This window comes from Vibrio sp. 10N.286.49.B3 (assembly GCF_002873395.1).
Classification (GTDB): Bacteria; Pseudomonadota; Gammaproteobacteria; order Enterobacterales; family Vibrionaceae; genus Vibrio.
In genome coordinates, this window is the sequence record NZ_MCUV01000046.1 from 115,343 (window position 1) to 230,685 (window position 115,343).

General features: G+C 43.2%; 92 protein-coding genes, 1 tRNA gene and 3 pseudogenes (2 of these 96 running past the window's edge). 39 read left to right on the plus strand and 57 right to left on the minus strand.

Annotation, left to right across the window (positions count from 1 at the left end; translation table 11 throughout):
• Positions 1–33: the end of a BON domain-containing protein gene (locus tag BCU68_RS14815; RefSeq protein ID WP_102565516.1), read on the plus strand. Its footprint begins 720 nt before the window's first position; only the last 33 of its 753 coding nucleotides appear in the window; its start codon lies off the left edge, out of view; the stop codon is at positions 31–33.
• Between the two features lie 100 nt (positions 34–133).
• On the opposite strand, the gene sspB is transcribed toward BCU68_RS14815, so the two are convergent.
• The 8 genes from sspB to zapE form a co-directional block, all read right to left on the minus strand.
• On the minus strand, positions 134–610 hold the full coding sequence (sspB, locus tag BCU68_RS14820; protein ID WP_241901387.1) for a ClpXP protease specificity-enhancing factor: 477 nt from the start codon (positions 608–610) through the stop codon (positions 134–136).
• 25 nt (positions 611–635) lie between these two features.
• Positions 636–1,271: a stringent starvation protein SspA gene (gene sspA / locus BCU68_RS14825; protein ID WP_102565518.1), complete on the minus strand. Its 636-nt coding sequence runs from the start codon at positions 1,269–1,271 to the stop codon at positions 636–638.
• A gap of 96 nt (positions 1,272–1,367) precedes the next feature.
• Positions 1,368–2,105 carry a cytochrome c1 gene (locus BCU68_RS14830; protein ID WP_102565519.1) on the minus strand — a complete coding sequence of 246 codons (738 nt, stop codon included), beginning with the start codon at positions 2,103–2,105 and terminating at the stop codon, positions 1,368–1,370.
• The gene (locus tag BCU68_RS14835) at positions 2,102–3,367 is read right to left on the minus strand and encodes a cytochrome bc complex cytochrome b subunit (RefSeq protein ID WP_102565520.1); all 1,266 of its coding nucleotides are present in this window, start codon (positions 3,365–3,367) and stop codon (positions 2,102–2,104) included. The genes BCU68_RS14830 and BCU68_RS14835 overlap by 4 nt, the downstream gene beginning before the upstream one ends.
• Positions 3,367–3,960 (minus strand): ubiquinol-cytochrome c reductase iron-sulfur subunit, encoded by a 594-nt coding sequence (gene petA, locus BCU68_RS14840; RefSeq protein WP_102565521.1) that lies wholly within the window; start codon positions 3,958–3,960, stop codon positions 3,367–3,369. Before petA ends, BCU68_RS14835 begins: the two co-directional genes overlap by 1 nt.
• Positions 3,961–4,341: 381 nt before the next feature.
• The gene (gene rpsI / locus BCU68_RS14845) at positions 4,342–4,734 is read right to left on the minus strand and encodes a 30S ribosomal protein S9 (RefSeq protein ID WP_102565522.1); all 393 of its coding nucleotides are present in this window, start codon (positions 4,732–4,734) and stop codon (positions 4,342–4,344) included.
• A 15-nt stretch (positions 4,735–4,749) separates the two neighbouring features.
• Positions 4,750–5,178: a 50S ribosomal protein L13 gene (rplM, locus tag BCU68_RS14850; protein ID WP_102565523.1), complete on the minus strand. Its 429-nt coding sequence runs from the start codon at positions 5,176–5,178 to the stop codon at positions 4,750–4,752.
• A gap of 245 nt (positions 5,179–5,423) precedes the next feature.
• A complete protein-coding gene (gene zapE, locus BCU68_RS14855; RefSeq protein WP_102565524.1) occupies positions 5,424–6,527 on the minus strand; it encodes a cell division protein ZapE in 1,104 nt (367 codons plus the stop codon).
• Positions 6,528–6,697: 170 nt separating this feature from the next.
• On the opposite strand from zapE, the gene zapG reads away from it, so the two are divergent.
• The 3 genes from zapG to degS all read left to right on the plus strand — a co-directional run bounded on the left by zapG (position 6,698) and on the right by degS (position 9,829).
• A complete protein-coding gene (gene zapG / locus BCU68_RS14860) occupies positions 6,698–7,177 on the plus strand; it encodes a Z-ring associated protein ZapG (RefSeq protein WP_102565525.1) in 480 nt (159 codons plus the stop codon).
• 72 nt (positions 7,178–7,249) lie between these two features.
• Positions 7,250–8,617 (plus strand): Do family serine endopeptidase, encoded by a 1,368-nt coding sequence (locus tag BCU68_RS14865; RefSeq protein ID WP_102565649.1) that lies wholly within the window; start codon positions 7,250–7,252, stop codon positions 8,615–8,617.
• A 150-nt stretch (positions 8,618–8,767) separates the two neighbouring features.
• Positions 8,768–9,829 (plus strand): outer membrane-stress sensor serine endopeptidase DegS, encoded by a 1,062-nt coding sequence (gene degS / locus BCU68_RS14870; RefSeq protein WP_102565526.1) that lies wholly within the window; start codon positions 8,768–8,770, stop codon positions 9,827–9,829.
• Positions 9,830–9,976: 147 nt separating this feature from the next.
• Here degS and parC read toward each other — a convergent pair whose 3' ends face one another.
• The 6 genes from parC to nudF form a co-directional block, all read right to left on the minus strand.
• Positions 9,977–12,250, minus strand: a complete 2,274-nt coding sequence (gene parC, locus BCU68_RS14875) for a DNA topoisomerase IV subunit A (protein WP_102565527.1) — start codon at positions 12,248–12,250, stop codon at positions 9,977–9,979.
• Between the two features lie 2 nt (positions 12,251–12,252).
• The gene (gene parE / locus BCU68_RS14880; RefSeq protein WP_102565528.1) at positions 12,253–14,133 is read right to left on the minus strand and encodes a DNA topoisomerase IV subunit B; all 1,881 of its coding nucleotides are present in this window, start codon (positions 14,131–14,133) and stop codon (positions 12,253–12,255) included.
• A 296-nt stretch (positions 14,134–14,429) separates the two neighbouring features.
• The gene (gene yqiA, locus BCU68_RS14885) at positions 14,430–15,017 is read right to left on the minus strand and encodes an esterase YqiA (protein ID WP_102565529.1); all 588 of its coding nucleotides are present in this window, start codon (positions 15,015–15,017) and stop codon (positions 14,430–14,432) included.
• A gap of 18 nt (positions 15,018–15,035) precedes the next feature.
• On the minus strand, positions 15,036–15,860 hold the full coding sequence (gene cpdA, locus BCU68_RS14890) for a 3',5'-cyclic-AMP phosphodiesterase (protein WP_102565530.1): 825 nt from the start codon (positions 15,858–15,860) through the stop codon (positions 15,036–15,038).
• Positions 15,861–15,948: 88 nt separating this feature from the next.
• On the minus strand, positions 15,949–16,392 hold the full coding sequence (locus BCU68_RS14895) for a DUF1249 family protein (protein WP_102565531.1): 444 nt from the start codon (positions 16,390–16,392) through the stop codon (positions 15,949–15,951).
• Positions 16,392–17,033, minus strand: a complete 642-nt coding sequence (gene nudF, locus BCU68_RS14900) for an ADP-ribose diphosphatase (RefSeq protein WP_102565532.1) — start codon at positions 17,031–17,033, stop codon at positions 16,392–16,394. The genes BCU68_RS14895 and nudF overlap by 1 nt, the downstream gene beginning before the upstream one ends.
• 235 nt (positions 17,034–17,268) lie before the next feature.
• Here nudF and tolC point away from each other — a divergent pair, with 235 nt between their 5' ends.
• Complete coding sequence (gene tolC, locus BCU68_RS14905) at positions 17,269–18,576, plus strand: outer membrane channel protein TolC (protein ID WP_102565533.1); 1,308 nt, start codon at positions 17,269–17,271, stop codon at positions 18,574–18,576.
• Positions 18,577–18,850: 274 nt separating this feature from the next.
• Here tolC and hldE read toward each other — a convergent pair whose 3' ends face one another.
• From hldE to BCU68_RS14920, 3 genes are all read right to left on the minus strand, one after another.
• Positions 18,851–20,281: a bifunctional D-glycero-beta-D-manno-heptose-7-phosphate kinase/D-glycero-beta-D-manno-heptose 1-phosphate adenylyltransferase HldE gene (gene hldE, locus BCU68_RS14910; RefSeq protein WP_102565534.1), complete on the minus strand. Its 1,431-nt coding sequence runs from the start codon at positions 20,279–20,281 to the stop codon at positions 18,851–18,853.
• A 122-nt stretch (positions 20,282–20,403) separates the two neighbouring features.
• Positions 20,404–23,265, minus strand: a complete 2,862-nt coding sequence (glnE, locus tag BCU68_RS14915; RefSeq protein ID WP_102565535.1) for a bifunctional [glutamate--ammonia ligase]-adenylyl-L-tyrosine phosphorylase/[glutamate--ammonia-ligase] adenylyltransferase — start codon at positions 23,263–23,265, stop codon at positions 20,404–20,406.
• A gap of 117 nt (positions 23,266–23,382) precedes the next feature.
• Entirely contained in the window at positions 23,383–24,639 is a 1,257-nt protein-coding gene (locus BCU68_RS14920; protein ID WP_102565536.1) for a methyl-accepting chemotaxis protein, read from the minus strand.
• An 85-nt stretch (positions 24,640–24,724) separates the two neighbouring features.
• Between BCU68_RS14920 and BCU68_RS14925 the strand changes: the two genes are divergently transcribed.
• A complete protein-coding gene (locus BCU68_RS14925) occupies positions 24,725–25,537 on the plus strand; it encodes a potassium channel family protein (protein ID WP_102565537.1) in 813 nt (270 codons plus the stop codon).
• 103 nt (positions 25,538–25,640) lie between these two features.
• Here the strand turns inward: BCU68_RS14925 and BCU68_RS14930 are convergent, their stop codons facing one another.
• Positions 25,641–27,161: an inorganic triphosphatase gene (locus BCU68_RS14930; RefSeq protein WP_102565538.1), complete on the minus strand. Its 1,521-nt coding sequence runs from the start codon at positions 27,159–27,161 to the stop codon at positions 25,641–25,643.
• A gap of 218 nt (positions 27,162–27,379) precedes the next feature.
• On the opposite strand from BCU68_RS14930, the gene BCU68_RS14935 reads away from it, so the two are divergent.
• The 3 genes from BCU68_RS14935 to BCU68_RS14945 all read left to right on the plus strand — a co-directional run bounded on the left by BCU68_RS14935 (position 27,380) and on the right by BCU68_RS14945 (position 30,317).
• Positions 27,380–28,060, plus strand: a complete 681-nt coding sequence (locus tag BCU68_RS14935) for a TIGR00153 family protein (protein WP_102565539.1) — start codon at positions 27,380–27,382, stop codon at positions 28,058–28,060.
• A 131-nt stretch (positions 28,061–28,191) separates the two neighbouring features.
• Positions 28,192–29,454 carry an inorganic phosphate transporter gene (locus BCU68_RS14940; RefSeq protein ID WP_102565540.1) on the plus strand — a complete coding sequence of 421 codons (1,263 nt, stop codon included), beginning with the start codon at positions 28,192–28,194 and terminating at the stop codon, positions 29,452–29,454.
• A 239-nt stretch (positions 29,455–29,693) separates the two neighbouring features.
• Positions 29,694–30,317 carry a TIGR04211 family SH3 domain-containing protein gene (locus BCU68_RS14945; RefSeq protein ID WP_102565541.1) on the plus strand — a complete coding sequence of 208 codons (624 nt, stop codon included), beginning with the start codon at positions 29,694–29,696 and terminating at the stop codon, positions 30,315–30,317.
• 103 nt (positions 30,318–30,420) lie between these two features.
• On the opposite strand, the gene BCU68_RS17225 is transcribed toward BCU68_RS14945, so the two are convergent.
• Positions 30,421–30,918, minus strand: a complete 498-nt coding sequence (locus tag BCU68_RS17225) for a general secretion pathway protein GspB (RefSeq protein WP_347230769.1) — start codon at positions 30,916–30,918, stop codon at positions 30,421–30,423.
• Between the two features lie 114 nt (positions 30,919–31,032).
• Positions 31,033–32,772: pseudogene (locus BCU68_RS14950) on the minus strand (AAA family ATPase); the annotation flags it as partial.
• A 96-nt stretch (positions 32,773–32,868) separates the two neighbouring features.
• Here BCU68_RS14950 and BCU68_RS14955 point away from each other — a divergent pair.
• A pseudogene (locus BCU68_RS14955) lies at positions 32,869–34,107 on the plus strand (multifunctional CCA addition/repair protein); the annotation flags it as partial.
• Between the two features lie 265 nt (positions 34,108–34,372).
• On the opposite strand, the gene BCU68_RS14960 reads toward BCU68_RS14955, so the two are convergent.
• From BCU68_RS14960 to folB, 3 genes are read right to left on the minus strand one after another with little or no spacing between them, the layout of a single operon-like run.
• Positions 34,373–35,176 (minus strand): undecaprenyl-diphosphate phosphatase, encoded by an 804-nt coding sequence (locus tag BCU68_RS14960; protein ID WP_102565544.1) that lies wholly within the window; start codon positions 35,174–35,176, stop codon positions 34,373–34,375.
• A 15-nt stretch (positions 35,177–35,191) separates the two neighbouring features.
• Positions 35,192–35,677 carry a 2-amino-4-hydroxy-6-hydroxymethyldihydropteridine diphosphokinase gene (gene folK / locus BCU68_RS14965; RefSeq protein ID WP_102565545.1) on the minus strand — a complete coding sequence of 162 codons (486 nt, stop codon included), beginning with the start codon at positions 35,675–35,677 and terminating at the stop codon, positions 35,192–35,194.
• Positions 35,674–36,033, minus strand: coding sequence for a dihydroneopterin aldolase (gene folB / locus BCU68_RS14970; RefSeq protein ID WP_102565546.1), 360 nt, complete (start codon positions 36,031–36,033; stop codon positions 35,674–35,676). The genes folK and folB overlap by 4 nt, the downstream gene beginning before the upstream one ends.
• 123 nt (positions 36,034–36,156) lie before the next feature.
• Here folB and plsY point away from each other — a divergent pair, with 123 nt between their 5' ends.
• Positions 36,157–36,753, plus strand: a complete 597-nt coding sequence (plsY, locus tag BCU68_RS14975; protein WP_102565547.1) for a glycerol-3-phosphate 1-O-acyltransferase PlsY — start codon at positions 36,157–36,159, stop codon at positions 36,751–36,753.
• Between the two features lie 23 nt (positions 36,754–36,776).
• Here the strand turns inward: plsY and BCU68_RS14980 are convergent, their stop codons facing one another.
• Entirely contained in the window at positions 36,777–37,595 is an 819-nt protein-coding gene (locus BCU68_RS14980) for an alpha/beta hydrolase (RefSeq protein WP_102565650.1), read from the minus strand.
• A gap of 78 nt (positions 37,596–37,673) precedes the next feature.
• On the minus strand, positions 37,674–38,690 hold the full coding sequence (gene tsaD, locus BCU68_RS14985) for a tRNA (adenosine(37)-N6)-threonylcarbamoyltransferase complex transferase subunit TsaD (RefSeq protein ID WP_102565651.1): 1,017 nt from the start codon (positions 38,688–38,690) through the stop codon (positions 37,674–37,676).
• A 256-nt stretch (positions 38,691–38,946) separates the two neighbouring features.
• On the opposite strand from tsaD, the gene rpsU reads away from it, so the two are divergent.
• The 10 genes and pseudogenes from rpsU to BCU68_RS15035 all read left to right on the plus strand — a co-directional run.
• Positions 38,947–39,162 (plus strand): 30S ribosomal protein S21, encoded by a 216-nt coding sequence (gene rpsU / locus BCU68_RS14990; protein ID WP_001145625.1) that lies wholly within the window; start codon positions 38,947–38,949, stop codon positions 39,160–39,162.
• A 25-nt stretch (positions 39,163–39,187) separates the two neighbouring features.
• Positions 39,188–39,631 (plus strand): GatB/YqeY domain-containing protein, encoded by a 444-nt coding sequence (locus BCU68_RS14995; protein ID WP_102565548.1) that lies wholly within the window; start codon positions 39,188–39,190, stop codon positions 39,629–39,631.
• Positions 39,632–39,815: 184 nt separating this feature from the next.
• Positions 39,816–41,573 carry a DNA primase gene (gene dnaG / locus BCU68_RS15000; protein ID WP_102565549.1) on the plus strand — a complete coding sequence of 586 codons (1,758 nt, stop codon included), beginning with the start codon at positions 39,816–39,818 and terminating at the stop codon, positions 41,571–41,573.
• A gap of 98 nt (positions 41,574–41,671) precedes the next feature.
• A complete protein-coding gene (gene rpoD, locus BCU68_RS15005; RefSeq protein WP_102565550.1) occupies positions 41,672–43,516 on the plus strand; it encodes an RNA polymerase sigma factor RpoD in 1,845 nt (614 codons plus the stop codon).
• Between the two features lie 155 nt (positions 43,517–43,671).
• Positions 43,672–43,748: transfer RNA gene (locus BCU68_RS15010), tRNA-Ile, on the plus strand.
• A gap of 226 nt (positions 43,749–43,974) precedes the next feature.
• Entirely contained in the window at positions 43,975–44,436 is a 462-nt protein-coding gene (locus BCU68_RS15015) for a hypothetical protein (protein WP_102565551.1), read from the plus strand.
• Positions 44,437–44,792: 356 nt separating this feature from the next.
• Entirely contained in the window at positions 44,793–45,062 is a 270-nt protein-coding gene (locus BCU68_RS15020) for a PTS sugar transporter subunit IIB (protein ID WP_102565552.1), read from the plus strand.
• A gap of 11 nt (positions 45,063–45,073) precedes the next feature.
• Positions 45,074–46,330, plus strand: coding sequence for a PTS ascorbate transporter subunit IIC (locus BCU68_RS15025; protein WP_102565553.1), 1,257 nt, complete (start codon positions 45,074–45,076; stop codon positions 46,328–46,330).
• Positions 46,327–46,776, plus strand: a complete 450-nt coding sequence (locus BCU68_RS15030; RefSeq protein ID WP_198591749.1) for a PTS sugar transporter subunit IIA — start codon at positions 46,327–46,329, stop codon at positions 46,774–46,776. Before BCU68_RS15025 ends, BCU68_RS15030 begins: the two co-directional genes overlap by 4 nt.
• Before the next feature lie 146 nt (positions 46,777–46,922).
• Positions 46,923–48,755: pseudogene (locus BCU68_RS15035) on the plus strand (monovalent cation:proton antiporter-2 (CPA2) family protein); the annotation flags it as partial.
• A gap of 117 nt (positions 48,756–48,872) precedes the next feature.
• Here BCU68_RS15035 and BCU68_RS15040 read toward each other — a convergent pair.
• From BCU68_RS15040 to BCU68_RS15055, 4 genes are all read right to left on the minus strand, one after another.
• Positions 48,873–49,118, minus strand: coding sequence for a YdcH family protein (locus BCU68_RS15040; protein WP_102565556.1), 246 nt, complete (start codon positions 49,116–49,118; stop codon positions 48,873–48,875).
• A gap of 245 nt (positions 49,119–49,363) precedes the next feature.
• Positions 49,364–50,239 carry a radical SAM protein gene (locus BCU68_RS15045; RefSeq protein ID WP_102565557.1) on the minus strand — a complete coding sequence of 292 codons (876 nt, stop codon included), beginning with the start codon at positions 50,237–50,239 and terminating at the stop codon, positions 49,364–49,366.
• A 308-nt stretch (positions 50,240–50,547) separates the two neighbouring features.
• Entirely contained in the window at positions 50,548–52,380 is a 1,833-nt protein-coding gene (gene glmS / locus BCU68_RS15050) for a glutamine--fructose-6-phosphate transaminase (isomerizing) (protein ID WP_102565558.1), read from the minus strand.
• An 81-nt stretch (positions 52,381–52,461) separates the two neighbouring features.
• Positions 52,462–53,223 carry a DeoR family transcriptional regulator gene (locus BCU68_RS15055; RefSeq protein ID WP_102565559.1) on the minus strand — a complete coding sequence of 254 codons (762 nt, stop codon included), beginning with the start codon at positions 53,221–53,223 and terminating at the stop codon, positions 52,462–52,464.
• A 428-nt stretch (positions 53,224–53,651) separates the two neighbouring features.
• On the opposite strand from BCU68_RS15055, the gene pykF reads away from it, so the two are divergent.
• A complete protein-coding gene (gene pykF, locus BCU68_RS15060; RefSeq protein WP_102565560.1) occupies positions 53,652–55,064 on the plus strand; it encodes a pyruvate kinase PykF in 1,413 nt (470 codons plus the stop codon).
• A gap of 439 nt (positions 55,065–55,503) precedes the next feature.
• On the opposite strand, the gene ilvN is transcribed toward pykF, so the two are convergent.
• The 8 genes from ilvN to BCU68_RS15105 all read right to left on the minus strand — a co-directional run bounded on the left by ilvN (position 55,504) and on the right by BCU68_RS15105 (position 67,652).
• The gene (ilvN, locus tag BCU68_RS15070; protein ID WP_102565562.1) at positions 55,504–55,998 is read right to left on the minus strand and encodes an acetolactate synthase small subunit; all 495 of its coding nucleotides are present in this window, start codon (positions 55,996–55,998) and stop codon (positions 55,504–55,506) included.
• A gap of 1 nt (position 55,999) precedes the next feature.
• Complete coding sequence (locus BCU68_RS15075; RefSeq protein WP_102565563.1) at positions 56,000–57,721, minus strand: acetolactate synthase 3 large subunit; 1,722 nt, start codon at positions 57,719–57,721, stop codon at positions 56,000–56,002.
• A gap of 441 nt (positions 57,722–58,162) precedes the next feature.
• Positions 58,163–59,971, minus strand: a complete 1,809-nt coding sequence (locus BCU68_RS15080; RefSeq protein WP_102565564.1) for a long-chain fatty acid--CoA ligase — start codon at positions 59,969–59,971, stop codon at positions 58,163–58,165.
• A 203-nt stretch (positions 59,972–60,174) separates the two neighbouring features.
• Positions 60,175–61,134, minus strand: coding sequence for a transcriptional regulator LeuO (gene leuO, locus BCU68_RS15085; protein ID WP_102565565.1), 960 nt, complete (start codon positions 61,132–61,134; stop codon positions 60,175–60,177).
• A 346-nt stretch (positions 61,135–61,480) separates the two neighbouring features.
• Positions 61,481–62,527 carry an MJ1255/VC2487 family glycosyltransferase gene (locus tag BCU68_RS15090; RefSeq protein ID WP_102565566.1) on the minus strand — a complete coding sequence of 349 codons (1,047 nt, stop codon included), beginning with the start codon at positions 62,525–62,527 and terminating at the stop codon, positions 61,481–61,483.
• 16 nt (positions 62,528–62,543) lie between these two features.
• On the minus strand, positions 62,544–63,068 hold the full coding sequence (locus BCU68_RS15095) for a phosphatase PAP2 family protein (RefSeq protein WP_102565567.1): 525 nt from the start codon (positions 63,066–63,068) through the stop codon (positions 62,544–62,546).
• A 115-nt stretch (positions 63,069–63,183) separates the two neighbouring features.
• Positions 63,184–66,303, minus strand: a complete 3,120-nt coding sequence (locus tag BCU68_RS15100; protein ID WP_102565568.1) for an efflux RND transporter permease subunit — start codon at positions 66,301–66,303, stop codon at positions 63,184–63,186.
• Entirely contained in the window at positions 66,300–67,652 is a 1,353-nt protein-coding gene (locus tag BCU68_RS15105; RefSeq protein ID WP_102565569.1) for an HlyD family secretion protein, read from the minus strand. The genes BCU68_RS15100 and BCU68_RS15105 overlap by 4 nt, the downstream gene beginning before the upstream one ends.
• A 601-nt stretch (positions 67,653–68,253) precedes the next feature.
• Between BCU68_RS15105 and leuA the strand changes: the two genes are divergently transcribed.
• The 5 genes from leuA to BCU68_RS15130 all read left to right on the plus strand — a co-directional run bounded on the left by leuA (position 68,254) and on the right by BCU68_RS15130 (position 74,255).
• Positions 68,254–69,804 carry a 2-isopropylmalate synthase gene (leuA, locus tag BCU68_RS15110; protein WP_102565570.1) on the plus strand — a complete coding sequence of 517 codons (1,551 nt, stop codon included), beginning with the start codon at positions 68,254–68,256 and terminating at the stop codon, positions 69,802–69,804.
• Between the two features lie 73 nt (positions 69,805–69,877).
• Positions 69,878–70,969 carry a 3-isopropylmalate dehydrogenase gene (gene leuB / locus BCU68_RS15115; RefSeq protein ID WP_102565571.1) on the plus strand — a complete coding sequence of 364 codons (1,092 nt, stop codon included), beginning with the start codon at positions 69,878–69,880 and terminating at the stop codon, positions 70,967–70,969.
• Between the two features lie 116 nt (positions 70,970–71,085).
• Positions 71,086–72,495 (plus strand): 3-isopropylmalate dehydratase large subunit, encoded by a 1,410-nt coding sequence (gene leuC / locus BCU68_RS15120; RefSeq protein WP_102565572.1) that lies wholly within the window; start codon positions 71,086–71,088, stop codon positions 72,493–72,495.
• Positions 72,496–72,507: 12 nt separating this feature from the next.
• Positions 72,508–73,110: a 3-isopropylmalate dehydratase small subunit gene (gene leuD / locus BCU68_RS15125; RefSeq protein ID WP_102565573.1), complete on the plus strand. Its 603-nt coding sequence runs from the start codon at positions 72,508–72,510 to the stop codon at positions 73,108–73,110.
• 365 nt (positions 73,111–73,475) lie between these two features.
• A complete protein-coding gene (locus BCU68_RS15130; RefSeq protein ID WP_102565574.1) occupies positions 73,476–74,255 on the plus strand; it encodes a DUF547 domain-containing protein in 780 nt (259 codons plus the stop codon).
• A gap of 89 nt (positions 74,256–74,344) precedes the next feature.
• Here the strand turns inward: BCU68_RS15130 and djlA are convergent, their stop codons facing one another.
• Positions 74,345–75,178 carry a co-chaperone DjlA gene (gene djlA / locus BCU68_RS15135; RefSeq protein WP_102565575.1) on the minus strand — a complete coding sequence of 278 codons (834 nt, stop codon included), beginning with the start codon at positions 75,176–75,178 and terminating at the stop codon, positions 74,345–74,347.
• 162 nt (positions 75,179–75,340) lie between these two features.
• Between djlA and lptD the strand changes: the two genes are divergently transcribed.
• The 6 genes from lptD (at position 75,341) to apaH (ending at position 82,208) form a co-directional block, all read left to right on the plus strand.
• Positions 75,341–77,692: an LPS assembly protein LptD gene (gene lptD, locus BCU68_RS15140; protein WP_102565576.1), complete on the plus strand. Its 2,352-nt coding sequence runs from the start codon at positions 75,341–75,343 to the stop codon at positions 77,690–77,692.
• Between the two features lie 49 nt (positions 77,693–77,741).
• Complete coding sequence (gene surA / locus BCU68_RS15145; protein ID WP_102565577.1) at positions 77,742–79,034, plus strand: peptidylprolyl isomerase SurA; 1,293 nt, start codon at positions 77,742–77,744, stop codon at positions 79,032–79,034.
• Positions 79,024–80,040 carry a 4-hydroxythreonine-4-phosphate dehydrogenase PdxA gene (pdxA, locus tag BCU68_RS15150; RefSeq protein WP_102565578.1) on the plus strand — a complete coding sequence of 339 codons (1,017 nt, stop codon included), beginning with the start codon at positions 79,024–79,026 and terminating at the stop codon, positions 80,038–80,040. Before surA ends, pdxA begins: the two co-directional genes overlap by 11 nt.
• A complete protein-coding gene (gene rsmA, locus BCU68_RS15155; protein WP_102565579.1) occupies positions 80,037–80,846 on the plus strand; it encodes a 16S rRNA (adenine(1518)-N(6)/adenine(1519)-N(6))-dimethyltransferase RsmA in 810 nt (269 codons plus the stop codon). Before pdxA ends, rsmA begins: the two co-directional genes overlap by 4 nt.
• Positions 80,847–81,011: 165 nt before the next feature.
• Positions 81,012–81,392 (plus strand): Co2+/Mg2+ efflux protein ApaG, encoded by a 381-nt coding sequence (apaG, locus tag BCU68_RS15160; RefSeq protein WP_102565580.1) that lies wholly within the window; start codon positions 81,012–81,014, stop codon positions 81,390–81,392.
• Positions 81,393–81,401: 9 nt separating this feature from the next.
• A complete protein-coding gene (gene apaH / locus BCU68_RS15165) occupies positions 81,402–82,208 on the plus strand; it encodes a bis(5'-nucleosyl)-tetraphosphatase (symmetrical) ApaH (RefSeq protein WP_102565581.1) in 807 nt (268 codons plus the stop codon).
• 243 nt (positions 82,209–82,451) lie between these two features.
• Here the strand turns inward: apaH and folA are convergent, their stop codons facing one another.
• The 6 genes from folA to rplU all read right to left on the minus strand — a co-directional run bounded on the left by folA (position 82,452) and on the right by rplU (position 86,408).
• Positions 82,452–82,934 (minus strand): type 3 dihydrofolate reductase, encoded by a 483-nt coding sequence (gene folA / locus BCU68_RS15170; protein ID WP_198591750.1) that lies wholly within the window; start codon positions 82,932–82,934, stop codon positions 82,452–82,454.
• A gap of 40 nt (positions 82,935–82,974) precedes the next feature.
• Positions 82,975–83,445 carry a threonine/serine exporter family protein gene (locus tag BCU68_RS15175; RefSeq protein WP_198591751.1) on the minus strand — a complete coding sequence of 157 codons (471 nt, stop codon included), beginning with the start codon at positions 83,443–83,445 and terminating at the stop codon, positions 82,975–82,977.
• Entirely contained in the window at positions 83,445–84,212 is a 768-nt protein-coding gene (locus tag BCU68_RS15180; protein WP_102565583.1) for a threonine/serine exporter family protein, read from the minus strand. Before BCU68_RS15180 ends, BCU68_RS15175 begins: the two co-directional genes overlap by 1 nt.
• A 210-nt stretch (positions 84,213–84,422) precedes the next feature.
• Positions 84,423–85,598, minus strand: a complete 1,176-nt coding sequence (gene cgtA / locus BCU68_RS15185; protein WP_102565584.1) for an Obg family GTPase CgtA — start codon at positions 85,596–85,598, stop codon at positions 84,423–84,425.
• 221 nt (positions 85,599–85,819) lie between these two features.
• Positions 85,820–86,077 carry a 50S ribosomal protein L27 gene (gene rpmA, locus BCU68_RS15190; protein WP_032553028.1) on the minus strand — a complete coding sequence of 86 codons (258 nt, stop codon included), beginning with the start codon at positions 86,075–86,077 and terminating at the stop codon, positions 85,820–85,822.
• Positions 86,078–86,096: 19 nt separating this feature from the next.
• Positions 86,097–86,408: a 50S ribosomal protein L21 gene (rplU, locus tag BCU68_RS15195; protein WP_102565585.1), complete on the minus strand. Its 312-nt coding sequence runs from the start codon at positions 86,406–86,408 to the stop codon at positions 86,097–86,099.
• 271 nt (positions 86,409–86,679) lie between these two features.
• On the opposite strand from rplU, the gene ispB reads away from it, so the two are divergent.
• A complete protein-coding gene (gene ispB, locus BCU68_RS15200) occupies positions 86,680–87,651 on the plus strand; it encodes an octaprenyl diphosphate synthase (protein ID WP_102565586.1) in 972 nt (323 codons plus the stop codon).
• A gap of 158 nt (positions 87,652–87,809) precedes the next feature.
• Here the strand turns inward: ispB and mdh are convergent, their stop codons facing one another.
• A complete protein-coding gene (mdh, locus tag BCU68_RS15205) occupies positions 87,810–88,745 on the minus strand; it encodes a malate dehydrogenase (protein ID WP_102565587.1) in 936 nt (311 codons plus the stop codon).
• Between the two features lie 338 nt (positions 88,746–89,083).
• Here mdh and argR point away from each other — a divergent pair, with 338 nt between their 5' ends.
• The 4 genes from argR (at position 89,084) to BCU68_RS15225 (ending at position 94,090) form a co-directional block, all read left to right on the plus strand.
• Positions 89,084–89,554 (plus strand): transcriptional regulator ArgR, encoded by a 471-nt coding sequence (gene argR, locus BCU68_RS15210; RefSeq protein ID WP_102565588.1) that lies wholly within the window; start codon positions 89,084–89,086, stop codon positions 89,552–89,554.
• 329 nt (positions 89,555–89,883) lie between these two features.
• Complete coding sequence (locus BCU68_RS15215) at positions 89,884–90,852, plus strand: TAXI family TRAP transporter solute-binding subunit (protein ID WP_102565589.1); 969 nt, start codon at positions 89,884–89,886, stop codon at positions 90,850–90,852.
• Between the two features lie 134 nt (positions 90,853–90,986).
• Entirely contained in the window at positions 90,987–93,560 is a 2,574-nt protein-coding gene (locus tag BCU68_RS15220) for a TRAP transporter permease (protein ID WP_102565590.1), read from the plus strand.
• An 89-nt stretch (positions 93,561–93,649) separates the two neighbouring features.
• The gene (locus tag BCU68_RS15225; protein ID WP_102565591.1) at positions 93,650–94,090 is read left to right on the plus strand and encodes a universal stress protein; all 441 of its coding nucleotides are present in this window, start codon (positions 93,650–93,652) and stop codon (positions 94,088–94,090) included.
• Here BCU68_RS15225 and BCU68_RS15230 read toward each other — a convergent pair.
• The 12 genes from BCU68_RS15230 to BCU68_RS15285 all read right to left on the minus strand — a co-directional run bounded on the left by BCU68_RS15230 (position 94,071) and on the right by BCU68_RS15285 (position 114,486).
• Positions 94,071–95,030, minus strand: coding sequence for a D-2-hydroxyacid dehydrogenase (locus BCU68_RS15230; RefSeq protein ID WP_102565592.1), 960 nt, complete (start codon positions 95,028–95,030; stop codon positions 94,071–94,073). The genes BCU68_RS15225 and BCU68_RS15230 overlap by 20 nt on opposite strands.
• A 118-nt stretch (positions 95,031–95,148) precedes the next feature.
• Entirely contained in the window at positions 95,149–95,871 is a 723-nt protein-coding gene (locus BCU68_RS15235; protein WP_102565593.1) for an RluA family pseudouridine synthase, read from the minus strand.
• A 192-nt stretch (positions 95,872–96,063) separates the two neighbouring features.
• On the minus strand, positions 96,064–98,973 hold the full coding sequence (gene rapA / locus BCU68_RS15240; protein ID WP_102565594.1) for an RNA polymerase-associated protein RapA: 2,910 nt from the start codon (positions 98,971–98,973) through the stop codon (positions 96,064–96,066).
• A 389-nt stretch (positions 98,974–99,362) separates the two neighbouring features.
• A complete protein-coding gene (tldD, locus tag BCU68_RS15245; RefSeq protein WP_102565595.1) occupies positions 99,363–100,808 on the minus strand; it encodes a metalloprotease TldD in 1,446 nt (481 codons plus the stop codon).
• A gap of 64 nt (positions 100,809–100,872) precedes the next feature.
• The gene (locus BCU68_RS15250; RefSeq protein ID WP_102565596.1) at positions 100,873–101,742 is read right to left on the minus strand and encodes a carbon-nitrogen hydrolase family protein; all 870 of its coding nucleotides are present in this window, start codon (positions 101,740–101,742) and stop codon (positions 100,873–100,875) included.
• 51 nt (positions 101,743–101,793) lie between these two features.
• Positions 101,794–105,729 carry a YhdP family protein gene (locus BCU68_RS15255; RefSeq protein ID WP_102565597.1) on the minus strand — a complete coding sequence of 1,312 codons (3,936 nt, stop codon included), beginning with the start codon at positions 105,727–105,729 and terminating at the stop codon, positions 101,794–101,796.
• 10 nt (positions 105,730–105,739) lie between these two features.
• A complete protein-coding gene (gene rng, locus BCU68_RS15260; RefSeq protein ID WP_102565598.1) occupies positions 105,740–107,209 on the minus strand; it encodes a ribonuclease G in 1,470 nt (489 codons plus the stop codon).
• 22 nt (positions 107,210–107,231) lie between these two features.
• Positions 107,232–107,819 carry a Maf family protein gene (locus BCU68_RS15265; protein ID WP_102565599.1) on the minus strand — a complete coding sequence of 196 codons (588 nt, stop codon included), beginning with the start codon at positions 107,817–107,819 and terminating at the stop codon, positions 107,232–107,234.
• A 22-nt stretch (positions 107,820–107,841) separates the two neighbouring features.
• Positions 107,842–108,330: a rod shape-determining protein MreD gene (gene mreD / locus BCU68_RS15270; RefSeq protein WP_102565600.1), complete on the minus strand. Its 489-nt coding sequence runs from the start codon at positions 108,328–108,330 to the stop codon at positions 107,842–107,844.
• Positions 108,320–109,207, minus strand: a complete 888-nt coding sequence (mreC, locus tag BCU68_RS15275) for a rod shape-determining protein MreC (protein WP_102565601.1) — start codon at positions 109,205–109,207, stop codon at positions 108,320–108,322. The genes mreD and mreC overlap by 11 nt, the downstream gene beginning before the upstream one ends.
• 69 nt (positions 109,208–109,276) lie before the next feature.
• On the minus strand, positions 109,277–110,320 hold the full coding sequence (locus BCU68_RS15280) for a rod shape-determining protein (protein ID WP_102565602.1): 1,044 nt from the start codon (positions 110,318–110,320) through the stop codon (positions 109,277–109,279).
• A 149-nt stretch (positions 110,321–110,469) separates the two neighbouring features.
• Entirely contained in the window at positions 110,470–114,486 is a 4,017-nt protein-coding gene (locus tag BCU68_RS15285) for a DUF6701 domain-containing protein (RefSeq protein ID WP_102565603.1), read from the minus strand.
• A gap of 229 nt (positions 114,487–114,715) precedes the next feature.
• On the opposite strand from BCU68_RS15285, the gene BCU68_RS15290 reads away from it, so the two are divergent.
• A protein-coding gene (locus tag BCU68_RS15290; protein WP_102565604.1) for an alkaline phosphatase crosses the window boundary here: on the plus strand, positions 114,716–115,343 show its beginning. The gene runs 869 nt beyond the window's last position; the window shows 628 of its 1,497 coding nt (coding positions 1–628); the start codon lies at positions 114,716–114,718; its stop codon lies beyond the right edge, outside the window.

The following is a 115,343-nucleotide window of genomic DNA, read 5'->3' on the forward strand; positions in this document are numbered from 1 at the left end:
GTTGAGCAGTTTGTTGAAGTTGATATCGAGTAGTGTATAGCAAAGCCATCGTATTCAAGTTTACTTTTCAGTAAGCATAAAAAAAGCAACGTTAATAACGTTGCTTTTTATTTGTTTCTATAAGCGACTTGAACTACTTAATCACACGAAGTGTTGCTTTGCTCTTAGTGCGAGAAGTTGTCTCTGCATCCGATGCTGTATCAGCGGCATGAGCAACACTGAATGTCGGAGTTTTCTCTTCAATCGCTTCTTCTTCAACGCCTTCTTCTGGCATATCTAAATAAGCTTCTTCTGGATCAAACATCGTTCCTGCACCGTTTTCACGAGCATAAATAGCTTGAACCGCATAAAGAGGAACAATCACAGAGTGAGGGCGTCCACCGAATCGAGCATGGAACGTAATCGCTTCATTACCCAACTCTAACTGACCAACGGCACGAGCGGCAATATTAAGTACGATTTGACCGTCCTCAATAAACTCTTGCGGTACACGTACACCTGGTAGCATCGCGTCCACAACAATGTGCGGTGTCAGCTCATTATCACTCAACCACTCATAAAATGCGCGCAGCATATATGGACGACGTGGTGTCATTTTTTCTATTTCCATGGTTCTTATTCTTCTACTTCTAAAACTAGCGAGCTAAACGCATCTCACGTTCAGCTTCTGTTAGAGAAGCTAAGAAGGAGTCACGTTCAAATACGCGGCTCATGTAAACTTTAAGCTCTTTAGAACCAGGACCGATTAGCTCGATACCTAATTCAGGTAAACGCCAAAGTAGTGGTGCTAGGTAGCAGTCAACTAGGCTGAACTCTTCGCTCATGAAGTACGTGAACTCAGAGAAAAGTGGTGCAAGCACTAATAGATCATTACGTAATTGAATACGAGCTGCACCCGCCTCTTCAGCATTACCAGTGACAATTTTTTGAGCTAGCGAGTACCAGTTGCGCTCAACACGGTACATCATTAAGCGACTGTTACCACGAGCAACAGGGTATACCGGCATCAATGGTGGATGAGGGAAACGCTCATCTAAATATTCCATAATGATTTTTGAATCGTATAATGCAAGCTCACGATCAATCAGAGTCGGTACTGATTTGTAAGGGTTCAATTCAATTAGTTCTGATGGCAAGTTTGCCTCATCAACTAATTCAACCTCAACACTTACCCCTTTTTCGGCTAGAACAATACGAACCTGATGGCTATACATATCAGAAGCACTTGAAAATAGAGTCATCACAGAACGTTTATTAGCAGCTACAGCCATGGAGCCCTCCAGTACACTTAGGAATAAAATAATGGAGGCTTAGCCTCCATTACTTCTTAATAATAAATTAAAAATCAACACGGTATTATAGCATAATTAATGAACATCACGCCAATACTCTTTCTTGAGCAATACGACAATTATGGTAAAAATAACTAAGAACCCCATCACCCACCAACCTAAAGCATGACGCTCTAACTTAACCGGATCGCCGGAATATTCTAAGAAGTTCACTAAGTCTCGCACAGCATTATCATACTCACTTTGACTCAATTCACCGCTGCCATCGGTTGTAGTACCCGCTGCAACTTGCACCTCTTGCCCATCCACCATATGGCTTTCATATACCGCCGTTGGGATACCTTGTAACTCTTCAAGCACATGCGGCATACCCACATTAGGGAACACGGTATTATTGACCCCAAATGGACGTGAAGGATCAGCATAAAAAGCGCGTAGATAGGTGTAAAGCCAGTCGGTACCACGCACTCGAGCCACAAGCGTTAAATCCGGCGGTGGAGCACCAAACCATGCTGCTGCTTGCTTTTCTGGCATCGCATTAACCATCAAGTCACCAATCTTAGCTTGAGGATCAAAGACGAGATTCTCTTTCATCAAATCAACGGGAATGGCTAAGTCTGTCGCCACTCGCTCATAGCGTTGATACTGAGTTGAGTGACAAGCAAAACAGTAATTCATAAACAATTTAGCGCCATGCTGTAATGAGGCTTTATCGGTTAAATCATTATTTGCTTTATCTAAAGGAACACCCGCCCCTGCTGCCATGACAAGAGATGGCAGCATTGCAAATATCATTACAATCCACTTTTTCATTTAAATTTCACCCTCTCTGGTAATGGCTTTGTTGCTTCATTTTTACTGTAAAAGAATAATAAAACGAAGAACATAAAGTAACCCAAGCTAAATATTTGCGCTAACAATGTATAGGTTGGTGTTGCAGGTAGAGCGCCTAAGATACCCAGTGCTATAAAGCTTATCGTAAACTGAATAATATTGATTAAGTGCCATTTACTACGATAACGGAATGAGCGCACTTTACAGCGGTCGACCCATGGCAGTAGGAATAACACAACAATAGAAGCCCCCATCGCAGCAATACCCAGTAGCTTATCGGGAACAGCACGTAAGATGGCGTAAAATGGTGTGAAGTACCAAACAGGAGCGATATGCTCAGGCGTTTTTAGTGGGTTAGCGGCTTCAAAGTTTGGCGGCTCAAGGAAGTAGCCTCCCATCTCTGGATTAAAAAAGAGAACGTAACAAAAGAAGAATAAGAAGCCCGCAATACCAACCATATCTTTCACCGTCCCATAAGGATGGAAAGGAATACTATCAATAATGTCGTATTTCTTGGTGAAGTCTTTATGGAAAGTGAACTGCGTTTTGTAGTCCTCACCCATCGTTCCTTTTGGCAACTTAGTTTCGATACCATCAGGGTTATTTGAGCCCACTTCATGCAAGGCTAAAACATGCAATACAATCAGTAGCAATAAGACAATAGGTAAAGCAATAACATGCAGAGCAAAGAAACGGTTTAAGGTTGCACCAGAAATAATGTAATCACCCCGGATCCACAACGTTAAATCATCACCAATGACAGGAATAGCACCAAACAGAGAGATAATAACCTGTGCGCCCCAGTAAGACATTTGTCCCCAAGGTAGCAAATAGCCCATGAAAGCTTCAGCCATTAGTACCAAGAAGATTAACATCCCAAAAATCCACAATAACTCACGAGGCTTTTGGTATGAGCCGTAGATCAAGCCACGGAACATGTGTAAATAGATAACCACAAAGAATGCAGAAGCGCCCGTTGAGTGCATGTAACGCAGTAGCCAGCCATATTCGACATCACGCATTATGTACTCGACAGAAGCAAACGCACCCTCACCTGAAGGCACATAATTCATCGTCAACCACACACCAGTCAGCAACTGATTGACCAAAACGAGCATGGCTAAAGAGCCAAACAGATACCAAAAGTTAAATGTTTTTGGCATTGGGTATTCGGATAAATGCTTTTTATATGCATTCATTGCGGGCAGACGTTTCTCTACCCAATCCAGTAATCCTTGCATTATGCCTGTTCTCCTTCATCTACACCGATAAGAATCCGAGTGTCGCTCAGGTACATATGTTTCGGAACAACAAGATTTAACGGTGCTGGCACGCCTTGAAATACTCGCCCTGCCATATCAAATTTAGAGCCATGACATGGACAGAAGAAACCTGATTTAACGCCTTGTACTTGCTCGGCAAAAGAATCAGGTAAATAAGTCGGTGAGCAACCTAAATGAGTACAAAAGCCCACAGCAATAAAATACTCAGGCTTAATCGAACGATAAGGGTTTTGAGCGTAGGAAGGTTGCTGCTCTTCAGCTGAGCTCGGATCTCGTAGCTGAGCGGTTAGGCTATCTAATGTTTCAATCACAGATTCAGCGCGGCGGACAACCCATACCGGCTTACCTTGCCACTCAACTCGAACCATCTGACCCGCTTCTAGCTTAGCAACATCCACTTCAACCGGCGCACCAGCTGCTTTAGCTTTAGCACTCGGATTCCATGATTTAATAAAAGGCACGGCTACGGCTGCTGCCCCCAAACCACCAACAACCGCAGTTGTCGCAGTAAGGAAACGCCTACGTCCGTTATTTAAAGGCGCATTGCTCATCCACTCATTCTCCCTTGACTCTTATTGAGGGCAGGAAATCGCCTCTCAAGAGCGTGGCTAATCTATCGATTTCTAGTTAGAAATATCTTTGCTTCGTTATTAACAAGAAATGATAAGTAAAACCTTAGTTTTTAACAAGGTAAAGCTACTTTTTATTAACAATTACGCACAAATACTTAAACAGCATCACAAAAGGGACAAGACAACAACAAATTAGATTTAATAGGTAGGGTGTGAAATCTTAATGGTTCGCCATGTTAGATAAGCGATAAAGAGTGTTTTTTAGAAGGGTGGATAAACAAAAAGCCCGGCATAAGCCGAGCTTTTGATACACAATCCCAACAGTAAACTGTTGAAGTGTAATTTTCCGGTGAGGGAAAATTAACGCTTAGAGAATTGTGGTTTACGACGTGCTTTACGTAGACCAACTTTCTTACGTTCAACGCAACGAGCGTCACGCGTAACATAGCCAGCTGAACGTAGAACAGGGCGTAGTGATTCATCGTATTCCATAAGAGCACGAGTGATACCGTGGCGGATTGCGCCAGCTTGACCAGAAATACCACCACCTGAAACAGTGATGTAAAGGTCAAATTTCTCAGTCATTTCAACTAACTCAAGTGGTTGACGAACAACCATACGAGAAGTTTCACGACCGAAGTAAACATCAAGGCTACGCTTGTTGATTACGATATCACCGCTGCCTGGTTTGATAAAAACACGAGCTGCTGAGCTTTTGCGACGACCAGTGCCGTAGTATTGATTCTCTGCCATTGTCATAATCCCCGATTAGATGTCTAGTACGATTGGTTGTTGAGCAGCATGGTTGTGCTCAGCGCCAGCGTAAACTTTAAGCTTACGGTACATAGCACGGCCTAAAGGACCACGTGGTAACATACCTTTAACAGCTAGTTCAAGAACCATCTCTGGCTTACGATCAATTAACTTTTCAAAAGTCATTGATTTAAGACCACCTGGGAACTCAGAGTGACGGTAGTAGATCTTACCTTTAGCTTTGTTACCAGTTACAGTAACTTTCTCTGCATTGATAACGATGATGTGATCACCAGTATCTACGTGCGGAGTGTATTCAGCTTTATGTTTGCCACGAAGGCGAGTTGCAATTTCACTTGCTAGACGGCCAAGAGTTTTACCTTCAGCGTCTACTACATACCAGTCGCGTTTTACAGTTTCTGGTTTAGCAACGAAAGTTTTCATGCTAATAATTACCTATTAAAAAATTTACACTAAAGGAATAACGATATGTTATTCCCACTGTCTAAGAGTCCCAATCATCACCCCTTCGAGTGTTTGCAACTCTCGGCATAGCCATTTTTACAAACAACTAGATGCCTGCAGTAACGGTAGGTCGCAGGATTATAGAGAAGAGCGAAGAAAAAATCATCTCTTTTTGATCAAAATCGCTGTTTTTTTATTTATCATCACATTCAAATCAAAAATCACTACGCTAGATGCGCCTTAACTAAATATTCTCGGCTCTGCATTTCTATCAAACGCGACTGGCAGCGTTGGAATTCAAACGTTAACTGCCCTTCTAGATAAAGGCTTTCTATTGCCACCTGTGCTGAGATAATCAAGGTTACATTGCGCTCATAGAACTCATCGATCAAAGCGATAAATCGTCGCGCAGCATCTTCTATGCTTGCATCCATTTGTGGTACATCAGCAAGCAACACCGTGTGATAGAGGCGAGAAATTTCAATATAGTCATTTTGACTGCGCGCCGTTTGACAAAGCTGCGCAAAACTCACATGCAAAACCCCATCACTCGCCGCTTGTATTGGAATGACTCTTTGATTGATATCGATAGAGCATTGTGGGGTTTTATGCTCACTGACCAACTGCTGATAATATCGCTGCAAATTAATCGACGCTTGCTCATCTAAAGGGAAGTGATAAATCTCGGCTTGCTCTAAAGTGCGTAAGCGATAGTCAACACCGCTATCAACATTAAGCACTTTACAATGGCGTTCTATTAAAGCAATCGCAGGCAAGAAACGAGCGCGTTGTAATCCATTGCGATATAGGTCATGAGGTGGAATATTTGACGTTGCCACTAATACCACATCACGGGCAAATAGAGCTTGCAGTAAGGTCGCTAAAATCATCGCATCGGTAATATCTGAAACAAAAAACTCATCAAAACAAATAATATCGGCTTCTTGCTTAAACTTATCAGCCACCAACTCCAGTGGATCGCTCACATCAGATAGGAGCTTTAACTCTTGATGAACACGGTACATAAAACGATGAAAGTGAACGCGCATTTTTCGACGCCCAGGAAGAGCCTCAAAAAAGGTATCCATCAAATAGGTTTTGCCACGCCCTACCCCACCCCAAAAGTATAAACCTTGCGGTGGTGAGATCTTGATCTCTTTTTTACCTATCAATCGCTCAAGCCAAGAAAGCGATTCTGGCGTAGTTTGTGTGTACTCCTGCAATTGAAGGTAAAGTTCATCTAAGCACAGCACTGCACATTGTTGTGATTTATCTTCTTGAAAGCTAAGATCTTTAATATCCTTCCGATACCGTTCCATTGGTGTCATTAATCTTCCCACCTAATTACATTGTCAATGTTTATCATAAGCTAGGACCCACTCTACCAAGTTTTATCCTGCGTATTTTCCTTTATCAGTAAGAAAACTCATAGTACCATGGTATTGCTATATATGTGATTAAACAGTAACTAACATGTTAAAATAATTAAGGAGCTGTTATGCCTTGGGTATACGCTATTGTTGGCTTAGTAATTGGTGTGATCTCAGGAGTTATCCTTTGTCGATTCACAACACCTCAGTATAAAAATCAAAAAAACGTTCAAAAAGATCTAGAAACAGCAAAGTTTGCTCTAGAACAGCAGCGTCAGGAATTGTCTGACCACTTTGCACAGACAGCTGAAATGCTCGATACCTTAGGGAAAGATTACACTAAGCTCTATCAACACATGTCGACGACTGCGTCTGAATTACTGCCGAACTTACCAGAGCAGGACAATCCATTTATTAAAAAAGTGGCGCAACATAATGCTGATACCCCATCAGTAGATACCGATCTTAAAACCGACAACGGTAAAAACAAAGAAGCGAGCATCGACAATCCACCAAAGGATTACGTTAATGGTGCGACTGGCTTATTTACCGATAAAAAGCCTGAAATCATAAAAGAGCCAGAACTAGTGACAGCGAAAGCATCTTAAATAATTGCTTTATTGACTGAACTTTATAAAGGTTTTTGAGTCATAAACTTCAGACACATGGAGGAGTTTATGATGAAAAAACCTTTACTTACCTTATCTGTATTAGCACTTGCTTTAGGTTCAACCTTTTCCCCTTTACCGGCCAATGCGGCACTACCTTTAGCGATCAATGATCAACAATTACCTAGCCTAGCCCCTATGCTAGAACAAGTAACCCCTGCCGTTGTTAGTATTGCCGTTGAAGGTAAACAAGCACAGCAAATGCGACTTCCTAAACAGTTCGAGTTCTTCTTTGGTCCCAATACGCCTGGCAACTCTGGTCAAGAGCGACAGTTTCGCGGTTTAGGCTCTGGCGTCATCATCGATGCAAAGGAGGGCTACATCGTGACTAACTACCATGTGATTAACCGAGCTGACAAGATCCGAGTAAAACTTCATGATGGACGTGAGTACAAAGCGGAACTAATCGGTGGCGATGAAATGTCGGATATTGCCCTACTCAAACTGGAAAAAGCCCATAAATTAACCCAGATTAAACTCGCTAACTCAGATCAGTTGCGTGTCGGTGATTTTACAGTGGCAATCGGTAACCCATTTGGTTTAGGTCAGACTGTCACCTCCGGGATTGTATCGGCACTCGGTCGTAGCGGCTTAAACCAACGTAACTTTGAAAACTTCATTCAAACGGATGCGGCGATTAACAGTGGTAACTCGGGAGGCGCACTGGTCAACCTGCGTGGAGAGTTGATTGGGATTAACACCGCTATTTTAGGTCCTAATGGTGGTAATGTCGGTATTGGCTTTGCTATTCCGTCTAATATGATGAAAAACCTCACTGATCAAATTCTTGATTTTGGCGAAGTAAAACGTGGCATGCTCGGGGTTCAAGGTGGAGAGATCACCTCAGAACTTGCTGAAGCATTGGGCTATGAATCAAGTCGAGGCGCTTTTGTTAGCCAAGTACTTCCTGATAGCGCTGCTGATAAAGCGGGTATTGAGGCTGGTGATATCATCATATCAGCAAATAACAATGCCATTGATACCTTCAGTGAACTTCGCGCAAAAGTGGCAACGCTTGGCGCAGGGAAAACCATTAACCTAGGCCTTATTCGTGATGGTGAGACTCTCTCATTTGATGTCACCCTTGGCGAGATGGAAAGCAATACCACTCAAGCGGAGAAACTGCATGAAGGGCTATCAGGCGCGAAGCTAACCAATAGCACAGACAGCGATGATATTGAGGGAGTAAAGGTCTTAACGGTTGAAAAAGGATCGACCGCAGAAGCCTACCAAATGCAAGAAGGCGACATCATTATTGGTATCAACCGTAAACGAGTAAAAAACCTGGCTGAACTACGCCATGAATTGGAGTCGAAGCCCGATGTTTTAGCATTGAATATTCAAAGAGATAACCGAACTCTTTATTTAGTGATCCGTTAATTTTTCTTCATTTTTGGGTAGCGTATGACAAATTGAGTCTCTCAGTCATTCACTACCCTTTTCTTTGTTATAACCAAAGTGCTATGCTTCTTAATGTGCCTATTTTATGAGTCGTTATTCAGACGACCAACTGGTTTTGTTAAGGACATCATGCTCATTTTTCTATTACGCTCTATTGGCCTAGGTCTTGTGACAGCAATAGTATTATTACTTGCTGTGCCTTCTTTACGTACTAACCTGCCATTACCTACTCTGACGAAAGAAATCAACAATACTGATATCGCTTCTTTGCAGATTTCATTCAATAATGCTGTGCGCCAAGCTAGCCCTGCTGTCGTCAATATCTACAGCCGAAAGTATAAAGAGGATGATCGCAGTACACTATCAACGGAAGGGTTAGGCTCTGGCGTTATTGTTGACGAACGTGGCTATATCATTACTAACAATCATGTTATAGCTCAAGCTGATCAGGTTGTCGTTGCTCTGCAAGATGGTCGCATCGCCTCTGCTCAATTAGTCGGTCAAGATCGACAAACCGACATTGCCATTTTAAGGGTCGAAGGAGCTAACTTACCTGTTATACCGCAAAATCCGCAATACTCTGCAAAAGTCGGAGATGTAGTGCTTGCCATCGGTAACCCTTACAACCTCGGTCAAACCACCACATTTGGTATTATTTCTGCTACTGGGCGCTCCTCGATCAGCGCTAGTGGTCGCCAAGCCTTTATCCAAACCGATGCAGCAATCAACCAAGGCAACTCAGGCGGCGCACTGGTGAATTCTCAAGGCGAACTCGTTGGGATCAACACCGCCTCTTTCCAGCAAGCCACCGACTTAGAAACCTATGGTATTTCCTTTGCGATTCCTTATGGATTAGCGCATAAAATCATGAATAAAATCATTGCCGATGGTCGGGTTATTCGTGGCTATATTGGCATTGAGGGGCAAGATATCAATTCGGTTACCTCACGGCTGATTGGACAAGAGTATCTTAGCGGTATCGTTGTATTGAGCTTAGATCCAACCGGACCCGCAGCGCAGGCAGGCATTGAAATCCAAGACATTATCTTAAGCATTGGTGATGCAAAAGTCAGTGGCAAACAAGGCGTACTGGATTTAGTCGCCGACTTACGCCCAGGAACGCACACTGACATGACCATATTACGTAAAGGCGAAGAGGTCATACTCCCTATCACCATTGGTGAAGGATAAAAACGATTAATTCATCGATAAAAGCCCTGAGTAAATAGATAAAAAAATCCCAGCACTGAGCTGGGATTTTTTATGATAAGAGAACGATGTTATCTAGAACAAAGCGTCTAAACGATGGCTTTATATCTATTGATATTCAAAACCGCATTAACTCTCGCTGCTGTCACTACTGCCATCTTGACCTAAGTCGATACGGGTAACACGCTGTAGACCTCGAGGTAGCAATGCACCACGACGACCACGCTCACCACGGAAGTTATCAAGATCACTCGGTTTCAAGCCTAACTTACGCTTACCTGCATACAGAGTTAAAGAAGCGCCTTGAGGTAGAGACATCAGGTGAGAAACAAATTCTTCACGCTCTTTTGCCTTAGCCGCTGGAATGTTGATGATCTTGTTCCCTTTACCTTTGCTAAGCTGCGGTAAATCTTTAATAGGGAATAGCAACATGCGACCTTGGTTGGTAATCACTAGAATCTCATCGGATTCAATATCACCCACAGAGCTTGGCAGCATTACTTCTGCAGCTTGTGGTAAGTTCACCAAGGCTTTACCGCTCTTGTTCTTCGACAGTAAATCACTGCCTTTACACACAAAGCCATAACCCGCATCAGAACCGATCAACCACAGCTGATCATCTTCACCCATAATCACTTGGCGCATTGAACTACCCGCCGACATATTTAAACGCCCAGTAATTGGCTCACCTTGACTACGAGCAGAAGGCAATGAATGCGACTCTAATGAGTAACTGCGTCCATCACTTGCTAAGAACACAGCAGGTTGATTACTCTTACCTCGCGCTGAAGCAAGATATTGGTCACCTGACTTATAGTTTAGCGTTTCAGCATCAACCTCATGCCCCTTCGCATGACGAATCCAACCTTTCTCTGATAGAACAACCGTAATCGGCTCACTTGGGATCAGGTCACGCTCGGTTAGTGCTTTCGCTTCAGCACGCTCAACAATCGGTGAACGACGATCATCACCATACTTTTCAGCATCGGCTTGGATCTCTTTTTTCACTAAGGTATTAAGACGGCGATCTGAACCTAATAGCTTCTCTAATTTATCACGCTCTGCAGCTAACTCTTCTTGCTCGGCACGGATCTTAAACTCTTCTAACTTAGCTAAGTTACGCAGTTTAATATCTAAAATAGCATCGGCTTGAATCGCTGAAATGCCAAAGCGATCCATCAGAACCGGCTTAGGCTCATCTTCACTACGGATGATTTCAATCACTTCATCAATATTCAGATACGCGGCAAGCAAACCTTCTAAAATGTGCAGGCGAGCTAATACTTTGTCTAAACGATACTGTAGTCGACGACGTACCGTATCACGACGGAAGGCAATCCACTCATTTAGAATGGTCACTAACCCTTTTACTTGAGGTCGATTGTTCAAGCCAATCATATTCAAGTTAACACGGAAGCTCTTCTCTAAATCGGTCGAAGCAAATAAGTGATTCATTAATAGATCACAATCAATGCGGTTTGACTTAGGAACAATCAGAATTCGAGTTGGGTTTTCATGGTCTGACTCATCACGTAAATCATCAACCATAGGCAGTTTTTTGGCACGCATTTGAGCGGCGATCTGCTCAAGTAATTTCGCACCAGACACCTGATGAGGCAAAGAGGTAATAACAATGTCATTGCCTTCTTTATGCCAAACCGCGCGCATTTTAATGCTGCCACGACCAGTGCGGTAAACTTTCTCAATGTCTGTTTTTGACGAGATAATTTCCGCTTCGGTTGGATAATCGGGACCTTGTACAAAACCCATCACATCGCTAAGTTCTGCTTTCGGGTTTTCTAATAGATGTATTGTCGCTTGGGCAACTTCACGCACGTTATGTGGTGGAATATCCGTTGCCATACCGACAGCGATACCCGTAATACCATTAAGTAAGATATGCGGTAGACGCGCAGGCAACATCTGTGGCTCTTTCATTGTGCCATCAAAGTTTGGTTGCCATTCAACTGTGCCTTGACCTAATTCACCCAGTAATACCTCGGCAAATTTTGATAACTTAGCTTCGGTATAACGCATCGCAGCGAAGGATTTCGGATCATCTGGCGCACCCCAGTTACCTTGACCATCGACTAATGGGTAACGGTATGAGAAAGGCTGTGCCATTAATACCATCGCTTCATAACACGCAGAGTCGCCATGTGGGTGGTATTTACCGAGTACATCACCAACTGTACGTGCCGATTTTTTAAATTTCGATGATGCTGATAAGCCAAGCTCTGACATTGCATAAATAATACGTCGTTGAACCGGTTTTAAGCCGTCACCAATATAAGGCAGGGCACGATCCATAATTACGTACATAGAATAATTTAAATACGCATCTTCCGTAAAAGTGCGCATTGGCATTTGTTCAACGCCATCAAAAGACATTTCTGTAGACATCTCTATACCTCTGCCATATCGCCGTTATTTTGTAACCAAGCACGACGGTCATCGGCACGCTTTTTACCTAGGAGCATATCCATCATTTCATCAGTGGCTGCATCATCATCAATCGTCAATTGCACCAAGCGACGGGTATTTGGATCCATCGTTGTTTCACGCAATTGCAGTGGGTTCATCTCACCCAATCCTTTAAATCGCTGAACGTTGATCTTGGCTTTTTTCTTACTCAGACGCTCTAAAATGCCATCTTTTTCATCTTCATCCAGTGCATAAAACACCTCTTTGCCGCAGTCAATACGGAACAATGGAGGCATAGCAACATAGACGTGACCAGAACGGACTAACGCTTTAAAGTGACGAACAAACAGTGCACACAACAAGGTCGCAATGTGAAGACCATCCGAATCGGCATCGGCAAGAATGCAGACTTTACCGTAACGTAATGAGTCTAAATTATCGTTATCTGGGTCAATACCAAGTGCTACCGAAATATCATGTACTTCTTGAGAAGCCAGTACTTGATCGGCTGACACTTCCCAAGTATTAAGAATTTTACCACGCAGTGGCATCACCGCTTGGAATTCACGATCTCGTGCTTGTTTTGCAGAACCGCCTGCCGAGTCCCCTTCGACAAAGAAGATTTCGGTGCGGCTTAAGTCTTGCACTGAACAGTCGGTTAATTTACCTGGTAAAGCGGGACCTGAAGCGATCTTTTTACGCACAACTTTTTTGCTTGCACGCATACGACGGTGCGCATTAGCAATACAAGCTTCAGCGATTAACTCTGCCAGTTGTGGCTTCTCATTGAGCCATAAACTAAACGCATCTTTTACTACGCCTGAAACAAATGCGGCACATTGACGTGACGACAAACGCTCTTTAGTTTGACCAGCAAATTGTGGATCTTGCATTTTAACCGACAGAACATAAGAACAACGATCAAAGATATCTTCGCCGGTTAACTTAACGCCGCGTGGGAGCAAATTACGGAATTCACAGAACTCGCGCATGGCATCCAAAAGACCTTGGCGTAGCCCGTTTACATGAGTACCGCCTTGCGCTGTTGGGATAAGGTTAACGTAACTTTCAGTAATTAACTCGCCCCCTTCAGGCTGCCAAATTAATGCCCATGTTACGGCTTCAGTTTGTGCGCTGAATTCACCGGTAAAAGGGGTTTCTGGTAAAACAGGGTAGCCTTTTACGCCTTCAGCCAAGTAATCTTTTAGGCCATCTTCATAGAACCAACGGTGATCTTTGCCATTCACTTTATCGCTGAAAGTGATCTCTAGTCCAGGACATAATACTGCTTTGGCACGTAAGTTATTAACTAGACGAGTAACCGAGAAGTTACCAGAGTCAAAGTAGCTCGTATCTGGCCAGAAGTGAACACTGGTACCTTTATTGCGGCGACCACATGTACCGGTAACGGTTAACTCTTCAACTTTATTACCGTGCTCAAATGCCATTTCATACACTTGACCTTCACGGCGAACCGTTACTTCAACACGTTTAGATAAGGCGTTAACCACCGAAATACCAACCCCATGCAAACCGCCTGAGAATTGATAGTTTTTATTAGAAAATTTACCACCAGCGTGAAGTTTACAGAAGATAAGTTCAACACCTGAAATTTTTTCTTCTGGGTGGATATCGACAGGCATACCACGCCCGTCATCAATCACTTCTAAGGATTGATCTGCATGCAGGATGACTTGGACTTTTGATGCATGCCCGGCAAGCGCTTCATCGACACTGTTATCGATAACTTCTTGGCCTAAGTGGTTTGGACGTGCTGTGTCCGTATACATCCCAGGTCGACGGCGTACTGGCTCTAGGCCATTAAGAACCTCAATGGCTCCAGCATTATATTGTTCAGTCATAATACGGAATTTTACTCGAATAATTTGCGTTACTTGAAGGTGAGCGCATCACAACAAGGCACTTAGACACATAACGCACTTAGGCACATAACACCTAGCGTAATGATAAAAGATTGCGACCTAATTTGGCCCATCGTTCGTTGATATTCATGCCCACCTAAGTAGATGATGGAACATAGTCTGGGAATGAGCCCCTATCTGTCAAGAGGCATTACAAAGTCATAGACAAAATTATGACGATTACCGCAGAGGATAGCAATGATGTTGCTAACTCACCCTAGTTTGCTAAAGAAGCGTTACAATTTTAGGAAAGAAATAATATGTTCAGGGAAACGCTCAAAGCCAACAAAACTGTGATCGCCCTTTTCTTCTATTGTCTGTTTCGACTGCGCATACTTAGCTACTGCTTGGCGATAATCAAGCACCTCGTCACCCTCTTGTTGCATCAACCAAAAATCACCAGGCTGCGTTAAGGTCACGACATCTAAGGCTTGCAGCTCATCGATATGTTTATGTTCCAACTGGTAGCTTTGCTGGGTATAAGGATTGACTTGCTCACCTAAAAAGTCGACCAACAACTCATAGGGTTTAACGGCAGGGTTAATAAGTACCGCACGAAAGCCAAATTGGTGATTCAGCCAAGTGGACATATAACCACCTAGAGAACTCCCCACCAAGCCAATGGTGTAATCACCTTTATAACGTTCAACCGTTGCCAATAAAAATTGCGCAGCTTGCTCTGGAAAACAAGGGATCTGCGGGGCAAGCAGTAAAATATCAGGTCGATGTTGTTGGCAATAGGCTTTCATCACTTTCGCTTTATGCGACTGAGGAGAGCTATTAAATCCATGCAAATACAGTAATAACGAAGGCTTATTTGCCATGCTGATTATCTGCCATCATTAGTAGCCCTGTGCATTAAAATCAGGGATAAAGTGACCATCGGGAAGGCGTTTTACTTTCGTTATGATATCACCATTTGCAAGCAACTCAATTTCACGCCAACCTGGAGGTAAAGTATCGAGAGCAAAATCATCAGAATGCGCTTTAAATTGTACACACGTTGATGGCGTTGCGATGACTCTTACCCCATTATGTAAGCGATCCATATCTTGATGCACATGCCCACAAACCACCGATTGTACTTGGTCATATTGATCGACAATCTTCCAAAATTGGTCGGCATCTTTTAGCGTATGCTGATCAAGCCATGCACTGCCGACCAATAATGGATGGTGGTGCAATAAAATCAGCGTATAGCGTTGTGGGTTTTCTTCTAATAGCTGCTCTAACAAATCCAGTTGCTGGTCACTTAAACGACCATGCGGAACACCAACGACTTGTGAATCAAGCATGATTAATTGCCAATGGTCACCCAGTAGAGCGTGCTCAACACATTGAATTTGTGGAGACGGCAAAATACTGCTCATATTGGGTCTAAAGTCATGATTACCCGGAAGCCAGAAACAAGGCTTCTCTAACGGCATAATGCCTGCTTCAAACTTCTGATAAGACGCCTGGCTATGATCTTGCGAAATATCACCAGTAGCTAAAATGGCTTCAAAAGGAAAACCATCTTGCACTATCGCCTTAACCACAGCGCGAAAACTTTCCGCTGTTCTTACACTCAGCAAGCTGCCATCTTCGGGAGCAAACAGGTGCGTATCGGTAATTTGTAAAAGTTTAATGCTTTCATTATCAGCATCTAAACTGGATGATCGTTTCAAAATAGGTGCCTAACTACTCTCTTAATTGGTTTGCCTATAAACCGTCATGGTAAAATGATGTTGTGTCATTGAATACAAGATACACCAACTACATTGGAAGTGGGTTGCGACTGATCCCACTCCGTAAACAAAACGTTAGCCAATCACTCAGAAATAAATTCAATTGGTGTTTTTCATCTTTTTGCATCATTTTTTTATTGGGATAATCATATTTTGCCTGTACTCGCCCAATTTGGTCGAATGTACACACTTCTGCCACTCTAGCATCATGATATAACCTGACAGACATATGCGGTAATGGGAACACTGGCGTCTCATTACTTTGGCATATATCAATTAAAGTCGTGTATTTCGTTACTTCTGTCACAGTTAATTGATACACCATTTGCGCCGCCTGATAACAGCGGATGTCACCCACACTAGGCTCATTAGGCAATAAGGCGTTCAATTTAGCATAATTGGTTTCATACACACGCATTAAACCAGCAAGATCAACATGGTAAGGTTTCTTAGCCACAACACTTGCCCTCATTACTCACTCGTCACTTTCGACCACTGAGCGCGTAACTCAGTATGGTTTAACTCCAACCACTGCAGAGCAATAATGGAAGCGCCATTAGTAAACTTACCTTCTTTTACCCATTGGTAAGCGGTCGCACGGCTGATCACATGAACACGGATATCTTCGTCTTCGCAATCTAAACCATGAATTCCCCCGGCTGCCGATGCGTCAACTTCACCAACATAAACATCAAGCAACTCTGAACAGCCACCTGAAGAAGGATAAAACGAAGTCACTGCCACCAAAGAAGCCACTTCAAGTCCTGCTTCTTCTAACGATTCTCGGCGCACAACCTCTTCTGATTGTTCACCTGGTTCTATCATGCCTGCGACAATTTCAAGCTGCCAAGGTTCACTATGCTCTAAAGCACCGACTCGAATTTGTTCGATAATCACAACTTCGTCACGTATAGGATCATACGGTAACATTGCAGCAGCATGACCACGCTCAAACATTTCGCGTTCGATCACATTACTCCAACCACCTGCAAACAGTTTATGCCTAAAACGGTACTTCACCATTTTAAAAAAACCTTTGAATACGGTCTCTTTCTCAACAATGTCGACATCTTGAGAAGTGAAATTTGCTGCTTGGTGATCGGGTCCGTGCATGGGAACACCTTAAAAAGTAAAAGTCGTCCCTTAGTTTACTCATTGTCCCTAGTAACTTCCAAGCATATGACTCAACTTTTTATACAATAATTGTCACAATAGTTAAATTAAATTATCAAAATTAAATATGGTAGCGAGCACTAACGTAAAAAAATGCAAACTTTTGAGCAAATTAACACCAAGTTAAGTTAAACTGTAGTCAGGAAACTTAATTGATAATGGCAGGAATTAAAAAATGAAAAAGCTGCTTCCACTAATTATTAGTGCTGCACTGGGTAGCCTGAGTGTGTCGGCTTTTGCTGATACTTTAGCGGGTATTTACGATCAAGCAAAAGAAAATGATCCTCAACTTCTTCGCTCTGCTGCTCAAAGAGATGCTGCTTTTGAAGCGATCAACTCTAGTCGTAGTTCTCTATTACCACAAATAAACCTAACGGCTGGCTATAACCTCAACCGTAGTGATCTCGATTATCGTGACAGTAACAAGCTGACCGCTGGTGTTAATTTTTCTCAAGAGCTTTACAACCGCGCAAGCTGGATTACGCTAGAAACTTCTGAAAAAACAGCGCGTCAAGCTGACTCTCAATATGCAGCAGTTCAACAAGCATTAATTTTACGTGTATCACAAGCTTACTTTGAAGTGCTACGCGCTCAAGACAGTCTAGAATTTGTTCGTGCTGAAAAAGCGGCAGTTGGTCGTCAACTAGAGCAAACTAAGCAACGTTTTGAGGTTGGTCTATCAGCAATTACTGATGTACATGATGCACAAGCTGAATACGATGGCGTTTTGGCTGATGAAGTACTGGCTGAAAACGATCTCATTAACAACTATGAAGCCCTGCGTGAAATTACCGGTCAAGAGCACACTAACCTTAGCGTATTAGATACCGATCGTTTCTCTGCCACTAAAACTCAAGCTTCACCAAATGCTTTAGTTTCAGAGGCTGAACAAAAGAACTTAAGTCTACTGAGTGCTCGTATTGCACAAGATATTGCTAAAGATAATATTTCACTAGCAAAGTCTAACCGCCTACCACTGCTGAGCTTAGATGGTGGCTATAACTACGGTAATGAGGGTAACAGTAATTCCTCATCCGATGGGTCTAACAATGACTTAAATATTGGTGTGAACTTAAGTGTGCCTCTATATACCGGTGGTAACATTACTTCACTTACCCAACAAGCGGAATACAACTACGTTGCCTCAAGTGAAGATTTAGAAGCGACTTACCGCAGCGTAATTAAAGATGTTCGTGCCTTCAATAACAACATCAATGCTTCTATTGGTGCACTCCGTGCGTACGAGCAATCGGTGATTTCTGCTCAGTCGGCTCTAGAAGCAACGGAAGCGGGCTTCGATGTTGGTACACGTACGATTGTGGATGTTTTAGATTCGACTCGTCGTCTTTACGATGCGAACCGTAATCTATCAAACGCACGTTACGACTACATCTTAAGTGTTCTTCAATTGCGTCAAGCAACCGGAACACTAAGCGAGCAAGATATTATTGATGTTAATGCTGGCTTAAAAAACGCGAGCTAAACTAACTCATATTTAGCACACATAAAAAAAGCGAGACTATTGAGTAGTCTCGCTTTTTTATGTTCAATATTTATAGCTATAGTCACTTTCGAAATAACATCTATTGAGAAAAATAGTACCCACAACCTAATCATGCGATCAAAATGAATTCGACTCCACGAACCGCTCAAGACATCCCTGTTCGCTTAAAATAGGCATCCATGCCTATTAATGTTCGCTACATCGAACACATTTTATCTCGATCATGACTGGGGCAGTCTCATTTCAAAATCAATTAACCTCGACCACCTTGGATCGCCTTGATGATTTCTGTCGTTGAACAGCCATCTTCAAAGTTAAGTACTTTCACCGCGCCACCCGCTGCAATCACCTCTTCACCACCAGCAATTTCTTCTGGGCGGTAATCACCACCTTTCACTAGCAGTGATGGTAATACTTCACCAATCAAGCGTTGCGGCGTATCTTCACTAAATGGTACCACCCAATCAACCGCACCTAAGCCAGCTAAAACCGCCATACGACGATCGGTTGGGTTCACAGGACGACCAGGACCTTTTAGACGCTTCACAGAATCATCGGTATTCACCGCCACAATCAGGTAATCACCTAACTCTGCAGCATGGTTTAGATAAGAGACATGACCGGCATGTAAAATATCAAAACAACCATTAGTCATGACGACTTTCTTACCTTGTGCGCGCGCATTCTTAACGGCTTGGATTAAAGCGCTTTCACCAATCACACCAAAATCAGTATCACTACTACCGTGTACCGCTTCTGCCAGTTCAATCATAGATAACGTTGATGTCCCTAGCTTACCAACCACAACACCCGCGGCTGAATTCGCTAACGCACACGCTTCATCTAATGGCTTGCCCGCTGCAACCGAAGCAGCCAGCACTGAAATGACCGTATCACCAGCACCAGTCACATCAAACACTTCTTTCGCTTGAGTTGGCAAGTGGAAGGGCTCAACACCACGGCGCAATAAAGTCATGCCATGTTCACTGCGAGTTACCAGCAAAGCTTCAAAATCAAATTCTTCAATTAATGCTAAGCCTTTCTCGACTAAGTCCTCTTCTGACGTCACTTTACCGGCAACCAGTTCAAACTCGAGCATATTTGGCGTTAGTAGCGTCGCACCACGATAGCGCTCAAAATCTGCGCCTTTCGGGTCAATAAAAACAGGTACATTCGCTGCACGTGCTTTTTGAATAAAAGACTGCACATGCTCTAGTGCGCCTTTCGCATAATCCGATAAAATCACTGACTTCACGTTAGGGAGTGCTTTCTCCATACGTGATAACACCAATTCAGGGTCGGTATTCTCAAATTTATCTTCAAAATCCAAACGGATCATCTGTTGACCACGGCTCATGACACGTAGCTTAGTAATCGTTGGGTACTCTGAAAGTGCAACAAAATCACAGGTAACATTTAAAGATTGTAGAGTATCAGTGAGCACTTGAGCTGGCTCATCTTGTCCGGTCAAACCAACGATATGTGCATGACCACCTAGAGAGGCAATGTTCATCGCTACGTTAGCAGCACCGCCAGGACGCTCCTCATTACTTTCTACTTTTACCACTGGCACTGGCGCTTCTGGTGAAATGCGCCCTGTTGGACCGTACCAATAACGATCTAACATCACATCACCAATAATTAATACACCCGATTGACTGTAGTCAGGCAGAATAGGTTTCATGATAACTCTCCAATATTTTTTCTGCTCGAAGTCTAGCACAGCAAATAGTGAGGAAAAACTATCGATACCGCTTGTTAAACGTTTATTCAATAAACCTTGAGCGATATCGATATTATTCCTTTTTATTTACCCAGATCAGACTCAAGCCATTGCTGCCAAGCGTTAATAACCTGTTCACGTTCAGCGGCAAACTTATCTTCCACCACATCAGCATCTAGGTTTAATAAATTACGACGATGTACTTCATTACGCACCGTCGTATACGCCTGCGTTAATACCATCGCTTGCGTCTCATCCATAATGCCCTGTTTTAGCATCGATTCAAAAATGCGTACATTATCGCTCCAGCAGGTTAGCTTTGGCTTTTCATGGCTGTAGCGCAACACCAAATACTGAGCTAAAAACTCAACATCCGTGATCCCGCCAGGATCTTCTTTGAGCATAAAGCGCTGCGCCTTTTTACCCCCTAAGTGATCACGCATTTTACGGCGCATCTCCACCACTTCTTTTTTCAGCTTATCCTCTTCTCGCGGTAAGCTGAGTACTTGGTGGCGAGTCTTAGCAAAAGCCTCTTGCAGTGCGCTATCTCCATAAATCACACGTGCTCGAACTAACGCTTGATGTTCCCATGTCCAGGCATCGTTATGTTGATATTCATTAAACGCATCCGCCGGAGAAACCAATAGCCCCGACACGCCAGATGGACGCAAGCGCATATCGACTTCATATAAGATGCCTGACGGAGTACGAATAGAGAAAATATGAATAATGCGCTGAGCAAGACGAAGATAAAACTGGCGTCCGTCGATCTCTTTTTTACCATCGGTATACACATCAACCGGGCAATCATGCATGAATACCACATCTAAATCGGAATTGTAGCCAAGCTCCCAGCCGCCCACTTTTCCGTAACCAACAACCGCAAAGCCTTTACCTTCACGATCTTTTAGATGGGTCGGTTCACCATATTTTGCCGACACTTGCAGCCAAGCTTGATTAACGCCAGCTTCAACAATCGCTTCCGCTAAATAAGTTAAATGGTCGCTGACCTTCATCACTGGTAATACACCAGCAATATCTGCGGCGGCAATACGTAAAATGCAGATCTGCTTAAACTGACGCAAAGCCTCTAACTGCTGCTCCATATCATCTTCTGGGATACGAGCTAAGAAATCGCGTAATTCAGTTTTATACGCATCCAATGGGATCGGATTATAAAGCTGCGCAGGGTCGATAAGCTCATCAAGCAAAATAGGATAACGCCCTAACTGCTCTGAAATCATCGGGCTGGCAGTACATAACTTGACGACTTGCGTTAAGGCTGCCGGGTGCTCATCCAACAACTCTAAATAAGTAGTGCGAGTGACGATGCGCTTTAAGACATGCAGTACTCTTGATAAGCCAAACTGCGCTTCTTCATTAGCAAAAACCGCCTGAAACAACTTTGGCATCAGATGATTTAAAACTTCTCGCCCTCTTGGTCCTAAGGTTTTTTTCGCTAAGTCTTCCTGAAACTGAATCACTTGTTTGGCATGAGTAGCTGGATCGTTAATCGCAATATCATGTTCTAAGATGTGCTCAATTACTTCGGGCTTATGCGTCATATCCCAAAGTTCATGGAAGTGCTTAGCAACAGGGCTCGCCTCTTCTTCATCAGCACCGATTAACTGCTCAAATATCGCGTGTACCTTATTCATATTAAATGACACAGTATCAAGTAAATCTTGCCAATCCTCACAGCCCATCGCCGTCACTAAGGCAAGTTGCTCACTCTCTTTATCTGGCAAGGTTTGTGTCTGTTTATCCCCAATGGCTTGCAGTAGATTTTCCAAGCGACGTAGATAACGATAAGCCGTTCGTAAGTTATCCACCTCAGGAGTAGACAGCAATTGCATGTCATCAATCGCATCTAACGTTTCTAATAGCCCGCGCCCACGCAGACTTGGCTCTCGTCCACCACGAATAAGCTGAAAAACTTGAGCGATAAATTCAACTTCACGAATGCCACCAGCGCCTAACTTAATATTGTTACTCAAACCACGGCGACGCACTTCACTGGAGATCATCGATTTCATGCGGCGCAAAGATTGAATGGCACTGAAATCAATATAACGACGGAAAACAAAAGGACGCAGCATCTGGCGTAACTCTTGGTATTGAGGGTACATTTCTCGCCCCATCACCCGTGCTTTAACCATGGCGTAGCGTTCCCAATCTCGCCCTTGTTCTTGATAGTAATCTTCCATTGCCGCAAAACTCATGACCAATGGACCACTCTCGCCAAACGGACGTAAACGCATATCCACACGATAACAAAAGCCATCGAAGGTTGGCTGATCGAGCGCTTTGATAATACGTTGACCTAAGCGAGTGAAAAATTGTGCGTTCGCGATACTACGACGTGCGCCTTGCGTTTCACCGTTTTCAGGATAAGTAAAAATCAGGTCGATATCAGAGGAAAAGTTCAGCTCACCGCCCCCCAATTTCCCCATACCAATAATCAGCATAGGTTGCGCTTCACCGGCACTATTGCAAGGGACGCCCCACTCTTTGCTGCATAGATCGTACTGCCATTGATACGCTTCAAAGATCATCGCCTCTGCCAACATGGATAAATGCGCTAGGCTCTCGTCAAGTGACCAGTTATTTGTGAAGTCACGCCAAGCAATGTACACCATCTCACGGTTACGAAATTGACGTAGAACTCGATGACCACTTTGCTCGTCCTGACACTCACTAAGCAGCAGTGCTAAACGTTGACGGTAGCTTTCGCTGCGTTCTGAATGCTCTAACATCTCTGGTAACTGTAAACAAAGCGCTTTGTCTCGTTGCAGGGCTTCACAAATAAAAGGGCTTAAACCAAACACAAACTTTGCTTGCTCAATAAATTCAGAGGACCAATTCAGCACGCCATCAAAGTGAAGGGCTGTTAAGTTCTCCACTGCAGCATCAGATTGGGCGATAAGTTGATTAGGCAGTAACATGCATCTTCCTTGGCAATAGATAAAAGTTCGAGCTATAGATTAGCAAAGTTGTACGAAGAAAAAACGCCTACTATCAGCAATAGTAGGCGTTTATTAAATTTCTTTATTCAGAAAAGCTTAAACAACGAAAGCGCGGATCTCTTGATCAAGACCTTCTGCGTTAGTTTGCATGGTTTCAGAGGTTTCTAATAGCTCACTAACCACCACAACCGACGCTTCCACTAGCTCACGGACATTGGTCAGGTTTTGACTCATCTCTTCCGCTACGCTGCTTTGCTGCCCTGCCGCTGTGGCAATTTGAAAGTTCATATCATTGATGTGATTCACTTGCTCAACAATACCATTGAGCTCTACGCCAGCCTTGGTTACCAGTTCGACACCATCGGCGGCTTCAACCACACTTTTTTCCATCAAGTCCACGGCTGAGTTCGCACTGTTTTGCAGCTGACTGATCATGTCTTGAATTTCTACCGTTGCCTGTTGAGTGCGCTGAGCAAGATTACGAACCTCATCGGCAACCACAGCAAAACCACGCCCAGCTTCACCAGCACGAGCCGCTTCAATCGCCGCATTAAGGGCAAGTAAGTTGGTTTGCTCGGAAATACCTTGAATGGTTCCAACCACGCTACCAATCGATTCAACACGCTCTTCGACTTGATTGACCGCATTAGCTGAAGCTGCGATATCACCGGATAGCTCATTCATTTTGGCAATCGTACCTTCAACAAACTGCTGACCCGTTAACGCTTGAGTGGATGCTTGCGCAGTTAAGTCCGACGCACTACGAGCATGCTCTGAAACCGTTTGTACCGTTGAGCTCATTTCACTCATCGCTGTCGCAAGCTGATCAATTTCACTGAACTCTTCTTGAGTTGAGGCTTTGGCTTCTGACATGCTGATGGTCATGACTTCGGTTAACGCCAGAAGCTCTTCCGATGACTGACGCTGCTGAGTAATCACATCACTTAAATAGCTACGCGTGGTTTCAATTTCACGCGCCACATCGCCATACTCATCTTTACAATCCATAGCCACTGGCACAGACAGGTTTTTATCGGCTAGATGCTTAATGGAATCTCGAATGTATTCGGTTTGACGCAGCATGACTTTAGCCGCAACAAGCAGCACCACGACAAAAATGGCAACCATCATCGAAGTTTGTATCAATATTTGCTTTAGGTATGCTTGATAATGTTCTTCGGCAACCGCCGCATCTTGAGTTGCAACCAATAGCGCTTCGTAAAATGTACTGGCATCCCACAACTGCTTTGTTACCAGTAAAATCGTACTGAACACCATTAACATGACCATTTTAGGAATAAGACGTACGTCAGAAATTAACCTTTCCCATGGTTGAAATACCGGTTTAGCCATTGTCACAACTCCATTTTGTTTTATAGTAATACAACAGATTTCAATTGTGTTAACTCAAAAATCTCTTACTTATTTCGAGTCCCATATGAACCTACGTGATGATACCAAAGATGATACCAAACCAATGAGTTTGTTATCACTTATACTCTCTTTTCTTGCTCTATTTGTGATCTCAGGGCTATTGTTTTTTGATTTGCAGCCTGAAACACGTAATGTCTTGTTGGTTATCGATTTTATTATTTGCTGCATCTTCTTATTACAGCTAACCATCGATTTTTTCCGTGCTACAGATCGTAAAGCGTTTTTAGCTCGCCACTGGATAGACCTTATTGCCAGTCTGCCACTGGTGGAACCGCTGCGTTATGCACGCTTGTTTCAAATTTTACGTGTTATTCGCGTACTGCGTTCCAGTAGCTTGTTAATCAAACAATTACGTTATAACCGCCGTGAAACCACCGTTGCTTCAATCTTACTGTTATTGGTTTTTTTACTGACGATAGGATCAGCGATGATATTGCACGTTGAAGAGAGTAACCCTGAAGCCAATATACAAACGGGAATGGACGCACTTTGGTGGTCATTTGTCACTATCTCAACGGTGGGCTATGGTGATCACTACCCAGTGAGTACGCTTGGTAAATTAGTGGCTTCGGGGATCATCATCTGTGGCGTGGGGATGTTTGGTATGATTTCAGGTCTTATTACTTCGTTAATTACCGTGCCGCATAAGTCAACAGCAGAGATAGAGGTTGAGCATAATACTGATCTTCTTGAGCAGATATTAAGTCAGCAGCAAAGTATCATTGAACGTTTGGATCGTTTAGAGCAACCTCGCAATCAAACGGCAAGCATCACCAATGAACAGCCAGTAACGAAAGGCAACCCTGATAGCAATTAGTAACTTAGGGTTTTAGGGACTTAGGGTTTTAGGGACTTAGAGGCTTAAAAAAATAGAGAGCATCGGCTCTCTATTTTTATTCTATGATGCAAACTCAGCGCAACTACTCACCTTTCCAATAAGGATCGCAGTCAACACTGATTTGTCGCGTCTGTTCCATCGCATGTAAAATCGAGCTTTCTTGACGACTCAACCAACGCTCTAATTGCTCTTGGTCTTCACCGGAAAGCTTATCGACCAAAGGGGCTAACACGCGCAAGGTTAATAAATCATCAATACCTTGGATCAAATCCGCCCACGGCAAACGAAAAGTAATACGCTCACTTTCATCATATAAGCCAGCAAAGCCCACACCGGTGTACAGACTGCGCATTAAACGATACTGTTGATCAATATACTCTTGAGCGCTTAATAGCTTCTCGACGGGAAATGCATCGACCAGTTCTGTCCAGGTACGATCAAGTTGTATCACTGAAAAAGGCTTAATGTTCTGCGCCATACTTTCACGGGACTTGTCATCTAAAAATGGCTGCCAACCGCGAGTTAAGATCCAACGACTCAAATCCAACAATAATCCGGTATAACGCGCGGAGTTAAATAGACTTAGAATCGTATTACGCTCTGGTAAAGCGTGCTGCATCTGCTTTAGTTCTGCGACTAAAAACTTACGCGCATCAAGTTTACGTAGCACATGACCTTTATCTTCTAATAGATCAGCTAAGTTATCGTAGCGCTTTAACCATTCTATCTCTTGCTCAAGCCATTTCAGCTCTTGGCGTAAAATAGCACTGGCACGGCGTGGAACAATGCTGCCATAGATAGTCAGCGTTTGACGGATAAAGCTCAAAGCGTGGCTGATTTCATGCAACGCTTTAATTGAGTCTCGCTCAGTATAAATTTGCTCATGATAATGCCAATGCGCTAAAGCGTGCTCAAGCGACTGAACAAAGCACTGCTCTACGGTATCTTTTGCTTTGGTTTTCACAACCGGTAACTCTTTCTCTTTGTCACCCGTGTAACCTTGCGCTAGGCGATAACCTTTTGCTGCTTTGCTCAAGTTACCTAAACGCATACCACCATGCTGATTAAACTGGCGTGCAAGCGTAAATAGTGCATCGGTCTGCCCTGATTTTAGCTCCAGTTCAACTTCACAAATAGGATCCGTTTTATCACCAGCAACCACCAAACCTTGGTCAAAAGCGACTTCAATTTGGCTACCATCAGGCATTCCAATTAGCCATTGCTCTCTGACAAAATTAGTGGAAAAAAGAGGGAATAATTCCTCCTGCAGCACAGAAACGTCTTTTCCTTGTGGCCAAACCTCATCAGGGTGCAGCAATAAGTTAGGATTGTTGCTATTATGTTCAGCATTGTATTCTGGCCTTTGATGCAAACCAGCAACAACACGACCAGCGGTTTTTACCGTTTGAACAAATACATCATCAAAACGTCGAATACGCAGCCCGATATCGTGCTGGCGTAACCAGTTATCTGGAGTATCGAAGTAAGTGTTCCCTAACTCTCGACAACTGTGCTGAAGTACTTTATTTTCCGCTATTTCTTGATGAAGATAAGCTGAAAAATCAGGTGAAACAAAAAACTTCAGTTCTATCTCGGTTTCCATAGTTATACCTTTCTAGGATGATGAGAATAGGATATTGCCTATTTAACAACTGGGCAAGTATGAAATATCACACTATTGATGATCTAAAACAGTTTAAATGAGCGAATGATTGGGTTAACATGCGCGACTTTGTAGCCATCGCTTAACATTTCACCATGACATTGGTGAGTGTCTTTTTAGTGTTTTTTTAGGTTATTTATTTATTAGGTTGGACAACCATGCCAGTAAATACAATTATGGGGCTATTTGCTAAGTCCCCAATTAAGCCTTTGCAACGTCACGTTGTGTGCGTTAATGAATGCTGTTCTCACCTAGTTAACTTTTTTGAAGTTAGTGCCACTGGCGACTGGGAGAAAGCGGCTGAAATTCGTGCACAGATTTCTCATTTAGAGAAAGAAGCTGATGTTTTGAAGCGCGAAATACGTCTCAAACTTCCTCGTGGTTTATTCATGCCTGTTGATCGCACCGATATGTTGGAGCTTTTAACTCAGCAGGATAAACTTGCCAATTTAGCGAAAGATATTTCTGGTCGTGTCTATGGCCGCCAGCTTATCATTCCGGCACCAATGCAAAGCAACTTTATCGCATACGTTAAACGTTGTTTAGATGCAGCAAGTCAGGCTCAACGTGTTATTAGTGAGCTCGATGAGTTATTGGAAACAGGATTTAAAGGTCGTGAGGTAACTCTTGTGGCTGAAATGATCAATCAACTGGATGTGATTGAAGATGATACAGATATGATGCAGATTGAGCTTCGTCAGCAATTGATGGCGCTTGAACCTGACCTCAACCCTGTAGATATCATGTTCCTGTATAAGATTCTTGAATGGGTAGGCGGTATTGCAGATCAAGCTCAGCGTGTAGGCGCTAGACTTGAAGTGATGCTTTCTAGATCTTAAATCATAAGTTAACCATATAACGAAGAGCACTATTGATATCTCACTCATAGGCATTGGTGATAAACCAAGCTGATGGGTTTTGTCATGTCAAAATAGGCTCCGCTTGTTATCAAACAAAACTAGGTATTACGATGGATATCCTTGCTAACTACGGCACTGTCCTGATTCTTGTGGCAGCCGCTTTCGGCTTCCTAATGGCTATTGGTATTGGTGCAAATGATGTTGCCAATGCAATGGGAACCTCTGTTGGTTCAAAAGCACTAACGGTAAAACAAGCGATCATTATCGCGATGATCTTCGAATTTGCTGGGGCATACCTAGCAGGTGGTGAAGTAACCGATACAATTCGCCAAGGTGTAATTGAAACCTCTCTTTTCGCCGACAAACCTGACGTATTAGTTTACGGCATGATGTCAGCACTACTTGCAGCGGGTACTTGGCTATTATTAGCATCGTACATGGGCTGGCCGGTCTCTACGACGCACTCAATCATTGGTGCTATTATAGGTTTCGCTTGTGTATCAGTCGGTACTGAAGCGGTTGACTGGAGCTCAGTGCAAGGCATTGTTGGTAGTTGGGTGGTTACCCCCTTCATCTCCGGCTTATTTGCTTATTTCATCTTTATCAGTGCACAGAAGCTGATTTTTGATACCGATAATCCACTGTTTAACGCTAAACGTTTCGTACCTATCTACATGTTTATTACCACTATGGTTATTGCATTGGTAACGATTACTAAAGGTCTTAAGCACGTTGGTCTACACCTTACTAATACTGAAGCTTGGATTAGTGCAGCGGCTTTCTCAACCGTTATCATGGTTGGTGGCTACCTATACATCCAGAAGAAATTCGCTAACCATGAAGAAGACCACGGCTTTGCTGGTGTTGAAAGCATCTTCAGTGTCTTAATGGTGATTACCGCGTGTGCGATGGCATTTGCCCATGGCTCAAACGATGTAGCGAACGCTATCGGTCCACTATCTGCTGTTGTTTCTACTGTTGAAAACATGGGCGAAATTGCTGGCAAAACAACCATTGCTTGGTGGATTCTTCCTCTAGGTGGTTTTGGTATCGTTGTGGGTCTTGCTACTTTAGGTCATAAAGTAATGGCGACCGTTGGTACTGGTATTACCGAACTAACGCCAAGCCGTGGCTTTGCCGCTCAACTAGCAACAGCATGTACGGTGGTTTTAGCCTCAGGTACTGGCTTGCCAATCTCAACGACACAAACACTTGTTGGTGCTGTATTAGGTGTGGGTTTTGCTCGTGGTATTGCTGCACTTAACCTAGGTGTTGTACGTAACATTGTTGCTTCGTGGATTGTAACATTACCAGCCGGTGCTCTACTGGCAGTGATCTTCTTCTACGCATTACAAGCTGCGTTTACTCTGTAGCACAATCTAATAATGACAATATTTGACGCGAATTCGTGAACTCTTTGTCATTATTCAGTTAAATATTAAGAAAGGGAGGCTTTGCCTCCCTTCTTTGTTGCACCAAAATAAGAAAATAAATACTATTTGTCATAGCTTATTTAGAAGTTGGATAACTTGGCAAAGTCTCAACCGCTTACACCGCTCTTGACGCCTGCCTCCACTCCTACTTCCCCATTTAAATCATGAAAGGATTTACTGTGAAAAAACTGATCTGTTTGGTTTTGTTTACTGTTCTTGCTGCCCCTGCAGCATTGGCAAAAGACCATTACATTGCCGATAAACTGTTTACATACATGCACGCTGGTCCAAATAACACTTTCCGTATCATTGGCAGCATTAATGCTGGTGACAAAGTTTCGTTACTGCAAACGAATAAACAGTCTGGCTATAGCGAAGTGACTGACAGCAGAGGTCGTAAAGGCTGGGTTGAAACAAAATTTGTTAGCAGCCAAGAAAGCATGGCACTACGTTTACCAAAAATTAAACAAGAGCTAGAAGCAACGAAAGAGAAGCTAGCTAATGCTCGTAATGCTGCTGACACAGAAAAGTCTGGCTTAGTTGAGACTTTAGATGCTCGCACTCAACAAATTGCTGAGCTGGAGCAAACGCACACTGAAATCAGCCAGCAGTTAGCGACACTACAAGCCGATAACCGTGATCTACGCGCTAAGCTAGACACTCAAAAAGATGACTTACTATTGAAGTACTTCACTTATGGCGGCGGCGTTGCTGGTATTGGTCTACTGTTTGGCTTATTACTGCCATACCTAATACCACGTCGTAAGAAATCATCCGGTGGTGGTTACAACCCAATTCGTTAATGGGTTAGTTAATAGAATGCATAAAGGCTTGATGAATCCATCAAGCCTTTTTTATTTCAGATAGTTATTGCCATTGATGTGAGTATATTGATATGAGTATGATTTACCCAAGCCAATCATACAGCGCGGGTAACTTTATCTGCTGCTGATTAAACTCAACCGTGACAGATTGCGCACTGATCGTTAACAGCTGTAACTCAGCCTCAATCCAATCGCCTTCCTGATACTCTTTACCATTAATTTTAACCCAACGTCGATTCGCATCACTGGAATACATATGGGTTTGCAGATTCATTTTTGGCAGTTGACCACTAAAGCGCGATAGATGATTGGTCAGATCTAACACTTCCGGCTTATAAAGCTGCGCCCTTGATTGCGGCTCAACGCGATCTGGTGATGCTGCGACTAGCGGTTCATCTTCAGAGTGAGCAACGGACTGAGAGTTTGGGCTGGTGGGAGTATCTTGCAGCTGAAAAGCACTTTCAATACGATTAGCTAACTCTGGTGATAGCGCACTAAGATCCAGGTCATCAAACGCAACATCTCCTCCCTGTGTCGCACTCTCTATCACAGGAGATTGAGAGACGTATAAATCACTCATAGGCTGGCTAGCGTTAATGGTTTCCAGTGGCGAGGACTCATAAAGCGGTAACGGGCTTAAATCACGCTCATAGGCTAAAGGTTCGATAAAATAAGCCTCTTTTTCTGAGATAAAGGTCGTCAACGACGGTTTATCAACCAGAGCAATACGCTCTAGGCGCTGACGAGTTTGACGCCCAGCAATACCATCGACCGTTAACCCCTGCCATAACTGAAAAGCTTTCACCTTACGTTCAACTTCATGGTCAAAAACAACCCCAGCGTGCGATAACTCCCCGAGCGCTTGAGAAACAAGATCATCTAATACCTGCACCGACAAGCCTTGGTCATTGCGCTTTAAAGTGCTCCTAAGCTGATTGCCCATCACCGTGCTAATCTCACCTTGCCACAAGCGGTCAAATAGCGCTTTAGGGACTTCAACATATTGATCATCAATAATCAGTGCGAGCGTTTCTTGCCCTTTTTCATCTGGCTCATCGCTAGCAAGTGAAGAGACCTTTCTTTCCCCATAACCGATTAAAACCGCATACGAGGCTTTATCTTGATAAGAAAGCGTCACAACAACGGGGGTATCATTCGCAATTAATCGTTCAAAACTCATCTCTTGCGTACGACAAGCAAATTGACTGCGATTATCACGATTACATAAGCTCTCACTAACACTGGCTTGATAACCCCAGTATTGATACAAACTCTGCATAGCCGCAACAGGATCGCTGCTGTGAGAGAGTAAACGAGTTAACGCTAATGGTAAGCTTACTTCAGGACTTGGCTTGCTTTCAGCCTGATTTACAACGTCACTCTCAGCGCTATTATCAACACGAGGTTGAGTCGCAACAACGGGTTGAACAAGCGCAGTTGGATTGATTGGGTTGGTTGAATTGGTTGAATGACTCGTACCTTCCCCAACCACGGCTAGCTCACGCTCACTCATCGTATATTGATAAGCGCCATAGCCACCAGCCATGATCACTGCGCCAAGCAACCCAGTTATCGCATAGGAAAGTCGTGAACGCGATGGTGAAGACTCGCCTTGATAAACAGAAGATTGAAAGTCCATCACATCATGGCATGCTCGCTCGATGGTTGCTTTAGTGATCACCTTCTCTTTGCCATCATAACTGTATTGCAAAGCACGTGCACAGATGAGGTTAATTAAACGTGGAATACCCTGTGACACCTTCGCTATTTTTTGCGTTGCAGAAGCGGAAAATAAAGGTGAATTACACCCTGCGGTCTGCAAACGAAAGGTAATGTATTGCTGGGTTTCTTCAACATTGAGTGGCAATAGGTGATAACGTCCAGTAATGCGTTGTGCTAACTGACGTAACTCGACACCTTTCAGTGCATGTTGTAACTCAGGTTGACCAACCAAAAGAACTTTAAGCAGTTTATGACTGTCACTTTCTAAGTTGGTGATCAAACGTAGTTGCTCTAATACATCAGCAGATAAATGCTGCGCCTCATCAATCACTAGCAAGGTTTGAATTCCCTGCGCATCATTGGCTAATAGGTAATCATAGATGATACGGTTGAGCTGCTTTAAACTGGCTTTTTCAGGGTAAGATAAAGCAAATTCATCACATACCGCTTCAAGTAGATCGGCACTTGAAAAGGTTGGGTTTAAGATCAACCCTGCTTTTGTTTTGCTATCAAGACCCGTTAGCATCGCCTTAGCAACCGTGGTTTTCCCTGTCCCCACTTCACCAGTTAGCATCGCAAATCCACCGCCATCACCAAGCCCAGAGCGTAAATGCTGCATTGCCTCACGGTGACGCTGGCTTAAAAATAGGTAACGAGAATTAGGCACTATTGAAAATGGCAACTCCGCACAGCCGAAAAAATCCTTATACATCCACTTATCTCTATAATCTTGATTAAAGGAAAGTACCATTGCTTGCTACAATGATCCAATCAGCATTAAAGAATTCAAGGAAACAAGGTGGAAATTTATCTAGTCGGTGGAGCAGTTCGCGATCAATTACTGAATCTTGAGACTTATGATCAAGATTGGGTGGTGGTAGGTGCCAGTGTCAACGAGATGCTTGAGCAAGGCTTTACTCAGGTGGGTAAAGATTTCCCGGTATTCCTTCACCCTAAAACCAAACAAGAACATGCACTTGCTCGAACGGAGCGTAAAACTTCGCATGGCTATACTGGCTTTGAATGTCACTTTGATCCCAACGTGACTTTAGAAGAGGATCTTTTGCGTCGAGACCTGACGATTAATGCGATTGCTCAAGATAAACAGGGCAATTTAATTGATCCTTACCATGGTCAACGCGATCTTGAACTGCGTCAACTGCGTCATGTCTCGGAAGCCTTTGTTGAAGATCCACTGCGCGTACTGCGTGTTGCTCGTTTTGCCGCGAAATTGCATCACCTAGGCTTTACTGTCGCAGCAGAAACCTTACAACTGATGCGAGAGATCAGTGCCTCTGGAGAACTTGAACACTTAACGCCTGAACGTGTTTGGCAAGAGTGGCACAAGTCATTAAGCACCCAAAGCCCACAGATATTCTTACAGGTTTTACGTGATTGTGGCGCACTATCGGTTGTCTTACCTGAAATTGATGCTCTTTTTGGTGTTCCACAACCTGAACAATGGCACCCTGAAATTGATACTGGTATTCATACCTTAATGGTTGCTGAGCAGGCTGCACAATTAACTCGCTCTCTTCCAGTGCGCTTTGCTAGTCAAGTGCATGATTTAGGTAAAGGCGTAACACCTGAGAATGAGTGGCCAAGTCATAAAATGCATTGTCATACTGGGCTAGCGCTGATTAAAAAACTTAGCCAACGTGTTCGCGTGCCGAATGAGTTTAAAGAGTTGGCTCTCATTGTCTGCGAGCAGCACAGTAATGTTCATCGCGCGATGGAGCTTAAACCAACGACGCTACTTAAGTTGTTTGGCAAGTTTGATGTATGGCGTAAACCGGATCGCTTACATGATATTTTGCTCTGCTGCCAAGCCGATCATGCGGGTCGTAAAGGGCTTGAAGATAAGCCTTATCCGCAAAAAATGTATCTTGAGCAAGCCTATCAAGCTGCGCAAGGTGTTGCTGTTAAAGATATTATTGCAGATGGTTTTCAAGGTAAGGCGATTAAAGAAGAGATGGATAAACGTAGAGTTGATGCGCTGAGTGATTTTAAAAAAGAGATACTTGCTCAACATCCGTTAGAAAAATAAAACCAAGCTTTCCTCTATCAGAGCTAACCTACGATATTCCGCTAACTTAACACATATTCATCACCACATAAAAAAGCCCCTCACAGCAATAAATAAAAGCAGTGAGGGGCTTTTTATTGATGACTTATCAGGTCAAGTGACCAACTGGCAATGTGGGTGTGATGGAGCAGACATTAATGGGCATGGATGCCCATTACTAAGCGTACAGGGACGTCTTGAGCGGTCTGCGGAATCATATCCATATTGCTAACTGGCTTAAAAACTCTTATTGCATCAGTAAGAAAGCAAATAAACCGCCGCCTAAAATAAGACGATAGATAACAAACGGTGTCATGCCCATACGTGAAATCAGCTTCAAGAAGAAGTGGATACAAAAGTATGCGCTAATAAATGACGTCACAATACCCGTTAGCAAGAAACCAACGTGTACTGGCTCACCGCTCATTACCAGTTTCAAACCTAGGTAACCACCCGCTAAGGTAATGATTGGAATCGACATTAAGAAAGAGAAACGCGCTGCCGCTTCACGAGTAAAGCCTAAATATAACGCTGCAGTGATCGTTGCGCCTGAACGAGAAGTACCAGGGATCATCGCTAATGCCTGAGCAACACCAATAAATAACGCTTTTTTCCAGCTCGCTTGATATTCCGTTTGATCAAGGCTTGAGTTCTTATCAACCCACCATAGTAACAGACCAAAAATAATCGTCGTCGTTGCAATAACCCAAGCACTGCGCAGGTAAATTTCAATGATGTCTTTCATAAACAAGCCAAAGATACAGGCAGGAATCGTCGCCAGTACGATCATCCACGCTAACTTGGATTCTTTGCTACGCTCACCATTAAAGATCGAGCCAAATAAGGCTTTAAATAACGTGATCACTTCATGACGGAAATAAATAATCACCGCCGCTAAAGTCCCCACATGAACGGCAACATCAAAAGCAAGCCCTTGATCTTCCCAACCTAAAATTGCTGATGGCAAAATTAAGTGAGCCGAGCTCGAAATAGGTAAAAATTCGGTTAAGCCTTGAATCAGTGCCAATATAAACGCTTCTATATAACTCATTGTCTACTCTAATTATTATTTGAAATTAATATCCACTTCATGCAGTGAATTAGGAGTATCTATCGCTTGCCAAATTTGCTCTACGGTACGTAAATCACCTGGAATGATTAGTTCAGGTGATAAATCATACAACGGTTTTATGACAAACGAATATTTAAATATGTCATCGCGCGGTACTTGTGGCGCTTGCGCAGAGATCGTTTCACCAAAAAGAACAATATCCAGATCAAGGCTACGATCTTGATACTTCTCTGCAGTTGCCGAACGACCCCAACGAAACTCGATTTCACGTAACTGATGCGCAAACTCTTTAAGCGGCAAATCTGTCTGTAGCTTAATGATAAAGTTATAAAAACTGTCACCAGTAAAGCCAACAGGGGCGCACTCATAAACCGGAGAAGCTTGTAGATTTTGCCCCAGTTGCGATAACTCTGTCCATGCTGCCTGCGCATGTTTTTCTTGCTCTACATTGGTACCAACACCAACATAAACGGTGATCATGCCTCGCCTCGCTCAATCACAACACCCACTGCTTTTGCTTGTGGCACGGCACCTGGTTTCGCTAAACGAATCTTGATCCACGGCACTGAAAACTGCGTCATAATCAACTCGGCAATCTCTTCGGCTACACGCTCAACCAACAAAAAGCGTCCGCCTTCAATATGGTCTAGAACTGCCGTGCTTACTTTTGAGTAATCCAATGCATCAACCACATCATCACTTTTTCCCGCTGGACGGTTATCATGTGCCATCTCAATATCAAGGATCAGCTTTTGCTTTATCTCTTGTTCCCAGTCATAAACGCCAATCGTGGTGATCACTTCAAGCTGTTCGATGAATACCTTATCTAATGCCATTTGCTTTCCTTTTAGAGGTCGGATACCCAAATTGGGTAAAAAAACGTATTATTATTCTTAATCGCGATATGATATCAATTACTTGGTAGTAGAGCATTACTTTCCAGCAGGTTAAGGACACCTATGACCCCTTTGATTCTCTCTATGATTATTGCGGCTTACTTATTAGGATCGGTTTCTAGTGCGGTGCTTATCTGCCGTCTATTAAAGTTACCGGACCCACGTAAGGAAGGCTCGAATAATCCTGGGGCAACCAATGTATTGAGAATTGGCGGAAAAGGTGCGGCTGTCGCGGTATTATTTTTTGATATGCTAAAAGGAACCATCCCCGTTTGGTTGGGTTACTTCCTCTCTATCGAACCCTTTTATCTTGGCATGTTCGCGATTGCAGCCTGCTTAGGGCATATGTATCCGCTATTTTTTCACTTCCAAGGTGGTAAAGGCGTCGCGACCGCATTGGGTGCGCTTGCTCCAATTGGCTGGGATTTAACTGGTATGATCATGGGCACTTGGCTAATGGTCGCCCTTTTATTTCGTTACTCTTCTCTTGCTGCGCTGGTGACGGTATTGGTTGCACCTTGGTATACATGGTTGGTTAAGCCGCAATACACTTTGCCCGTTGCCCTACTCTGCTGTTTAATTGTCTTTCGACACCATCAGAATATTCGTCGTTTATTTACGGGCAACGAGCCAAAGATTGGGCAAAAAAAATCAACGTAGCGACTTTTTACCCAATGTCTCAATTATGCAAAATGTACTTGATTTAAAAACGCGGCAAGTAATGCATTAACCGCTTCAGGTTGCTCTAAGTTACTCATGTGCCCTGCCTTTTCTACCACTTTAAGTTGGCTCGCAGTAATACAATCGTGCATCAAATAAGACTCTAATGGCGTTCTTAAACGATCGTCTTGACCACAGATAATCAGAGTGGGTAGTGCCATCTCTTCGATTTCATCAATCACTTCACGACGACCAAATACCATGCGTCCAATGCGTGCCATTTCAACCGCATCTTCGCCAGATAAAGCCGCTAGATTATCACGTAACTGCTGTAACAATTGTGGTGAAGCTTGCTCTACATCGTGAGCGAAAAACTTCGGCGCCCACTCATCAATACCCGTTTGCGGAACGGCTTGCTGCTCTGTCATTTGACTAAATAAGTGAAAATACTTTTTATGCATCACTTCAGGTTCAAGACCAACAAACGTATCAAGCAGCACTAATGAAGTAATGCGACTTGGTGCCAGTAGAGCTAACTCTGTGCCCCACATACCGCCCATCGACAGACCAACCATTGAGAAGTTTTCAATATTAAGGTGGTCCATTAAAGCCAGTATTTGCTCTGCATAATCTTTCAGTGTTCGCGTTTGTGAAGGCGCATACTCCGACTCGCCATGCCCCCAAAAATCAGGCACGATACAGCGGTAAGATTGACTTAAAGCTTCAACTTGAGCAGCCCACATTTGGCTATTCCACCAATAGCAATGCCCGAAAATAATAACCGGTCCCTGCCCTTGATCAAGGTAACTCAGTTGCTGTCCATCTATCGCAAATTTTTCCATCATTAAACTCGACTAAAACCATGATTAAGAATAAAAAAACGGCCACCATAAGCGACCGTAAATAAAGAATAAAGCGTCTTATTTGATTGGCGTTAACTGATCAATCGGCCAGCGTGGTGTCGCTTGAACACTCAGATCAACCACATCATCATTTTTTAAACGCTGCATACCAGCATAAGCGATCATTGCACCATTATCGGTACAGAACTCTGAACGTGGGTAGAACACCTCACCGCCCATCTTTTTCGCTAAGCCTTCTAGCTCAAGACGCAACTGTTTATTGGCACTCACACCACCAGCAATCACAATACGCTTCATGCCAGTTTCAATCAGTGCACGCTTACATTTGATTGCAAGTGTCGCACAGACAGCTTCTTGGAACGCATACGCAATATCAGCGCGAGTCTGTTCACTATCATCATTCGCACGAATAGTATTGGCTGCAAACGTTTTTAAACCAGAGAAACTCATATCAAGCCCTGGACGGTCAGTCATTGGACGTGGGAACTTAAAACGACCTGGCGTACCTTTTTCCGCTAAACGCGATAGCAGAGGGCCACCTGGGTAATCTAAGCCCATAAGTTTCGCTGTCTTATCGAAAGCTTCACCCGCAGCATCATCAACCGACTCACCTAGAATGCGATATTCACCAATGCCTTTTACTTCCACTAACATGGTATGTCCACCAGACACCAATAAAGCGACAAAAGGGAAAGGCGGCGGATTGTCTTCTAACATCGGAGCCAGTAAGTGCCCTTCCATGTGGTGAACCGCAATAGCTGGCACGCCCCAAGCATACGCTAAACTGCGACCAATCGTGGCACCGACTAGGATAGCCCCAACTAAACCAGGACCCGCTGTATAAGCAATACCATCAATATCATCTTGAGTTAAGTTGGCTTCAGCTAAAGCCGCCTTAATCAGTGGAATGGTTTTTTTAACGTGATCACGCGACGCTAATTCAGGCACAACACCGCCATAATCAGCATGCAGTTTTACTTGGCTATACAGTTGATCGGCAAGTAAACCTTGCTCGTCATCGTAAATCGCCACGCCTGTTTCATCACAGGAGGTTTCAATACCAATAATACGCATATTTTTCTCAGCACGCTTTTGTCTAGAATCAGAAATTAAGCCAATATTACCTTGCCTTAGCCATTCAAACAAATTTTGTACAGACTATAATCACAAAGTCCTTTACAAAGACACTCTGATCGGATTAAAATTCCGCACCATTTTTGATCAAGCTGGTAAAGACCAAACACGAAACGAGAGTTAGCTAAAATGGGTAACTTCTCTGATTTGGTTATGAGTGCCAGCGTTAACGAATAACCCCTGAGGTGAAAGGCATATGCCAGTAGTTAAAGTACGTGAAAACGAACCGTTCGACGTTGCACTACGTCGTTTCAAGCGCTCTTGCGAAAAAGCAGGTATCCTTTCTGAAGTGCGTCGTCGTGAGCACTATGAAAAACCAACTACAGTTCGCAAACGCGCTAAAGCAGCAGCTCAAAAGCGTCACGCTAAAAAGCTAGCTCGCGAAAACGCACGTCGCGTTCGCCTGTACTAATAACTTAATCCATAAGGACTGAGTTATGGCTCTGATTGAACAACTCAAAGAAGAGCAAAAATTAGCGATGAAAGCCAAGGACAAACCGCGCCTTGGCACTATTCGTTTAGCCCTTTCAGCAATTAAGCAACGTGAAGTCGACGAACGGATTACTCTGTCTGACGATGACATTTTAGCTGTGCTGGTAAAAATGGTTAAACAACGTCGCGATTCTGTTGCTCAATATGAATCAGCAAATCGTCAAGATCTTGCTGATGTGGAAAAAGTAGAAATTGCCGTACTTGAAGGCTTTATGCCTCAACCACTGACGGATGAAGAAGTAAATGCGCTTGTTGAAAGTGCAATTGCAGAATCAACCCCAGCGGGCATGCAAGACATGGGTAAAGTGATGGCTATCTTGAAACCACAAATTCAAGGGCGTGCAGATATGGGTAAAGTAAGTGGTTTAGTTCGCTCTAAACTGGCTTAATTTCCCAGCATTATATTACAACAAGCCGTGCTATCCTTTGGAATGCACGGCTTGTTTGTATCTTCTCTCTTAGTATTTTCTGAAGTAACATCTTTATCTCTAAATGTGCATCGTAATTCTTTGATTGCTTTATGCGCGTACCTTTAGACATAATGATTGAGCTTTCACTTTTAGTTTAGGTTTTATGTCCGGACATATCCCCCGCAGTTTCATTGATGACCTTCTTGCTCGTCTCGATATCGTAGACATCATTGACGCACGCGTAAAACTAAAGAAAAAAGGCAAAAACTACGGCGCTTGCTGCCCTTTCCATAACGAAAAAACACCCTCATTTAGCGTTAGCCAAGAAAAACAGTTTTATCACTGCTTCGGCTGTGGCGTACACGGTAACTCCATTGATTTCATGATGGAATTTGAACGACTTGAGTTTGTTGAAGCGATTGAAGAGCTCGCCTCGTTTGTTGGTTTGGATGTCCCAAGAGAACAACGTAGTGGCGCACTCGTTTCAGAGCCTCGCGCCAATGCTGAACAAAAGCGCAATCTATACGATTTAATGACCAGTATTGGCCAGTTTTATCGCTCTCAACTAAAGTTATCTGCTAGCAAACCGGCGATCGAATACCTAAAGAATCGTGGTTTGTCTGGTGAAGTGGTGCAAAAGTTTGGTATCGGCTACGTCTCTGATGAATGGGATGGCGTACGTAAGAACTTTGGCCAACAAAAAGAAGCACAAGACATGCTCGTCACTGGCGGTATGTTGATTGAAAACGATAAAGGCCACTGCTACGACCGCTTTCGTGGTCGAATCATGTTCCCTATTCGTGATCGACGTGGTCGCATTATCGGCTTTGGTGGTCGAGTATTAGGTGATGGTACACCGAAATACCTCAACTCACCGGAAACCCCAATTTTCCATAAAGGCAAAGAGTTATATGCCCTTTATGAAGTACTACAAGCCTATCGTGAACCACCACAAATATTAGTCGTTGAAGGCTATATGGATGTTGTGGCTTTAGCGCAGTTCGGTGTTGATTACTCTGTTGCGTCATTGGGTACTTCCACAACGGGTGACCACTTACAGACATTATTCCGTCAAACCAGTACGGTAGTCTGTTGTTACGATGGTGACCGAGCTGGTCGAGAAGCGGCTTGGCGTGCCATGGAAAACGCACTGCCTTACTTAAATGATGGTCGGCAACTCAAATTCATGTTCTTACCTGATGGTGAAGATCCCGATTCGTATATTCGCCAACATGGTAAAGAAGAGTTTGAGCGCCAAGTAAAAGCTGCAACGCCTTTATCTGAGTTCATGTTTTCCTCATTGATGCAGCAAGTTGATGCGAGCAGCAAAGAGGGACTGGCTAAACTCAGCACCCTTGCTGTGCCATTAATTGAAAAAGTATCGGGCGACACATTACGTCTATACTTAAGGGAATTACTGGGTCGTCGACTTGGATTGGTTGACGAAAGACAGTTACAACAGCTGATAGCAAAACAAAGTTCAGCTCAAAACAAACCACCCGCGCAGCAAGGGATAAAACGAACCCCAATGCGTGAAGTAATTGCTTTGCTTATTCAAAATCCAAGCTATGCTCAATTAGTACCAGATATGTCAAGCGTACAAGATCTCGCGATACTTGGATTAAATTTATTCATTGAAGTGCTTGATAATTGTAGGGCTCACCCCCATATCAACACTGGTCAATTGCTTGAGCATTGGCGCGATAATAAAAATGAGGCACTACTGTCTCGTCTTGCAGGTTGGGAAATACCACTTGTTGAAGACAATCAAGAAGATATTTTTTTAGACTCATTGGACAATATCTTTGCCCAGTGCGTAGAAAAACAAATTGAAAACCTGCAGGCCAAAGCAAGAAGTAGCGGTTTATCAGCCGAAGAAAAAAGGGAGCTGCTAGCGTTAATGCTAGATTTGAAAGCGTAACCCTATTGGTTAGTCAGCAATAAATAAAATTTGTTATTACTAGTAGTTTGTATGTTGCAAACTGATTCCTTAACCAGACTTGAAGTTGGATATCGTCTATGGATCAAAATCCGCAGTCACAGCTAAAATCACTTGTTATTAAAGGCAAAGAGCAAGGCTATCTGACCTATGCCGAAGTAAATGATCACCTACCAGAAGAAATCGTCGATTCAGAACAGGTAGAAGACATTATTCAAATGATTAACGACATGGGCATCAAGGTTGTAGAAACAGCCCCTGATGCTGATGATCTTGCCCTTAATGATGATGATGCGATCACTGATGAAGATGCTGCAGAAGCTGCGGCAGCTGCACTATCAAGTGTTGAAAGCGAAATCGGACGTACGACTGACCCAGTGCGCATGTATATGCGTGAAATGGGTACTGTAGAGCTATTGACTCGTGAAGGCGAGATCGACATTGCAAAACGTATTGAAGATGGTATTAACCAAGTTCAATCATCGGTTGCTGAATACCCAGGTACTATCCCTTACGTTCTTGAGCAGTTTGATAAAGTTCTTGCTGAAGAGTTACGTCTAACCGATATCATCTCTGGCTTTGTTGACCCTAACGATGACGGTACTACGGCACCAACAGCAACGCACATCGGTTCAGAGCTAACAGAAAGTGATCTTGATGATGAAGACGCTGAAGATGCTGAAGATGACGACGAAGAGGAAGAGGAAGATACAGGTATCGATCCTGAGCTTGCTCTTGAGAAGTTCACAGCACTACGTAACGCTTATCAAGATCGTCAACTAGCGATCAACGAACACGGTAATAGCCACAAAGCGACGGCAAAAGCGACAGAACTTATGCAGGAAGTATTCCGCGAGTTCCGCCTAACACCGAAGCAATTTGATTACCTAGTAACGGAATTACGTACTTCAATGGACCGCGTTCGTACTCAAGAGCGTTTGATTATTCGTCAAACCGTTGAATACGGCAAAATGCCTAAGAAATCTTTCGTTGCCCTATTTACTGGTAACGAATCAACAGAAGCATGGCTAGATGAAGTTCTCGCATCGGGCAAGCCTTACGCTGAAAAAGTAAAACGTAGCGAAGAAGATATTCGCCGTTCTATTCAAAAGCTAAGCATGATCGAAAAAGAGACGTCTCTTACGGTTCAAGAAATTAAAGACATCAGCCGTCGCATGTCTATCGGTGAAGCGAAAGCTCGTCGTGCGAAGAAAGAGATGGTTGAAGCGAACTTACGTCTGGTTATTTCAATCGCGAAAAAATACACCAACCGTGGTCTACAATTCCTGGATCTAATCCAAGAAGGTAACATCGGTCTGATGAAAGCGGTTGATAAGTTTGAATACCGTCGTGGTTACAAGTTCTCAACTTACGCTACATGGTGGATCCGTCAAGCAATCACTCGTTCGATTGCCGACCAAGCACGTACGATTCGTATCCCTGTGCACATGATTGAGACGATCAACAAGCTAAACCGTATCTCTCGTCAAATGCTACAAGAGATGGGTCGTGAGCCGTTACCAGAAGAACTTGCTGAGCGCATGCAAATGCCTGAAGACAAGATCCGTAAAGTATTGAAGATTGCTAAAGAGCCAATCTCAATGGAAACGCCAATTGGTGATGATGAAGATTCGCACCTAGGTGATTTCATTGAAGATACGACGTTAGAACTGCCACTAGACTCAGCAACAGCAACGAGCCTACGTGGTGCAACAAAAGACGTGCTTGCTGGTCTTACGCCACGTGAAGCAAAAGTTCTACGTATGCGCTTTGGTATCGACATGAACACTGACCACACTCTTGAAGAAGTGGGCAAACAATTTGACGTAACACGTGAACGTATTCGTCAAATTGAAGCAAAAGCACTACGCAAACTGCGTCACCCAAGCCGTTCAGAAACACTGCGCAGCTTCTTAGACGAATAAGCAATAGGTTGCTTTTTAAGCATTAAATAAAAAAGGTGGGCGCTAGCTCACCTTTTTTTATATTCAATGGTTTAAGTGGATAAAAACTAAGCGCAATTGACCTATATACCCCCTAGACAGGCACGAATGCATACCCTATAATCACTCACCTAAACGGCCCCTTAGCTCAGTTGGTTAGAGCGCACGACTCATAATCGTTCGGTCCGCGGTTCAAGTCCGCGAGGGGCCACCAAATTAGAAAAGCCAGAACTGCTTATGTCGTTCTGGCTTTTTGCTTTCTGGTCAGCCATGCCTCCTCCTTCTCAAGCTCGGTTCCATCAATCCCCACTTGCTTACTTTTGCTAAACTCACCAGGAAAGTATATTCTGCTACTTATTAGGTACTAAAAATGCTTTTTATCACACGAGTAAAAGCGTAGTGCATCACCACTTAACATTAAGGATATTACTGTGAAGAAGATGGATGCCCCTATTGATATGCAAAATGGTGCGAAATTTAAAACCAATAAACATGGTTATGTTAGCGTGGTTGATTATTACAACTGTCATACTGTTATTGTGGCATTTGAAAACACTGGTAATGTCCGAGCCATCAGCGCGGCCAAACTACGCAGTGGACAACTTACTGACCGCTCCATACCACCGGAATCAATCATGGTTGGTGAGCAGTTCCAATCGGCCAAGCATGGACTTCTGACTATCACACATGTTGAATCTGATAACATTGTCGTTCTCACTACCAAAGACGGTGAAGAACTAAGAATGCTCCTACCTGCCGTACAAAAAATGAAAGATAGACTCGAGCAACTTGAAAGTCCGAAGAAGAAGCAAAAAAAAGCACTTTCATTAAGCGAGCTGACTAAAAGAAGTAAAAAAAACCATACAGTATTTGAAAAAGTATTTACCGATTACGGCCAATAATACCCCCACTAAACCGAACCATCATTCCTTATACATTGACTTATCTTTTATCACTCCACCATCCGTAGCAAACGATTAACTGATAACCACCAGCAATAGCCGGCTATCATCCTATTTATCCAGAAAATCAAACCACCAAAACAAACAACCAAGTAGCAACCCCCACGCAACAACTTAACTTATTGATAATTAAAACACCGGAAATAAATTGCCTAAAAACAAGATCTCCATCACAATCCCATTCTAGGTTTGTGATGGGGATCTTATTAGCTCTTTTAGTATTCCATTATGATTCCCACACAAACTCCTTGTAATGCAATCTTGCACTTTGATTTATCCAACTGAGAATGAATATTATGAAAAAGATTTTAGTCGTATGCGGTAACGGTTTAGGTACTTCATTAATGATGGAGATGGCAGTAAAAGAAGTCGCAAAAAAAATGAGCTTTGAAGTAGAAGTTGATCATGAAGATCTCTCTTCGGCATCATCAAGCACTGCCGACATTTGGGTTGCAGCTACTGATGTCGCTAACCAACTAGAAGCCGCGGGTAAACAAAATATCATTAGCCTGAAAAACATCTTCGACAAAGCATCGATTGAAGAACAACTAAAAGCATTCATGTAAGGTTAATGACAATGGCAAACTTTTTTGAATTCATGCTTGGCTTGCTAAAAGAGCCTGCAATTATGGTCGGACTGATTGCATTTATCGGTCTTGTTGCACAAAAATCGGATGTATCGACTATTTTGAAAGGTACGATCAAAACCGTAATGGGATTCTTAATTCTTGGTTTTGGTGCTGGCGCTCTTATTGGTGCATTAAACAACTTTTCAACCGTCTTTACAGAAGCATTTGGTGTAAGCGGTGTTATTCCAAATAACGAAGCTGTCGTTGCATTAGCACAAGAAGCTTTCGGTTATGAGATGGCACTTATCATGTTCTTCTCATTCATTGTAAATATTGTTTTAGCGCGTGTTACACCGTTGAAATACATATTCCTGACTGGTCACCACACCATGTTCATGTCGATGCTTGTCGCGGTGATTTTATCATCGGCAGGGATCCAAGGCACGATGATGGTCGCTATTGGTTCAATCATCGTTGGTTCTCTGATGGTTATCATGCCGGCACTAGGTCAAAAATACACTGAAAAAGTAATGGGTACCGATCAGCTTGCCATTGGTCACTTTTCTACCTTATCGTATGTTATTTCTGGCTTTATTGGCAGTAAATTTGGCGACACATCAAAAACAACCGAAGACATCAATGTGCCAAAAAGCTTGATGTTCTTACGAGATACTCCAGTCGCTGTTGCAACCACGATGTGTGTGTTCTTCATGTTCTCATCTATCATTGCTGGCGGTGCATTTGTTGAAACCATTTCTGGTGGTCAAAACTGGATTGTCTTCACCTTCATGCAATCACTTGTGTTTGCCGGTGGTGTATACATCGTCCTACAAGGTGTGAAGATGCTGATTGCTGAAATCGTTCCTGCATTTAAAGGCATTTCAGATAAATTAGTTCCCGGTGCAAAACCAGCACTAGACTGCCCGATGGTCTTCCCTGTTGCACCTAATGCGGTTCTAATTGGCTTCTTATCTTCATTCTCAGCTGGCTTACTGGTTATGGGTCTGCAAGGCGTAATGGGCTGGACAATCATTGTTGCTGGCGTTGTACCACACTTCTTCGTTGGTGGTGCTGCTGGTGTTTATGGTAATGCGACAGGCGGCTTGCGCGGTGCGATCTTAGGATCATTTACGCAAGGTGTATGTATCTCAATTATCCCAATGCTACTACTTCCTGTTCTAGGCAGTATCGGTCTGGAAGCAACCACGTTCTCTGACCTTGATTTTGGTGTTGTTGGTCTTATTCTTGGATGGATTGTTTCATGAGTTTATTTAATTTAATTGGTAATGACGGCATTGTTATTACTCACGAGAAAAACCTAAGTGTTGATGCAGCACTTGAACTGACATGCTCAACGTTATTAGCGTCAGGCAAAGTCAAACCTAGCTACCTAGTTGCTATCAAAGAGAAGCATCAAGAGATTGGCGCTTACTATGTATTAGCACCAAAGATTGCGATGCCTCACGCTCGCCCTGAAGATGGTGTCAATGAAGCAGCACTACAAGTAACTGTCTTTAAAAATGGCGTTGATTTAGAGTCAGAAGATAATGGTGATGTCTTTATTTCGATTACTTTAGCAGCAATGGATTCTGACAGTCACATTAATACGATTATGGCACTATCTGAATTATTCCAAAATGATGATGACATCGACCGTATCATCGCGGCAGAATCAGTAGCAGAAATCGCTGAGATCTTAAAGCAATACTAATTGCCTTTAAGTTATTAAAAAGGCCTCAACTTGGTCACTCAAGTTGAGGCCTTTTTATTGCCTAAGTATCACCCTCGGTCTATCTTTATAACCAATAACACCTTTCTATTTAGCTGAGATTATCTTCTCATTCGTAAGGAAAAAACATGACCGAGTTATTCATACAAGCCTTTATATATTTAGTGGCTGCAGTCATTGCTGTTCCTATCGCAAAACGTCTTGGGCTTGGCTCGGTGCTTGGTTATCTAATTGCAGGCGTGATTATTGGTCCGATTATTGGTTTGGTTGGTGATGAGACATCTACAATTCAACACTTTGCTGAGTTCGGTGTCGTTATGATGTTATTTTTAGTTGGCCTTGAGTTAGAACCTAAAATGCTATGGTCAATGCGCCATAAGTTATTAGGGTTAGGCGGGCTACAAGTTGTCGGCACGGCGGGTATCGTGATGGCTATCGCATTGCTGCTTGGTCAAAGCATTAATATCGCCCTCACTATTGGACTCATTTTTTCTTTATCATCGACAGCAATTGTATTGCAGACTTTCAATGAAAAAGGGCTTAATAAAACGGAGGGTGGCAAAAGTTCGTTTTCCGTTTTGCTGTTTCAAGATATTGCTGTTATTCCCATGCTTGCTTTCATTCCTTTACTTGCCATTCCAGAACTTATTGAACTTTCTACCACTGTCGGTGAAATCGCCGATCACCATGCAGAGTTAAGTCTTATTTCTGGACTTCCAGGTTGGGCATATGCTCTCGTCATCGTTGCATCTATTGCGGCAGTTGTCGCTTGTGGGCATTTTTTAAGCCGCCCCTTATTTAAGTTTGTTGCTTCATCTGGGTTGCGTGAAATTTTCACAGCAACCGCTCTAATGCTCGTCATTGGTATTGCTGTTTTAATGAGTTTAGTCGGTCTATCCCCTGCCCTAGGAACATTTTTAGCCGGCGTGGTATTAGCAAACAGTGAATTCCGTCATGAACTAGAAGCTAACATTGATCCCTTTAAAGGCTTATTGCTCGGTTTATTCTTTATTACTGTTGGGGCTGGAATTAACTTCTCGATTTTAAGTCATCAATTTGTTCTCATTATCAGTTTAACGCTCGGTGTCATGGCAATAAAAGCGCTCGTTTTATTCATTCTCGCGCTTATTTTTAAAATCAGAGGAAGTGACCGTTGGCTCTTTGCCTTAAGCCTTGCTCAGGCTGGTGAGTTTGGTTTTGTGCTATTAAACTTCAGCACGCAAAACCACGTATTACCGACCGATACGGCTCAAACTTTATCGTTAGTCGTCGCATTATCTATGTTCTTAACACCCGCATTATTTATTGTTTTTGATAAGGTCATTTTGCCTCGTTACGAGCAGCAGACCAACCAAAGAGATGCCGATGATATTGATGAAGAAGGCGGGGTTATTATTGCCGGTGCTGGGCGATTTGGGCAAATTGTCAATCGCTTATTATTAGCCAACGGTATTCAATCTGTCGTTCTTGATCACCAAGCGGCACAAGTGGAGGTGTATCGTAGCTATGGATCAAAAGCTTATTTTGGTGATGCTACACGACCGGATCTACTGCACACTGCTGGAATCGAATCAGCAACATTACTGATTATCGCCATTGATCAACAAGACTCGGCTATCAGCATGGTAAAACACGTCAAGCATGCTTATCCACATGTCAAAATACTCGTTCGTGCCTTTGACCGTGGTCATGGTTATCAATTACGCCAAGCCGGTGCCGATTATATTGAATCAGAAACCTTCCATAGTGCATTACAAGTTGGCGCTCAGGCCTTGAAAGACCTCAACTACTCACCTATCACGGTCCAGCAGCAGTTAAAGACTTTCTTAGAAATCGAAAATAGTTGTTCTGATAAGATGTTCAAGGCATGGCTAGATAATAGTGAAGGCGAACGTTACGACAATAATTATCGCAAGCTGTTTATAGAGCTTGAGGCTTCGATCAAAGAGAACTTAAACAAATAGTATTCAGTCTAAGGTGTAGTGGTATGCTGACTTTGCAGAGTAACTAAGCACACCACTACAATGATGACATTGAAGATATAGCAAGCAACTAGGAGCGAAATAGACTTACGATGTTTATTTCTTACTGTTTAAAATCCTCTGATATAGAGAATCTTTCAGCTCAGAGCGTTGGTGCTTAAGTTGGTGCATCGCTTCATCACCAATTGGCGAGTCTCTTAGTTCTAGCTTGCGAATTTCAGCATCAAGATCATTATATTTTTTCGTATCTGCAGCAAAGATCTGGTCTGAACCAACGAGTGCGTCAATGCTCTCTTTAAATTCTGGAAATTCATTCAATAATGAGTGGTTTTCACCTAACATAACTAACCTCTAAATTTTTTAAACATTATTTACGCATCGACATTACACTGCATAAATACAATAGTTTTGTGTAACTCCAAACTTCAACAATTAAATAACCACTGTAATTATAGCTAAATAAAAATACTCGCTAAGTTTATTTTTAATCATCATGCAGCAAAAAGCTCCTACCTGAATGCTAGGAGCTATCAATGATTATTATTGGGTAACTGTACTATGTTTCATTTGGGTGCATTTAATTGAAATTACCAAGCATATGTTTCGATTACGTTTTTCTTCGCCATCGGGTTATGCTTGATGTGTTTATTAATGTTTTCTAAAAATGGCTGACGAACTTCTGGCCATACTCCACGCATAGTAGCGATGTTATTACCGTGATCCCCCCAATAAAAGCTTGGGAAATCATCCATATTTTCAATCAGATATTTTTCTTCTTCGAGAATTTGCAGTGGTGTAGGCAAGATAAACTGACCATTAGCCACTTCTCTTTCAAGCTCACTACCTGGCTGAACTGCCAATGCCATCGGTGCAATCGCATCAGGACGCATGATATTAAGAAGGCTTGTTGTATTCTCTGCATGTTCTTTTGAACGTTCACGACCACCTAAGCCAAAAATGAACGACGCTAATACCTGAATATCCGCTTCACGAGCCATTTCCATTCCTTGAATCGCATGTTCACGAGTCATTCCTTTTTTAATGCGCTCTAATACAATGGGGTCTCCGGATTCTAGACCAGAGTATGCGGTTGTTAAGCCTGCGGACCGAATCTCTTTAAGTTCAGAGATACTTTTACGACGAAAGTCATTGAATCCCGAGTACAGTGCAAGGTGTTTTAATTCAGGGAACGTCACCTTAATCTGGTCAAGAATGGCAAGCAATTTTTCTGTTCGCATCGCCATGACATTCCCATCAATCAAAAAGATAGATTCAACTTTGCGATGGGTAGCGCGAACCTCGGCAATATCTTTAAAAATGTCCTCTAATTCACGAACTTTGAATCGTTTATCATCGAACATAGTACAGAAAGTACATTGGTTGTTACTACAGCCTAATGTGGTCTGGATCAGTACGCTTTCTGCTTCCATCCAAGGGCGATAAATTTTACCTTCGTAATGCATGTTAAGCTCCTCAGTTCTGCACAATTGCAAGATCTGCAGCTTACCTCTGAAAGTTTCGATTTATAATACCGATGAAAATCAAATCAGAATTTAGTTTTCGTTAATAATTGAGCTCAAAAGCTACGCCTTCAACCAGCTAGCACCAAGGTCATTGCTATTTTCAGCACCCCTTAACCACATACCTCATCTAGACGCTTGCGGTCTTTCCTATCAGTATCTCTTTGCATCATGCATAAAAAAACCTCCAACTAAGCGACACTTAGTTGGAGGTTAGAAACGTTCAAAATTTGTAGTATTGCTAAGTAGGTTTACTCAACCGTTACCGCTTTTGCTAGGTTACGAGGTTGGTCAACATCAGTACCTTTGATTAATGCAACGTGGTAAGAAAGCAGCTGCATTGGAATCGTGTAGTAAATTGGCGCCGTGATTTCACTGACATGAGGTAGAGAAATAATCTTCATACCTTCATCAGCAACAAAACCTGCATCCGCATCAGCAAAAACATACAGCAAGCCACCACGAGCACGAACTTCTTCAACGTTCGACTTTAGCTTCTCAAGTAGGTCATTGTTTGGCGCAACCACAACAACAGGCATATCCGCATCAATCAGTGCTAGAGGACCGTGTTTCAGTTCACCGGCTGCGTAAGCTTCAGCGTGAATGTAAGAGATCTCTTTTAGTTTTAGAGACGCTTCCATTGCAATTGGGTAGAACTCGCCACGACCTAAGAATAGCGTGTGGTGCTTATCCGCAAAATCAGGGGCAAGCGCTTCAATCTCTTTATCAAAATCAAATGCATGCTCAATTTGAGCTGGAAGATCATGCAATGCCTGAACAATTTCCGCTTCTTTTTCTTTGCCAATCACATTCTTTTGCTTACCTAATGCCGTCACAAGCATTAATAGAGCAGCAAGTTGAGTCGTAAAGGCTTTCGTAGACGCTACGCCAATCTCAGTACCAGCGCGAGTCATAAAGGCAATATCAGACTCACGTACCAGTGATGAACCAGCCACGTTACAAACCGTCATTGCTGCCATGTAGCCTTTCTCTTTAGCTAGGCGCAGTGCCGCTAGAGTATCTGCCGTTTCACCCGATTGAGATAACGTGATTAATAGGCTATTTGGACGCGTAACAAACTTGCGGTAACGGAACTCAGAAGCAATCTCAACATCACAGCTTACGCCCGCTAGAGACTCAAACCAGTAACGCGCAGTCATACCTGCATTGTAAGACGTACCACAAGCAATAATTTGAATGTGTTCAACTTGGCTTAGAATTTCTGTTGCATTAACGCCAATGCTTTCTGTGATCACAGAGTCATGCGTAATACGGCCTTCCATTGTGTTTAATAGCGCTTTTGGCTGCTCAAAGATCTCTTTTTGCATAAAGTGACGGTATTGACCTTTATCGCCCGCATCATGCTCAGCGTTTGACTCGGTAATTTCACGCTCAACCGGCTTACCGTTAACATCAATCACGTTAACATCACGACGAGTGATCTCAGCAACATCACCTTCTTCTAGGTACATAAAGCGACGAGTTACGCTCAGTAGTGCAAGTTGGTCAGACGCTAGGAAGTTTTCACCAACACCGAAACCAATCACAATTGGGCTACCAGAACGAGCAGCAACAATGCGAGTTGAATCTTTGCGATCAACCACAACCGTACCGTAAGCGCCATCCAGTTGTGCCGCTGTTTTTTGTAGCGCTTCAACTAATGTCTCTGATGTGCGACGTTCCCACTCAACTAGATGAGCAATAACTTCTGTATCAGTTTGAGAGTGGAATACATAACCACGCTCTTGCAGCATAGTACGTAGCTCTTCATGGTTTTCAATAATACCATTGTGAACAACCGCAATATCGCCCGATGTGTGTGGGTGAGCATTCGCTTCCGATGGTTCACCGTGCGTTGCCCAGCGAGTATGTGCAATACCAGTACCGCCAACAACCTCTTGACCATTAACCGCATCTGCCAATTCTTGTACTTTACCAAGACGACGTACACGAGTTAGGTTATTTTCACCATCAACAACCGCTACACCGGCTGAGTCATAGCCACGGTACTCAAGACGACGAAGACCTTCGACTAAAATTTCTGCTACATCACGCTGTGCTACTGCACCTACTATTCCACACATGGTTTAACTCCAAATATTATTTTTCTGTTGTCTTTCCATAGTGCTAAGCCAACACCTAGTTAGGAAAGTCGTGTTAATATATTAAGCTCGAATCACTTTCACATTATGAGACTCGATCGCTTGTTGCGCCTCTTTTGACAGATCATTATCGGTAACTAATACGTCGATACTTTGCCAAGAGAGTTCTAAATTAGGGATCTTGCGACCAATTTTTTCTGACTCAACCATAGCGATAACTTCACGGGAAACCTCCGCCATCACTTTACTTAGCCCTAACAACTCATTAAAAGATGTCGTCCCTCGCTCTAAATCAATACCATCAGCACCAATAAAAAGCTGGTCAAAATCATAAGAACGCAATACGGATTCTGCGACTTGGCCCTGAAAAGACTCTGAATGCGTATCCCAAGTGCCACCGGTCATTAATAATGTCGGTTCACTTTCTAATTCATTTAAAGCGTTAGCAACATGTAAAGAGTTTGTCATTACCACCAAACCACGCTTGTGATTAAGCGCCTGAATAAGTGCACCTGTCGTGCTACCACTATCAATAACAATGCGATTATGATCGCGGATTAGATCGGCAGCGGCACTCGCCAACCCTACCTTTCGTTTCGAAACTTTTAAGCCTAACTCTTCACTCACGACTTCTTTTGGTAAAGCAATTGCACCGCCATAACGACGTAAAAGCAGCCCGTTTTTCTCTAACGACGCCAAATCCTTTCTAATCGTGACTTCAGAGGTCTCAAGAAGTTGTGATAACGCCTCGACACTTACCTCACCTTTTTCATTCACTAAGGTAGAAATGGTGTGTCTTCTAAGCTGAGTGTTTCGTTTCGACATGTTAAATTTGCACCTAAAGTTTCGGTTCGAAAGAATTATAGTTGAAACGAAAGATAACTGTCCATTTATTTTGATCTAAAAAATAAATAAATAGCTATAAAACCTTGCTCTAGGACAATGGTTAGATCGTGATATTTTGTGCATTCAATGGTAGAATCCGCACCCGAAAAGAAAAAAAATTACAGAATGGACTGTCATATCTATGCAACCTAACCCTTATATTATGGGATAGGTCACAATTTTTGCCCAAATATCCAGCTGTAGTTAGTTATAAAATGACAAGATATGATGAAAGACTTTCAGTTTTGAAGTAGAAGCAATAAAGAGTAAATGCTGCATTCATAAGTATAAAATTGGGTGCAAACGCTTCCTTCAGGACTACACTATTTATTTCAAATTGTAATAATACTTACCGGAGAGTATCTTCCATGAAAAAGACCAAAATCGTATGTACGATTGGCCCAAAAACTGAATCTATTGAGAAACTAACTGAGCTAGTAAACGCTGGCATGAACGTTATGCGTTTAAACTTCTCTCACGGTAACTTCGAAGAGCACGCTGTGCGCATCGAAAACTACCGCGAAGTAATGGCTAACACTGGCAAGCAGCTAGCTATTCTTCTGGATACTAAAGGTCCTGAAATCCGTACAATCAAACTAGAAGACGGTAATGACGTTGATCTAGTTGCTGGTCAAGAATTCACTTTCACAACTGACGCTTCAGTTGTAGGTAATAAAGACATCGTAGCGGTTACTTACCTAGGTTTTGCTAACGACCTAACAGCGGGTAACACTATCCTTGTTGATGACGGCCTAATCGAAATGGAAGTTATCGCAACAACAGAAACTGAAGTTAAGTGTAAAGTTCTTAACAACGGTGCTCTAGGCGAAAACAAAGGTGTTAACCTTCCTGGCGTTTCTGTTCAACTTCCAGCTCTTTCTGAAAAAGACAAAGCTGACCTTAAATTTGGTTGTGAGCAAGGCGTTGATTTCGTTGCTGCTTCTTTCATCCGTAAAGAAGAAGACGTTCAAGAAATCCGCGAACTTCTAAACGCAAACGGCGGCGAAAGCATCCACATCATCTCTAAAATTGAAAACCAAGAAGGTGTTGATAACTTCGATTCAATTCTAGAAGCATCTGACGGTATCATGGTTGCTCGTGGTGACCTTGGTGTTGAAATCCCAGCTGAAGAAGTAATCTTCGCTCAAAAGATGATGATCGAGAAGTGTAACCGTGCACGTAAAGTTGTTATCACTGCAACTCAAATGCTTGACTCTATGATCAGCAACCCACGTCCAACTCGCGCAGAAGCGGGCGACGTAGCTAACGCTGTTATGGATGGTACTGATGCTGTAATGCTTTCAGGTGAAACTGCTAAAGGTAAATACCCAGTTGAATCTGTAGCTATCATGGCTCAAATCTGTGCACGTACTGATGGCGCTCTAAAAGCAGAACTTGGTTCTCGTTTAGACAGCCCACGTCTACGTATCACTGAAGCAGTATGTAAAGGCGCGGTAGACACAGCTGAGAAACTAGCTGCTCCACTTATCGTTGTTGCAACTGAAGCTGGTAAGTCTGCACGTTCAGTACGTAAATACTTCCCAACTGCTAACATCATCGCGGTAACAACTAACGCGAAAACAGCAGCACAACTTGTTCTAACTAAAGGTGTAACGCCAGTTCTTGTTGATTCAATCGAAAGCACTGACACGTTCTACATTGACGGTAAGACAATTGCTCTAGAATCTGGTCTTGGTAAGAAAGGCGACATCGTAGTGATGGTTTCTGGTGCTCTAGTTGCTTCTGGTACAACTAACACAGCTTCTGTTCACGTACTTTAATTCGTGAATTAGAAAATAAAATCGGAGCCCATGTGGCTCCGATTTTTTTTTGCCTTTTGAAAAGTTTAAATAACCCATTATTTACTACGATTAGTATAAATAACGATTACCAGCCAAAAAACTCTTTATTATGTGTATTGAGTAACACAACCATAAGTAAAAAGTACAACGCACTTAACTTAATGCCAAGTACCGCCAAACTCCCAATAGTAAGCCTTACTAAAAAATGAGTAAACATACCACGCCTCTTACTACAACCAGATTGATCTTATCCTTACAAAACAACTTGATAGTCAACAATCATATCGATAACAAGCGGATAGCTCCTTGCTAAAAAATGATAAGTAGTGATGAGTAATACAAATAAATCACTGCATTTATCTCAACACTACCCTACAAATATTAGCGTATTTTTTAACCGTTTACTTATCTAAATCACTTATACCTTTAACGAACGCTCACCACGAGCAATTCCAACAACGCCACTTCTCGCCACTTCTATCACATCGGTCACTTCACTCAAAGCCCTAATAAACGCATCGAGCTTGTCGCTTGCCCCCGTCAGTTGCACTGTGTACTGGGCAGCCGTCACATCAACAATTTGCCCACGGAAAATATCAGCAGTGCGCTTAACTTCAGCACGAGCGAAACCACTCGCTTTCACTTTTATCAGCATCAGTTCACGCTCGATGTGCTCACATTCTGAAATCTCTTGAACCTTTAATACATCAATCAGTTTATGCAGCTGCTTTTGGATCTGCTCTAGTTCAAAGAAATCAGATTCGGTGGTCATATTTAAGCGCGACAGAGTTTCATCTTCAGTTGGAGAAACGGTTAATGACTCAATGTTATAGCCACGTTGAGAGAATAAGCCCACTACACGTGATAATGCACCCGGTTCGTTTTCCATTAGTATCGAAATAATATGTCTCATATTACGTTCTCTCCGTCTTGCTTAACCACATACTATCCATACCCTCGCCTTTAATTTGCATCGGGTAAACGTGCTCTGTTTCATCCACACTAATATCAACAAACACCAAGCGATCTTTCATATCAAGTGCGCTTTGCAGTCCTTGCTCTAATTCGTCAGGGTGAGAAATTCGAATACCAACATGACCGTAAGCCTCGGCAATAGCAGCGAAATCAGGCACTGAACTCATGTATGAATTGGAATGACGACCTTGATAAATAATATCTTGCCACTGCTTAACCATGCCAAGGAAGCGGTTGTTTAGGTTGATTATTTTAACTGGAATACCGTATTGAAGCGCCGTCGATAGCTCTTGAATATTCATTTGAATACTGCCATCACCAGTCACACACACCACGACATCATCCGGATGAGTAAACTTCACCCCAAGCGCAGCCGGTAAACCAAAGCCCATGGTGCCAAGACCACCAGAGTTAATCCAACGACGCGGCTTATCAAATGGATAGTAGAGCGCAGCAAACATCTGGTGCTGACCAACATCAGACGCAACGTAAGCATCGCCATCGGTCAGTTTATAAAGTGTCTCTATAACCTGCTGAGGCTTGATCTTATCGGCTTGCTTTTCATAGTTTAAGCACTCTTTTTCACGCCAGCCTTGAATCGCTTGCCACCACGAATCAATGGCAGCTTCATCATTGCTACTCTCATGCTCAGCTAAAAGGTCGAGCATCGATTGTAAAACGATATCTGCACAGCCAACAATCGGCACATCAACACGAACATTTTTTGAAATAGATGAAGGGTCGATATCAATATGAAGGATCTTTGCATCAGGACAGTACTTATCTAGGTTGTTGGTCGTACGATCATCAAAGCGCACGCCAATACCAAAAATAAGGTCGGCATTATGCATGGTCATATTCGCTTCATAAGTACCATGCATCCCCAACATGCCTACCGAGTTTTTATGCGTACCAGGAAAAGCCCCTAGCCCCATTAATGTGCTCACAACCGGTAGATTTAACGATTCAGCCAGCTTTAATAACTGTGGATCCGCTTTAGAAATTATCGCGCCACCACCGACATACAGCACCGGCTTTTTCGCTTCAAGCAGCGCTTTTAGAGCTTTTTTAATTTGCCCTTTATGACCGCTCATAGTTGGATTGTAAGAGCGCAAATTAACGCTTTCTGGATATTGATAAGGAAGTTTAATCAGTGGGTTCATGACATCTTTAGGTAAATCCACCACAACAGGACCAGGGCGACCTGTAGACGCGATATAGAAGGCGCGCTTGATGGTTTCAGGGATATCTTCCGCCTTTTTCACTAGGAAGCTGTGCTTAACGACAGGACGAGAAACACCAACCATGTCACACTCTTGAAAGGCATCATTACCAATAAGGTTATTCGGAACGTTGCCCGACAGTACCACCATTGGAATAGAGTCCATATACGCTGTGGCTATGCCGGTGATGGTGTTCGTTGCACCAGGACCTGAACAGACAAGCACGACACCTGGCTTGCCAGTTGCGCGGGCAAAACCATCCGCCATATGCGTTGCAGCTTGCTCATGGCGAACAAGAACATGCTCAATATCATCCGTTTTCGCATGCAACGCATCATAAATATCCAATACTGAGCCACCAGGGTAGCCAAATATTTGTTTTACTCCTTCATCTATCAGAGATTGTACGATCATCTCTGATCCAGATAGCATTTCCATATTGTCACTCCTTTTCCAGCACGCAAAGTTTACGGTAATAACTTGCGGCTGATCTTCCATCATTTAGGGCTTATTTTTAGCCTAATTCGAAATATAAGCACTTTCCTAATGTTCGCTCATCGAAAACAACAAACAGACATCAATTACAACTTTACCGCTTTCTTAGCCTCTTATCGACCCGTTTTTTAACGCCTTAATAACACGATTCTTCACCTAAGCTCGCTTACAGTCAACAATACCAATAAAGTTAATTTAGGTGATTTAATGCTCTACTTAGCCAGCAAATAAAAGTATAAAAGACCAAAAATAAAATGTGTACCCTTGTATAAATTCAACTAATTAGCCAGATAACAAGACCATCATCCTAAATTTAAGACAAAAAAAATCCCTCACAAACATTGAGGGATTTTTAAACACTTTAAAAATTATCTATCAATAAAACTATTTCTTTTTTGTCTTATCAACATACATTTCTTCAATTTCATCTTGATATCGGTCGCTAATCACTTTACGGCGCAGTTTTTGCGTTGGTGTTAGCTCACCTTTATCCATAGAGAAGGCTTTTGGTAGCAGCTTGAACTTCTTCACTTGCTCAAACTTGGCTAACTCATCTTGCAGGCCATGAATACGCTTTTCAAACATCTCAACCACTTCATTGTTCTTAATCAACTCTAAGCGATCATGGTATTTAATGTTCAATTCTTTCGCGTACAACTCTAAGGTATCAAAACAAGGTACGATCAAGGCTGAAACAAATTTACGCGTGTCAGCAATAACCGCGATTTGTTCAATGTAGTGATCTTTACCTATCGCGCCTTCAATCACTTGAGGTGCAATGTATTTACCATTTGATGTCTTCATTAGCTCTTTGATACGGTCTGTAATAAACAGGTTACCGTTATCATCAAAATGACCAGCATCACCTGTTTTCAAAAAGCCTTGCTCATCAAAAGTTTTTTCTGTCTCTTCTGGCATTTTATAGTAGCCGCGCATCACCATAGGACCACGAACTAAGATTTCATTGTTCTCGCCAATTTTCACTTCAGCGCCCGGCATCGACATACCAATCGAGTCTGGGTTAAAGCATTTATCATCCCAGCAAGAAACGGTTGCCGTTGTTTCTGTCATGCCGTAGCCCAACTTCACGTTGATGCCAATCGCATGAAAGAAACGCCCAATGGTGTGATCGAGCTTAGCGCCACCACATGGCATGAAGTTAATGTTGCCACCAAGCAAAGCACGCAGTTTTGATAGGACTAACTTATCCGCCAGTGCGTAGCTCTTTGTTAATAGCAGTGAAGGTGTACGTCCTTCCTGGTGACAGACGGACATTTTTGCCCCCATGTTCACCGCCCATGTAAATAGCACCTTACGAATCGCTGATGCTTTCGATACTTTTTCATGGATAGCAGAGAAAATCTTCTCATAGAAACGCGGAACGGCACACATCACCGTTGGACGCACATCAGCTAACGCATCACGTACTTTCATCGTATCTTGTAGATAACAGTTGGTCGCACCACGATAAAGCACATAGAAAGTCCACGCACGCTCAAAGACATGAGAAAGTGGTAGGAAACATAAAGAGACATCTTCAGAGGTTAAGCTTAAACGCTCATCGTGACCTTTCACCTGAGAGCCGATGTTTTCATAATCAAGCATCACGCCTTTTGGCTGGCCTGTGGTACCTGATGTGTAAATCAGCGTCACAAGGTCAGTCATGTTGGCATCAGCAAGACGCACATCTAACTCTGCCTGATGTTGCTCGTTGTTTTGTTCCATGAATTCAGACCATGAAACAGCGTGAGGGTACTCTTTAAGATCAACCTTAGCATCCATGGCAACGATAAGCTCAAGTTGCTCACAGTCATCAAATAGAGAGACGGCTGCGTCAAATTGTGCCTGCTCACCAACGAACAAGATTTTGACATCAGCGTTTTGGATAATATAAGAGGATTGAGCCGCGGTATTCGTTGGGTAAATTGGTACCGTCACTATGCGTGCTTGCAGCGAACCAAAATCAGCAATGGTCCATTGCGGCATATTATTGGAGAAAATCCCAATTTTGTCTTGAGGCTTTAATCCTCGGGCTAATAGCGCCAAAGACAAAGTATCCATCTGTTGACCAAACTGCTTCCAGCTGATCCCTTCCCATAATTGGTTAACTTTATGCTTAAGTGCAACGCGATCACCCATTTGGGCAACATGCTCGCGGATGTTTTTGACGATATGATAATCTAAATTGGCCATGCTCTTTACCTTAGGCTTACACATGTAAGCTATTTGAGCGAACAAGTGTACCTTTGAAGAAAAAAAAGGCAACTGACTCGTATCAAAGTTATTACTGATAATGTGCTTTTTACTTCTGATCAGACCAGATGAGCCCGATATAAAAAAACCTTAAGCCAAACAATTAACTTAAGGTTTTCATTAATTTAAACTATGGTTAGCAATTACTTCAATGCGACAACTTCACCACAGATAATCATCAATTGATCTCGTAACCAAATGTGACCTTTGTCTTTTTCACTGGATTCGTGCCAGCTTAAATAACCACTAATACTGCGATTTTCAAACGGGAAATCTAATACTTGAAGCTGTTCTTTATTCGCTGCATTCTCAACCATCCAACGTGGAGCAATAGTAACAAGCTCAGATTGACCAACGACATAAAGTACATTGCTTAAGCTTGTACCTTCGTAGAAAGGTTGACAGTCCAGATCACGGTAAGCTTGCTCAGAGAAACTGCGCTGACCATGAATCTTTGATAACTTAGCATGCTTCTCCATCAGTAGTTCACCGATGGTCACTGAGTTCTCAATACGTGGGTGTGCTTTCGAAGTCACAACCACTAACTCATCTTTGAAGATTTCAGTGCTTGAAAAACCTTGCTCATCAAAACGAGCATAGTCGATAACAAAGTCAATTTCCTGGTAACGCATGCGCTCTGATAATTTGCGATCAAATTCCGCGTCCATGTGCAGTTGGATATCAGGTGCTTGCTCATGGATGCTTTTCATAATACGTGGCGCAAAACGCATATCACATGGGCTGCAAATACCCAGCTTAAATAGACGGCTTGATGATTCAGGCGAGAACACTGAACTTGGTAGCTCATTACGAATTAATTGCAGTGACTGACGGATAGGACCAAACAGTTGACGAGCACGCTGAGTCGGTTGAATACCACGACCTTGGCGCATAAATAGCTCATCATTAAACATGATTTTTAAACGTGCAACGGCATTACTTACTGCTGGCTGAGACATACCTAAATTATGCGCAGCACGAGTGATGTTTTGCTCTTGCATTACTGCATCAAATACAGTTAACAAATTTAAGTCAACACCACGTAAAGTACTTTCCATACGGTAGCTAGCAATAGCACTCATCGCATCTTTTTTGTCTAACATTGGTACGCCTTTCTCAGTTATAAATGGTACACGTTCAAAATGAATTGGTTCAAAAAACCATCAATTAGAAAAATTCACTTATTCCGACACTATCGGACGAGCACCACTATCAACTAATCATTTAAGGCGTACCAATAAGATTGACAAATAATCATGACGTTTTAGCCAAAATACATTATTATCAATACCAATCAATGATTTATGTTTTTTATAAAAAAGACTAAATTAGATTTCTTGTCCTTTTTTTTGCTATACATTACCTAAATCTATGGGTAGGACTTTAAGTAACACTATTCATAACAAGCAAGAATGAATAGAATTAACAATAAAAACAACTTGAATAAAATCAGCTTACCGATGCATAACTAGGGAAATCTACGCGATCCCATAAATGACTAAATAGATCCGTTTGAGTCTGCCATTCACCCGCAACAATCCAATCAGCCAGTGCATGCGCTACGTCTGGATACCTGACCTTTTCAGCATCGTCACTGTCTAACCAGTCACGCACTTTAGACGGGTCTAAAAACGCCATACCCTGCGCCAAACCAAGCTCCTCAAGTGTTGCCACATTACTTTGCTGTTCGAACTGACCATCCAATGGTTTCAGTAGCAGCTTTTTACCTAGGGCAAGTGCCTCTGAAGGAAGTTCAAAACCACCATTGGCGATCACGCCTTGGCACTCTCTTAGATCCTGCTGAAAACCTTCAAGACCAAGCGGCTTAAGGTGAATATGATTTAGATTTACAGGCTCAATAACATCGGGATGATAACAGACGAAATTATAACCAGAGAAGCGCATCAAGAGGTCTGTGACGTTATCTAAACTCTCAAATGGCAGATAAACCAACACTAACGATGACGGTTCAATAGACTGGCTGTATGAGTGAATGATTGGCGGCAAAATCGATTGACTAAAGTGATACCAATGCAATGCCACATAGTAATCAGCAGGAGCAAAATTCTTAATCAGTTGATGATCTAGCCAGTTCATCTCTTTTTTTGGTACGTCATGTCGGAAGGCATTTTGATGGCTAATACTAATACAAGGCACTTTTTGTTGCTTAGCAGCCCAAGCAGAGATAGGTTCAAAATCATTCAACACTAAGTCATATTGGCTTAGGTCTAATTGCTTTATCTCTTTCATCAACTGTAATGGGTTATTGTTCAAAGCACTTTTGACATAGTTAACTTGACCATTTTCACTAATAAAAGTCAGCCCTTTACGCACCGTAAAATCACCAAACTCTTCCATCGCAAAAAATCGTGATTTCTCGCGACCAGAGAAAAGAAAATCCACCTCAACATCTCGCTTGGATAGTGCATGACACATCGCTCTAGCGCGTGAGATATGACCGTTACCCGTTCCTTGGACGCCGTATAATATCTTCATCTTAAATTCCTTTAATCTAACCAATCATCATTAGAGCAAATGAAGCGCTTGCCACGCCTAATACTGCACCAAGTAGTACATCACTGAGAAAGTGAACACCAAGTTGTATCCTAGATAAACCTATACAGATTGCCCATACTAGGCTCACAGCGAAAATCGCAGGGTAATAGGTCGCAATTAATGTTGCCATTACAAAGGCAGCCGCAGTGTGTCCTGACGGTAAGCTATACTGATCAGAAGGGGTAATATAAGAGGTAAATAGACCAGAAAACTCAGGGGGACGACGGCGCTTAATGCCATTTTTCATTATCCAATAAATGGGTAATTCAATCGCAAAAGCTGCTAAACCAACAATTAAAAACTGCTGACCAACTTCACCATCAAAGAAAAAGACACATAAAGCAAAAATTGCGTATAAGTGCCCGTCTCCTGTATGAGATACCGCCTTGCTCAACTGAGCTATTTGACGGCTGAAACGGTGCTGTAAACAAAAAAGGGAGAAGGCTACATCCCAACGTACAATTGGTTCAATAGTGCGCATATTGCACTCCTTGTCATCGCTATCTTTAATGTATAACCACAAACCGGATGGTATTAGATTAAATTAGAGTGATAACATGACAAGTGAGTGACAATTCAAAGTCATTGCAGTGACATTAATCGGATATTTTTTCATGCTTGTGTACTAGATCAAAATCAGCCAAAACCGCATAGGCTGCAGGGATCATAAATAGCACCAGTAAGGTCGAAGCAAAAATACCAAACACGATAGAAATGACCAAAGGTTGGATAACTAAAGCCTGCAAACTGGTCTCCATCAACAGAGGCAACAGGCCAACGGCAGTGGTCAACGAGGTTAAAAATACCGCCCTAAATCGCTCTCGACTCGCCTTAACCACAGACTGATGCACGCTATCGCCTTGATCGACATGATGACGGATATATTGCACCAACAAAATAGAGTCATTCACCACGATTCCCGCTAGCGAAACAAAGCCCATCAAACTCGGCATACTCAGTGAGTAACCCAGTAACCAATGACCAAACACCACACCAATAAACGCCAGAGGAATGGCTAACATCACCACCACAGGCTCAAGGTAACTGCGGAACTGATAACTTAGAATGGCAAACACCCCAAATAGCCCTAGTAAGAAGCCCTTACCCATTGATGAACCTGTCTTAGCTGCATCTTTGGCTTCCCCTTCAAAATCAAAGCGTAAGCCTGGGTATTTCTTCATTAGCCTTGGTGCTTCATCACGCTGAAACTGACTAACCACCGCCGATGAGCTGACAATGTTATTATCAACATCACCAAAAATAGTGATGGTGCGTAGACCATTAATCCGCTGAATTCGCACATAGTTACGCTGAAAATCCAGACTGGCAACACTGGCTAACGGGACTTGGTTGCCATTGGTGAGCATAATCGGAAAGTTGGCTAATTGCTGTAAGTCACCCGCTTGCTGTTTATTTAAGCGTACATCAATCGAGATATTTTCCACCCCGAGTTGGATTTCATCCGCTGTTTGACCATAAAATGCGGCGCGTAACTGGCTGGCAATCATCTGACCATTAACGCCAAATGTCTCCGCACCGGGTAGCAATTTGACCAATATCTCCTCTTTGCCCATACGCATGTCATCAAGTACACCGTGTACGCCATCGAGTTGATTAAGATAACGCTGGATATCAATCGAGACCGCTTTTAATTGGTCTAAATCATTATGCTGAGCACGCACTTCAATCGCTCGCCCTCCAGGTCCCATGGCGGGTTGCTTAAAGACTAAAGAGATAGGATCGGCTAGCTCCCCCACCTCCTCTCGCCAAGCAATAACAAAATCTCCCAATAAGGTATTACGGATCTCAGCACCCAGTAGATCTAAGCGTACCGTGGCTAAGTGAGGTCCCGATTCATTGGCATCAAAGTTGGTATTAAACTGCACCGTGACATGCTTAATCAGATCTTCGCCCTCTTCTGCTTGCTGACTAAAGCGACGATTCAATGTCTCTGCAGAAGCCACAATATGCTTAATTACTTCTTCCGTTTGAGACAGTGATGAGCCCGGCGGCAAAATAACCCGAGCTTCAATAATATCGCCATCTAAATCAGGAAAGGGTTGGAACTTAACCACACCACCAACAATGAGTGCAATCGAAATGAGTAGCAGCCCTAACACCCCACCTAAAAAGGCATAACGAAAAGCAACCACGCGCTCAACAGCCGTGATTAATGTAGTATTACGAAAGTGCTCAAACTTCTCTAACAACAGCACCTTAAAGCGCCAAGGTTGACGCCCCTTTTTACGGTTATTCTGCTCTTTTTTTAATGAGTGCGCTAAGTGGTTTGGCAAAATGAGAAAGGCTTCAATCAGACTTAAGCAAAGAACTAATATCAGCACTTGCGGCACTGATTTGAGCACCGCTCCCATTTGTCCATCGAGAAACAACAAGCTACCAAAGATGCACACTGTGGTTAAAAACGAAGAGAGTACGCCTGGGAAAACCTTCTTCACTCCGTTATAAACCGCATCATCAACCGACTGACCCCGCTCCAAATGAGCCGCGATGGATTCGGCGATCACAATGGCGTCATCCATCATGATCCCTATCGCCATTAATAAACCGACAAGCGACATTATATTGATCGACACACCAAGGTTCGCCATAAGAAATAGACCACCAAGAAAGGCTACCGGAAGACCTGCTGCCACCCAAAATGAGTAGCGCAAGGTAAAGAACAGCCACATGGTAGCAAAGACCAAAACAATACCTTGCCAGCCATTACGAACCATCATGGTCAATCGATCCCAAAGCAGTGACGAGAGATCATTGGTCATCGACAGTGTTACGCCATGAGGGGCAATCAGTCTCTGATCTTCAACAAACAGATTCACCTGCTCTTTAACTCTCAGCGCATCATCGGCTTTACTTTTACTGATATTAAGCACCGCTGAAGGTAACCCATCAAAGAAATACTTTTGCTCATCAAGCTCAAAACGATCGGTAATGGTCGCCACATCACGCAAGCGGATCAGCGAACCATTCTCACCTGAACTAATAACTAAGCTTTCGAGCTCTTGTGGTGTCACTCGCCTTTCATCAAAACGAATCAAAAAGTTTTTATCTGGCGTCTCAATATTACCGCTTGGCAACTTAATATTTTGTCGACCAATTTGATCGGCAATATCAGCCACGCTTAATCCCAATTGGCGAATGATGTCGCTGTTGATCTCCACCCGGTATTGGTGATCCGAAAAACCACTGATCTCCACCAGTGAGACACCATAATCGAGTTTCAGTGTACGTTTCAGATCCTCGGCATAAGCCTTTAATTCTGGCCATGTGGTTTGTGCGGTAATAGCGATATCCACCACCGGCTCATTCCAATCCAACTCTTGCACAATCGGAGACTCAATTTCGTTGGGAAAATCATTAATTGAGTTAATTTGCGTTTGTACATCCACCAGCATGCGACCAATATCAGCTTGTTCTGTTAGCTTAATGGTTAACCGCGCAGAGCCTTCCACCGCTTCACATTTGGTTTCTTCTATGTTGCCAAGCCCATCAATGGCATCTTCCATCCGCACACAAAGGCTCTCTTCTACTTCTTGTGGCGCAGCGCCTGGGTAAACAATGCTGGCCATAATATACGGGGGACTAAACTCTGGAAATGTTTCACGCTTTAAGGTCGATAGTGCTGAGAAACCAAGCAGAAGAATCGCCAACATCAACAGGTTAGCGGCCGTTGGATGACGAGAGAAAAAGCGGATCATAGTGCCGCTCCTTGTTGGCTATTTTCACCGTCAACTGGCACTGGCGTTACGGCGCTCGAATCGAGGGTTCTTAATAACATACCTTCAATCGCAGGCAGCAAATCATTGATCACGAGCTGCTCGCCATACTCAATACCCCCCTCAATCACCACTTGATTATCACGGCGATACAATATGGTCACAGGACGAATTTCCAGCTCATTATTCGAGTTCATTATATAAATGCGCTTACCATGCAAAGCTCGCTCCGGAACAGCCCAACTTGGGTTCGCTTGTCCTTCTAATTGCGCTTTAACAAACATACCATTAACTAACGCTGGCACACCCGCAGGCGATAACTGACCGTAATCTTGTTCAATTTCTAGAATAACGCCGACCGTCGCTTGGTTCATATCAACACTTTCACTAAAGCGTGCCACTTTAGCTGGCCATTTAGCGGTTAACTGGCCACTGGTTAGTTCAATACTGGCAGTGATTTCATCTCGATTTGGCTGCGCTACCCCTGTGCTATCGAGGGCAAAATCACTCAGGCTTTGGGTTAAAGTCTGAATATCATGAATAGAGAATTGCGCTTCCACCTCCATCGTGGCTATGCCCTGCGCGGTCAACATGGTCTGCTGTAAATTAACCACTTGATTGGTTTCGATATCAACACTGGCAATACGCACTGTCTGCGGCAAGGTAATCGTGGTTTTATCCAGTGCTCGCTGCGCTTCTTTGACCTTAGATTTACTCACCGCAATCACGGCATTAGCGACTTTCTTTTCATCGGGAAAGAGCGCCAATTGGTTTTCAATATCAAGCACTAACTTCTTTTGTGAAAGGTAAGCTTGCTGCTGTTGGTCAAGATCTGATTGTGAGGTTAATCCTTTCTTACGTAGATTCTGCTTACGCTCTACTTCGGTATTGCTAATCACCAAACGATTTTTCTCAATCACTAATGTTTGGCGTTGATTATCTTCTTCTTGCAGGAGCTTTTTTAACTGAGTATGGCTAGAGGCTAAATCCGCTTCAGCCTGAGTGAGCTTCAATTGGTAATCAAGAGGATCAATTTTAAGGATCACAGTATCGGCAGGAAGAATTTGTCCTTTTTCTAAATCAGGATGACGGTAAATAACCTTACCACTCACTTCAGCAATCGCCTTCCACTCAAATTTAGGCACCACTTTACCAAAACCAACCACCAGCGGAGCAATGGCTTGCAATTCCAATGGCTCGATTTCAACTAGACGCGCTCTATCGGCCGCAGGCTTAACGGGTAAATCCGATTTAAGTAGTATAGAAATGACGAGTACAACCCCCCCTACCGCCAACATAGGAAAAAAAAGAAGTTTGCGGCTTAAAGTCATGAGCGAATCCCTACCTATCTCTATGAAAATGTCGTTTTGAAAAATGAAATGCGTTGATAAAGTATCACTAATCATAATAAACCATTCAAACACTTATCGTATCGTCAATAGTAGAAATCCTTACAATTTACCGATTAAAAACAAGACAATAGTAAACGCTAATTATAGTTAACCATGCAGCATCTAAGTTAATACATTTACTTCACAACCAGATTAAAACTCCAGTTAAATTAAATAATGCAGATTAATATAAATAAAACCGCTTACAGATAAGGCAAATATTGATTTTTCCAGTTTGACGCACTAGTTAAATTGGGGTAAATATGGATTAACAAATTTTAAGGACTCTATGCTAATGATGTTTTTTTCGTCTTCTCTAAAACTCCTCCTGCTGATCGTGACTTTTACACGCGGGTAGGTTGTGGACGGAAAACACCACATACAGTCTAAAACCCGCATCCATTGCGGGTTTTTTTATAACTATTTTTTAGCACCAATTAAATGCAGCAACGTTCAACAATATGGATATACAAGCTGACTCAGTTTGATATAGCGATTACTAAAATAGAAAGTAGCGATTCATCGGCCAAAGGGATTACATATGAACAACGATCAAGTCATTATCTTCGACACGACACTACGTGATGGTGAACAGGCGTTATCCGCAAGCTTAACCGTAAAAGAGAAACTACAAATTGCGTATGCGCTAGAAAGGCTCGGCGTTGATGTCATCGAAGCGGGCTTTCCGGTTTCGTCTCCTGGTGATTTTGAATCGGTAAGAACCATTGCTCAGAATGTGAAAAATAGTCGTATCTGTGGTCTATCAAGAGCAGTGGCTAAAGATATCGACGCAGCAGCAGAAGCACTAAAAGTAGCGGAAGCATTTCGTATTCATACCTTCATTTCAACGTCGACTGTTCACGTGCAAGACAAACTACGCCGCAGTTACGATGATGTGGTCGAGATGGGCGTTAAAGCGGTAAAACATGCACGTAACTATACTGATGACGTTGAGTTTTCTTGTGAAGACGCGGGGCGTACCCCTATCGATGATCTATGCCGTATGGTCGAAGCTGCAATCCATGCAGGGGCAAGCACCATCAATATCCCAGATACTGTTGGCTACACCGTACCAAACGAATTTGGTGGCATTATTCAAACGCTATTTAACCGCGTACCCAATATTGATAAAGCGATTATTTCCGTTCACTGTCATGATGATCTAGGTATGTCTGTGGCCAACTCTATCGCTGCAGTACAAGCCGGAGCCCGTCAAGTTGAAGGGACGATTAATGGCATTGGTGAGCGTGCAGGTAACTGTTCACTGGAAGAGATTGCCATGATCCTACAGACCCGCTCTGAATTACTTGGGGTTCATACTGGTCTAAAACACGATGAAATTCATCGCACCAGTAAGCTTGTTAGTCAATTGTGCAACATGCCAATCCAGAGCAATAAAGCCATTGTCGGTGCGAACGCTTTCAGCCACTCTTCAGGTATTCACCAAGATGGCATGATCAAAAATAAAAACACCTACGAGATCATGACGCCAGAATCTATTGGTCTTAAAAATCAAGCCCTAAACCTAACCAGTCGTTCGGGTCGCGCTGCAGTGAAAAGTCATATGGATTCCATGGGCTATAAAGATGAAGAGTACAACCTAGACACGCTTTATGCCGACTTTGTTAAATTGGCGGATCGTAAAGGTCAGGTCTTTGATTACGATTTAGAAGCACTTGTGCACTTTGCCAACCTACGTGATGAAGATGACTTCTATAAGCTAAATTACCTAAGCGTTCAATCTGGCAGCGTGATGGCAACCACCAGCATCAAATTACTGTGTGGTGATGATGAACGTTGTGAAGCGGCCGTGGGTAATGGTCCTGTCGATGCGCTTTATCAGTGTATCTATAAGATCACCGGCTATGACATCGTGCTTGATAAGTTTGATTTAACGGCCAAAGGCGAAGGTGAAGACGGTCTAGGTCAAGCCAATATCATTGCTAACTACAAAGGTCGTAAATACCACGGTACAGGTCTAGCAACCGATATTATTGAAGCGTCTGGTCAAGCTTTACTGCACGTTATTAATAGCATTCATCGCGCTGATCAAATTGCTGAAATTAAGCAGAATAAAATTGCCGCGGTGTAACAGTCTCTCTCATTATGGACGCAGCAAGTAAAGCTGCGACAACCAGATTAGTAAAAAATATTAAAGGATTAACATGACGAACAAAACATACAAGATTGCAATCTTACCTGGTGATGGTATTGGCCCAGAAGTGATGCAGCAAGCGCATAAAGTTCTTGATGCGATTGAAACTAAGCACGCGATTCAATTTTCTCGTGAAGAGCATGATGTTGGTGGTATCGCGATTGATAACCACGGCTGCCCACTACCAGACAGCACAGTAAAAGGCTGTGAGCAATCGGATGCGGTTCTATTTGGTTCCGTTGGTGGTCCTAAGTGGGAACACTTGCCACCAAACGATCAACCAGAGCGTGGCGCACTACTGCCGCTACGTAAGCATTTCCAACTGTTTTGTAACCTACGTCCTGCGCAAATCCACGCTGGTCTAGAGAACTTCTCACCACTACGTGCTGATATTTCTGAGCGTGGCTTTGATATCGTTGTCGTACGTGAGCTGACTGGTGGTATTTACTTCGGTCAGCCAAAAGGACGTGAAGGTGAAGGTCCAACAGAAAAAGCGTTTGATACGGAAGTTTACCATCGCTATGAGATTGAACGCATTGCAAAAATCGCCTTTGAATCTGCTCGCCTACGTAATAAAAACGTCTACTCAATTGATAAAGCGAACGTACTGCAAAGCTCTATCCTATGGCGTGAAGTGGTTGAGGAAGTAGCAAAAGATTACCCTGATATAACGCTTAACCACATGTACATTGATAACGCGACAATGCAGCTAATCAAAGATCCATCTCAGTTTGATGTCATGCTTTGTTCTAACATTTTTGGTGACATTATCTCTGATGAGTGCGCGATGATCACCGGCTCTATGGGTATGTTGCCATCGGCGAGTTTAAATGAGAGCAAGTTTGGTTTATACGAACCAGCAGGCGGCAGCGCTCCAGATATTGCTGGCAAAGATATAGCGAACCCTGTGGCACAGATCCTATCTGCAGCATTGATGTTACGTTACAGCTTAAACGAAGAAGCGGCTGCACAAGATATTGAAAATGCAGTATCAAAAGCACTGTCTGCCGGTGAACTGACTGCCGATCTAGCCGGCAATAATCCAGCACTAACCACCTCGCAAATGGGTGACAAAATCGCTGAGTACATTTTAAACCAATAATGCGACGGCTAAGTGGTGGCACTCATATCCAATGATCACACTTAGCCTGTCACACGCACTACCCCGCCTTGAGTTACCTAGCTCAGGGCGAAAACAGATATCCCAAGGAAGCCAGAATGTCTAAAACGTTATATGAAAAAGTGTACGACGCCCACGTTGCCGTCGCTGCTGAAGGTGAAAACCCAATTCTTTATATTGACCGCCACCTTGTCCACGAAGTGACCTCACCACAAGCGTTTGATGGTCTGCGTGAAAAAGGTCGCTCGGTGCGTCAAGTAAGCAAAACATTCGCTACGATGGATCACAACGTTTCAACCCAAACCAAAGACATCAATGCTTCTGGTGAGATGGCGCGTATTCAGATGGAGACGCTGTCTAAAAACTGTGAAGAATTTGGTGTTACTCTGTACGATCTAAACCATAAATATCAAGGTATTGTCCACGTAATGGGACCAGAGCTTGGTATCACTCTACCAGGTATGACGATTGTTTGTGGCGACTCGCACACCGCAACACATGGCGCTTTTGGTTCGCTCGCATTTGGGATTGGTACTTCAGAAGTTGAGCATGTACTTGCAACGCAAACGCTAAAGCAAGCGAAAGCCAAAACCATGAAGATTGAAGTGAAAGGTAAAGTGGCAGCAGGCATTACCGCAAAAGATATCGTACTCGCGATTATCGGCAAAACCACCGCTGCTGGCGGCACTGGCTACGTGGTTGAGTTTTGTGGAGAAGCGATTACTGACCTATCAATGGAAGGTCGTATGACCGTGTGTAACATGGCGATTGAGTTAGGCGCTAAAGCGGGTCTAATCGCACCGGATGACACTACGTTTGATTACATTAAAGATCGTAAATTCTCACCACAAGGCGCTGATTTTGATGCTGCCGTTGCTTACTGGAAAACGCTAAAAACCGATGATGATGCTCAATTTGATGCTGTTGTAACGTTAAACGCTAGCGAGATCCAGCCACAAGTGACATGGGGTACAAACCCAGGCCAAGTTATTGCGGTTAATGCTGAGATCCCAGCACCAAGTAGTTTTACTGACCCTGTAGAGAAAACATCGGCAGAAAAAGCCTTGGCTTACATGGGGCTAGAAGCGGGCAAGAAACTATCGGATTACAACGTCGATAAAGTCTTTGTCGGTTCTTGTACTAACTCTCGCATCGAAGATATGCGCGCTGCCGCTGCCGTTGCGAAAGGTCGTCAAGTGGCTAAGCATGTTCAAGCGCTTATCGTACCTGGCTCGGAGCAAGTAAAAGCACAAGCTGAAGCGGAAGGTCTAGATATTATCTTTAAGGAAGCCGGTTTTGAGTGGCGTTTACCAGGTTGTTCTATGTGCCTAGCAATGAACAATGACCGTTTAGGGCCACAAGAGCGCTGTGCTTCAACCTCGAACCGCAACTTTGAAGGTCGCCAAGGTCGTGATGGTCGCACCCACTTGGTGAGCCCTGCCATGGCAGCAGCGGCGGCAATTGCTGGTCACTTTGTTGATATTAGAACGATTACAGAACAAGCGTAAAAGGAATACATCATGTCAGGTTTTCAACAACATACAGGCTTAGTCGTTCCTTTAGATACGGCAAATATTGATACCGATGCCATCATCCCGAAGCAGTTTTTACAAAAAGTAAATCGCATTGGTTTTGGTCAGCACCTTTTTCACGACTGGCGTTTTCTTGATGATGCTGGTAAGCAACCGAACCCAGAATTTGTGATGAATGCACCACGCTACCAAGGCGCGAGCATTCTATTAGCCCGCGAAAACTTTGGTTGTGGTTCATCTCGTGAGCATGCTCCTTGGGCGCTCGCTGACTATGGTATTCAGGTGATGATTGCGCCAAGTTTTGCCGATATTTTCTATGGCAACTCCATCAATAACCAGATGGTTCCAGTACGCTTAACTGAAGCTGAAGTGGATGAAATCTTCCAATTTGTCGCAGCGAATGAAGGTGCACAAATCACGGTGGATTTAGAAGCGATGCTGGTGAGTGCAAACGGTAAGCAATACTCGTTTGAAATTGATAGCTTCCGTCGTCACTGCTTGCTAAATGGCTTAGATAACATAGGTCTAACGCTGCAGCATGCCGATAAGATTTCAGCATATGAAGCGCAGATCCCAAGCTTTCTACGCTAAGCGTTAGTTAGTTAGTTAGTTAGTTAGTTAGTTAGTTAGCCCCAACTCACACACTCAAAAGGCAGAGAACAAAGCGTTTTCTGCCTTTTTTATTTTATTTGCCACCATAAGTAATTTTTTTTGCTGCTTTCAGGTCTACTCTTTTAATCATTACTCTCCTTAAGTTACTTAAATGGAGAGATAAAAAAGAATTTGCCCCACCTATCGGGAAAAATGTGTTCAACGTAACGAACATAAATAGGCATGGATGCCTATTTCTAAGCGAACAGGGATGTCTTGAGCGGTTCGTGGAGTTGAATCCATTTTGTACATATCACTGAATGTAAGCGGCATTAATAAAATGAGTCACAGCTAGGGAGCTAGAAATGAAATATATCATCAGTATCGTAATGGCCATGGTTTCACTCTCAAGTTGGGCAAGCCCGAAAGCGGAGTTATGGCCTTTCTGGCAAGTAAGCAATGAAGCCAATAGCAGCACTATCTCCCACCAAGCGTGGCAAACTATTTTAGATAACAACCTACAACAGCAAGGTCAACAGACACTGTTTGATTACGCAGGTATTAACTCTAAAGACAAACAGAGCCTTAGCAACTACCTAAATCAACTGCAACGCCTTGACCCACGCCAATACAACAAAGCGGAACAATACGCCTATTGGGTCAACCTCTATAACGCACTGACCGTGAAACTGATCATCGACAACTACCCAATAAGCTCAATCACCAAACTCGGTGGACTATTTAGCTTTGGACCTTGGGGAGAGGAAATAACGACTGTAGCAGGCAAGTCACTGAGCCTGAATGATATTGAGCACCGTATCTTGCGCCCTATTTGGCAAGACGCTCGTACTCACTATGCTGTCAATTGCGCCAGCTTAGGTTGCCCAAATTTACAAACCTATGCCTTTACCGCCAGCAATACTCAAGCGCTATTAGAGCAAGCTGCAACACAGTTTATTAATAGTGACAAAGGGGTGAAATTTAGCGGAAACAAACTGCAGCTTTCATCGATTTATGAATGGTTTATTGATGACTTTGGTTCTCAAGCCGATTTATTTAGCCACTTAAAAACCTATCGTGCTGACTTTAAAGTGCCGCCAGGAAAAATCTCTTACGAGTACGATTGGCAGCTTAATAATAAATAATGCCCCAGCCTAAACGAACAAGGTGATCTTGAGTTACCTACAAGATCACCTTTATATTGTTTAGACGATTAGAGACTGACTAAGCAAAACTATTTAAAATCTTTCGCTTTTTTAATGATGTCATACGCACTCTGGATCTCTTGTGCTTTCTCTTTTGCAACGTTGATCATCTCAGGTGGTAAACCTTTTGCCATCAACTTATCAGGGTGATGCTCATTCATCAGTTTACGGTAAGCGCGCTTAATCGTTTTGCTCTCTGCATCTTCTTCAATGCCTAGCACTTTATAAGCATCGGCCAACTGGTTTGCTGATGACGCTTGTTGCCAACTGCCCCCACCTTGCTGACCGCCGCCCTGCTGAAAACGAAACGCGGCTTCTTGTGCTTGCAAACGTTGCTCTAATTGCGCAGCCGAAAAGCCGAGACCTTGAGCAATAATATGTAAGACATCACGTTCGCTTGGGTGCAAATTACCATCGGCAAACGCTGCTGAAATTTGTAACTCCAAAAAGAACTGCAATAAGTCGAAGCGACCAGCCGCTGAAATTCGCACGCCTTCCAGTGTTTCTTTAAGAGGAAAGCCTGGCTCTTTACCTTCACGGAAAGCATTTTGCGCGGCACGACGCTGCTCCGGCGTTAAGTTCATGCGGTGCATAATGGTGGTGGCTAAATGAATTTCGTTTTGGGTAACTTGCCCTTTCGCTTTAGCAACATGCCCCATCACCGAAAACCCAGCTCTAAAAAAGGCTTGTTGACGCTCAACTTGATTGGGACCTTGCCCAAACCCCGAGGTTCTAAATCCACCACGAGCGAGGCGGCGGGCTTTATCAAACTGGTGACCAAGAAAGGCGCCAAAAATAGCACCTAAAACGTTACCAAACATAAAGCCAAAAAAGATGCCTAAAATCTTACCCAAAAAATACACTCCTCTTATCTTCCTTGCACTTGTAATGAAATTTTCATGAGTTAACGCGGTCTTATAGTGCCGTATCCATTTATTTCCTTTATTATAAGGAAAGAGATGTTTTTTATACTACTCTGATTTTAGAGTAATCCGTACGTTAGTGACACAGGATAGTTTAACTGCATGCAATGTTTTTCTCGCACATTTTTAGCCGCTTCAATAAGTGCTGCTATCTTCGTGCCTACTACTCAGGCAAATACTACGTTTGATGATAAGCAAAAAATGCCGATTATCGATCAATGCTTAGTCGATACCTCAACCTCAACGGATGAACCTATCGATGAAACTCAGCTTCCTGTGACCGTAGAAGCCGATGGTTTAGAAGCTATCAATGGCGAAAAGCTAATCTACTCAGGTAATGTTAATGTTACCCAAGGCAGCAAAAAAGTGACTGCCGACAGCGTGACCTACCATCAAGTTGACAACATTGCCGTCGCCGAAGGTAATGTTACTTTCAACGATGGTCAGATTGCCACTAAGTCAGATAAAGTCACTAACAACCTGGCAGCTGACGAGTTCTCTCTAGAGAATACCGAATATAAGTTCCTTTGTGAACAGGGGCGAGGCAATGCGGCTTATATCGCTAAGACTGGTAAAGCGATCTACGAACTGGAAGATGGCTCATTAACCTCTTGCCCTGAAGGCGATCGCTCATGGCGCATGATTGCTGGTCATATTGAAGTGGATCAAGATGAAGAGGTCGCGACCTTCCATCATGCCAAGCTTGAAGTCATGGATGTTCCTGTCTTCTATACGCCTTATCTCACGCTGCCTATCGGTGACAGTCGTAAAACGGGTCTCTTATTCCCAAGTATCTCTTATGGCTCGAGTGATGGTGTCGAATTTGAAATCCCTATTTACTGGAATATAGCACCTAATTATGACGCTGAGTTTAACGTTCATTACATGCAGCAGCGTGGTGTTAAGTTTGATGGTGATTTCCGCTATTTGACTGATGGATATGGTAAAGGTGAGGTAAAAACTGAATTTCTTGTCGACGATCAAAAATACACCGACCAAGCTTCTCGTTGGGGCTTCCAGTATGAGCACAGCGGCATTATTAACCAACACTGGAAGGTCTCTACCGATTTCTCAAGAGTAAGTGATGTTGACTATTTCCGTGATTTAGATTCCAACATCGGTAACCGTGAAGATGGTCAACTAATACAAGAAGGGAGTATTGCTTACCGTACTAATAACTGGGATATGTCTTTGTTAGTACGTGACTTCCAAGTATTACTGGAAGACGATGCACTGCCTTATCGCATCATGCCACAAATTGCCTTTAACTATTACACGCCGGTATGGAATAACAAAATCACCTTCGATGTAAAAAGTCAGTTAAGCCAATTTGAAACCGATGATGAGACTCAACCTTCAGCACTGCGCGTTCACGTTGAGCCTGGTATCACAATTCCTATCTCGTCCACTTGGGCGACATGGACTACGGAAGCGCGCTTACTGGCAACACACTACCAACAAGATTTTGATGGCATCATAGAGAATAGTGATGGTAGTGAGAGAAAGCTCGATGAAACCGTCACTCGTGTTTTACCCGAAATACGCACCTATGCGGGCGTCTACCTAGAGCGAGATACCACGATTTGGGGTGGCTACACACAGACTCTAGAACCTAAAATTCAGTATTTATATGTTCCTGAAACGGATCAATCCAATATTTATGAATACGATACAACCCTCTTACAAACCGATTATTATGGTCTGTTCCGTAGCCGTAAATACAGCAGTATCGATAAAGTTGCAGCAGCAAACCAAGTGACTTACGGCGCGACAACTCGCTTTTTTGATGAAGATAACAAAGAGCGTTTAAACATCTCATTTGGACAAATTTATTATATTGATAAAACCACCAAGCTGACAGGTAGTGACCAAAGCGAGCAAAGCAACTACTCATCATGGGCCGTTGAAGCTGACTTTAACTTTAATGACTACCTGTTTTACCATGGTGGCATACAGTACGATGTCGACCTTTCGTCAATGCAGTTAGCCAATAGCACACTTGAGTATCAATTCAAAAAAGGCTTTGTTCAGGCGAACTATCGCTACGTAACGAAGGAATACATCGAAGACACCATCAATTTTGACCTTGATAATGTGACCAATGACGGGATATCACAAGCTGGTATTGTCGCAGCGTATCAAATCAATAACAATTGGTCGGCAAGCGGTCAATATTACTATGATATGACTGAACAGACAGAGCTTGAATGGTTAGCAAATTTACGTTACCAATCGGATTGTTGGTATATTGGCTTTACTTACTCTAATCAAATTCGTGGTTGGAATGGTAACTTAGGTGCTTCAGGTTCACAGCCTGATTATGAAAGCAACTTAAGCGTCAACTTTGGTATCCAAGGCTTTTCAACCAATACCGCGGCAAACAGTGCTGTCCGAGACTTTGATAGCTCAGATAATGCGATTGAATACGGTCGCCCATTTTACTTAAATGATTAATTTATTGGCTCATACTGAAATGAGCCATCATCGAAAAATAGGACTTTTAATGAATTCGTGGAAACGCATCCTGCTAAGCATGACGGTTGCTTTTAGTGCCTCATACGTTACTGCTGCCCCTGTCTCTTTAGATAAAGTGTCAGTGATTGTGAATGATGGTGTCATTTTACAAAGTGATATTGATACTGCATTAAAAACTCTCAGTGCCAATGCAAGAAAAAATGGTCAAACGCTTCCTGATGATGACATTCTGCATGAACAAGTCTTAGAAAAACTGATCATTGATACGGTTCAGACCCAAGAAGCGGATCGTATCGGCGTTAAGATTGATGACGCTCGACTTAACCAAGCGATTGCTGAAATTGCTCGTGATAATGAACAAACACTCGAAGAGTTATCGGCATCTGTTGCACAAGAAGGGCTTACTTACTCGGCCTTTCGTGAGCAAGTGCGTAAAGAGATAGCAGCCAGTGAAGCACGTAATGCTATGGTTCGTCGTCGCGTCAATATTTTACCTGCTGAAGTTGATAACCTTGCCAATCTACTTGCACAAGAGACCAATGCGAGCGTGCAATATCAAATTAGCCATATCCAACTTCGTTTCCAAGAAGATGAAGATAAATCCATCCTTGAGCAGCAAGCTGAAGAGATTGTCGACCAGCTAAATAATGGCGCTGATTTTAGCACGATGGCTTACACCTACTCTAAAGGGCCAAAAGCACTAGAAGGTGGTGATTGGGGTTGGATGCAAAAAGAAGAGATGCCCACTATTTTTGCCGACCAAATCAATCTGCAAAATAAAGGGAGTATTATTGGTCCGTTTCGCAGCGGTGCTGGTTTCCACATTTTAAAAATTGAAGATGTAAAAGGACTAGAAACGGTTGCGGTGACTGAGGTTAATGCTCGTCATATCTTAATCAAACCAACGCTGATTTTAAGTGATATTGGTGTACAAAAGCAGCTTAATGAAATCATTCGTGAGATAAAAAGTGGTGAAGCGACTTTTGCTCAACTAGCCGAGCAATACAGCCAAGACCCAGGCTCAGCAGCACAAGAAGGTGAACTAGGTTATCAAACACCTGATCTGTATGTACCTGAGTTCAAATACCAAGTTGAAACTCTACCTATTGGTCAAATCAGTGAACCTTTTGAGACGGTACACGGCTGGCACATTGTAGAAGTACTGGATCGTCGTGAAGTTGACCGCACTGACTCTGCCATTAAGAACAAAGCTTACCGCATCCTGTTTAACCGTAAGTTTAATGAAGAAGCAAGCACTTGGTTACAAGAACTACGCGCCAGTGCCTTTGTTGAAATTATCGGAGAGCACGATGATAACTAAGATCCGACGCATTGTTGTTACGGCCGGTGAGCCTGCAGGTATTGGTCCGGACTTAGTCTTAGCGTTATCGCAAGAAGATTGGCCGCATCAGATTGTCGTATGTGCTGATAAAAGCATGTTAGACGCTCGTGCCAAGCAACTGGGGATTGACGTTGAATTAATGGATTACGACCCAACGTTAGCACCGCAAGCACAGCGAGCTGGTACGCTAATTGTTGATCACATCGCATTAAAAACACCGGTGAAAGCGGGTTGTTTAGATGCATCTAACGGTCACTATGTATTAAATACATTAGAAAGAGCCGCTTCAGGCTGTATGAATGATGAATTTGATGCTATTGTCACCGGTCCTGTACATAAGGCCATCATTAACCAAGCTCAGGACGCATCGAGTGACTACTCTGAATTTTTTAGTGGCCACACTGAGTTCTTTGCTGAGAAATCTAATACACCACTTGTGGTAATGATGTTGGCTACAGAAGGATTGCGTGTTGCGCTGGTTACAACACACATTCCTCTCGCTAAGATCCCTGAAGCAGTAACGAAAGAGCGGTTAGAAAAAATCATCCGTATCCTTCATCAGGACTTAGTTGAAAAGTTTGCGATAGAAAATCCATCTATCTATGTATGCGGACTTAATCCACATGCAGGAGAAGATGGCTGTTTAGGCGATGAGGAGATCAAAACGATCACCCCAACCTTAGATAGAATGAGACAGCAAGATGGTATGAACCTGATTGGCCCGTTGCCAGCAGATACCATCTTTAACGACAAGTATTTGCAAGAAGCAGATGCTGTTTTAGGAATGTATCACGACCAAGTATTGCCTGTATTGAAATATAAAGGCTTTGGTCGTTCCGTAAACATTACTCTTGGTCTACCCTTTATTCGTACATCGGTTGATCATGGTACTGCTTTAGATTTGGCTGGTACTGGTCAAGCGGATACAGGGAGCTTTAGAACAGCGCTCACGCACGCGATTGAATTAGTAGAGAAAAAAGCATGAGAAATGATGTCCACTTAGGACACAAAGCGCGTAAACGTTTTGGTCAAAACTTCCTTAACGACCCATTTATTATTGATGGTATCGTTTCTTCGATTAACCCACTACCAGGGCAAAACTTGGTAGAGATCGGTCCTGGCCTTGGCGCTATCACCGAGCCAGTTGGTCGTTTAACGGATAAATTTACGGTCATTGAACTTGACCGTGATTTAGCAGAGCGTCTACGTAACCACCCTGAATTGGCAGATAAACTGACGATTCATGAAGGCGATGCAATGCGCTTTGACTTTACTCAACTGGTAAAGCCAAACAACAAATTACGCATCTTTGGTAACTTACCATATAACATCTCTACCCCATTGATGTTCCACCTTTTTGAGTTCCATAAAGACATTCAAGATATGCACTTTATGCTACAAAAAGAAGTGGTTAACCGTCTAGCTGCAGGTCCAGGTACAAAGGCTTACGGTCGTCTAACGGTGATGGCTCAGTACTACTGTAAAGTGGTTCCTGTTCTAGAAGTGCCACCAACAGCGTTTGTTCCGCCACCTAAGGTAGACTCTGCAGTTGTACGTCTAATGCCATACGAAACTCTGCCATACCCAGCGAAAAGCTTAAAATGGTTAGATCGCGTCTGTCGTGAAGGCTTCAACCAACGCCGTAAAACAGTACGTAACTGTTACCGTGCGCTTATTGATGTTGAAGTACTAGAAGAGCTAGGTATCAACCCTGGTCTACGTCCAGAGAACTTAACTCTGGAGCAATTTGTCGATATGGCAAACTGGCTGGAAGCCAACCATAGCAGCTAGGTCAATAGTAGCTAGGTCAATAGTAGCTAGGTCAATAGTAGCTAGGTGAAATGAGTTCGCCTATATAAACTATACTAAGTGTTGTAGCACAAATAAGCTGCAGCACTTATATTGTTTACCTTAATAAGTTGAACTCTTTTATTTTCGCCTCAATTGGAGTTTTTCATGGAAGCCTTTACTCCCTGCATTAAGTGTCTTGTACATTCTAAGTACATTGCTGACCAATCAGAACCTGAACATAAACGTTATGTTTTTGCCTACATCGTTACGATAAAAAACCTTAGTAAACAAACCGTTCAACTGCAGAGTCGTCATTGGCTAATTACTGATGCTAATGGTAAGCAACTCTCTATTGAAGGTGATGGTGTTGTCGGTCAACAGCCAACCATTCAGCCTAATGACGAATATACTTACAGCAGCGGCACTGTGATTGAAACGCCTGTGGGTGTGATGCAAGGTCATTATGTGATGACTGATCAACAGAACCAGCCTTTTCTTGCTAAAGTCGATCCTTTCCGCTTAGCCATTCCCAATATATTAAATTAAGAGATTTCTGTGGCAACTTACATTGTTGGTGACATCCAAGGCTGTTTTGATGAATTACAGTTATTACTTGAGCAAGTTAACTTTAATCCTGAGCAAGATGTGCTTTGGCTTGCGGGTGACTTGGTTGCACGTGGTCCTAAATCACTAGAAACTCTACGCTTTGTGAAGTCCTTGGGATCGGCTGCGCAGGTTGTGCTTGGTAATCATGATTTGCATTTATTGGCAATTTCGCACGGTGTACACCCTATTAAGGCGAAAGATAAAACCGCGGATATTTTTTCTGCTCCTGATAAAGAAGCGTTGTTTCACTGGTTAAGGCAGCAACCTTTGCTTGCTGAACACGATGATTTTGTGATGAGTCATGCGGGTATTTCTCCACAATGGGATCTTGCCACTGCGCGTCTGGCTTCTCAGGAGATCGCGACGATCTTAGCGAGCGATCAATGGACTTGGCTTGTTGAGAATATGTACGCGAATACGCCTGATCGTTGGCAATCTGATTTAGAGGGTTTACCTCGCTATTGCTATATCATTAATGCTTTTACTCGTATGCGTTTTTGTCATTTGGATGCGCGTTTGGATATGGCGTGTAAGCTGCCCCCGAAAGAGATTGGCGATGAGGCGTTAGTGCCTTGGTTTGCGCTTGAGTCTCGTCTTCCGTTAAGTAAAAAGGTGCTCTTTGGTCACTGGGCTGCTTTGGAAGGTTATGAGGATGGTAATGTGATTGGTTTAGATACGGGTTGTGTCTGGGGTGGTGAGTTAACGATGCTTCGCTGGGAAGATCAAACTTACTTTAAGCAAGCACAAGTGATTTGATTTGATTTGATTTGATTTGATTAGTAATACGATCAAAATGAATTCACTTCCGCAAACCGCTCAAGACATCCCTGTTCGCTCAACAATGGGCATCCATGCCCATTAATGTTCGCTACAGCGAACACATTTTACCGAGTCAATGAACGAGGCTAATAGCAGTATTCGAATGATTGATATCACCAAAATGAATTCGCTTCCGCAAACCGCTCAAAATATCTCTGTTCGCTCAATAATGTTGAGATTCTAGTTTCGCTCTAAAATAACAAATTCCATATTGAATTTATTTTTTTCATCGGCGCTGTAAGTTTGCTGCTCGACGGTTTTCCAGCCTTGTCCCCAATCAGGGAAATGGGTATCACCTTCGATACCCGCATCAATAAAGGTCAGGTAGAGACGAGTTGCCATCGGTAAATAGGCTTGGTAAATCGAACCACCGCCAATGATCATAAGTTCATCGCAATCACCTGCAGCAACCTTAGCTTCTTCAATGGAAGTGACGGTTGTTACGCCCTCTATTATTAAGCTCGCATCACGGCTGATAACAATATTTAATCGTCCTGGTAGTGGGCGTCCAATCGACTCGTAGGTCTTGCGCCCCATGACAATCGGCTTACCTAATGTGCACTGTTTAAACCAAGCAAAATCAGCAGGTAAGTGCCAAGGCATCTGATTGTCACTGCCAATTACACGCTGATCGGCCATAGCGGCAATCATACTAATAATCATAAAAAATCCCTAAGAATGACGGCTGTCTCGTGGTGAGCAGCTAAACAATTGAACGACGGCGGTAGAATAACAGCCCCGGTATCGCTAAGCCAATAGCAAGACCTGCAATGATGAACATCGCTTTAAGGAAGTTCTCAATCAGCATTGAAAAAAGCATGGCATCAAAGCCTTGTTGGTTAATCTCAACTAAGGCAATCATCGCTTTAAAGGCAAAGACGCCAGGTACCATTGGGATCAAAGCAGCGACGGTAAACACTTTGGGATGGGCCAAAAATCGATGTGACCAATAGACACCAATAAAACTCACTAAGGTCGCGGCAAAGAAAGTCGCCCATTCAATCGGTACGCCAAAATGCATCATAGCAAAGCGTGAGCCATGCCCTATTGCTCCGCCTAATGCACAATAGATTAAGGCCTTTTGCGGAACATTAAATACCAAGGCAAAACCTATCGCTGGAATGGAAGCAAAAAACATATCATTAAGTAGTAACAGTAAAAAATCAAACATCATTAATTCCCCCACGCCCAAACACCGGTGATATTCATTGCCGCGATTATTCCTAATGAAGTGGCAAGCGTTAATAAACTGGCCATCATGAAGCGTGCAATGCCCATATTAATATGTCCTTTGAGCATATCTGCTACTGCATTAATGAGCGGAAAACCGGGCACGAGCATAAGTACCGAGGAGGCCATCACTATCGTTGGTAAGTTACCAATATTAAACACAACAGCTTGAGCTGATATCATAGTGGTGACAAAGGCGGTTACGGTGAAGTTTAACAGTGGATTAAAATGACGATGGCCGATCTCTTGGCGAACAATCATTCCCACAGAGGAGGCGAGAAAAGTCATGGCAAATACCGACCAATCACCTCCAGCTAAACGAGCAAAAGAAGCACAAGATAAACCGATCATGACCACGACAAGCCAGCGATTATAACGCTCTGGACTAATGCGATTAATTTTATCCTGCGCCATTGAGTAGTCGACAATGCCTTTTTCTAGCATGATGCAGATCCTTTGGATCTGAGTGACGACTCGCATGTTGATCCCACGATCTGGGCAGCTTCTTGTTGTGGTGATGCAATGATCATTTAATCGAGTGGTGACGACTAAAGCGTTAGCACTGAGCGCAACTTCAACCTCATCGATACCACTTGCGATGCCAATGCGACGCATAATATCGGCAACTAATGCACTTTCAGCCCCGTGTGCAATCAACATCTGCCCTGCTTGAGCAACTAGCCTTGATATTGATCTTTGTTTTGATGTCATGGATCTCTTCCTTGAAGTTCTCTTTATTTACACTCGCTACATCGAACAGATTTTATCTCAATAAGAAAGAAGATAAAAAGTGTTAACGTCTCTGTTATTTTGCCGTAAATTTATCTTAAGCAACATGATTTGGACACAAAAAAACCGCAACTTTCATTGCGGTTTTTAAAATCAAGACACTTATCAGTACATGATTAGATTTCGATAATATTAGTCACGAACGTAGACAACGTGACCGTCATCTTCTTCGTCATCCCAATCATCATCGTCTTCGTCATCTTCTGTTACTACGCTGCTGCCAGCCATAGCATCTTTGTGGTAGTCATCCCACATGAAGTCGATTTTCTCTTCTTCTTCTTGCTCTTCTTCAATCTCGCGTGGCAGATTTTCCATGAAGTCAGCCAGTTTGAAACAAAGTTCTTTCGTACCTTGTCTGTTTACTGCTGAAATCTTGAAGTACTCATCTTCCCAACCTAATGCATCAAGTACATTTTGGATGATCTCATCAGATTCTTCTTCTGACATTAGATCCACTTTGTTGAAGACTAACCAGCGTGGTTTCTTCGCTACTTTTTCACTGTATTGCTCAAGCTCATCGATGATCGTTAGGGCATTTTGTACCGGATCAGATTCATCAACAGGCAGGATGTCGATCATGTGTAATAGAACACGACAACGCTCTAAGTGCTTCAGGAAGCGAATACCAAGACCAGCACCATCTGCTGCGCCTTCAATCAGACCTGGAATATCCGCAACAACGAAACTCTTCTCAGGGACGACACTAACCACGCCTAAGCTTGGGATTAATGTCGTGAATGGGTAATCGGCTACTTTAGGCTTAGCTGCTGATACAGAGCGAATAAAAGTAGATTTACCCGCATTTGGCAGACCAAGCATACCAACATCAGCTAAAAGTAGTAGTTCTAGACGTAATTCACGAACTTCACCTTTTGTACCTAACGTCTTTTGACGAGGTGCACGGTTAACTGAAGATTTAAAACGTGTATTACCTAGACCGTGCCAACCACCTTTTGCCACCATCACTTTCTTGCCATGCTCGGCAACTTCAGCAACGATTTCATTTGTGTGGATATCAACAGCACGAGTACCAACAGGAACGCGTAAGACAGTATCTTTACCACGTTTACCAGTACAGTTACCACCGCTACCATTTTTACCACGTTCTGCAGCGTAAAAGCGTTGGAAACGGTAATCGATTAGAGTGTTTAAGTTTTCGTCCGCTTGAACGTAAACATCACCACCGTCACCGCCATCACCGCCATCTGGGCCGCCTTTAGCTACGAATTTTTCACGCCAAAAACTAACGGTACCACTACCGCCGTCACCAGCTTCTACTTTTACTACCGCTTCATCAACGAATTTCATTTTTTACTCCGCACTATAGCGTTGCAATACCATTTTGAATCAATGGTATAAATTCTAGCAGATCCGCAAAAAGATCGATCATTAAGATCCGGATCAATTTGCCATTGGAACAAAGAAGAAGAGGTTCTAAATATTCAAGAGCTTCTGCTTTTTTGTTCCCCTATAAAATAAAAAACCCCACCGAATTGGCAGGGCTTTTGAATTCAGCTTGAAACTAAGGATTACTCAGAATCGATGCTTACGAACTTGCGGTTTTTAGGACCTTTAACTTCAAATTTCACTTTACCTTCAGTAAGAGCGAAAAGAGTGTGGTCTTTACCGATACCAACGTTTGTGCCAGCGTGGAATTTAGTACCACGTTGACGAACGATGATGTTACCTGCAAGAACAGATTCACCACCAAAACGCTTAACACCAAGACGTTTGCTTTCTGAATCGCGACCGTTACGAGTAGAACCGCCAGCTTTTTTGTGTGCCATTGTAGAACTCTCCTAATACTTAAGCGTTGATGCCAGTGATTTTCACTTCAGTGAACCACTGACGGTGGCCTTGCTCTTTACGAGAGTGCTTACGACGACGGAACTTAACGATTTTAATTTTATCGCCACGACCGTGTTGTACTACTTCCGCAGTAACTTTGCCACCTTCAACAAGAGGTGCACCAACAGTGATTTCTTCACCGTTAGCAACTAGAAGAACTTTATCAAACTCAACAGTTGCACCAGTTTCAACGTCTAATTTCTCTAAACGAAGGGTTTGACCTTCGCTTACTCGGTGTTGTTTACCACCAGATTGGAAAACAGCGTACATATTTTACTCCGCTTTTTCCGCACAGCCATTGGTTGCAATATAAGCAACTCGGGTGTGCGCTAAACTAATCATCAATAGGGCGCAGATTCTACGTGAATCATGCCTCTATGACAAGCCATATTTTTAAAATATTGGCGAAAACCTAATCGCCAATGAAAAGTGCGGCAATCATGCCCTTTAGTGATGTATTAATCAACGTTTTTTAGTGTATTATTCATCAATTAAACAGAACGAATAAACCTTACAGGGTCTAACCTCAGCCGGAAATATAATGGATTTTAAAGCTGTCCAAATACTTACTGCCGATGATATGGCAAAAGTGAATGAAACAATTCATGCTCAACTAAATTCTGATGTAAGTTTAATCAATCAATTGGGCTTTTATATCGTCAGTGGCGGCGGTAAACGCCTGCGCCCTTTGCTTGCCATCTTGTCAGCCCGCGCCTTGGGTTATCAAGGTCAAGCGCACACAACAGCCGCTGCGTTTATTGAATTTATTCATACCGCAACCTTGCTGCATGATGATGTGGTCGATGAGTCCGATATGCGGCGAGGAAAAGCAACGGCAAATGCCGCGTTTGGTAATGCTGCCAGTGTGCTTGTTGGTGACTTTATTTACACTCGTTCATTCCAAATGATGACCACGTTAGGTTCTTTGAAAATCCTCGAGCTAATGAGTGAAGCTGTCAACGTCATTGCTGAAGGTGAAGTGCAGCAATTAATGAACTGTAATAACCCAGATACGACCGAAGAAAGTTACATGCAGGTCATCTATTCAAAGACCGCTCGTTTATTTGAAGCTGCCACCCAAATTGGCGCAATTTTAAACGATGCTGAACCTGAAGTTGAAATCGCATTGCAAAACTACGGTAAGTTTCTCGGTACTGCATTCCAACTGATTGACGATGTAATGGATTACACCGCTGATGGAAAGGAAATGGGGAAAAACGTCGGTGATGACCTTGCAGAAGGCAAGCCAACGCTACCTTTGCTCTACGCTATGCGTCATGGCACACCCGAACAAAGTGCAATGATTCGTGAAGCGATCGAAAAAGCCAATGGGATGGAGAAGCTCGATGCTATCCTCGCGGCCATGAAAGAAACCGGATCATTAGAATACACTGAACAAAAAGCACAGCAAGAAGCTGACAAGGCGATTGCCCAGTTAAGCGTACTGCCTGAGTCTGAATATAAACAAGCTCTGGTGACTATCGCTAACCTTGCTGTTAATCGCAGTAGCTAAATAAGACCCACAGCTGCAACCAGGTAGCTAGCGCAAGATCCTTTATGATCTTACGTTAGCTACTTAGATCAAAAAAGCCGATCCTAAGATCAGCTTTCTTATCTATATAGACATCATAGACATCGCTATATTTTTATACCGCTATTATAGCGACTCGCCTATTGTGCGAACTCTACCCCAATATTGATATCACTATTGAGTGTTTCTAGCATGCCATCGAGCGCTGCTTTTTCATAGTCGCTCAATTCGCCATAACTCAAGATAGCTTCTGCCCCTTCTTTACCTAACTTCACTGGCTGAGCAAAGAATGGTGCATGTTCTCCAGCGCCTTCAACATACGCACACTCAACAATATTGTCTTCACCTTGTAAACCGCGCACTAAAGAAAGACCAAAACGACATGCCGCCTGTCCCATTGATAAAGTTGCAGAGCCTCCACCCGCTTTTGCTTCAACAACTTCTGTACCCGCATTTTGAATACGCTTCGTTAATGCTTCGACTTCTTCTGCGGTAAATTCAACATCGGCAACTTGAGAAAGTAGCGGTAGGATTGTCACACCAGAGTGACCACCAATAACGGGAACACGTACATCACCTGGATCTTTTTGCTTGAGATCCGCGACAAAAGTTTCAGAGCGAATCACATCAAGCGTCGTAACACCAAACAAACGGCGCTTATCGTAGACACCTGCTTTCTTCAATACTTCGGCAGCAATCGGCACTGTTGTATTGACTGGGTTAGTAATGATGCCCACACACGCCTTTGGACATGCTACAGCAATACGCTCAGCCAATGATTTTACAATCCCAGCATTCACATTAAACAAATCAGCGCGATCCATACCCGGCTTACGCGCTACACCTGCAGAAATAAGTACAACATCAGCGCCTTCTAATGCTGGTGTTGGATCTTCACCGGCATAACCTTTAATAGAAACTGGGGTTGGGATGTGGCTAAGATCGGCAGCAACACCTGGTGTAACTGGTGCAATGTCATATAAAGCCAAATCTGAACCCGCTGGTAGACGATTTTTTAACAACAAAGCTAATGCTTGACCAATACCGCCTGCGGCACCAATAACAGCTACTTTCATGTGCATCTCCTTGAGATTTAATCTCTTATCAATATTTTTTTTGTAGGGTACTTTCTAATCAATTGTCATTAAAAAACTATAGTATTCATAATTCGATTACAATCAATTAACGTCAGCTTTGCGACCTCGCGCAACGCAAAGAAAACGTGCCACATCTTATCTATAGTCAGACTGCTTTTATAGTTTTAATCCAATTGCACTAAGTTGTTAAAAAATCGATTTATTAAACTCTGTTTCAGTGATGCTTCTAACATAAATTTGCGATTTATTAGTGAAAAGTGCGTATCTATGCGAAAATAGAGCTTATATACATTTTTCTAGTGAATATAAGAAAAACTATGCGCAATACAGAAAAACAAGACAACTTAGTCCGTGCTTTTAAAGCCCTACTAAAAGAAGAAAGATTTGGCTCACAAGGTGAAATTGTTGACGCTCTAAAAGTAGAAGGCTTTGCTAGCATCAACCAATCTAAAGTGTCTCGCATGCTAACCAAATTTGGTGCAGTACGTACACGTAATGCCAAAATGGAGATGGTTTACTGCCTTCCAGCTGAGTTAGGTGTGCCTACGGTTTCAAGTTCATTACGAGAACTGGTACTTGATATCGACCATAATAATGCACTTGTGGTTATTCATACTGGACCAGGAGCTGCTCAATTAATCGCCCGTTTACTTGACTCTTTAGGTAAATCTGAAGGGATCTTAGGCGTTGTTGCTGGCGATGATACGATTTTTATCACCCCAACATTAAGCGTTAGCACAAAAGAGTTATTTGATTCTGTTTGTGATCTCTTTGAGTATGCGGGTTAAGTTTTTATCGTAAAAGTGATGGGTCAGAAAGCAATCGCTGCGTGACCCATTTCACACCTTTTATCATTCCCTTTCATCCTGCCCCCTTGCTAACCTGACTGTAACTATCTGTTTATAAAAATAAATAACATTATCCCCCTTTAAAGTCGTGTTACAAACCATCGTAATCCCCCTCAAGCTGTTAACACCTCACAGTTCCTCTGTTGTATTTTTGTTATAATTCATGAGCTTTTGTATCTTTAACATAGAAAAAGCACATTGTTTATACCTAGGACGCCTCACAAACAACTACACTTGTTGAGAGGCAATATTGAATAAGGAAGAAATTCATGGCACTACATAAGTTAATTAAAGTAGGTGCAATGGCAGCCGCTGTGCTTGGCGCTGGCGCTGTTAATGCTCAAGAGTTTGTCACTATCGGTACAGGTTCGGTCACTGGGGTTTATTACCCAACGGGTGGTGCCATTTGTAAGCTGGTCAATAAAGGTCGTAAAGATCATAGCGTTCGCTGCTCTGTTGAATCAACGGGCGGTTCTATCTACAACGTTAACACCATGCGTGCTGGTGAACTGGACTTTGGTATTGTGCAATCTGATTGGCAGTACCATGGCTATAACGGTACAAGTAAATTCAAAGAGCAAGGTGCTTTTCCAAAGTTAAGAGCAATGTTCTCTTTACATACCGAACCCTTCAACATCATTGTTCGTAAAGATGCCAACATCAATAGTCTACAAGATCTTGCCGGTAAGCGAGTTAACATTGGTAACCCAGGTTCTGGTGACCGTGCAACGATGGGCGTGGTAATGGATGCTATGGGTTGGACGAATGATAGCTTCAAACTGGCTTCTGAATTAAAAGGTTCTGAACGTTCTCAAGCACTGTGTGATAACAAAATTGATGCTTTCATCTACATGGTTGGTCACCCAAATGGATCGATCAAAGAAGCGACGACATCATGTGATGCAAAACTGGTTTCAGCAACCGGTCCTGAAGTAGATAAAATTGTTAGCGGTAATCCTTACTACGCTTACAGCACGGTTCCTGATGGCATGTACCGCGGCACTGAAGGCGATATAAACAGCTTTGGTGTAGCTGCAACCATGGTAACAACGACGGATGTCTCTGATGACGTTGCTTACAATGTTGCTAAAGCTATCTTTGAAAACTTCGATACCTTCAGACGTCTACACCCTGCCTTCGCGACATTGAAAAAAGAAGATATGGTAAAAGCGGGGCTTTCAATTCCACTTCACCCTGGCGCTGCTAAATACTACAAAGAAGTTGGGCTACTAAAATAATAGCTATTGCTCATTACTAAAAAGGAGGCTCACGCCTCCTTCTTTAATTGCAGCGGTTACTTACTAATTTATCAAATCTTTACCTCGTGGTATTGCTGTTACTTCCACATGATTTCAATAAAAGGATGACGTACATGACGAAGACCACTCCGTCTCCAGATGTGCAAGACATGGTTGCACAAGCCGATACTGGCGCTCGTAGCCCACATGGAATATCAGGTCGCATACTTTGGTTTGTACCACTATGTTGGTCTTTATTTCAGCTTTGGTATGCTTCACCTCTGCCTTTTATTTTTGATTTTGCCGTATTAAATGATACTCAAGCACGATCAATTCACCTGACATTTGCGATTTTCCTTGCCTTCACCGCCTACCCGGCTTTAAAGGGATCACCGCGCGATAGAATTCCCGCTTTAGATTGGATCTTAGCTTTGCTAGGTAGCTTATCAGCCGCTTATATCTTTTTATTTTATTCTGCACTGGCTGAACGTTCTGGTGCACCAACCACCTTGGATGTTGTCGCCGCTGCCACTGGCATGGTTTTACTGCTTGAAGCCACTCGTCGCGCGCTTGGCCCTCCCCTTATGGTCGTTGCTGCCGTATTTTTAATTTACACCTTTGCTGGCCCGCACATGCCCGATGTTATCGCTCATAAAGGTGCCAGTTTAAATAAGGCCATGTCGCACCTTTGGTTAACAACTGAAGGGGTTTTCGGGGTTGCATTAGGCGTATCGACATCCTTTGTTTTCTTGTTTGTTCTCTTTGGCGCCATGCTAGAAAGGGCTGGAGCTGGCGCTTACTTTATTAATGTTGCCTTCTCCTTACTTGGTCATATGCGTGGCGGTCCAGCAAAAGCAGCCGTGGTTGCTTCAGGGCTCTCTGGTCTGGTATCAGGCTCATCCATTGCTAACGTCGTGACCACAGGTACCTTTACCATTCCACTCATGAAACGCGTTGGATTCTCTGGTGAAAAAGCCGGTGCTGTTGAAGTCGCCGCCTCAACCAATGGTCAGTTAACTCCACCGATTATGGGCGCGGCAGCCTTTTTGATGGTCGAGTACGTGGGAATTTCCTATGTTGAAGTGATCAAAGCTGCGCTACTTCCTGCCCTGATCTCCTACATTGCACTGATTTATATTGTCCACCTTGAAGCCTGTAAAGCGGGCATGACAGGGCTACCTCGCCGTCATACACCAAAGCTTATTCATAGCCTGCTCTCTTTTACTGGGACTATCTTAGGTCTGTGTGTGATCAGCGCTGTGGTCTATTACGGAATTGGCTGGACAAAAGATGCCTTTGGCGCTGCAGCCACTCCAATTGTCACTGTTGCCCTGCTACTGACCTACCTGGCTTTAATTCGCATCTCCGCACAATATTTACATGCCGGTGAAATCAATATCGATGAAGAGCTCACTGAAGTGCCTGAGCCAGGTCCAACCATCAAATCGGGTCTGCACTTTTTGCTACCGATTGTTGTATTAGTTTGGTGTTTAACGGTTGAGCGCTTCTCCCCTGGCCTTTCTGCATTTTGGGCCACGGTATTTATGATTTTCATCTTGCTAACTCAACGTCCATTAATGGCACTGTTTAATAAAACTAATCCCGTTGAACCAGCAAAGCAAGGCTGTATCGATCTCGTTGAAAGCTTAGTATCTGGCGCACGTAATATGATTGGTATTGGTGTTGCTACCGCAGCAGCAGGGACCGTGGTTGGTGTCGTGACGTTAACGGGGATCGGCTTGGTCATGACAGACTTTGTCGAGTTTATCTCCGGCGGCAACATTTTCTTTATGTTGCTATTTACTGCCGTCATCAGCTTAATCTTAGGGATGGGACTACCAACAACCGCAAACTATATTGTTGTATCAACGTTAATGGCACCAGTCATTGTCACGCTCGGCGCGGCACACGGTTTAATTATCCCATTGATTGCCGTGCACTTATTTGTGTTCTATTTTGGTATTCTTGCTGATGATACTCCACCTGTAGGTCTCGCCGCATTTGCCGCCGCAGCCATTGCAAAATCCGACCCAATCCGCACCGGTATTCAAGGTTTTACCTACGATATCCGTACCGCCATATTGCCTTTCATGTTTATCTTCAATACCCAGCTACTATTAATGGGCATTGATACATGGTGGCACTTAGCATTAACCATCTTCTCTTCGGTTACTGCCATGCTGATTTTCTCTGCGGCAACTCAAGGTTGGTGGTTTACTCGCAACAAATGGTGGGAAACCATTCTATTATTAGTCTTAACCTTTAGCTTTTTCCGCCCTGGTTTCTGGTGGGATATGATTTACCCAGCTAAAGTTACCTCACCAGGTGTTGAGATAGCGCAAGTTATTGAAAGTTTAAATGTAGGACAATCGATAGAGCTTAGAGTAAGTGGTGAAAATTTAGAAGGGAACATGGTATCTAAAACGGTACGTCTTCCTTTTGATGATAACGCCATTAGCGCAGATGACCGAATCGCTTCGACTGGACTTATGCTAAATGATATCGATGGAAAAATGATCGTTGATATGATTGAGTTTGGTAGCCCAGCAGAAGCGTCTGGTATTGATTTTGATTGGGAAATTGAAACCATTATCCAGAAAGCAGATAGACCAATGAAGGAGTGGATGTTTGTACCTGCGCTATTGTTATTAATTGCTCTTGGTATCAATCAAAGACGACGTGCTCGTAGGGATGAGTTGAGCATATAAGTAACCCAGTTTGGGGTTCAATATGACAAGCTTGATCATCAAAATATAAGGTGATCAAGTTTGGTACGATACACATAAAGAGAAACGTAATGTATAAACAGATCCTTGTTCCTGTCGACCTTAATGATAAAGGCTTTTCACATAAAGCGGTTGAAATGGCGGTATGGCACGCAAGATATGCCAATGCCGAAATCCATTTATTAAACGTTTTACCCGGCATTCACATGTCGATGGTGGCAACATACTTTCCCAAAGATGCCGCTAACCGCATGAAAGCCGATGTAAAACAACAACTAAAAACCTTCGCTGAAGAGTACATGGATGAAACTATTGTCCACAAAGTGCATGTCGCGGAAGGAAAAACCTACACCACTATTTTAGATTACGCTGAAAAGCTTGGCGCTGATCTGATTATCATGCCAAGCCATAAACGTTCAACGATCGACAATGTTATGCTTGGCTCAGTGGCTAGCAAGGTTGTGCAATACTCGACAATTAATGTTCTCGTTGTTAAGCCTCAGGAAGACTAACTGGCGTAATCATCGACTCAACATTCGCCATTAACGTTTCCACCAATTGCTGAATCGCAGAGTGACTCCCCCAAGCAACATGTGGGGTAAGCAACAGGTTCGGCAATGCTTGATTATCCAATAAAGGATTCGAGACATCCGCTGGTTCTTGAGTGAAAACATCCACCCCTGCCCCACCAATCGTCCCCGCTTGCAAACTTGCCACCAAGTCCACTTCATTGACCAAACCACCACGCCCAGTATTGATTAAAATCGCATGCGACGGCATCAAATCCAGCTCTGGTTGAGCAATTAAGTTCTCAGTGTTTGCTGTCAAAGGGCAATGCAGCGTCACGATATCAGCTTGCTGTAGCATCGACTCAAACGGCACAAACCCTGCTCGACACTGCTCTGCGCCTTTACGCTCAGAGAAAATAACTTTCATGCCAATCGCTTTAGCCAATACTGCTGTTGCTTGACCTAAACTGCCGCTACCGACAATACCCAAGGTTGAACCAGCAACATCACCAATCGAGTGTGTAAAGAAACAGAACTGCTTATTACGCTGCCACTCACCCTGAGCAATATCATTATGGTAAGCAAACAGATGGCGCTTCAAAGCAAAAATCATCCCGATAACATGCTCTGGCACCGATTTAGTCGCGTAGCCTTGTACATTTTTCACTTCAATATTGTGTGCTTGGCAGTAGTCTAAATCGACATTGTTCATCCCCGTCGCTGTTAACGCAATGGCACGTAACCTAGGTAGTTGTTGCAACACCTGCGCATCAAGCACCACTTTATTAGTGATAACAATATCGGCATGTTGTAAACGCTCAATCACTTGATGCGGCTGAGTAAAATCGTACTCTTGCCAGTTGTGATCTGCCTGCAAAGGTGGAAAAACGATCGAATCTGGAATGGTATCGCGATCAAGAAAAACAATATTAGGGGCTGTCATTCGTTGTCCTTAACATAGTAATAAAAAAGAAAGAGTCATCATTATATCGGTAAAAAACTCGATAAGTCGTTATTCTACAATCAAAAGTTATAACGTATTCACTTACTTATGATTGGGATTATTTATAACTCGGTAACTGCGCTGGAGCACTAAATAACTCTAGGATTTGTGGCTGCACTTCAGGGTAAAAATCACACGGCACAAAAATCGCACACAACTGCTCGGTAGCTGGATGATAAAAACTCAATTCGCACGCATGCAACTCTAAACGATCGGAGTGAGTAAATGCCTCACCACTGGAATAGAACTCATCACCAATAATTGAGTGACCTAACTCCATGCAATGCACACGCAGTTGATGCGAACGTCCAGTGATTGGCAGCAAACGTAATAGAGTGGTTTTCTCTTCTCTTTTCGCCACTTGATAACGGGTTTGCGACGGCTTGCCCGTTTCATCACACACTTTTTGACGTGGACGATTTGGCCAATCACAAATCAGCGGCAAATCAATTAAGCCCTCTTCTTGCTCAACCTGCCCCCATACTCGTGCATAATAGACCTTATGAGTTAAGCGATATTGAAACTGCTTTTTTAAGCTGCGTTCGGCTTCTTTATGCTTAGCAAACAACATCAAGCCCGACGTCGACATATCTAAGCGATGCACCACTTGAATTTCAGGGTATTCAACAACTAAACGGCTCCACATGCTGTCATAGTGCTCCGCTAAACGCCCCGGAACAGACAGCAATCCAGAGGGTTTGTTGGCAACTAAGATATCGTCATCTTCAAAAACAATATCAATCCAAGGGTCTGTGGGTGGCAAGTACTCAAGCATAGCCATAATTCATATTCCTACTAAAAAATAATACCGATTTCGCTGATTAAACCAAATCGTATAAAGATAACATCACTGACATAGCGATCAAAAAAGCCCCCAGCTCATCATCATTGATACTAGGGGCTTTATCAGCAATAGAGTTGCGCTTACCTTACAAGTTCAGCGCTGCCATATTACCGATGCATTGCTGTCAATTTAGTTATGAGACACAACGATCATACGTAGTGAGTCTAACTGTACTTGAGCTTTTGAAATGTAACCGGTTAAATCAGAAATTTGCTGCTCAATCACTTCTAATTCTTCATCACGAATATTTGGGTTCACCGATTTCAGTGCTTGTAGTCTTTCTAACTCACTGTTTAGGTTCGCTTTCATATCTGCTTCAGCTTGAGTGCGAATCGCATCAACACGATCCACCACACACGCTTCACCAGCGGCAATCAGTTTATGCACTTCACCTTGGACAGAAGCGACTAACTTGCTCGCTAGGTGACGGTTGATTGGGCTTAATTGACGGTTAAAGCTTTCAAACTCAACTTGAGCAGATAGATCGTTACCACGTCCATCCATCATCAAACGAATTGGCGTTGGCGGTAAGAACTGAGCAATACCACTGCGTTTTGGCGCTTGAGCATCAACCACATAAACCAATTCAAGCAACAATGTACCAACTGGCAAGGCTTTGTTTTTCAGTAGAGAAACCGCTGAAGTCCCCACACCTTCACTCATTAGAAGATCAATACCACCTTGAATCATTGGGTGTTCCCAGCTGATAAAGTTCATATCTTCACGAGAAAGTGCCGTTTCACGATCAAAAGTGATCGTCGCACCTTCATAAGGTAAACCTGGGTAGCTTGGTACCATCATGTGCTCTGATGGCGTTACCACTAATGCGTTTTCACCTTTGTCATCTTGGTTCAAGCCGATGGTATCAAACAAGCTTAATGCAAAAGTGACTAAGCCAGTATCACCGTCAGTGGCTGCCACTTTATCCACGATAGCTTGCGCTCTTTCACCGCCGTTAGAGTGCATTTCAAGCAGACGATCACGACCATTTTCAAGCTTAGATTTTAGATCTTTATTCATCGCTGCAGAAGCTTCAATCACTTCATCAAGCTCTTCGGTATTCCCTGAAGCAAGCATAGTGATCAATTGATCTGAGTATTGATCGTAAACCGCACGTCCAGTTGGACACGTTTCAGCAAAGGCATTTAAACCTTCATCAAACCAGCGCGCTAAGATCGCTTGTGATGTCCCTTTAAGGTACGGCACATAAATATCGATATCGCGGTTTTGACCAATACGATCCAAACGACCAATACGCTGCTCTAGCAAGTCTGGGTTAAACGGCAGATCGAACATCACTAGTTGGTTAGCAAACTGGAAGTTACGACCTTCTGAACCGATTTCACTACAGATAAGAACCTGTGCGCCACCTTCTTCTTGAGCAAAGTAAGCCGCGGCTTTATCACGCTCAATAATCGACATGCCTTCGTGGAATACCGTTGCGCGAATACCTTCACGTTCACGTAATGCTTGCTCTAATTGCAAAGCAGTGCTTGAGCGTGAAGCAATAACCAGTACTTTCTCGCTGCGCTTTTCTAAGATCTTCTCTAGCAACCAGTTAACACGAGAGTCAAACTGCCACCAGCTTGAATCTTCGCCTTCAAACTCTTGGAAAATCTCTTCAGGGTAAAGCATCTTAATCGCACGAGCTTCTGGGGCCATCTTGCCGCCAATCATGCCCGATACACGCATCGATGTGGTGTATTGCGATGGGATATCCATTGGTAATAAGTGAACATTACGCTCTGGGAAACCTTTAATCGCCGCACGAGTATTACGGAATAAAACACGTCCCGTACCGTGGCGATCCATCAGATTGTCGATTAATTCTTGGCGAGCATTGGCTTGCGCTTTTTCATCACTCTCTTGCTCAATCGTTGCAAATAGAGAAGTGATATCTTGCTCAGCTAACTGCTCAGTAATTTGGGCTTTTTGCTCAGGGCTAAGTGTTAAGCCTGAGAACAATGCGGTTACCGAGTCTGCAACGGGTGCGTATTGCGCTTCTTCTTCGACAAAAGATTCGTAGTCGTAGAAACGATCAGGATCAAGCAGACGTAAACGCGCAAAGTGACTTTCACGACCTAGCTGCTCTGGCGTTGCGGTTAGTAGCAGGACACCTGGTGTGTTTTCAGCTAGCCCTTCAACCACTTGGTATTGACGGCTTGGCTTATCTTGGCTCCACTCTAGGTGATGCGCTTCATCGACAACTAAGAGATCCCATTCACCTTCTAGTGCTTGCTCGTAACGACGACGGCTCTTGCGTAAGAAGTCTAATGAACACAATACATATTGTTGGGTATCAAATGGGTTATCAGAATCGGCAAAAGCTTCAATACAGCGCTCTTCATCAAAGATAGAGAAGTGTAAGTTAAAGCGACGCATCATCTCCACCAGCCATTGGTGTTGCAGCGTTTCAGGCACAACAATCAAGATACGTTCAGCACGACCTGACAGTACCTGTTGATGGATAATCATACCCGCTTCAATGGTTTTACCTAGACCTACTTCATCGGCTAATAATACGCGAGGTGCATGACGGCGACCCACTTCATGAGCGATGTACAGTTGGTGAGGGATTAAGCCTGCACGCATGCCACATAAACCACGCATTGGGCTTTTGTGCTGCTGATATTGATTGGTTAACGCACGGTAGCGTAAAACAAAGTTATCCATACGGTCGATTTGACCGGCAAATAGCTTATCTTGCGGCTTATTAAAACGGATTTGATTACTCAAAAAGATTTCACGTAATGAGATACCCGCTTCTTGGTTATCTTCTCGTGTACCGACATAAGTCAGGATAGATTGATTTTCAATGACTTCTTCAACAATCAGCGACCAGCCTTCTTGGCTTTCTATCGTGTCACCGACATTAAAGGTTACTCGGGTTACCGGCGCATCACTGCGTGCATAAACTCGGTTTTCTTCTGATGCAGCAAACATTAATGTTACGGTTCTAGCGTCCATTGCTACTACGGTACCTAAACCTAAATCACTTTCTGTATCGCTGATCCAGCGTTGCCCCAAAGCAAATGTCATGAATCGACTACCTCATTTTAGTATTTGAATTTTTATTTTAGCTAAATTTTGCCGTCTAACCCTATTTTTCAGAGATGATTTTTATTAATAGACAATAAACTAGCCCCTCTGAAAATGGTCGCTAATCTTACTCGAAGCAATGAATTAGGTCACGTATAAAGAGGGCTATTTTGTGATTTTTAAAAGAGAAATTAACCAACAGGAATAGCGCTAACTTAAAAATGCCTTCGCTGAAAATAACAAGTAAAAATGGCATAAAATTATCAAAAAAATAAGGGCAGAATATCAATAATATTCTGCCCTTAATCACATTTTTATGTTACGCCAAATTCAGTCTCAACGCACAATGTTAGTTCGCCTTTTAAATACCAAGCTACTTAAACATCTAGCTACTCAGTACCACCAACGGTCAGTGAGTCTAACTTCAAGCTTGGTTGACCAACGCCAACCGGTACGCTTTGTCCTGCTTTACCACAAACGCCAACGCCGCGATCTAGGCTGAGATCATTACCCACCATCGAGATCTGCTGCATAGCTTCAATACCAGAGCCAATCAAGGTTGCCCCTTTCACTGGACGAGTAATTTTACCATCTTCGATCAGGTAAGCTTCTGATGCAGAGAAAACAAACTTACCAGAAGTAATATCCACCTGACCACCGCCGAAGTTTGGCGCATACAGCCCCTTCTTCACGGTAGAGATGATCTCTTCTGGGCTATGTTGACCTGGTAGCATGTAGGTATTGGTCATGCGCGGCATAGGTAGGTGTGCGTAAGATTCACGACGACCATTACCTGTTGGAGCAACCCCCATTAAGCGCGCATTAAGCTTATCTTGCATATAGCCTTTTAATACGCCATTTTCGATAAGTGTGTTGTATTGACCACTCACACCCTCATCATCGACGTTTAATGAGCCACGTAAATCTTTCAATGTACCATCATCGACGATAGTACAAAGATCGGAGGTGACTTGCTCGCCAATTTTACCTGAGAAAACCGATGAACCTTTACGGTTAAAGTCACCTTCTAAACCATGACCTACCGCTTCATGCAGAAGTACACCCGGCCAACCCGCGCCAAGAACAACGGGCATCGCACCAGCAGGCGCCGCTTCCGCTTCAAGGTTCACTAACGCCTGACGAATCGCTTCATCTGCATAGTAGTACGCAATCTGCATACCATTTTCATCATTTAAGAAGTAGTCGTAAGTAAAGCGACCACCGCCGCCTGAGCTACCACGCTCACGACGATCGCCTCTTTGCGCTAAGACACTAATAGATAAGCGTACTAATGGACGAATATCCCCCGCGTAAGTACCATCCGTTGCGGCCACTAGCATCTGCTCATGGACACCACTAATGCTCACTGATACTTCTTGAATTAGCGGCTCTTTGGTACGAATGTACGCATCTAACGCCATGAGTAGTTCGGTTTTTTGCTGCTTTTCCCAACTTTCTAGCGGGTTAACGCCAGCATAGTAGTTTTGATTACTATGACGTTTAAAAGCTTGAATTTGACCATTTTGACCTTGCTGAGCAATACCACGCGCCGCAATAGCACTTTGCTTAAGACCCGCTAATTGAATTTGGTCAGAGTAAGCAAAACCCGTTTTCTCACCCGTGACTGCGCGTACACCAACACCACAATCAATGTTAAATGAGCCATCTTTAATAATGCTATCTTCAAGTACTAATGACTCATGCCAGCTCGACTGAAAATAAATATCAGCATAATCGATTTGGCGAGTTGCAATGCTGGCTAACGTGTCTGCAATATCTTGTTCAGTTAACCCGGTTGGGGCCAATAATGCCGCTTCAATGCGATCAATGCTCATACTTTACTCTTATCATTTTAATTAATAGGTACATATTAAAAAGGAAAACTCCGCTCGCCCACCACTAAGCAGGGCTAAGGACAATAAACTTGCCTTTAAAACGTGAGTGTTCACTTACCGGCATCGCTTGACGAATCGATGCTGATGCTAATAAATCAATTTCAACCACGGCGCTTTCGGCTTGTTGACCTAACTGCTGCACGACACGTCCCCAAGGATCAATCACCATCGAGTGACCCCAAGTTTCGCGGTAGCAGTCTTGCCCTTCAATACCATGTCGACCACCTTGTCCAACGGCCACTATCCAACACTGGGTTTCTATCGCGCGACTGCGTAATAACACTTCCCAGTGCGCCTCACCAGTCACCGCAGTAAAGCACGAAGGGACAATAATGACTTGTGCGCCTTGGTGACGTAATTCGGTATATAAATGTGGAAAACGCACATCATAGCAAATCGATAGCCCAAGGTGACCAAAAGGTGTTTCACAGGTTCGAACTTGTTGACCGGCTAAAAACGTATCTGACTCTCTGTATTGATGATGACTATCAGCGACATCGACATCAAACATGTGCAATTTATCGTAATGGCTAACTTGTTGCCCAGCGTCGTCATAAATCAACGTTGTCGCGGTAACACCATGAGGCGTTTGGATTGGCATACTACCGATAATAATCCACACTCGATAGTGCTGGGCTAAATACGCGACTCTATCTTGCAAAGGTCCGCGACCAAGTGGTTCGGCAAAACGGTGGTAATCACTGCGTAAACCGAAAACCAGTGCATTTTCAGGGGTGAGTATCCAATTTGCCCCCTGAGCGACACATAAGGCAATTTGCTGCTCAATATAGTTTAAATTCAGCCATGGATCAGCGCCAGATGTCATCTGAATAAGGCCAACATTATTTAAGGTGATGGTATTATCTATATCCATAAATTCTCACTTTATCTTATAAGATAGTACCACCAACGACTTAGCTCAATGCTATTGCTGACTACCTTCACGCATGTCTTCAGGCAATGTAAAATCACCTTTGCGACGGGAAACTTCTTCAACTATCGGATCATCTAATGGGCCTTTGATCGAATAGTTCACTTGGGTAAAGACCTCCACAACCGGAGAAATTACCGTTGAAATCGCTAATACATAGAGTGCTGTCTGCGGCGCAACGGCAAACGCAGTGAGTGTTGGAAGACCTGAGGTAATATCAGGCTTAAAGTTCACCTGCGCATCAACCTGTCGTGTATTAAGGTTCGCGAGGCCTTTAATCGCCATATCCCCCGCAATGGCATCCATCTCAAGGTCATTGGTAATAAAAATGCCATGCTTAATTTCACCACTGCCACGGATGTAATTAAATGCCATACCTTGATCAAACACATCAGAGAAATCGAGCTGCATACGGCGCACAATCGAATCCAAACTAAACATACCTAAGATACGCGCAGCCCCGCTGACATTGGAGATCATCCCTTTACCAAACTTCGTCGAGACATCTCCCTCTAAGGTACTGATATCCATAGACCAAGGTGAGCCTTGCCACTTAGTATTCGCTTGCAGGGTAAATGGGGCTTTTTGAATACCCGACTTAATGCCAAAGCGCTCCATCAACTCACTGTTATTATCACTCTCGATATTTAAGTTAAGTTGAGAATGGCTATTTTCTCCAGCCAATGACCACCAACCCGTGACATCAATGTGATTGGTGCCACTTGCCACATGAAATTCATTCATTGTCAGGCGATCATTATCACGTTTAAGATCCACATCAAGCTTGCCAACTTTATACCCTTGCAACCAAAAATCATCTATGGCGAGATCAATATCGGGCATCGATTGATGAAAATTTCGATCAAACTCCGATACCTTGCCTGAATCTTGAGCTAAATGATCGGCACGTTTCGTCGTTGCAGCGACCTCTTTCTCTAACTCATCTAAAACAGGAACATAGACATGCAAACTCTTTAATGCAACCGTCAACTTATGCGCCGCATTATAGTTTAGCTGACCTCTCGCTTCCTGGCTGGCAATATCTAACTGCCAATCATCACCACGTTTACGACCATTAATATCCACGTCGTGCCAACTGATTGTTGCCAGCTCAAGCTCTTCGACTTGTACTGAAATGCGCTCAGGCAGCGGCATGGTTGGTTTTTCCATACTATCGACAACGGCTTTCTGCTCACCCACTGGCTCATTTAAAATATCCACCCATTGGTCAAAATCGACTTTTGGCGCGCGAATTAATGCATGATGACCAACAACTGGGCTAATTTTGAACCCTCCTCGACCAAATACGAGGTTACTGGCTTCAATAACAGGTACCGACTGAGTAATATCGATCTCCGCTTGGTACTTCATATTAGGTAGCTGAAGTCTTGCCGTAATCGCCTCTTGATCGCCTGATGCCTTTAAAGTCGCATAGCCACCATCACCAACCTCTTGATTGAGTGGGTAAGGGTAATCACTGTGCAGCTCATTAAGCTTCGCATCCACTTCAATTTGATAAGTAAAGCCTATATCGGTCAATTGTAAATCAACACCGAGATCCCAAGATGCATGACCATCAACATGCTGTAGCCATTTACGCCCAAGATAAGGCATTAAAGGATCAACATACCAATCACCCGTTGCTTTAATATCAACAAGATAACCTTGACTACCTTGCTTATCATCATTGCGACCATTGAAGTCTAATGACATCGGTTGATTGAGCAGTTTGCCTTTTAAGTTTTGCGCCTTAACCACATCATTATCAAAATAGATACGCCCAGAAACCTCATCAAGATCCATTGGCGGTGCTTCTATTTCGACATAGTTACGCTTTAGATCCGCATAACCCCAAGCTCGAGCATCATTACCGTTATCAAAAGGAATATGCAGTTGGAAACTTGAATTCACTTCGCCACTGACTTGTAGCGCGGTTAATGCTGCCCCGACGGAACCGACTAAAGGCGATGACATCATATAATCACGAACCGCGTTCCCTTCGGCTTGTGCTTGCGCTTCTATCTCAATAAAACCACTATGAGCAAGATCGGGAATACGTCCAGTGACACGACTCGCACTGACATCCATTAAGGTTGCATCATGGGAATCAATAAACATGGCTGCATTTTCAAACAAGAGATCAAGCTGCAACTCAGTAATTGGTGGCCATGCCGTATCAAAGCTAAATTTCGCTTCCTCAAGCTTAACTAGCGCTTGGAAAATGCCATCATTATTTTGATAAGGAAAATCGCCAAGTTCGCCATACCATAAAATTTGCGCAGCCTTAGCTTTACCACCTTGCACCGCTGTCGATAAGTAATCCGTTAACCCTTGTCCTAATGCTGGCGTGGGTAAATAACGCCAAGTTTGACTGGCATTAAAAACATCCGCTTCGGCATAAATAGAGAGGAATGGGCTGCGATCTTCTGGAAAATCTAACCTAAATTCACCTAAGACTTGAATATCAGCGGTTGCAGCCGTGATCTTATCAGCCCATATACGCCAACCACCTTCATAGGTTTCCCAGACAATATGACTGTGTGCCTGACGAATATTTAACGGGGCTTGAAACACATCACCAAACTGAACTTCATTATCAATTAAATCAAGCGAAGCAACCGCTCTATGGGTATTACCAGAGATGCGTGCTTGCAACCGATTAAAGCCTGGCAAAGAGCCCGACTGCTTTAATGTGCCATGCTTTAAATTGGCAGAGTAATGCAGTTCTTCGAGGGATGACCCACCAGCAACACGTAAATCTTCCAGCAAACCTCGCGGTCCAAACTGAGAAAGGAGCGCGGTGGATTTATCAGAATCAGGTAACAGTTTTGCTAAAGGTACTAAGCGGCTAATGGCTAACTGAGACAGGTTTAAACGCCAATGGTTATCTTGCCAATCCAATGCAAAATCGACGGTTGGCCATTTTTGCTTATCAGTACTTAAAGAGAGTGAGTCACCACTAACTTGCCAGCCTTCATCCAACTTCTCGAGGCGTAGGACACCAGAGTTGACGTCTAATGTATGGCGACCTTGCTCTCTCCAACTCAGCAGAGACGGTTGTAAGTCGACATAAGCATAGTCCGGCTTACTGTGAGTGAGTGTTAGCCAACTATTAAAGCTGATCAGCCCCTTATCTATCCCTGTTTGCTGGCGTAAGGCTTTAGTCAACCACGGCATAACATCAACCTGGTGAGCACTGAGATAAAACTCACCACTGATATCCAGTAACGAGCCATGATCTTCAAAGTTTGCACTCACTAGCAAGGAATTAATATTGGCTTCAGTGATGCTTACTTCACCTTCAGCGTAATGCTGATTATCATCATTACGCCAACGCAACTGATGAATATCTAAATCACGCACTTCACCAGCAAGCGATTGATAACGAATACTGGAGTTCGTCAGTTCAAAATCCGTCACTTGGCGAAGTAATAGATTATCTAAACGTTGAATAATATCCGCAGAATCCGCTGGCTTGCTTTGACCGCTAGGATCGGTTTGAACGCCCGTATCACCTTGATCGTCAATAGCTGAGTCGTTGCTGATTAAACTGATCGAAGCAATATCAAGATCAAGGTTATGCAACTGTAAATCGGCAATGACAGGCTGTAGGGTAAAGATCGACCGAATCAGATCGAATTCAATTTCGACTTCCTCAATGGCAAAGTAAGCCCCTTCCGATGCTGGAATATTGGCATTGAGGTTTTTCAGAGAGATAGAAGGGTGGGTATTACGCCAGAAACCACTCACATGAGAGACATTGAACTCGAAACCTGAGCTTCCACTCACCCAAGTTTCGATCTGGTCTTTATGTTGATTGAGCTTAGGTAAGGTGACACGTAAAGTCGTCACCACAACCGCTAACATCAAAAAAACGGTTACCAGTAACCAAAGAATACATCGCCATAAGCGAATACAAGTGGTGTTCAAAATCGTCCCATTACATCATTACGACGTCAAATTGTTCTTGAATATAAAGAGGCTCAGCTTGAATACGAACCTGTTTACCAATAAAGATTTTCAGCTCGGCAAACGCATGAGACTCGTCCCCTTCTAATGTCTCAGTGACAGCAGGTGAGGCATAAACCACAAACTTATCCGCATCGTAAGCGCGGTTAACACGAGTGATCTCACGTAAGATTTCATAACATACCGTTTCAACCGTTTTCACACTACCACGACCTTCACAGGTTGGGCAGCTTGAACATAAAACATGCTCGATACTTTCGCGGGTACGTTTGCGGGTCATTTCAACTAAACCAAGCTGAGTAAAGCCGTTAATATTGGTTTTTACTCGATCTTTATTTAGCGCCGCTTCCAATGAACTGAGTACACGTTTTCGGTGCTCATTTTCCATCATATCAATAAAGTCGATAATGATGATGCCGCCTAAATTACGTAAACGCAGCTGACGAGCAATCGCCTGAGTTGCTTCAACATTGGTATTAAAAATGGTGTCTTCTAAGTTACGGCGACCAACAAATGCTCCGGTATTGATATCAACCGTTGTCATGGCTTCGGTTTGGTCGATAATTAAATAACCGCCCGATTTAAGCTCAACTTTACGATCTAAAGAACGTTGAATTTCATTCTCGGTATCGTACATGTCAAAGATAGGTTTATCACCTTCATACAACTCAAGTTTAGCAGTAAGCTCAGGGACATACTCAGAAGTAAACTCTTTTAAATTTTCAAATTCGAGTCTGGAATCGACCTGAATTTTAGCTAAATCAGTACCGACAAAATCACGTAAAATGCGCTGCGCTAACCCTAGCTCACCATATAAAGTAGAACGGGTTTTATACTTAGCACGACGCTCTTTGATTTTGCTCCATAAGCGTTTTAAAAAAGCGGCATCTTCCGATAACTCTTGGCTCTCAGCCCCTTCTGCTGCAGTACGGATAATGAAACCACCATCATCATCACAATGACGTGAAACCACTTTTTTCAAACGATTACGTTCAGCTTCACTGTCGATACGCTGAGAAACACCGACATGGCTAGCACCCGGCATAAAGACGAGATAACGTGATGGGAGGGTAATATCTGTGGTTAGACGTGCACCTTTAGTGCCTAAAGGATCTTTAACCACTTGAACAACGATATCTTGCCCTTGGCGTACAAGCTCAGAAATATCGCGAACTTTAAACTGTTTTTTCTCATTTTCAGCGACACACTCAGTATGGGGTACAATATCTGAGGCATGTAAAAAGGCCGCTTTCTCTAAACCTATATCAATAAAGGCAGCTTGCATCCCAGGTAACACACGGCTCACTCGACCTTTGTAGATGTTACCAACAATTCCACGTCGAGCATCGCGCTCAATGTGAACTTCTTGCAGAACTCCACCTTCGATCATGGCCACGCGAGTTTCACTCGGGGTCACGTTTAATAGCAACTCAGCACTCATTAGCGCACCTCAATATTATAAATTATAAGAATTCGTGCAAGAGCTGATCAGTTTCAAATAAAGGTAAGCCGACGACGGCGTAATAACTACCTTCTATTCGGGTGACAAAACGCCCCCCTAATCCTTGAATACCATAACTGCCCGCTTTATCGCATGGTTCACCCGATAGCCAATAGTTGTGGATCTCTGGCTCACTTAACGGTTTAAACCAAACGTCAGTCGTAACGACAACCGACTTTTGTTGTTTCGCTGAGACAATACTGACCGCAGTCATCACTTGATGATCTCGTCCGGAGAGCATACTTAGCATGCGTAATGAATCGCTGTAATCTTTTGGCTTTTCAAGAACCTCGCCATCACAGACCACGACAGTATCGGAACCGAGAACCAGAGAGTCAGGTGCAGAATGACGCAATCCTTCTGCGGCTTTTTGTTGTGACAAGCGTAGTACGTAATCATAAGCTTGCTCATCATCTTGCTGCTTTTCTTCGATATCAGCATGAACAATAGAGAAAACATAGCCAAGTTGAGAGAGTAATTCTTTTCTTCTTGGTGAAGCAGAAGCCAATACTAACGGTTGGCTTGTGGCTAATAAATGGTTCTCTTGCATGCGTTAATCCCTTCTCTATAGGCTATCTAATATGCCAATGGCGTCGTACTCGGCGCATTAATAAAAACACCCAAGGCCATAAAATACCATTAATTAAAGAACTCCACAGCAGTAATGGATTAAAAACAACATCTTGTATTAAATATTCACCAAAAAATACTAAGACTTCGAACATTGCCGACAATAACGTAATAATCAGCGCCTGCTGCCACAATGCCATATTGCGAATCACAAGGAAGTTCAGTGCCATGACGTAAATGATGATCGACATCATCATACCACGCACACCAAGGGTCGAACCGATTAATAGATCCCATAATAGACCTAAGATTAAGGCACACCCCACATTCACTCGGTTTGGTAGTGCAAGCACCCAATAAGCACACACTAAAAAGAGCCAAGTTGGGCGCATTAAATCAAGACTACCCGGCCAAGGGATTGTTTGCAGGATAAGGGCCAATAGGAAAGAGGCCCCAATAACCATACGACTGGTCATAAAACTACTCGACATCTTTTGCTCCTAATTCACCACGTCTTGCACTGGAGTCTACCGCCTGGCGCTGACGATGTTCATCAGGCCAAATCAACAGCAGGTAACGCAAGCGGTCAAAATCAACCACAGGTTCAGCACTAATCGCTGCAAATTCACGTCGGGTATCATGGTTAACAGAAGTTACGTGACCAACAGGATAGCCTTCGGGATACACTCCACCTAGCCCTGATGTCACCAGCAAGTCCCCTTCAATAATATCGGTACTGGTTGGGATGTGCTCTAACTGAATTTCGTCAATATTGCCATCACCTGAGGCAATCACACGGATATCATTACGAATCACTTGCACAGGAATGGCATTACTCGCATCGGTAAGCAATAAAACCCGACTGTTATGAGCACCAACAAAAGTCACTTGCCCAACGACACCTTTTTCATTCAGTACCGGTTGGCCTTCGTATACCCCATCGGTACGACCTTTATCGATCACCACTTGATGACGATAAGGCGATGAGTCAACCGCCATCACTTCTGTCACCGCTTTTCTTTCATCACGAACAAAAGAAGACCCCAATAGCTTACGTAAGCGTTGGTTCTCTTCTTTATATTGATCAAGCAGGATAAGTTCGCTTTTAAGACGTAATACTTCACGTTTATAGCTGTTGTTGTCTTGTAATAGCCCTTTACGAGTATTAAAACGATCATAAACGCCATCAAACATACTACGAGGTAGGTTTGATGCATATTGAATAGGAGCGACAAGGCTGTTGAGAAGATAGCGTACATTGGAGAATGTATCTAAACGACTATCAGCCAGCATAAGACTGGCTGATAGTGTTATCGCAAAAAACAGGCGCAATTGTAGAGATGGGCCTCTACCAAAAATCGGCTTCATTCTATATTGATCCTAGCTGGTCAGTTGATCTAACCACACTCATGCGAGGCTAAGATCAACTCGATACCATTATTCTTCGCTAAAGAGATCGCCACCGTGCATGTCGATCATTTCTAGTGCTTTACCGCCACCAAGAGCAACACAAGTTAACGGCTCTTCTGCAACCACAACTGGAATGCCAGTCTCTTCGGTTAGTAGACGATCAAGATCTTTCAATAAAGCGCCGCCGCCAGTCAATACCATACCGTTTTCTGAAATATCAGAAGCCAACTCTGGTGGACACTGCTCTAGTGCAACCATCACGGCAGAAACGATGCCAGATAGAGGCTCTTGAAGGGCTTCAAGGATTTCGTTTGAGTTAAGGCTAAAGCTACGTGGAACACCTTCCGCAAGGTTACGACCGCGAACTTCAATTTCACGAACTTCATCGCCAGGGTAAGCTGAACCGATTTCGTGCTTGATACGCTCTGCCGTTGCTTCACCAATTAAGCTGCCGTAGTTACGACGAACGTAGTTGATAATGGCTTCATCAAAACGGTCACCACCGATGCGAACAGACGAAGAGTAAACCACACCATTTAGTGAGATAACCGCAACTTCCGTTGTACCACCACCGATATCAACGACCATAGAACCCGTTGGTTCAGAAACACGCAGACCAGCACCAATCGCAGCAGCCATAGGCTCATCGATCAAGTAAACCTCACGAGCACCAGCACCTAACGCTGATTCACGGATAGCACGACGCTCAACTTGAGTCGAACCACAAGGTACACAAACCAGTACACGTGGGCTTGGGCGTAGAACACTGTTATCGTGAACTTGCTTAATGAAGTGTTGAAGCATTTTTTCCGTCACGTAGAAGTCAGCAATTACGCCGTCTTTCATTGGACGAATAGCGGAAATGTTACCAGGCGTACGACCTAGCATTTGCTTAGCGGCATGACCAACGGCTGCAACACTTTTTGCCGTACCTGAACGGTCTTGACGAATAGCGACAACAGAAGGTTCGTCTAGAACGATGCCTTGACCTTTAACATAAATAAGTGTGTTGGCAGTACCTAAATCAATCGATAAATCGTTTGAAAACATGCCACGAAGCTTTTTAAACATATTCTTCGTTCATCCTGCAAGAAATTGAAGATAATAATTGCTCTAAATGTACCAATGCCTTGCCGTCACAGCAAGGCATTGAAGCCTAAACATAGCACTTAAGCGGCTATTTTTTACAGATTCCTAACTTAAGGGCAAAAAATATGACTTTATTGCCCGGTTAAACCGTCCTCACCACGGAAGATGATTTTATCGTTTCCGCGAAAAATACCAAATGTCACTAACGCTGAAGGATCTTCATCGCCATTGCCCTGCCAATTATAAATTAGCCAAGGTTGGGCTCCATAGCCCTGATCCCAGAGACAATCTAAGTTAGAGTGATTACTGTTGCCTTGGCGTAAATAAATTCGCACTTGTTCACGCTGAGCAAGCATCGGATCTTGCTTCGCTAATACAGCATCTGACTGACCGCTAACCACGGTGGAAATACTGGTTGAATCATCGCTATTGGTTAAGAAAGCACTGCTGTCTGAGTCCTCGCTCCAAATCCATTCACTACAGTAATTGTCAGTATCAAATTGGCTCGCATTATCATCGCTATTGGTGACAAACTGATTACCATTCCAAAACTCAACAGTGAGTGGAATCTTTAGTGTTTCACCTGCCGAACCACCAACATCGAATAATCGCATACGCCCATAGCGCACAGGAGGTTGACCATATTGAACATTAAGAAGGTTACTTGATGCCTGTGGGAATACTTGGCTAGTTTGTCCATTGTCAAAGTTCGCAGAGTCTGGGGCACTGATGGTTAAGCCCAAGTCCGTCATGCTACTGCCTGAATCATCGGTATTAAAAGGGCCATCCGCCTCTGTTTTCAAAGGGGGGTCGGATGATATGCTTCGTAGCCAACTCACTTCATCATTACTATCAAAGTCGACACTCCACTGTGACCCACTTTGACCATCAGACTGCCAATAACCTACCGATAAATCCAGTTCAATACGCCCATCATTAATGCTGTCATCTTTAAGCTCAAACTCCGCCTGATAAGCGGCAGAGAATAGATAATAGTTATTCACTAAAGTGGCTGTGGAAGGGTTATTAACATCGCCCGAATAAGCATTGACAATAATCTCTAAACCTTCAAAGTTTTGGTCCATGTAAGTCACATCACCTTGGTTGCTCGGTGATGTCCATTTTACGGAATCAATGGAGAAAAAGGCTGGATAGAAGCGACCAATACCACGAAATCCAGGATTGATCGTCATACCAAGGTAGTCATTTTCAGCGCCCACCCTTAAGCGTACACTGCCCACTTCATCCCAGACTAAGCCCGAGTAATCGTAATACTCTCCATAGACACTATCGTTCGCTGTAGCAGTATTCAAGCGGTCATCATTACCCGTTAAAGTACCATTGATACCACCAGAGTTAGCACTTGGCGTCTCCACCTCATGAGTCATCATTAACGTGGTAGCAGGTGCGTTGTCATGGTAGAAATTTTGCGTCACCCATTGCGCCTGACAATAGCTATTCTGGCTTTCAATCTCTGCCGTTTCACTGCCTTCATGCCAAACAATCGGTAACACCGCTAAATCAAAAGGTACGCCTGAAGCGGAAAAATCAACGCCTGAACTAGAAGTACCTGACATATCGGTACCGGTGTCAGGGAGTGGGCAAAGCGCAAAGGTCCATGGTCTGGATTTGACTTCAAAGCTGCCGGTTAGCACTCGATCTGCATCATCCCCCTCTATCGGACAATCGTCATAACCTGTGCAATCAAAATCATCATCAGTTAATGTCACTAAAAAGACACCAGATTCATTAATGGATAAATCCGCCTCCTTCGCTTCACCACTGGAAAAAGTCGGGGCATAATCCAATCTGCCATTATCCCCTCCACTTGGCTGAGTTACGCTATGGGTAATGGTTGGAGAACCTTGATAATTCGTTGCGGTGAGTTCATTACCACTTTCATCACAAGCCAGTACTTTTGCATCCACTTGATAGGGTTTCCCGGCAATAACCTCTTGATCATCAATAGCAATTTTAAATGGCACATACTTAAACGTCGCACTAACAGGATCGATACCTGCCGCGTTTAAGGTTGCTGTAATGGTGTAATCTTCATTAAGTTCTACTTGGGAAATACCACTCTCTTCAACACTTACAGCAACGGTGAGTAAACCTTCGTCATTGGTCGAATAAACCTCACCTGATTTACTGCCATTGCCCCCCAACTCAGTCGTTAAATAATCACTATCTCCCGAGGTGGTTTTATATAGCTCAATGACAATATTGGTACTAATAGGAAGGTTATTGTTGGTCGCTGTGATATCAAAGGTTGGTTTATCATCACCACACATTAAAGCGAGGTTTGTTGGAGGGGAAATAGTGATTTCATAGTCATCGGCAGGTTGGAAGCAGTGGTTATCAGTGGCAATGAGCTGTGAGCTATTAGCCATTTCTAGTGACTTAGCTGTAATCGCTCCACGAACGATCGAACTATTGCTCAATTTAACTTTTGCTTCGCTATATAATAAGCCTGTGAATTCACTGGTATTATTAAAATCGACCTGAATATCATCACTTACACCATGAACTAGAACAATGAGTTGACCGCTACCAATCTCTTTAAAGCTAGTACCTTGACTCATTTTCAGCGTTTTAGTGTGAATCGTTACCGTTTCTCCATCTGGTATTTCAATGATACCTGCATTATGAACCTCAATATCAGCAACCCAGTAAGTCCCACTATAAAAAATAGCTGTACTATTTTTCCCAACTCTTAACTGTTGAAGAACATCGTCATTTTTTAACTCGAATGCTTCATCTGCATTCGATAAATCAACCACTACATCTGACGTTCTAAAGCTTTCTAGCTCTTGTTTTTCGACCATTAAGCCAGCATCACCAATACAGTCTTGCCCATCACAATTAGCTTTATTTTTAATCTCTATTTTATCATCATTAAAGCCAACAACGCGTTGACCATTAATCAGCTGTGTTCCTATTATTTGAGTCGTATTAGACATAGATAGTAATTGCTCATCATTACCAACCCATGTCTGTGCTGGTGACGGAAACAGTTCACACACCTCATCTAGCGGTGGTTTTTCAAATAAGAAGTAAGAAAAAGGTTCAACGACATGCCCTCGTTCATAATCTTGATGCATGTCTTCTTCATTAATTAATGCAACCCCTGTCGTCGAGACTGAACAGCGGCGCAACCAACCACCATTGTTACCATTACGAGTCCGTTTCGATGCTAATAAAATAGGCACAGAATTAAAGCCCTCCGCAGTGAATTCACTCACTTGCGTACAGCCTTCTGTAATGGGTTCAATCAGTCGATCATCACTGTTTAAAGTATTTTGTGTACTGCCTTGCCCTAACCAAAATTTACGCCCATTAACAAAGCCCTCTCCAAGCCCTGCGACAAACGCGACAGACTCGGAAGCCATCGGTCTGTTATTAGGGGCATTCGGCGTGACTTCTGAGCGATCCAGGATTAAGTCAAAGCCATCTTCATCGGGTTGATACGCTATCGCCGTTAACCATAATGGCTGATTATTTACTTGATTATTAATAGATTGAATTTGAACGAGAACACCAGGGTCAGATGTAAAATCACTCGAATTTTCATCATAATCACTAAAATCAACCGTAAGCCTCTGATTTGAGCCACCTGATGAATTCGAATTGGAGTAAGTCAGATTAGAGCTAACTGTACCTGCCACAATTTTGGCACCATTATCAAATTCAATGACACCAGGCTCAATAACAAAGTAATCAATATCACTCATTGGTGCAGGCTGATATGTCACATCAATACCGGCTCTACATCGCCATTGATCAGCATTATTTAGACCAATTTCATCACATGCAGCATCATAAGAAGGAAGAAGTTGTTCTACACTGGCACTTTCTGTACCAACAGACATAATGCGCAAATCAGAAGGGTATTCCGTCTCTTTTGGGTTGGTATCCCAATTCGATCGACTGGCATCGATAGTCGACATGACAAACACTAATGGAGCTTCAGTGTAGGTATTTTCAAAGGTTATGGTACAACTAACGGTACCGTTAGTTTCAGGGCAATCCTCCGCTGGAATGGTACCAAATTCAAATTGCGGCGTATCAGCATGCGCAATAGAAAAAACACAACAGCCCAATAGCAGCAGCCATGACCAAAGCAGCGACAACATCCTTTTATACCCCATTACTCTCTTCCTTCACCCCACAAGTTATCTACAACACAAATATAACACAACACGATGCAGTACAACATGAGGCAACCTTCTGTAAACAATATTACTTACATTGGTTTCACTCTTGTTTTCTATTTAAAGTTCATTGCACTGTAAAGACTCGAAACTTTAACTTACCAGTAACTATTCTGTAATCTGGATCGGATTTAATGATTGCACTTACGAAAAGGAGTTACAAAAAATGTTCCCAACTAAAAAATCATTTAATCTTAGTATCATTGCATTATCTGTCGCTTTTTCACTTACGGGTTGTAATAGCAGTTCAGATAGCGACGACAAAACTGAACCAAAAGCAACGAATGTTATTTTGATGATCACTGATGGTGCAAGTGACGGTGCATGGGATATTGCAACTTACTACTCTCATGGTGAAAAAGCTAATGATGTGTTCCCTTACGATCAATTAGATACACGTATAGGAATGAGCACGTTTGCTTTAAACGCAGGCAGTGCTGCTGATAGCTGTGATAATGAAGTTGCTGAAGTCGGTTATGAAAAAGATAAAGCTTGGGATGATACGCCCGTTGATTCTGACTCTAGTACGTATGACCGTGTGTTTGCTGGTTATCAATACCTTAATACAGACTACACTGACTCGGCAGCAGCGGGGACGGCATTGGCAACGGGGACTAAAACTTACTTAGGTGGCATCGCTGTTGATTACTGTGGTCGCCCACTAGAGTCAATTACTGCGATTGCAAAAGCCAATGGTTTAGCAACCGGTATTGTTACTTCTGTACAATATAACCATGCAACACCAGCAGCCTTTTCTGCGACCAACGTTAGTCGTAATAATTACACTGATATCG

Coding starts and splice junctions, on each gene's coding strand:
- sspB (WP_241901387.1), bottom strand. CDS start 610: ATGGAAATAGAAAAAATGACACCACGTCGTCCATATATGCTGCGCGCA.
- sspA (WP_102565518.1), bottom strand. CDS start 1,271: ATGGCTGTAGCTGCTAATAAACGTTCTGTGATGACTCTATTTTCAAGT.
- BCU68_RS14830 (WP_102565519.1), bottom strand. CDS start 2,105: ATGAAAAAGTGGATTGTAATGATATTTGCAATGCTGCCATCTCTTGTC.
- BCU68_RS14835 (WP_102565520.1), bottom strand. CDS start 3,367: ATGCAAGGATTACTGGATTGGGTAGAGAAACGTCTGCCCGCAATGAAT.
- petA (WP_102565521.1), bottom strand. CDS start 3,960: ATGAGCAATGCGCCTTTAAATAACGGACGTAGGCGTTTCCTTACTGCG.
- rpsI (WP_102565522.1), bottom strand. CDS start 4,734: ATGGCAGAGAATCAATACTACGGCACTGGTCGTCGCAAAAGCTCAGCA.
- rplM (WP_102565523.1), bottom strand. CDS start 5,178: ATGAAAACTTTCGTTGCTAAACCAGAAACTGTAAAACGCGACTGGTAT.
- zapE (WP_102565524.1), bottom strand. CDS start 6,527: ATGACACCAATGGAACGGTATCGGAAGGATATTAAAGATCTTAGCTTT.
- zapG (WP_102565525.1), top strand. CDS start 6,698: ATGCCTTGGGTATACGCTATTGTTGGCTTAGTAATTGGTGTGATCTCA.
- BCU68_RS14865 (WP_102565649.1), top strand. CDS start 7,250: ATGAAAAAACCTTTACTTACCTTATCTGTATTAGCACTTGCTTTAGGT.
- degS (WP_102565526.1), top strand. CDS start 8,768: ATGCTCATTTTTCTATTACGCTCTATTGGCCTAGGTCTTGTGACAGCA.
- parC (WP_102565527.1), bottom strand. CDS start 12,250: ATGTCTACAGAAATGTCTTTTGATGGCGTTGAACAAATGCCAATGCGC.
- parE (WP_102565528.1), bottom strand. CDS start 14,133: ATGACTGAACAATATAATGCTGGAGCCATTGAGGTTCTTAATGGCCTA.
- yqiA (WP_102565529.1), bottom strand. CDS start 15,017: ATGGCAAATAAGCCTTCGTTATTACTGTATTTGCATGGATTTAATAGC.
- BCU68_RS14895 (WP_102565531.1), bottom strand. CDS start 16,392: ATGAGGGCAAGTGTTGTGGCTAAGAAACCTTACCATGTTGATCTTGCT.
- nudF (WP_102565532.1), bottom strand. CDS start 17,033: ATGCACGGACCCGATCACCAAGCAGCAAATTTCACTTCTCAAGATGTC.
- tolC (WP_102565533.1), top strand. CDS start 17,269: ATGAAAAAGCTGCTTCCACTAATTATTAGTGCTGCACTGGGTAGCCTG.
- hldE (WP_102565534.1), bottom strand. CDS start 20,281: ATGAAACCTATTCTGCCTGACTACAGTCAATCGGGTGTATTAATTATT.
- glnE (WP_102565535.1), bottom strand. CDS start 23,265: ATGTTACTGCCTAATCAACTTATCGCCCAATCTGATGCTGCAGTGGAG.
- BCU68_RS14920 (WP_102565536.1), bottom strand. CDS start 24,639: ATGGCTAAACCGGTATTTCAACCATGGGAAAGGTTAATTTCTGACGTA.
- BCU68_RS14925 (WP_102565537.1), top strand. CDS start 24,725: ATGAACCTACGTGATGATACCAAAGATGATACCAAACCAATGAGTTTG.
- BCU68_RS14930 (WP_102565538.1), bottom strand. CDS start 27,161: ATGGAAACCGAGATAGAACTGAAGTTTTTTGTTTCACCTGATTTTTCA.
- BCU68_RS14935 (WP_102565539.1), top strand. CDS start 27,380: ATGCCAGTAAATACAATTATGGGGCTATTTGCTAAGTCCCCAATTAAG.
- BCU68_RS14940 (WP_102565540.1), top strand. CDS start 28,192: ATGGATATCCTTGCTAACTACGGCACTGTCCTGATTCTTGTGGCAGCC.
- BCU68_RS17225 (WP_347230769.1), bottom strand. CDS start 30,918: ATGAGTGATTTATACGTCTCTCAATCTCCTGTGATAGAGAGTGCGACA.
- BCU68_RS14960 (WP_102565544.1), bottom strand. CDS start 35,176: ATGAGTTATATAGAAGCGTTTATATTGGCACTGATTCAAGGCTTAACC.
- folK (WP_102565545.1), bottom strand. CDS start 35,677: ATGATCACCGTTTATGTTGGTGTTGGTACCAATGTAGAGCAAGAAAAA.
- folB (WP_102565546.1), bottom strand. CDS start 36,033: ATGGCATTAGATAAGGTATTCATCGAACAGCTTGAAGTGATCACCACG.
- plsY (WP_102565547.1), top strand. CDS start 36,157: ATGACCCCTTTGATTCTCTCTATGATTATTGCGGCTTACTTATTAGGA.
- BCU68_RS14980 (WP_102565650.1), bottom strand. CDS start 37,595: ATGGAAAAATTTGCGATAGATGGACAGCAACTGAGTTACCTTGATCAA.
- tsaD (WP_102565651.1), bottom strand. CDS start 38,690: ATGCGTATTATTGGTATTGAAACCTCCTGTGATGAAACAGGCGTGGCG.
- rpsU (WP_001145625.1), top strand. CDS start 38,947: ATGCCAGTAGTTAAAGTACGTGAAAACGAACCGTTCGACGTTGCACTA.
- BCU68_RS14995 (WP_102565548.1), top strand. CDS start 39,188: ATGGCTCTGATTGAACAACTCAAAGAAGAGCAAAAATTAGCGATGAAA.
- dnaG (WP_102565549.1), top strand. CDS start 39,816: ATGTCCGGACATATCCCCCGCAGTTTCATTGATGACCTTCTTGCTCGT.
- rpoD (WP_102565550.1), top strand. CDS start 41,672: ATGGATCAAAATCCGCAGTCACAGCTAAAATCACTTGTTATTAAAGGC.
- BCU68_RS15015 (WP_102565551.1), top strand. CDS start 43,975: ATGGATGCCCCTATTGATATGCAAAATGGTGCGAAATTTAAAACCAAT.
- BCU68_RS15020 (WP_102565552.1), top strand. CDS start 44,793: ATGAAAAAGATTTTAGTCGTATGCGGTAACGGTTTAGGTACTTCATTA.
- BCU68_RS15025 (WP_102565553.1), top strand. CDS start 45,074: ATGGCAAACTTTTTTGAATTCATGCTTGGCTTGCTAAAAGAGCCTGCA.
- BCU68_RS15030 (WP_198591749.1), top strand. CDS start 46,327: ATGAGTTTATTTAATTTAATTGGTAATGACGGCATTGTTATTACTCAC.
- BCU68_RS15040 (WP_102565556.1), bottom strand. CDS start 49,118: ATGTTAGGTGAAAACCACTCATTATTGAATGAATTTCCAGAATTTAAA.
- BCU68_RS15045 (WP_102565557.1), bottom strand. CDS start 50,239: ATGCATTACGAAGGTAAAATTTATCGCCCTTGGATGGAAGCAGAAAGC.
- glmS (WP_102565558.1), bottom strand. CDS start 52,380: ATGTGTGGAATAGTAGGTGCAGTAGCACAGCGTGATGTAGCAGAAATT.
- BCU68_RS15055 (WP_102565559.1), bottom strand. CDS start 53,223: ATGTCGAAACGAAACACTCAGCTTAGAAGACACACCATTTCTACCTTA.
- pykF (WP_102565560.1), top strand. CDS start 53,652: ATGAAAAAGACCAAAATCGTATGTACGATTGGCCCAAAAACTGAATCT.
- ilvN (WP_102565562.1), bottom strand. CDS start 55,998: ATGAGACATATTATTTCGATACTAATGGAAAACGAACCGGGTGCATTA.
- BCU68_RS15075 (WP_102565563.1), bottom strand. CDS start 57,721: ATGGAAATGCTATCTGGATCAGAGATGATCGTACAATCTCTGATAGAT.
- BCU68_RS15080 (WP_102565564.1), bottom strand. CDS start 59,971: ATGGCCAATTTAGATTATCATATCGTCAAAAACATCCGCGAGCATGTT.
- leuO (WP_102565565.1), bottom strand. CDS start 61,134: ATGTTAGACAAAAAAGATGCGATGAGTGCTATTGCTAGCTACCGTATG.
- BCU68_RS15090 (WP_102565566.1), bottom strand. CDS start 62,527: ATGAAGATATTATACGGCGTCCAAGGAACGGGTAACGGTCATATCTCA.
- BCU68_RS15095 (WP_102565567.1), bottom strand. CDS start 63,068: ATGCGCACTATTGAACCAATTGTACGTTGGGATGTAGCCTTCTCCCTT.
- BCU68_RS15100 (WP_102565568.1), bottom strand. CDS start 66,303: ATGATCCGCTTTTTCTCTCGTCATCCAACGGCCGCTAACCTGTTGATG.
- BCU68_RS15105 (WP_102565569.1), bottom strand. CDS start 67,652: ATGACTTTAAGCCGCAAACTTCTTTTTTTTCCTATGTTGGCGGTAGGG.
- leuA (WP_102565570.1), top strand. CDS start 68,254: ATGAACAACGATCAAGTCATTATCTTCGACACGACACTACGTGATGGT.
- leuB (WP_102565571.1), top strand. CDS start 69,878: ATGACGAACAAAACATACAAGATTGCAATCTTACCTGGTGATGGTATT.
- leuC (WP_102565572.1), top strand. CDS start 71,086: ATGTCTAAAACGTTATATGAAAAAGTGTACGACGCCCACGTTGCCGTC.
- leuD (WP_102565573.1), top strand. CDS start 72,508: ATGTCAGGTTTTCAACAACATACAGGCTTAGTCGTTCCTTTAGATACG.
- BCU68_RS15130 (WP_102565574.1), top strand. CDS start 73,476: ATGAAATATATCATCAGTATCGTAATGGCCATGGTTTCACTCTCAAGT.
- lptD (WP_102565576.1), top strand. CDS start 75,341: ATGCAATGTTTTTCTCGCACATTTTTAGCCGCTTCAATAAGTGCTGCT.
- surA (WP_102565577.1), top strand. CDS start 77,742: ATGAATTCGTGGAAACGCATCCTGCTAAGCATGACGGTTGCTTTTAGT.
- pdxA (WP_102565578.1), top strand. CDS start 79,024: ATGATAACTAAGATCCGACGCATTGTTGTTACGGCCGGTGAGCCTGCA.
- rsmA (WP_102565579.1), top strand. CDS start 80,037: ATGAGAAATGATGTCCACTTAGGACACAAAGCGCGTAAACGTTTTGGT.
- apaG (WP_102565580.1), top strand. CDS start 81,012: ATGGAAGCCTTTACTCCCTGCATTAAGTGTCTTGTACATTCTAAGTAC.
- folA (WP_198591750.1), bottom strand. CDS start 82,934: ATGATTATTAGTATGATTGCCGCTATGGCCGATCAGCGTGTAATTGGC.
- BCU68_RS15175 (WP_198591751.1), bottom strand. CDS start 83,445: ATGATGTTTGATTTTTTACTGTTACTACTTAATGATATGTTTTTTGCT.
- BCU68_RS15180 (WP_102565583.1), bottom strand. CDS start 84,212: ATGACATCAAAACAAAGATCAATATCAAGGCTAGTTGCTCAAGCAGGG.
- cgtA (WP_102565584.1), bottom strand. CDS start 85,598: ATGAAATTCGTTGATGAAGCGGTAGTAAAAGTAGAAGCTGGTGACGGC.
- rpmA (WP_032553028.1), bottom strand. CDS start 86,077: ATGGCACACAAAAAAGCTGGCGGTTCTACTCGTAACGGTCGCGATTCA.
- rplU (WP_102565585.1), bottom strand. CDS start 86,408: ATGTACGCTGTTTTCCAATCTGGTGGTAAACAACACCGAGTAAGCGAA.
- ispB (WP_102565586.1), top strand. CDS start 86,680: ATGGATTTTAAAGCTGTCCAAATACTTACTGCCGATGATATGGCAAAA.
- mdh (WP_102565587.1), bottom strand. CDS start 88,745: ATGAAAGTAGCTGTTATTGGTGCCGCAGGCGGTATTGGTCAAGCATTA.
- argR (WP_102565588.1), top strand. CDS start 89,084: ATGCGCAATACAGAAAAACAAGACAACTTAGTCCGTGCTTTTAAAGCC.
- BCU68_RS15215 (WP_102565589.1), top strand. CDS start 89,884: ATGGCACTACATAAGTTAATTAAAGTAGGTGCAATGGCAGCCGCTGTG.
- BCU68_RS15220 (WP_102565590.1), top strand. CDS start 90,987: ATGACGAAGACCACTCCGTCTCCAGATGTGCAAGACATGGTTGCACAA.
- BCU68_RS15225 (WP_102565591.1), top strand. CDS start 93,650: ATGTATAAACAGATCCTTGTTCCTGTCGACCTTAATGATAAAGGCTTT.
- BCU68_RS15230 (WP_102565592.1), bottom strand. CDS start 95,030: ATGACAGCCCCTAATATTGTTTTTCTTGATCGCGATACCATTCCAGAT.
- BCU68_RS15235 (WP_102565593.1), bottom strand. CDS start 95,871: ATGGCTATGCTTGAGTACTTGCCACCCACAGACCCTTGGATTGATATT.
- rapA (WP_102565594.1), bottom strand. CDS start 98,973: ATGACATTTGCTTTGGGGCAACGCTGGATCAGCGATACAGAAAGTGAT.
- tldD (WP_102565595.1), bottom strand. CDS start 100,808: ATGAGCATTGATCGCATTGAAGCGGCATTATTGGCCCCAACCGGGTTA.
- BCU68_RS15250 (WP_102565596.1), bottom strand. CDS start 101,742: ATGGATATAGATAATACCATCACCTTAAATAATGTTGGCCTTATTCAG.
- rng (WP_102565598.1), bottom strand. CDS start 107,209: ATGAGTGCTGAGTTGCTATTAAACGTGACCCCGAGTGAAACTCGCGTG.
- BCU68_RS15265 (WP_102565599.1), bottom strand. CDS start 107,819: ATGCAAGAGAACCATTTATTAGCCACAAGCCAACCGTTAGTATTGGCT.
- mreD (WP_102565600.1), bottom strand. CDS start 108,330: ATGTCGAGTAGTTTTATGACCAGTCGTATGGTTATTGGGGCCTCTTTC.
- mreC (WP_102565601.1), bottom strand. CDS start 109,207: ATGAAGCCGATTTTTGGTAGAGGCCCATCTCTACAATTGCGCCTGTTT.
- BCU68_RS15280 (WP_102565602.1), bottom strand. CDS start 110,320: ATGTTTAAAAAGCTTCGTGGCATGTTTTCAAACGATTTATCGATTGAT.
- BCU68_RS15285 (WP_102565603.1), bottom strand. CDS start 114,486: ATGGGGTATAAAAGGATGTTGTCGCTGCTTTGGTCATGGCTGCTGCTA.